Source organism: Gluconobacter oxydans, assembly GCF_006539685.1.
Classification (GTDB): domain Bacteria; phylum Pseudomonadota; class Alphaproteobacteria; order Acetobacterales; family Acetobacteraceae; genus Gluconobacter; species Gluconobacter oxydans.
Genome location: NZ_BJNM01000007.1, coordinates 1 through 103,370, shown reverse-complemented (window position 1 = coordinate 103,370; position 103,370 = coordinate 1). Strand labels below are relative to the sequence as shown.

Annotated in this window: 98 protein-coding genes and 2 tRNA genes; 48 read left to right on the top strand and 52 right to left on the bottom strand. The window is 63.0% G+C overall.

The features are described from left to right. The first annotated feature begins 1 nt into the window (after nucleotide 1). Together GOX01_RS04915 and GOX01_RS04910 are read left to right on the top strand one after the other, a co-directional pair. Nucleotides 2-1,519 (top strand): carbohydrate porin, encoded by a 1,518-nt coding sequence (locus GOX01_RS04915; protein ID WP_255314059.1) that lies wholly within the window; start codon nucleotides 2-4, stop codon nucleotides 1,517-1,519. Between the two features lie 157 nt (nucleotides 1,520-1,676). Continuing rightward, nucleotides 1,677-1,958: a hypothetical protein gene (locus tag GOX01_RS04910; RefSeq protein WP_131973804.1), complete on the top strand. Its 282-nt coding sequence runs from the start codon at nucleotides 1,677-1,679 to the stop codon at nucleotides 1,956-1,958. A gap of 59 nt (nucleotides 1,959-2,017) precedes the next feature. On the opposite strand, the gene GOX01_RS04905 is transcribed toward GOX01_RS04910, so the two are convergent. From GOX01_RS04905 to GOX01_RS04885, 5 genes are read right to left on the bottom strand one after another with little or no spacing between them, the layout of a single operon-like run. Next, on the bottom strand, nucleotides 2,018-2,920 hold the full coding sequence (locus GOX01_RS04905) for a hypothetical protein (RefSeq protein ID WP_011253540.1): 903 nt from the start codon (nucleotides 2,918-2,920) through the stop codon (nucleotides 2,018-2,020). After that, nucleotides 2,917-3,873, bottom strand: a complete 957-nt coding sequence (locus GOX01_RS04900) for an MlaD family protein (RefSeq protein WP_011253539.1) — start codon at nucleotides 3,871-3,873, stop codon at nucleotides 2,917-2,919. Before GOX01_RS04900 ends, GOX01_RS04905 begins: the two co-directional genes overlap by 4 nt. After that, nucleotides 3,873-4,592: a P-loop NTPase family protein gene (locus tag GOX01_RS04895; protein WP_062269760.1), complete on the bottom strand. Its 720-nt coding sequence runs from the start codon at nucleotides 4,590-4,592 to the stop codon at nucleotides 3,873-3,875. The genes GOX01_RS04900 and GOX01_RS04895 overlap by 1 nt, the downstream gene beginning before the upstream one ends. Beyond that, nucleotides 4,585-5,409: an MlaE family ABC transporter permease gene (locus GOX01_RS04890; RefSeq protein ID WP_011253537.1), complete on the bottom strand. Its 825-nt coding sequence runs from the start codon at nucleotides 5,407-5,409 to the stop codon at nucleotides 4,585-4,587. Before GOX01_RS04890 ends, GOX01_RS04895 begins: the two co-directional genes overlap by 8 nt. Beyond that, nucleotides 5,406-7,724 carry a cache domain-containing protein gene (locus GOX01_RS04885; protein ID WP_062269762.1) on the bottom strand — a complete coding sequence of 773 codons (2,319 nt, stop codon included), beginning with the start codon at nucleotides 7,722-7,724 and terminating at the stop codon, nucleotides 5,406-5,408. Before GOX01_RS04885 ends, GOX01_RS04890 begins: the two co-directional genes overlap by 4 nt. A 195-nt stretch (nucleotides 7,725-7,919) precedes the next feature. On the opposite strand from GOX01_RS04885, the gene ygfZ reads away from it, so the two are divergent. Together ygfZ and hisI are read left to right on the top strand one after the other, a co-directional pair. Then, nucleotides 7,920-8,813, top strand: coding sequence for a CAF17-like 4Fe-4S cluster assembly/insertion protein YgfZ (gene ygfZ, locus GOX01_RS04880; protein ID WP_228119203.1), 894 nt, complete (start codon nucleotides 7,920-7,922; stop codon nucleotides 8,811-8,813). Beyond that, nucleotides 8,810-9,220 (top strand): phosphoribosyl-AMP cyclohydrolase, encoded by a 411-nt coding sequence (gene hisI / locus GOX01_RS04875; protein ID WP_062269764.1) that lies wholly within the window; start codon nucleotides 8,810-8,812, stop codon nucleotides 9,218-9,220. Before ygfZ ends, hisI begins: the two co-directional genes overlap by 4 nt. Here the strand turns inward: hisI and GOX01_RS04870 are convergent. The 3 genes from GOX01_RS04870 to GOX01_RS04860 are packed head-to-tail and all read right to left on the bottom strand — an operon-like array spanning nucleotide 9,208 to nucleotide 11,935. Beyond that, complete coding sequence (locus GOX01_RS04870; protein ID WP_011253533.1) at nucleotides 9,208-9,972, bottom strand: ribonuclease T2 family protein; 765 nt, start codon at nucleotides 9,970-9,972, stop codon at nucleotides 9,208-9,210. The two genes, hisI and GOX01_RS04870, sit on opposite strands and share 13 nt — an antisense overlap. Continuing rightward, a complete protein-coding gene (gene fghA / locus GOX01_RS04865) occupies nucleotides 9,969-10,817 on the bottom strand; it encodes an S-formylglutathione hydrolase (protein ID WP_011253532.1) in 849 nt (282 codons plus the stop codon). Before fghA ends, GOX01_RS04870 begins: the two co-directional genes overlap by 4 nt. 2 nt (nucleotides 10,818-10,819) lie before the next feature. Continuing rightward, a complete protein-coding gene (locus GOX01_RS04860) occupies nucleotides 10,820-11,935 on the bottom strand; it encodes an S-(hydroxymethyl)glutathione dehydrogenase/class III alcohol dehydrogenase (protein ID WP_011253531.1) in 1,116 nt (371 codons plus the stop codon). Between the two features lie 180 nt (nucleotides 11,936-12,115). On the opposite strand from GOX01_RS04860, the gene GOX01_RS04855 reads away from it, so the two are divergent. The 5 genes from GOX01_RS04855 (at nucleotide 12,116) to GOX01_RS04835 (ending at nucleotide 16,654) form a co-directional block, all read left to right on the top strand. Then, the gene (locus tag GOX01_RS04855) at nucleotides 12,116-12,991 is read left to right on the top strand and encodes a bestrophin family protein (RefSeq protein ID WP_024716785.1); all 876 of its coding nucleotides are present in this window, start codon (nucleotides 12,116-12,118) and stop codon (nucleotides 12,989-12,991) included. 76 nt (nucleotides 12,992-13,067) lie between these two features. After that, entirely contained in the window at nucleotides 13,068-13,655 is a 588-nt protein-coding gene (locus tag GOX01_RS04850) for a CarD family transcriptional regulator (protein WP_024716784.1), read from the top strand. Nucleotides 13,656-13,828: 173 nt separating this feature from the next. Then, nucleotides 13,829-14,629 (top strand): SDR family NAD(P)-dependent oxidoreductase, encoded by an 801-nt coding sequence (locus GOX01_RS04845; RefSeq protein ID WP_062269766.1) that lies wholly within the window; start codon nucleotides 13,829-13,831, stop codon nucleotides 14,627-14,629. A gap of 6 nt (nucleotides 14,630-14,635) precedes the next feature. Further along, nucleotides 14,636-15,016, top strand: coding sequence for a response regulator (locus GOX01_RS04840; RefSeq protein ID WP_062269768.1), 381 nt, complete (start codon nucleotides 14,636-14,638; stop codon nucleotides 15,014-15,016). A 9-nt stretch (nucleotides 15,017-15,025) separates the two neighbouring features. Continuing rightward, nucleotides 15,026-16,654, top strand: a complete 1,629-nt coding sequence (locus GOX01_RS04835; RefSeq protein WP_011253526.1) for a tetratricopeptide repeat protein — start codon at nucleotides 15,026-15,028, stop codon at nucleotides 16,652-16,654. A 3-nt stretch (nucleotides 16,655-16,657) separates the two neighbouring features. On the opposite strand, the gene GOX01_RS04830 is transcribed toward GOX01_RS04835, so the two are convergent. Together GOX01_RS04830 and GOX01_RS04825 are read right to left on the bottom strand one after the other, a co-directional pair. Continuing rightward, nucleotides 16,658-20,803 carry a translocation/assembly module TamB domain-containing protein gene (locus tag GOX01_RS04830; RefSeq protein WP_062269770.1) on the bottom strand — a complete coding sequence of 1,382 codons (4,146 nt, stop codon included), beginning with the start codon at nucleotides 20,801-20,803 and terminating at the stop codon, nucleotides 16,658-16,660. Further along, a complete protein-coding gene (locus GOX01_RS04825) occupies nucleotides 20,803-22,968 on the bottom strand; it encodes an autotransporter assembly complex protein TamA (protein ID WP_041242789.1) in 2,166 nt (721 codons plus the stop codon). Before GOX01_RS04825 ends, GOX01_RS04830 begins: the two co-directional genes overlap by 1 nt. Nucleotides 22,969-23,273: 305 nt before the next feature. On the opposite strand from GOX01_RS04825, the gene GOX01_RS04820 reads away from it, so the two are divergent. From GOX01_RS04820 to GOX01_RS04765, 12 genes are all read left to right on the top strand, one after another. Next, nucleotides 23,274-24,230, top strand: coding sequence for a lysophospholipid acyltransferase family protein (locus GOX01_RS04820; protein WP_011253523.1), 957 nt, complete (start codon nucleotides 23,274-23,276; stop codon nucleotides 24,228-24,230). 273 nt (nucleotides 24,231-24,503) lie between these two features. Next, nucleotides 24,504-25,904 carry a tRNA (N6-isopentenyl adenosine(37)-C2)-methylthiotransferase MiaB gene (miaB, locus tag GOX01_RS04815; protein ID WP_228119211.1) on the top strand — a complete coding sequence of 467 codons (1,401 nt, stop codon included), beginning with the start codon at nucleotides 24,504-24,506 and terminating at the stop codon, nucleotides 25,902-25,904. After that, entirely contained in the window at nucleotides 25,898-27,079 is a 1,182-nt protein-coding gene (locus GOX01_RS04810) for a PhoH family protein (protein WP_011253521.1), read from the top strand. The genes miaB and GOX01_RS04810 overlap by 7 nt, the downstream gene beginning before the upstream one ends. After that, on the top strand, nucleotides 27,048-27,554 hold the full coding sequence (gene ybeY / locus GOX01_RS04805) for an rRNA maturation RNase YbeY (RefSeq protein ID WP_011253520.1): 507 nt from the start codon (nucleotides 27,048-27,050) through the stop codon (nucleotides 27,552-27,554). Before GOX01_RS04810 ends, ybeY begins: the two co-directional genes overlap by 32 nt. Continuing rightward, nucleotides 27,551-28,498, top strand: a complete 948-nt coding sequence (locus tag GOX01_RS04800) for a hemolysin family protein (protein ID WP_024716779.1) — start codon at nucleotides 27,551-27,553, stop codon at nucleotides 28,496-28,498. Before ybeY ends, GOX01_RS04800 begins: the two co-directional genes overlap by 4 nt. A gap of 55 nt (nucleotides 28,499-28,553) precedes the next feature. Continuing rightward, complete coding sequence (locus tag GOX01_RS04795) at nucleotides 28,554-29,189, top strand: thioredoxin domain-containing protein (protein WP_034953666.1); 636 nt, start codon at nucleotides 28,554-28,556, stop codon at nucleotides 29,187-29,189. Further along, the gene (locus GOX01_RS04790; RefSeq protein ID WP_011253517.1) at nucleotides 29,190-29,825 is read left to right on the top strand and encodes a thioredoxin domain-containing protein; all 636 of its coding nucleotides are present in this window, start codon (nucleotides 29,190-29,192) and stop codon (nucleotides 29,823-29,825) included. It begins immediately after the preceding gene. Between the two features lie 34 nt (nucleotides 29,826-29,859). Continuing rightward, a complete protein-coding gene (locus tag GOX01_RS04785) occupies nucleotides 29,860-34,395 on the top strand; it encodes an AAA family ATPase (RefSeq protein WP_011253516.1) in 4,536 nt (1,511 codons plus the stop codon). A gap of 112 nt (nucleotides 34,396-34,507) precedes the next feature. Beyond that, nucleotides 34,508-35,194: a metallophosphoesterase gene (locus GOX01_RS04780; RefSeq protein WP_011253515.1), complete on the top strand. Its 687-nt coding sequence runs from the start codon at nucleotides 34,508-34,510 to the stop codon at nucleotides 35,192-35,194. Between the two features lie 10 nt (nucleotides 35,195-35,204). Next, on the top strand, nucleotides 35,205-35,540 hold the full coding sequence (locus tag GOX01_RS04775; protein WP_024716777.1) for a chorismate mutase: 336 nt from the start codon (nucleotides 35,205-35,207) through the stop codon (nucleotides 35,538-35,540). Beyond that, nucleotides 35,540-36,049, top strand: coding sequence for a SixA phosphatase family protein (locus GOX01_RS04770; protein WP_062269772.1), 510 nt, complete (start codon nucleotides 35,540-35,542; stop codon nucleotides 36,047-36,049). Before GOX01_RS04775 ends, GOX01_RS04770 begins: the two co-directional genes overlap by 1 nt. 91 nt (nucleotides 36,050-36,140) lie before the next feature. After that, nucleotides 36,141-37,436, top strand: coding sequence for a citrate synthase (locus GOX01_RS04765; RefSeq protein WP_011253512.1), 1,296 nt, complete (start codon nucleotides 36,141-36,143; stop codon nucleotides 37,434-37,436). A 16-nt stretch (nucleotides 37,437-37,452) separates the two neighbouring features. On the opposite strand, the gene GOX01_RS04760 is transcribed toward GOX01_RS04765, so the two are convergent. Then, nucleotides 37,453-37,689, bottom strand: a complete 237-nt coding sequence (locus GOX01_RS04760) for a hypothetical protein (RefSeq protein ID WP_024716776.1) — start codon at nucleotides 37,687-37,689, stop codon at nucleotides 37,453-37,455. Between the two features lie 207 nt (nucleotides 37,690-37,896). Here GOX01_RS04760 and GOX01_RS04755 point away from each other — a divergent pair, with 207 nt between their 5' ends. Both GOX01_RS04755 and GOX01_RS04750 read left to right on the top strand, forming a co-directional pair. Continuing rightward, nucleotides 37,897-38,643, top strand: coding sequence for an orotate phosphoribosyltransferase (locus GOX01_RS04755; RefSeq protein WP_062269774.1), 747 nt, complete (start codon nucleotides 37,897-37,899; stop codon nucleotides 38,641-38,643). A 62-nt stretch (nucleotides 38,644-38,705) separates the two neighbouring features. After that, entirely contained in the window at nucleotides 38,706-39,488 is a 783-nt protein-coding gene (locus tag GOX01_RS04750; RefSeq protein WP_024716775.1) for a glutamate racemase, read from the top strand. Between the two features lie 45 nt (nucleotides 39,489-39,533). On the opposite strand, the gene GOX01_RS04745 is transcribed toward GOX01_RS04750, so the two are convergent. Further along, the gene (locus tag GOX01_RS04745) at nucleotides 39,534-40,589 is read right to left on the bottom strand and encodes a polyprenyl synthetase family protein (RefSeq protein ID WP_024716774.1); all 1,056 of its coding nucleotides are present in this window, start codon (nucleotides 40,587-40,589) and stop codon (nucleotides 39,534-39,536) included. A 150-nt stretch (nucleotides 40,590-40,739) separates the two neighbouring features. On the opposite strand from GOX01_RS04745, the gene GOX01_RS04740 reads away from it, so the two are divergent. Then, nucleotides 40,740-41,582, top strand: a complete 843-nt coding sequence (locus tag GOX01_RS04740) for a tRNA1(Val) (adenine(37)-N6)-methyltransferase (RefSeq protein ID WP_011253508.1) — start codon at nucleotides 40,740-40,742, stop codon at nucleotides 41,580-41,582. Between the two features lie 21 nt (nucleotides 41,583-41,603). Here GOX01_RS04740 and GOX01_RS04735 read toward each other — a convergent pair whose 3' ends face one another. Together GOX01_RS04735 and GOX01_RS04730 are read right to left on the bottom strand one after the other, a co-directional pair. Beyond that, nucleotides 41,604-42,623, bottom strand: coding sequence for a ribonucleotide-diphosphate reductase subunit beta (locus GOX01_RS04735; protein ID WP_011253507.1), 1,020 nt, complete (start codon nucleotides 42,621-42,623; stop codon nucleotides 41,604-41,606). A gap of 25 nt (nucleotides 42,624-42,648) precedes the next feature. Next, a complete protein-coding gene (locus tag GOX01_RS04730; protein WP_228119209.1) occupies nucleotides 42,649-44,502 on the bottom strand; it encodes a ribonucleoside-diphosphate reductase subunit alpha in 1,854 nt (617 codons plus the stop codon). 460 nt (nucleotides 44,503-44,962) lie between these two features. Between GOX01_RS04730 and GOX01_RS04725 the strand changes: the two genes are divergently transcribed. Then, the gene (locus GOX01_RS04725; protein ID WP_011253505.1) at nucleotides 44,963-45,394 is read left to right on the top strand and encodes an OsmC family protein; all 432 of its coding nucleotides are present in this window, start codon (nucleotides 44,963-44,965) and stop codon (nucleotides 45,392-45,394) included. A 26-nt stretch (nucleotides 45,395-45,420) separates the two neighbouring features. On the opposite strand, the gene aroC is transcribed toward GOX01_RS04725, so the two are convergent. Together aroC and fabI are read right to left on the bottom strand one after the other, a co-directional pair. Next, nucleotides 45,421-46,503 carry a chorismate synthase gene (aroC, locus tag GOX01_RS04720; RefSeq protein ID WP_011253504.1) on the bottom strand — a complete coding sequence of 361 codons (1,083 nt, stop codon included), beginning with the start codon at nucleotides 46,501-46,503 and terminating at the stop codon, nucleotides 45,421-45,423. 1 nt (nucleotide 46,504) lies between these two features. Then, complete coding sequence (gene fabI / locus GOX01_RS04715; protein ID WP_011253503.1) at nucleotides 46,505-47,356, bottom strand: enoyl-ACP reductase FabI; 852 nt, start codon at nucleotides 47,354-47,356, stop codon at nucleotides 46,505-46,507. A 266-nt stretch (nucleotides 47,357-47,622) separates the two neighbouring features. On the opposite strand from fabI, the gene GOX01_RS04710 reads away from it, so the two are divergent. The 8 genes from GOX01_RS04710 to GOX01_RS04675 all read left to right on the top strand — a co-directional run bounded on the left by GOX01_RS04710 (nucleotide 47,623) and on the right by GOX01_RS04675 (nucleotide 54,873). Next, nucleotides 47,623-48,045 carry a hypothetical protein gene (locus GOX01_RS04710; RefSeq protein WP_011253502.1) on the top strand — a complete coding sequence of 141 codons (423 nt, stop codon included), beginning with the start codon at nucleotides 47,623-47,625 and terminating at the stop codon, nucleotides 48,043-48,045. A 130-nt stretch (nucleotides 48,046-48,175) separates the two neighbouring features. Beyond that, nucleotides 48,176-48,778: a pyridoxamine 5'-phosphate oxidase gene (gene pdxH, locus GOX01_RS04705; RefSeq protein WP_011253501.1), complete on the top strand. Its 603-nt coding sequence runs from the start codon at nucleotides 48,176-48,178 to the stop codon at nucleotides 48,776-48,778. A 48-nt stretch (nucleotides 48,779-48,826) separates the two neighbouring features. After that, entirely contained in the window at nucleotides 48,827-49,711 is an 885-nt protein-coding gene (locus GOX01_RS04700) for a universal stress protein (RefSeq protein WP_011253500.1), read from the top strand. A 42-nt stretch (nucleotides 49,712-49,753) separates the two neighbouring features. After that, on the top strand, nucleotides 49,754-50,482 hold the full coding sequence (locus GOX01_RS04695; protein ID WP_011253499.1) for a polysaccharide lyase family 7 protein: 729 nt from the start codon (nucleotides 49,754-49,756) through the stop codon (nucleotides 50,480-50,482). Between the two features lie 70 nt (nucleotides 50,483-50,552). Next, nucleotides 50,553-52,433 carry a glycosyltransferase N-terminal domain-containing protein gene (locus GOX01_RS04690; RefSeq protein WP_011253498.1) on the top strand — a complete coding sequence of 627 codons (1,881 nt, stop codon included), beginning with the start codon at nucleotides 50,553-50,555 and terminating at the stop codon, nucleotides 52,431-52,433. Then, nucleotides 52,430-53,413, top strand: coding sequence for a tetraacyldisaccharide 4'-kinase (gene lpxK / locus GOX01_RS04685; protein ID WP_011253497.1), 984 nt, complete (start codon nucleotides 52,430-52,432; stop codon nucleotides 53,411-53,413). The genes GOX01_RS04690 and lpxK overlap by 4 nt, the downstream gene beginning before the upstream one ends. Next, nucleotides 53,410-54,324 (top strand): lysophospholipid acyltransferase family protein, encoded by a 915-nt coding sequence (locus GOX01_RS04680; RefSeq protein WP_011253496.1) that lies wholly within the window; start codon nucleotides 53,410-53,412, stop codon nucleotides 54,322-54,324. The genes lpxK and GOX01_RS04680 overlap by 4 nt, the downstream gene beginning before the upstream one ends. A 165-nt stretch (nucleotides 54,325-54,489) precedes the next feature. Continuing rightward, nucleotides 54,490-54,873 (top strand): hypothetical protein, encoded by a 384-nt coding sequence (locus tag GOX01_RS04675; protein WP_024716772.1) that lies wholly within the window; start codon nucleotides 54,490-54,492, stop codon nucleotides 54,871-54,873. 87 nt (nucleotides 54,874-54,960) lie between these two features. Here GOX01_RS04675 and GOX01_RS04670 read toward each other — a convergent pair whose 3' ends face one another. After that, entirely contained in the window at nucleotides 54,961-56,283 is a 1,323-nt protein-coding gene (locus GOX01_RS04670) for a penicillin-binding protein activator (protein WP_062269776.1), read from the bottom strand. Nucleotides 56,284-56,432: 149 nt separating this feature from the next. Here GOX01_RS04670 and rsmI point away from each other — a divergent pair, with 149 nt between their 5' ends. Further along, a complete protein-coding gene (gene rsmI, locus GOX01_RS04665; protein WP_024716770.1) occupies nucleotides 56,433-57,266 on the top strand; it encodes a 16S rRNA (cytidine(1402)-2'-O)-methyltransferase in 834 nt (277 codons plus the stop codon). Between the two features lie 4 nt (nucleotides 57,267-57,270). Here the strand turns inward: rsmI and GOX01_RS04660 are convergent, their stop codons facing one another. The 4 genes from GOX01_RS04660 to GOX01_RS04645 all read right to left on the bottom strand — a co-directional run bounded on the left by GOX01_RS04660 (nucleotide 57,271) and on the right by GOX01_RS04645 (nucleotide 61,081). After that, nucleotides 57,271-57,897 (bottom strand): LolA family protein, encoded by a 627-nt coding sequence (locus GOX01_RS04660; RefSeq protein WP_011253492.1) that lies wholly within the window; start codon nucleotides 57,895-57,897, stop codon nucleotides 57,271-57,273. 3 nt (nucleotides 57,898-57,900) lie between these two features. After that, nucleotides 57,901-58,857 (bottom strand): iron exporter MbfA, encoded by a 957-nt coding sequence (gene mbfA / locus GOX01_RS04655; RefSeq protein WP_041112190.1) that lies wholly within the window; start codon nucleotides 58,855-58,857, stop codon nucleotides 57,901-57,903. Between the two features lie 27 nt (nucleotides 58,858-58,884). After that, nucleotides 58,885-60,261, bottom strand: a complete 1,377-nt coding sequence (locus GOX01_RS04650) for a glutamate--cysteine ligase (RefSeq protein WP_024716769.1) — start codon at nucleotides 60,259-60,261, stop codon at nucleotides 58,885-58,887. A gap of 67 nt (nucleotides 60,262-60,328) precedes the next feature. Next, the gene (locus GOX01_RS04645) at nucleotides 60,329-61,081 is read right to left on the bottom strand and encodes a 16S rRNA (uracil(1498)-N(3))-methyltransferase (protein ID WP_011253489.1); all 753 of its coding nucleotides are present in this window, start codon (nucleotides 61,079-61,081) and stop codon (nucleotides 60,329-60,331) included. A gap of 35 nt (nucleotides 61,082-61,116) precedes the next feature. Between GOX01_RS04645 and ubiA the strand changes: the two genes are divergently transcribed. Further along, the gene (ubiA, locus tag GOX01_RS04640) at nucleotides 61,117-62,034 is read left to right on the top strand and encodes a 4-hydroxybenzoate octaprenyltransferase (RefSeq protein WP_011253488.1); all 918 of its coding nucleotides are present in this window, start codon (nucleotides 61,117-61,119) and stop codon (nucleotides 62,032-62,034) included. After that, on the top strand, nucleotides 62,031-62,699 hold the full coding sequence (locus tag GOX01_RS04635) for a class I SAM-dependent methyltransferase (RefSeq protein WP_011253487.1): 669 nt from the start codon (nucleotides 62,031-62,033) through the stop codon (nucleotides 62,697-62,699). Before ubiA ends, GOX01_RS04635 begins: the two co-directional genes overlap by 4 nt. Here the strand turns inward: GOX01_RS04635 and GOX01_RS04630 are convergent. The 5 genes from GOX01_RS04630 to GOX01_RS04610 form a co-directional block, all read right to left on the bottom strand. Further along, complete coding sequence (locus tag GOX01_RS04630; protein WP_024716768.1) at nucleotides 62,668-64,056, bottom strand: MFS transporter; 1,389 nt, start codon at nucleotides 64,054-64,056, stop codon at nucleotides 62,668-62,670. The genes GOX01_RS04635 and GOX01_RS04630 overlap by 32 nt on opposite strands. A 4-nt stretch (nucleotides 64,057-64,060) precedes the next feature. After that, complete coding sequence (locus GOX01_RS04625; RefSeq protein WP_011253484.1) at nucleotides 64,061-65,473, bottom strand: sugar porter family MFS transporter; 1,413 nt, start codon at nucleotides 65,471-65,473, stop codon at nucleotides 64,061-64,063. 130 nt (nucleotides 65,474-65,603) lie between these two features. After that, nucleotides 65,604-66,983 (bottom strand): ribosome biogenesis GTPase Der, encoded by a 1,380-nt coding sequence (der, locus tag GOX01_RS04620; protein WP_034953656.1) that lies wholly within the window; start codon nucleotides 66,981-66,983, stop codon nucleotides 65,604-65,606. A gap of 4 nt (nucleotides 66,984-66,987) precedes the next feature. Next, nucleotides 66,988-68,400 carry a PQQ-binding-like beta-propeller repeat protein gene (locus tag GOX01_RS04615; RefSeq protein WP_011253482.1) on the bottom strand — a complete coding sequence of 471 codons (1,413 nt, stop codon included), beginning with the start codon at nucleotides 68,398-68,400 and terminating at the stop codon, nucleotides 66,988-66,990. Next, entirely contained in the window at nucleotides 68,400-69,080 is a 681-nt protein-coding gene (locus tag GOX01_RS04610; RefSeq protein WP_231100601.1) for a tetratricopeptide repeat protein, read from the bottom strand. The genes GOX01_RS04615 and GOX01_RS04610 overlap by 1 nt, the downstream gene beginning before the upstream one ends. Before the next feature lie 187 nt (nucleotides 69,081-69,267). On the opposite strand from GOX01_RS04610, the gene GOX01_RS04605 reads away from it, so the two are divergent. Beyond that, the gene (locus GOX01_RS04605; protein ID WP_024716766.1) at nucleotides 69,268-69,570 is read left to right on the top strand and encodes a hypothetical protein; all 303 of its coding nucleotides are present in this window, start codon (nucleotides 69,268-69,270) and stop codon (nucleotides 69,568-69,570) included. Nucleotides 69,571-69,595: 25 nt separating this feature from the next. Here GOX01_RS04605 and GOX01_RS04600 read toward each other — a convergent pair whose 3' ends face one another. The 12 genes from GOX01_RS04600 to GOX01_RS04545 all read right to left on the bottom strand — a co-directional run bounded on the left by GOX01_RS04600 (nucleotide 69,596) and on the right by GOX01_RS04545 (nucleotide 79,938). Further along, nucleotides 69,596-69,991: a hypothetical protein gene (locus GOX01_RS04600; protein WP_011253479.1), complete on the bottom strand. Its 396-nt coding sequence runs from the start codon at nucleotides 69,989-69,991 to the stop codon at nucleotides 69,596-69,598. 45 nt (nucleotides 69,992-70,036) lie between these two features. Next, the gene (locus tag GOX01_RS04595; protein ID WP_011253478.1) at nucleotides 70,037-71,356 is read right to left on the bottom strand and encodes a dihydroorotase; all 1,320 of its coding nucleotides are present in this window, start codon (nucleotides 71,354-71,356) and stop codon (nucleotides 70,037-70,039) included. A gap of 28 nt (nucleotides 71,357-71,384) precedes the next feature. Next, nucleotides 71,385-73,145: an asparagine synthase (glutamine-hydrolyzing) gene (gene asnB / locus GOX01_RS04590; protein WP_011253477.1), complete on the bottom strand. Its 1,761-nt coding sequence runs from the start codon at nucleotides 73,143-73,145 to the stop codon at nucleotides 71,385-71,387. Then, complete coding sequence (locus tag GOX01_RS04585; RefSeq protein WP_024716764.1) at nucleotides 73,145-74,194, bottom strand: glycosyltransferase; 1,050 nt, start codon at nucleotides 74,192-74,194, stop codon at nucleotides 73,145-73,147. Before GOX01_RS04585 ends, asnB begins: the two co-directional genes overlap by 1 nt. 36 nt (nucleotides 74,195-74,230) lie before the next feature. Then, on the bottom strand, nucleotides 74,231-75,151 hold the full coding sequence (locus tag GOX01_RS04580) for a glycosyltransferase family 9 protein (RefSeq protein WP_024716763.1): 921 nt from the start codon (nucleotides 75,149-75,151) through the stop codon (nucleotides 74,231-74,233). After that, nucleotides 75,151-75,837 (bottom strand): DNA polymerase III subunit epsilon, encoded by a 687-nt coding sequence (dnaQ, locus tag GOX01_RS04575; protein ID WP_011253474.1) that lies wholly within the window; start codon nucleotides 75,835-75,837, stop codon nucleotides 75,151-75,153. The genes GOX01_RS04580 and dnaQ overlap by 1 nt, the downstream gene beginning before the upstream one ends. Then, the gene (gene coaE, locus GOX01_RS04570) at nucleotides 75,834-76,439 is read right to left on the bottom strand and encodes a dephospho-CoA kinase (protein ID WP_011253473.1); all 606 of its coding nucleotides are present in this window, start codon (nucleotides 76,437-76,439) and stop codon (nucleotides 75,834-75,836) included. Before coaE ends, dnaQ begins: the two co-directional genes overlap by 4 nt. After that, nucleotides 76,436-77,275 (bottom strand): shikimate dehydrogenase, encoded by an 840-nt coding sequence (locus GOX01_RS04565; RefSeq protein ID WP_011253472.1) that lies wholly within the window; start codon nucleotides 77,273-77,275, stop codon nucleotides 76,436-76,438. The genes coaE and GOX01_RS04565 overlap by 4 nt, the downstream gene beginning before the upstream one ends. Then, nucleotides 77,272-78,048 carry an N-formylglutamate amidohydrolase gene (locus GOX01_RS04560; protein ID WP_011253471.1) on the bottom strand — a complete coding sequence of 259 codons (777 nt, stop codon included), beginning with the start codon at nucleotides 78,046-78,048 and terminating at the stop codon, nucleotides 77,272-77,274. Before GOX01_RS04560 ends, GOX01_RS04565 begins: the two co-directional genes overlap by 4 nt. An 18-nt stretch (nucleotides 78,049-78,066) precedes the next feature. After that, entirely contained in the window at nucleotides 78,067-78,714 is a 648-nt protein-coding gene (locus GOX01_RS04555; protein WP_062269796.1) for a TlpA disulfide reductase family protein, read from the bottom strand. 46 nt (nucleotides 78,715-78,760) lie between these two features. After that, the gene (locus tag GOX01_RS04550) at nucleotides 78,761-79,231 is read right to left on the bottom strand and encodes a TlpA disulfide reductase family protein (protein WP_062269780.1); all 471 of its coding nucleotides are present in this window, start codon (nucleotides 79,229-79,231) and stop codon (nucleotides 78,761-78,763) included. Between the two features lie 107 nt (nucleotides 79,232-79,338). After that, complete coding sequence (locus tag GOX01_RS04545) at nucleotides 79,339-79,938, bottom strand: TlpA disulfide reductase family protein (RefSeq protein WP_011253469.1); 600 nt, start codon at nucleotides 79,936-79,938, stop codon at nucleotides 79,339-79,341. A 15-nt stretch (nucleotides 79,939-79,953) separates the two neighbouring features. Here GOX01_RS04545 and argH point away from each other — a divergent pair, with 15 nt between their 5' ends. Together argH and GOX01_RS13125 are read left to right on the top strand one after the other, a co-directional pair. Next, nucleotides 79,954-81,399, top strand: coding sequence for an argininosuccinate lyase (argH, locus tag GOX01_RS04540; RefSeq protein WP_062269782.1), 1,446 nt, complete (start codon nucleotides 79,954-79,956; stop codon nucleotides 81,397-81,399). After that, nucleotides 81,396-81,527, top strand: coding sequence for a lipoprotein (locus tag GOX01_RS13125; protein WP_228119200.1), 132 nt, complete (start codon nucleotides 81,396-81,398; stop codon nucleotides 81,525-81,527). Before argH ends, GOX01_RS13125 begins: the two co-directional genes overlap by 4 nt. Here the strand turns inward: GOX01_RS13125 and gluQRS are convergent. Beyond that, on the bottom strand, nucleotides 81,512-82,375 hold the full coding sequence (gluQRS, locus tag GOX01_RS04535; RefSeq protein ID WP_011253467.1) for a tRNA glutamyl-Q(34) synthetase GluQRS: 864 nt from the start codon (nucleotides 82,373-82,375) through the stop codon (nucleotides 81,512-81,514). The genes GOX01_RS13125 and gluQRS overlap by 16 nt on opposite strands. Nucleotides 82,376-82,519: 144 nt before the next feature. Between gluQRS and GOX01_RS04530 the strand changes: the two genes are divergently transcribed. Beyond that, complete coding sequence (locus tag GOX01_RS04530; protein WP_034953612.1) at nucleotides 82,520-83,092, top strand: HNH endonuclease; 573 nt, start codon at nucleotides 82,520-82,522, stop codon at nucleotides 83,090-83,092. A 42-nt stretch (nucleotides 83,093-83,134) separates the two neighbouring features. After that, nucleotides 83,135-83,581, top strand: coding sequence for a CHRD domain-containing protein (locus GOX01_RS04525; protein WP_041112172.1), 447 nt, complete (start codon nucleotides 83,135-83,137; stop codon nucleotides 83,579-83,581). A 70-nt stretch (nucleotides 83,582-83,651) separates the two neighbouring features. Here GOX01_RS04525 and GOX01_RS04520 read toward each other — a convergent pair whose 3' ends face one another. After that, nucleotides 83,652-84,065 carry a hypothetical protein gene (locus GOX01_RS04520; RefSeq protein ID WP_011253464.1) on the bottom strand — a complete coding sequence of 138 codons (414 nt, stop codon included), beginning with the start codon at nucleotides 84,063-84,065 and terminating at the stop codon, nucleotides 83,652-83,654. A 525-nt stretch (nucleotides 84,066-84,590) separates the two neighbouring features. After that, nucleotides 84,591-86,192: a glutamine-hydrolyzing GMP synthase gene (guaA, locus tag GOX01_RS04515; protein ID WP_011253463.1), complete on the bottom strand. Its 1,602-nt coding sequence runs from the start codon at nucleotides 86,190-86,192 to the stop codon at nucleotides 84,591-84,593. A gap of 96 nt (nucleotides 86,193-86,288) precedes the next feature. On the opposite strand from guaA, the gene GOX01_RS04510 reads away from it, so the two are divergent. The 3 genes from GOX01_RS04510 to GOX01_RS04500 all read left to right on the top strand — a co-directional run bounded on the left by GOX01_RS04510 (nucleotide 86,289) and on the right by GOX01_RS04500 (nucleotide 86,915). Then, a complete protein-coding gene (locus tag GOX01_RS04510; protein WP_011253462.1) occupies nucleotides 86,289-86,666 on the top strand; it encodes a hypothetical protein in 378 nt (125 codons plus the stop codon). Between the two features lie 61 nt (nucleotides 86,667-86,727). Then, nucleotides 86,728-86,804: transfer RNA gene (locus GOX01_RS04505), tRNA-Arg, on the top strand. A gap of 34 nt (nucleotides 86,805-86,838) precedes the next feature. After that, a tRNA-Arg gene (locus GOX01_RS04500) sits at nucleotides 86,839-86,915 on the top strand. A gap of 33 nt (nucleotides 86,916-86,948) precedes the next feature. On the opposite strand, the gene GOX01_RS04495 is transcribed toward GOX01_RS04500, so the two are convergent. From GOX01_RS04495 to GOX01_RS04485, 3 genes are all read right to left on the bottom strand, one after another. Next, entirely contained in the window at nucleotides 86,949-87,368 is a 420-nt protein-coding gene (locus tag GOX01_RS04495; RefSeq protein WP_228119199.1) for a response regulator, read from the bottom strand. 151 nt (nucleotides 87,369-87,519) lie between these two features. Further along, on the bottom strand, nucleotides 87,520-88,215 hold the full coding sequence (locus tag GOX01_RS04490; RefSeq protein WP_062269784.1) for a trypsin-like serine peptidase: 696 nt from the start codon (nucleotides 88,213-88,215) through the stop codon (nucleotides 87,520-87,522). Then, on the bottom strand, nucleotides 88,212-88,601 hold the full coding sequence (locus GOX01_RS04485) for a cytidine deaminase (RefSeq protein WP_024716759.1): 390 nt from the start codon (nucleotides 88,599-88,601) through the stop codon (nucleotides 88,212-88,214). Before GOX01_RS04485 ends, GOX01_RS04490 begins: the two co-directional genes overlap by 4 nt. A gap of 68 nt (nucleotides 88,602-88,669) precedes the next feature. On the opposite strand from GOX01_RS04485, the gene lysA reads away from it, so the two are divergent. Beyond that, nucleotides 88,670-90,022: a diaminopimelate decarboxylase gene (gene lysA, locus GOX01_RS04480; protein WP_024716758.1), complete on the top strand. Its 1,353-nt coding sequence runs from the start codon at nucleotides 88,670-88,672 to the stop codon at nucleotides 90,020-90,022. Next, nucleotides 90,015-92,687 (top strand): DUF4175 domain-containing protein, encoded by a 2,673-nt coding sequence (locus GOX01_RS04475; RefSeq protein ID WP_062269786.1) that lies wholly within the window; start codon nucleotides 90,015-90,017, stop codon nucleotides 92,685-92,687. Before lysA ends, GOX01_RS04475 begins: the two co-directional genes overlap by 8 nt. A gap of 51 nt (nucleotides 92,688-92,738) precedes the next feature. Here the strand turns inward: GOX01_RS04475 and GOX01_RS04470 are convergent, their stop codons facing one another. The 7 genes from GOX01_RS04470 to GOX01_RS04440 form a co-directional block, all read right to left on the bottom strand. Then, complete coding sequence (locus GOX01_RS04470; RefSeq protein WP_011253456.1) at nucleotides 92,739-93,644, bottom strand: hypothetical protein; 906 nt, start codon at nucleotides 93,642-93,644, stop codon at nucleotides 92,739-92,741. A 31-nt stretch (nucleotides 93,645-93,675) separates the two neighbouring features. Continuing rightward, complete coding sequence (locus GOX01_RS04465; protein WP_011253455.1) at nucleotides 93,676-94,362, bottom strand: HAD family acid phosphatase; 687 nt, start codon at nucleotides 94,360-94,362, stop codon at nucleotides 93,676-93,678. Further along, nucleotides 94,359-95,525 carry an MFS transporter gene (locus GOX01_RS04460; protein WP_011253454.1) on the bottom strand — a complete coding sequence of 389 codons (1,167 nt, stop codon included), beginning with the start codon at nucleotides 95,523-95,525 and terminating at the stop codon, nucleotides 94,359-94,361. The genes GOX01_RS04465 and GOX01_RS04460 overlap by 4 nt, the downstream gene beginning before the upstream one ends. Nucleotides 95,526-95,606: 81 nt before the next feature. Further along, nucleotides 95,607-96,371 (bottom strand): CDP-diacylglycerol diphosphatase, encoded by a 765-nt coding sequence (locus GOX01_RS04455; RefSeq protein WP_011253453.1) that lies wholly within the window; start codon nucleotides 96,369-96,371, stop codon nucleotides 95,607-95,609. Further along, nucleotides 96,368-97,846, bottom strand: coding sequence for a Ppx/GppA family phosphatase (locus GOX01_RS04450; RefSeq protein ID WP_011253452.1), 1,479 nt, complete (start codon nucleotides 97,844-97,846; stop codon nucleotides 96,368-96,370). The genes GOX01_RS04455 and GOX01_RS04450 overlap by 4 nt, the downstream gene beginning before the upstream one ends. A gap of 5 nt (nucleotides 97,847-97,851) precedes the next feature. Beyond that, complete coding sequence (locus GOX01_RS04445) at nucleotides 97,852-100,011, bottom strand: RNA degradosome polyphosphate kinase (protein ID WP_062269798.1); 2,160 nt, start codon at nucleotides 100,009-100,011, stop codon at nucleotides 97,852-97,854. A 231-nt stretch (nucleotides 100,012-100,242) separates the two neighbouring features. After that, the gene (locus GOX01_RS04440; RefSeq protein WP_062269788.1) at nucleotides 100,243-101,004 is read right to left on the bottom strand and encodes a DnaA/Hda family protein; all 762 of its coding nucleotides are present in this window, start codon (nucleotides 101,002-101,004) and stop codon (nucleotides 100,243-100,245) included. A gap of 102 nt (nucleotides 101,005-101,106) precedes the next feature. On the opposite strand from GOX01_RS04440, the gene purM reads away from it, so the two are divergent. Both purM and purN read left to right on the top strand, forming a co-directional pair. Then, complete coding sequence (gene purM, locus GOX01_RS04435) at nucleotides 101,107-102,180, top strand: phosphoribosylformylglycinamidine cyclo-ligase (protein WP_062269790.1); 1,074 nt, start codon at nucleotides 101,107-101,109, stop codon at nucleotides 102,178-102,180. Continuing rightward, on the top strand, nucleotides 102,177-102,809 hold the full coding sequence (purN, locus tag GOX01_RS04430; RefSeq protein WP_024716755.1) for a phosphoribosylglycinamide formyltransferase: 633 nt from the start codon (nucleotides 102,177-102,179) through the stop codon (nucleotides 102,807-102,809). Before purM ends, purN begins: the two co-directional genes overlap by 4 nt. An 18-nt stretch (nucleotides 102,810-102,827) precedes the next feature. Here the strand turns inward: purN and GOX01_RS04425 are convergent. After that, nucleotides 102,828-103,370: glutathione S-transferase N-terminal domain-containing protein (locus GOX01_RS04425; protein WP_141259241.1), on the bottom strand; the 543-nt coding region annotated here is incomplete at its 5' end.

The window sequence follows — 103,370 nt, the reverse complement described above, 5'->3', positions numbered from 1 at the left end:
TATTCTTTCGGGTATTGTTACCCTTCCCCTGACCGTTCATGCTCAGGATACAGCCGCCGTCGCTCCCCAGCATGTTCCCCCTGCGGCGCCTCGCCAACTGCCCTCCACAGGCTCGGCCATCGCCCTGCCACCCGTCCAGAAAGCCCCGCCTCACCCTCCGCATCCGCCCGCGCCATCTGCCGATCATCTGGGCGCGATTTTCGATACGGAGAGTATTTCCTCACTGCTCAACCGCAATGATGACGCCCTGCGGCGCAGCGATCTCACCGCCGGTTATTACGTGCCGGCGGAAGCTTTCGGTCATATCGCGCCCCAGCTCTCACCTTACCGAAACTGGCTGGCAGAGCGCGGCTTCAGCTTCGAGTTCTCCTACAAGGGGGAAGCCATGGCGAATGTCGGTGGCGGCATCAGCAAGGGCATGTCCTACGCCCATGAACTGACCTTCAATACACGATGGGATCTGGGCAAGCTGCTCGGACTGGATGGCTGGATCCTGCATGCGGTGATGATGGAGCGTGCGGGCCGCGAGGTCTCCTATGACCATGTCGGGGACCACCATATCCTGCTGAGCGAGGTCTACAGCCTCTCGGGCCATGCGGCCGCCCATCTGGCAGACATCTATCTTGAAAAATCGTTTTTCAACAACCGTCTCAACATCAATATCGGCCGCATCACGCTGACGCATACCTATGCGACGTCCGTGCTGCTCTGCACGTTCATGGTGCAGTGCTCCGCGCCGCCCGCCATCAAGGCTGACGAGGGCTGGAGCGTCTATCCGAAAGCCAACTGGGGCGGCACGCTGCGCTTCAAACCCACCCGTGACCTGACCCTGCGAACAGGCGTCTACCGGGTCGGCGCGCTGACGGAAAATCCCAGCGGCTGGGCCTGGGGTAGTGAACACTCAACCGGTGTCATGCTGCCGATCGAACTGACCTGGGAGCCCTTTATCAGTCCAGATAACCTTCCCGGCCATTACAAGCTCGGCTTTGCGCATGACACATCGCCTTATGCGGATCGCCTCGGAACCATTCCGGCGATGTTCGCGAAGGAAGTCTTCCATGACGCCACCAAACCGCGTGACACGTTCTATATCGAAGCGGACCAGATGGTGTATCGCAAGGGCGGACAGCACCAGATGGCGGGCGGATACATCCTCGCCGGCTATGTGCACAACACGCCCAGCGTCTCGACATTCTCGGATCAGGTCTATGTCGGCGCATCACTGCTCGGCATTATCCCCCGCCGCCCGTTCGACCGGTTCGGCGTGATGTATTCCTATTATCAGATGAGCCCGGCCATCACGGTCGGCCAGCGCCTGAGGCAGCTTGAGGGCATGTCCATGGGGGCGTTCGTCAACGGCCCCCAAACCCATTCCGCCATTCTGGAAGCCTATTACGGTGTCCCCATCCGGCCGGGTCTCGTGCTGCAGCCGGAGTTTGAATACATGATGCGCCCCGGCCAGACCTCGGTTATTCCGAATGCGACATTGGTGGGCCTCAAGGTCCTCGGGAACCTGTAATATTAAGTCATAGATAACGAATCCGTTACTTGTGATTTAACAGAAACGTTATTCTACAACACAGTAATTACCCGTTCGTGATTTGGAACAGGATTCCCATTTACATAACCTGAAATCCCATAAGGATTACAACCAAGGGACTTTCAGCATGAAAACGATGCTTGCTTCTTTTTTCGTTCTTGGACTTCTGGGCGGCACAGCCCTTGCGCAGGAGCCCAAGGTTGAGAATGCTGTCGCCAACACGACTTCAGGCGAGAAGCCCCGGGTTACACAGGCGGCAGACCGCACCAACAGCGAGACCTGCAATCAGGTCTGGGTCAACACCGCGACGCATGTCTATCACGTTCAGGGCAGCTTCTGGTACGGCGCCACGGCCCACGGGACGTATATGTGTGAAGCGGACGCCAAGCGTGCAGGCAATACCCGCGGCCAGTTCTGACAGACGTTACCAACAGGCTTCAGACCTCATGGAAAATTAGGTCTGAAGCCTGTGATCGTTCAGTCGGATGCGCCGAGACCGGACTGGTCGACCGGGGTTCCATGAACCTGCACCGTAACCTTTCCGGGTTCCGCCTTTTCAGAGGCAGTCTCTTTAGGCGCGGCCCCATCGTCTCCAGCCTGCTTTGCCGCCACCTGCTCGCTGATTTTTTCCTGCTGGCGAAGGGCCGCAGCCTGTGGCTGATGCCCCGCTGCCTCCGCCGCATCCGCCGCCAGAGTGAGCGCCCGGCGCATCCCGCGATAATCCAGCGCATCACGGCGGCTTTTCACAACCGACAGAGCCTCGCTGCTGGCCAGTTCAGGCTGCCCGCGCAGCAGGTTCAGACGGGCCGTCAGTTCCTGCCGGTCAACCTGCGCGCTGCTTTCACGGAAGACCGCCAGATCATTCACGCGCTGGGCCAGAACCGTGTCCTGCCTCAGATCCGCTGCGATCAGACCTGACAGGTAAAACGCCCGTTCACGGATTCCCATATCCGGAGACTGAAGCGCCCGCGCCACAGCCTGGGACGCAAACACCGTGTCATGAAGCCTATACAAGGCGGCCGCGCGGATCACGGCCAGGTCGGACGTATCCGAAACGCCGCGCAGGCTGAGCGCGGCTTCGGTCTCGCCAAGACTTTGCAGGGCTTTCTGCGGCTCGTCTTCCGCCAGCAGGACTGTCGCCAAGTTGAAACCGGCCTCGTGAATGGACGGCGCATCATCGCGCATCAGGGCACGGTCCATCGCGGTCCGGTACTGGGCCTCGGCCTGTGTGGCCTGACCGATCCCATAGACGCTCTTGCCAGTATCCATGGCATCTTCATAAGGCTGATCGGGCTTTGGACCCTTCGTCGCGGTTGAAGACGAGCAGCCGCCCAGCGTCAGGACCATCACGCCCGTGCAGGCCAGAAGAACGCGCTTCATGGCCGCACCGCCTGTGCCGGCAGACGACGCGAGGGCTCCTGCTTGCTGCCCCCACCGCCCAGCAGCCACAACCCGCGCAGCTGATCCGTCAGCTTGCGCAGACTGCTCGCACTCGCCTCCGCCTGGGCCAGAAGAGCCGGAAGCTGGGCTGTGGCCGTATTGGCATGCGCCACGGTCTGCTGCACCTGCGGCATGCTCTGACGCAGGCTGGCCGTGGCGGCTCTTGCGTTGGCCATCGTTCCATCCACCTTCGTCATGACGCCGCCTGCCTGTTTTTCAATGGGTCTGAGATCCGCGATGACAGCATCAAGATGAGCCAGCGCAGCATTGGCCTTATCGAGCACGTCATCCTTGACCAGCAGTCCGCCGATCGTGCCCTGCCCTTTTCGCATGTCGGTCAGCATGTCGTTGACCTGCGTCGTAATGAGCTGGACGTTGTTCATGGCTGGTACGAGCTTGTTGCGCAGATCCATGACCGTCTGGGTAATCACATCCGCCGGGTTGGCCTCGACCGTCGCCTGAAGGACCGCGTAATCCCAGTCGAGCGGCTTGCCCTTGCCCCGGCCCAGTTCAATGTAACTTGCGCCCGCCACGATCAGGCGATGGCGGATGATGGCCGTGCTGTCCTGGCGGATGAAGTTGGCGAACTGCGGGTCCAGATCCCCTTCCGCGTACATCCGGCCCGTCTCGTTGAGCTTAAGCCGGCGGATTTCACCCGCATGGACGCCCATGACCTCGATATCATTGCCGATCGCAAGTCCGGCCACGCCGCTTTCGGGGAGCACGAAATGCAGTTTCTTCTCCGGCGTCAGCCACTGGCGCAGGAAACCGGCCTCCACGACGGCGACCGAGAACATGACGATCGCGGCAAGGACAAGCAGCCCGACCCATTCATCCGCATAGCGGTTCTGAAAGAGTGGACGGGCGGTTTCGGTCTGGCGTACGCGAAACATCAGGAACCTCGCATCGAAAACAGTCCGTCATCATAAAGGCGCAGGCGGATGGTGGCGTCGGACGCATAATCCCCCCACCCGCTTTCATCCGGAGCCATCCACACAACCGCGCATCCCCGGTCCCGCAGATCGGTCACGAGAGACAGGAACGCATTCATCAGCCCGGCCGAGGCCCCTTCCATCGGATGCTCCAGCAGCAGAAGCGCCGGCTCACCCATCATGGCCCGCACACAGGCCGCGCGCTGGCGGTCCATGGCCGACAGACGGTTCGGCGGGATCACCGGCAGTCCAGGCAAGCCAAGCCGGACGGCAAGATGCACGGCCTGGGACTGAAGCCTGTCGATCGGGATGCGTGTATGATGCAGTTGTGGCCACAGGATGTTCATGTGCGTCCCGTACAGGTCCACCCATCCGCCCGTCATCACGACCCGCCCGATCCGGCCCCGCAGCGCGTTACTGCGCCGTTCATCGAGATCGGCCCAGTCCAGCCCCATGCAGCGGACATGACCATCGCCCAGCGGAATGAGACCAACGCACATATCGGCAAACAGCGCAGCCTGCCCCATGTCCCGGCACTCGATCAGGGCGCATTCGCCGGCATTGAGACGCAGGTTGTAACGGCTGGAGACCAGACCGCTCTCATCGAACTGCGGCCTGGCATCCAGCAGCTCAAGCCGGGCATCCAGCGTATTCGGAAAGACGTCGTCAGCCTCAGCCATCGAAGCACACGCTGAAAACGACGTTGATGACCATGATGGACAGCATCCCGCGTGCAAATCCGCGCGGCAGCATGCTCGACAGGTCGTCCTCGGTGGTGACATCCATGCCGGACAGGCACGAGCATACGCCCACGGCATAACCGCTAAAAATGAACTTGGCCGGGATCACAAAATAGTCGATCGGCTTCACGCTGCTGACGACCTGATCCAGAAACGCCCAGATCGGCATCGTGATCGCATCCTCGACACGACAGACGGCATAGCCGACCAGAAGGGCCGTCATGCTGAAAATAACGCCAAGCGTGAAGCCGCTGATCGTCATGGCGAGACTGCGCGGCAGCAGGAACGAGATGAACGGATCGATCCCCATCCCCGTCATGGCACGCATCTGCCCACCCGTCGTGAGCGTGCCGAGTTCGGTGAGCATCAGCATACCCGACCGTCCCAGCAGGATCACGCCGACCAGAACCGGTGCGATCTCACGCACCAGAACCGTGGAAAGGATGGAGCCGGTCATCTGTGCCATGCCCGCGAAACCGAGCCAGTAGACGGTCTGCGCCACGATACCGAAACCCGTCAGCGCCGCCGTCACCAGCGTGCTGAGAATGCCACCGCCCACGGCCTGATGCAGGGAGGCCCAGAACTCGATCCGCACCGTCCGCCGCCAGGTCGTCAGCCGCGTCGCCTCGCGCATGATGCCCCAGCCGGCGCCGATCATCATGAGCGTAAAACGCATCTGCGTGCGGGAGAAATACCCCAGATGCACCAGCATGCTCCGGACCATCGTGATCCGGTCGAGATTGCGCAGCACTTTCATCGACGGCCTGCCAGAATGAAGCTGCGGGTAATCCCGCTATGGGGCAGGTAGAACATTCCTCTCTCACGGAAGAGGAAATGTTCACGCAGGATCATATAGGCCTGTTCGGACACCTGGATCGTCCCCGCATCCGGCGAACTGCCGGTCAGCAACTCGGCACCATTGAGCGCATCACCCCAGATGTTGAAGACCGAAGGCCCTTCTCCGAGCTCCGATGCCATGACCGAACCGACATCCATGCCGATCCGGAAAACGGGATCCAGATCCGCCGCGGCCAGCGAGGACAGGCAGGCCTCACGGATCGAGACCGCCGCATCCGCCAGCCGCACAGCCGCGGAGGGGTCCGGTGTCTGCGAACAGCCGCCCACGAGGACGAGCCGGTTGCTTACGACCTGAACGGAGAACAGTCCGCTGTCACGCGCGATTTTCTGGATTTCCAGACTGAGCGTGCGGATGACGTTCATGGCGCGCGCAATGCTGTCACGATCCGGCGCATAGGGGTCCACGAAGGAAATGACCATGACCGGAACCTGCGGATACACACCCGCCGCAACCGGCTCACCGGCCGTGGCCGACGGCTCCAGAAGAAAGCCCTCGTCAAACCGCGCGTCATGCTTTTCGGTCGGGATCGCCAGACCGGAATGACCCTCGCCCGCCGCCGCATCGAACGGCTTGGCAAAGCGCAGGGCCACGATGGAGCCCACGATGGCGATGATGTGCTCCATCGTCTCCGGTTGTCCCGGATCTTCCAGCACGATCGCGCCAACGGTCTTGTGCGCATTGCGGACCGGCTGGAACAACAGCGTATTTGCCCCCACGGCCCGCATGATGACACGCTGGAAGGTCTGGGTGCGCTCGTCCTGCGAAGCATCCGCGATCGACAGGGTATGCCCCTCGTCCAGAGCCTCGAACAGCTTGCCATTGTCCCGCCGGCTGATCTCGACGCCCGTGCTATGCACGTCGCGCGACGGATCGAAAGCATCCTCGCACAACAGACGGTCCCCATCCGGCAGTAGGCGCCACAGACTGGCACGCCGCGCGCTGGTCCGCGCCGTCAGGACCTCCGTCAGGATCGGCACTTCATGCGCGGGATCGAACAGGTCCGGCGTGCTGGCAATTTCCAGCAGCGAGGCATTCTCCGCCTTGACCTGATCCCGCCCCCGCTGGAGCCGCTTTCTCAGACGCTCCACATGCCGCCCCTGCGCGACCAGCGCGAGCGCCAGCACCGAGGCCAGTCCGACGACCAGCAGCGAGAACCCGATATTCTGCCGCCGGGCCGTCTGGGCGAAATCGGCAAAATCGCTTTCCGGCGCATTCAGCAGCAGCACCCAGTGCCGGTGAACGAAGGGCAGTTCAGAAGCGATGGTGACGTAATTCTTGCCCCGCGCCTGCACCACGCCCGTACCCGGCCCCTTGATACGGAAACGGTTGAGCGCATGGATAAAGACGGGCTGCGTCTTGGGATCAAGGAACACATTCCCCGGATCGAAGGTCTTGGGATCCTGCCCGGCCGCGACATTGTGCCCGGCGATGATCCGGCCGTGCATGTCCACGATCACGGCCTGTCCGCTGCGCCCGACCTGAAGCTTGTTGAGGAACGAGGTCAGCTGGTTCAGCGAAATGTTGATCGCAAAGACCGATTTGTGCCCGTCATGTCCATCAACGGCGAGCGAAGCCGTGATGATGAACTGATGCGTCGAAATATAGGCGTAAGGATCGGTCCAGTGGAGCTGCCGTTCCGGATCGTTCTGATGCTTGACGGCTTTTGCGAACCAGGGGCGCGTGACAACATTATAGCCCTCCGCCGGATCCGCGCTCTCGCCCGTAACGTTGCCGTCCTTGTCCGTATAGACGTGATGATAGACCTGCTTGCCGTCATCGGTCTGGAAATGGGTCTGCTCGAACCCGTCCTGACCGTGCCGCGTGATCATCCAGAACTGGCCCTGATCATTCGCGATATAGAAGCTGTCCACCTGCGGCGTATGCGTCAGGATGGAGCGGCCATAGAGCATGAACGTGTCAGGCGTAGCGTTCGTCAGCGGATCGCGGAACATGTCCTGCGCGATCAGGGCACCAATGGAGGCCGGGGCGAGATAGTCGCTGACCTCCTGTGTCACATAGCGCTGCTGGCTGCGCAGAAGATCGTTGGAGAGCGAAATCGCGCCCTTGCGGGTCGTCTGGTAATTGTGAAGGCTGATGCCTGTAATCGCGGCGATGACCAGAAGCACGCCCACGAGAGGACCCAGGATCTGGAAGATCCTTCGCCGGTCACTGGCAGGGCTCTGGGTGGGATCCACGATTTCTGCGGCTGACAACGTTCTTTCACTCCGAACAGAGACGGGGTCGCGGAACAGGGCCGTACTACCGCGATAGGCCAATATCCTCCGACTATTACCAGACTGCAACCCGTAGCCATGAACTGAAACACGCCTGCACGTCCGAAGTTTACTGTTTTCACATAATCCGATCAGAGGTCTTCCACGCATTCCAGCCCGACGCAGAGATGGCGGATGACGGATTTGCCCGCTATGGTCGGGCGCTTTTCCAGCAGGGTGGTTTTGCTGGAAGCCGTCGGAACAGCGGTGTCTCACATGCACGAATATCTTTCTCACCGCGTCGTCCTGTCATTTACGGGAACGGACCGCGCCAGCTTTCTTCAGGGACTCATCACCAATGACGTCCAGAACCTGACGGACACGACAGCCGTCTGGAGCGCGCTGCTTACCCCGCAGGGACGCTGGCTGAGCGAATTCTTCCTGTATGCCACGCCTGACCGTATCCTGATGGACTGTCCGGCCGATCACGCGGAGATGCTGGTCAAGCGCCTCTCCCGCTTCCGTCTGCGCGCGGACGTGCAGATCGAGAACACGCCCTTCCAGGTCGTCACAGGCGCGGAAGGCCGTGCAGTTCCGGAATCCGTCCTCACGAGTGCCCCGGACCCGCGCTGCGAGGGGGCTGGATGGCGAGCGGTCGTGACAGAACCCGCCCAGGGCGGTGAGACGCCCGCTGCATTTCTGGAACGGCGTCTGACGCTGGGCCTGCCGGACGTCATGGATTTTGAAAGCGAGCAGACGCTGGCGCTCGAAGCCGACATGGACCTTCTGCACGGCGTGTCCTGGAAAAAGGGCTGCTATATGGGGCAGGAACTCACCGCCCGTACCCATTACCGCGGCCTCGTCAAGCGCCGCCTGCTGCCCGTCGTCCTGTCGGAGGGCACGTTCCCCGACGAAGGCGGCGTCATTATTTCCGGCGAGCGTGAAGTGGGCGACATCCGCTCCCGCAGCGGCAATCGGGCGCTCGCCATGCTGCGACGTGACGCCTGGTCCGCATCAGATCTGACATGCAATGGGCAGCCGCTTTCTGTAGTCTGGCCCGTCTGGTTTCCCGAGGAGATGCGTTCGTGACCTATGTTCCCCCCGGCCCGTCCATTGTCGATGACATCATCGCGCAGGTGAAGTTCGACGCGAACGGCCTGATTTCCGCGCTTGCGCAGGCGCCGGATGGCGCGGTGCTGATGCTGGCCTGGATGAATGCGGATGCCCTGCGTGAGACGCTGCTGACGGGCCGTGTCTGCTACTGGTCCCGCAGCCGACAGAAGCTGTGGCGCAAGGGGGAAACCTCGGGCCAGCAGCAGAAGCTCATCGAAGCCCGGCTCGACTGCGACATGGACGCCGTTCTCATGATCGTCGACCAGACCGGCGTGGCCTGCCACACCGGTCGCCGGAGCTGTTTCTATCACGGGGTGACGCCGGACGGGCTGCGCGACACCTCGCAGCCCGAAATCAGCGCCGAAGAGCTTTACGGCCGCTGATCAGCCGCAGACGGCGCCGTCCAGCCCGGCACGAGGAACGTAGCCGGGCAGCCATTCTGGTCGTCCGGTGAGGACAGATAGGCGCCTTCATACGGGAAGCGCGAGAGCTTCTTCGGATCCAGCGTGAACCAGAGCTGCGTCAGCACCATCTGCCCGTTATGGGCCGGTTCGCAGCGGACCTGAAGGGCCCGGCTGTCCCGGACGTTCATCAGACGCGCGAAGGTGGCCAGCATGTCATCGCGGTTGACCTGAAATCCGGACTGTTGCGCCAGCCACAACCCAAAGGCCGAAGCCGCAAACCGGTCCCGCATTTCCATGGACGTGATGAAGAAGCGGTCCGCATCATAGCCAAAGCAGCGGGCGTGCTTCGTGTATTCATGCACATAAAGCGGCTTCTTCAAATGCGGCACAACACCCCGGAGCGCCTCAACCGTTGTCGGCAGGAGCTGCGGCGGAGTGTCGTTGTGATCATAGAGATCACAACCCTTGGACCACCATTCCTGCACCGGCACGCCCTGCGCTTCCAGAGTATGCGGCTCGGACGCCCACAGTCCGTGCAGACCAATCGAGATGCGATGCGTCTGGTCCCATTCACATCCGCCGCCCGTCGCGCAGAAACCGGGCTGCCAGGTCAGGGCCAGCGTGTCATGCCGGAAATCGGTATGGGCCGTGGGCGTGATCGAAGGGCCGGTCGGAACCTGCGAGACGCAGCCCCCCAGCAGGAAAAGAGCGGCAAGAACGGAACGCTTCACGCAGAAAGCCCCTTGGCATGGTGTGTCAGATGGTCCGCGATGAAACTCTGCACGAACCAGTAGGAATGATCATACGCGGCATGACGGCGGAGTTCGAGGGACTGTCCGCCTTCCTTTGCTGCCCCCTCCAGCGCGTCAGGACACAGATCCGCCAGATACTGGTCCATCAGCCCCTGATCCACGAGAATGGTGGACGGATGTGTGTGCCTTGAACGCAGCAGAAGTGTCGGGTCGCAGCTCTGCCATTTCGCCGGATCACCGCCGAAATATGCATCAAACGCTTTCTGCCCCCAGGGCACGATGCTCGGATGGCAGATCGGCGCGAAAGCCGAGACGGTCTTCCAGCGATCGGGATATTTCAGCGCCTGAAGCAGTGCGCCCATGCCGCCCATGGAATGTCCCATAATGCCGCGCCGCGCGCCGTCCAACGGATAGAGCCGCTCCGTTAGCGCGGGCAGTTCCTCGCCGACATAGGTCTCCATCCGGTAGTGATGGCTCCAGGGTTCGGACGTGGCGTCGATATAAAAGCCGGCACCCGATCCGAGATCGTAACTGTCATCCTCACCCTTGATGCCCGTATGGCGCGGGGACGTGTCCGGGGCGACCAGCGCGATGCCATGTTCGGCGGCAAAGCGGATGGCATTGGCCTTGATGAGGAACGTCTCCTGCGTCGCGGTCAGCCCGGCCAGCAGGTGAATGACGGGGACTTTCTGCCCCGCCAGAGCCTCTTTCGGAAGGAAGACTCCGAACGTCGCGGGAACACCAAGCACCTGCGAATTGTGCCGGACAAACCGCAGGGAGCCGTCAAAACAGGCGTGATGCGCCAGAACCTCGATATCGGACACGCTCAGTACTCCACGACAGTACGAATGCTCTCACCGCGGCTCATCATGTCGAAGCCCAGATTGATGTCCGCGAGCTTGAGCTTGTGGGTGATGAGATCATCGATATCGATCCGGCCTTCCATGTACCAGTCCACGATCTTCGGCACATCGGTTCGCCCGCGCGCGCCACCGAATGCCGAGCCGATCCAGCGCCGTCCCGTCACGAGCTGGAACGGCCGCGTGCTGATTTCCTGCCCTGCCCCGGCCACACCGATGACGCAGGACACGCCCCAGCCACGATGCGCGCTTTCCAGCGCCTGACGCATCAGGGTCGGATTGCCGACACACTCAAATGTGTAGTCCAGACCACCACCGGTCATCTCGATCAGATGCCCGACGAGATCCCCGTCCGGCCCCAGATCCTTCGGATTCACGAAATCCGTCATGCCGAACTTGCGGGCAATCGCCTCGCGCTCCGGGTTGATATCGATGCCGATGATCCGGTTGGCGCCGACCATCTTTGCGCCCTGAATGACGTTGAGCCCGATGCCGCCCAATCCGAACACCGCAACGGTCGATCCCGGCTCGACCTTGGCGGTGAACAGCACGGCGCCAATGCCGGTCGTCACGCCGCAGCCGATATAGCAGACCTTGTCGAACGGCGCGTCGGGGCGGATCTTCGCCAGTGCGATTTCCGGCAGAACCGTGAAATTCGCGAAGGTCGAGCAGCCCATGTAATGGTGGATCGGCTGACCTTTATAAGAGAAGCGGGATGTGCCGTCCGGCATCAGGCCCTTGCCCTGCGTGCTGCGGATGGCCGTGCACAGATTGGTCTTGCGCGACAGGCAGGACGGACACTCCCGACACTCCGGCGTATAGAGCGGAATAACGTGATCGCCGGGTTTCAGATGCTTCACCCCGGCCCCGACTTCCCGGACGATGCCCGCACCCTCATGCCCGAGAATGGCCGGAAACAGGCCCTCCGGGTCCTGTCCGGAGAGCGTGTACTTGTCGGTATGGCACAGACCGGTCGCCATGATCTCGACCAGCACTTCCCCGTCGCGGGGGCCTTCAAGCTGAACCGTGTCGATTTCCAGCGGTCTGCCGGCTTCGAACGCAATGGCGGCGGTCACGTCCATAACATCACTCTCCTCTGAAACGGTCCTGACAGGGTGCCGTATTAAATGGCATGGCGGCAAGAGGCCGCTGCAAAAGAAAGTAAAGTGACAGACACCCTTTGGTGTTGGCCGGGGACTGACTTCGCCGCTACGCTTCCGCACAACTTCCCTGCACATCCCGTCATCCGAGGAGACAGCCGTTTGATCGTCAACCGTCCACATGGACTGGCCATTCTTTTCCGGGAATCCCTTCCCCCCCTGATCATCCTGACCCTGTGGGACTTCGTCGTGGTCGTCCTGTTCCAGATCTTTCACCAGGACTGGATGGAGCAGCCGGCACTTCCGATTTCCCTGATGGGCTCAGCACTCGCGATCTTCCTGAGCATGCGCAACAACGCGGCCTATAACCGCTGGTGGGAAGGCCGGACGCTGTGGGGCGCGATCACCAACAACTGCCGCTCCTTCGGCCGCGAAGCCGCGACCCTTCTGGGTGGACGTCCGGATCTGGCCCGCGCCATGGCTGCCTATCCGCATGTCCTGCGCGCAGCCCTGAGGGGCGATCCGCCCAACGAGGACACAAAAAGGCTGCTGACGCCCGAAATGTACGAGAAGGTCTTTTCCTGCTCGAACACGGCCAACATGCTGCTCTACCAGATCGGCCTGGGGGTCCGGGACGAAGTCGAACGCAAGGGAATCGACGGCGCGGTGCATGGCACCGTGGACCGCATCCTGTCCGACATCGCCAACGCACAGGGCGGACTGGAGCGGATCAAGAACACGCCGCTCCCCGCGCAGTATTCCCTCCTGCCCGAAATCGCGACGCATCTGTTCTGCATCATCCTGCCGCTCTCGGCCGTGCAGACGCTCGGCTGGATCACACCGCTGGGTTCCAGCATCATTGGCATGCTGTTCCAGATGCTCGACCGCAGCGGACGCGACCTTCAGGAACCGTTCACGAAGAGCGTCCACGCGCTGCCCATGCTGACCATGGCCCGCACGATCGAGCGCGACCTCCTGCAACCGATCGGGGATCTCCCGCCCGATCCCATCCAGGCCATCCACGGCGTTCAGCCCTGACGGACACAGGAGCCCCCGGTTGCCCCCTTGCGATCAGACAAGACAGCAGGGGGTTTTTCTGCTATAAGCCGGGGCTATGAACACGTTCAAAAGCCCCCAGAAGGGCGGCATGACCGATGAAATGGCTCGTGTCGCAGCCAACAACACTGCCCGTCAGACCGATCCGGAACACGACGCGGACCCGTTCCGCGAAGGTGACTCCATTGTCTACGCCGCGCATGGCGTCGGACGCGTGGACAAGATCGGCATGGTCGAAGTCGCCGATACCGTCATCGAGATGATCCAAATCTCGTTCCCCGGCAACCAGATGACGCTGCGCATCCCGCTGGCCAAGGCCCGCAAGGCCGGCCTGCGCAAGATCGTGACGCGCGACATCGTCGACAAGGCGATGACCGTCATCAAGGGCAAGCCTCATGTCAGCAAGGGCATGTGGGCCCGTCGCGCCGTGGCCTATCAGGAAAAGATCAACTCCGGTGACCTGATCCAGATCGCCGAAGTGCTGCGTGACCTGCGTCGCAACGTCGACAGCCTCGATGGCAGCTTCTCCGAGCGCAAGCTGTTCGAAGCCGCGCAGGAGCGTTTCGTGGCCGAGGTCGCCGTTCTCGAAAACGTCGATCCCGCACAGGTTCTCGAAAACCTGACCAAGACCATGAAGGCCGCCTGAATCGCGGTCAGGAGCGCAGTTTGAAAAGGCTGCACTTCTCCAATATGGATCAGGCTGTGGTTTTCTTCGCATCCCGGACGGGGTCTCTCGCGTTGGCGACACGAGAGATCTTTTCCGTGATGCGTTTTCAGTCACGGTTTCAAACCTGCATTCACAAGGAGAGGTGAGGCCAGATGCCTGCCCCTTACAAAGACCGTTTCGCCGGCAAGAAAGTCCTCGTCACCGGGGCCTCCCAGGGAATTGGCGAGGCCACCGCGCTTCGTTTTGCCGAAGAAGGCGCGCAGGTCGCCCTCAACGGCCGCAAGGAAGACAAGCTGATCGCCGTCCGCGAGAAGCTGCCCAAGGTTTCCGGCGGAGAGCACCCGATCGCCACGGGTGACATTTCCAAAGAAGACGACGTCAAACGTCTGGTTGCCGAGAGCATCAAGGCCATGGGTGGTCTCGACGTTCTGGTCTGCAATGCGGGCTATCAGATCCCCTCCCCGTCAGAAGACATCAAGCTCGAAGATTTTGAAGGCGTGATGGCCGTCAACGTCACGGGGGTGATGCTGCCCTGTCGCGAAGTCATCCGTTACTGGCTGGAAAACGGCATCAAGGGCACGATCATTGTGAACTCCTCCGTTCACCAGATCATCCCGAAACCGCATTATCTGGGCTATTCCGCCTCCAAGGGTGCCGTCGGCAACATTGTCCGCACGCTGGCACTGGAATATGCCAGCCGCGGCATCCGGGTGAATGCCGTGGCGCCCGGCGCCATCGTGACGCCGATCAACATGTCGTGGATCGACGATCCCGAACAGTACAAGGCCGTTTCGAGCCACATCCCGATGAAGCGCCCGGGCGAAAGCCGCGAAATCGCGGATGCCATCACCTTCCTCGCCGCCGAGGACAGCACCTACATCACGGGTCAGACCCTGTATGTCGATGGTGGTCTGACGCTCTACGGCGATTTCGAAAACAACTGGTCCTCGTAAACTTATATGGCCCCTTCCCTTACCGTTCTGCTGATCGAGGATGATTTCCTCATCCGGACCTGCCTGGCGGAGTTCCTGCTCGACAGCGGCCTGACGGTCAGGGAAGCGGACAACTGTGCCGAAGCCCGCGCCATCATCGGCGCGGAGCCGAAGCTCGATGCCCTTGTGGCGGATATGACCCTCCCGGACGGGGATGGCATGACCCTTGTCCAGCCGGCCCGCGAACGCTGGCCCGATCTTCCGGTCATCTATATCAGCGGCCATGGCGACCTGCGGCGTGACGAAACGTCCGGCGATCCCGCGCGGGACCGTTTCATCTCGAAGCCTTATACGCTAGCAAGCATTCAGGAGGCCCTTCTGGAAATGACATCGGCGGCCTCGGACTAGGAGATCCGCATGTCTGCCAGTCTGGACAGACCAGCCCCTGATGATCCGGCCCTGACACCCGGAGAAGAGCAGCTTACATCAGCCAGCCGCCTGGCCCGGGCACAGGATGCCCTCGCCCGCCGGAACCCCGAAGAAGCGCTGGCCATCGCGGACGCCTCCGCGGACGATACGACTGAAATCCCGGCCCTGCATTATGTCCGGGCCCGCGCGCTGTTTCACCTTCACCGCTACGCCGAATGTGCGGAAGAGCTTGAAAAAGCCAGCGCCAATGTCGGCCCCCATGCCATTGCGCTGCTGCTGGACGAAGCCGTTTCCATGCGCCGGCGGGATGATCTGCTGCCGCTGCTGGAAATCTGCCGCAGGCGCAAACCCGATGATCCCCGGCTGATGGATGCTGAAGCAACGGTTCTGATCCAGTTGGCACGCTTCGACGAGGCGGAACTCCTGCTGCGCCAGAGTCTGCACCGCCGCCCCGGCAACCGCAGCACGCTCAACCTGCTCGCCCTTCTCCTGACGGAAACAGGCCGTTTCGAGGGGGCGCTCGCGGTCATGAACGACCTGCGTGAGAGCGATCCGCAGGACTGGGAACCGATCTGCAACATGGCCTGCATCCTCAGCAGCCTCGGGCGGATGGAAGAAGCAGCCAATCTGTACCGGCAGGCGGTTCCCATGGCGCCGAAGGACCCACGCCTGCGTCTCAACCATTCCATCACCATGCTCAAAAGCGGACGCATGGCGCAGGGCTGGGCGGAGCATGAATGGCGTTTCGGACTGCCGGGCCATACCAGCATGCCGTTGGACCGCCTCCTGCCCAATATTTCCCCATCGCTGGATCTCAGGGGCAAGCGCGTTCTGGTGACGCAGGAAGAGGGTCTGGGCGATACGCTGATGTATCTGCGCTACATCCCGCCCCTCGCCCGGACAGGCGCCATCGTCCATATCTGGGGCACCGAGACACTGGCGGCGATCTGCGAACGTTTCGCCGGGGTAGCGGAAGTCCAGTTTGGCGGCGAAACGCCGGAATGCGACTATCACTGCCCGTTCATCAGCCTGCCCCGTGCCTTTTCCGGCACGCCTGACGCGATGGGCGCGCCCGTCCCCTATCTCAGCGCAGACCGGCGGAAAGCCGAGATGTGGCGTCAGCGCCTGCAGGATGATCACAAATTCAGGGTCGGTCTGGTCTGGGCCGGGGCAGCGCGGCCTGAAGATACGGCGGCGCTCATGGTGGACCGCCAGCGTTCCATGCCGCTTTCCGCCCTTGCCCCTCTGGCCGACATTGAAGGCGCGAGTTTCTATTCCCTGCAGAAAGATCGCCCGGCCGAGCAGATCCCCGATTTTCCAGGCGAGCTGATCAATTTCATGCCCGAATGTCACACGATGGACGACACGGCGGCGCTGATGGTGAACCTAGACATCATCGTCTCGGTCGATACGTCAGCCGTTCATCTGGCGGGCGGACTGGGCAAGCCCGTCATCATGATGGACCGCGTCAATAACTGCTGGCGCTGGCTGCACGGGCGTGAGGATACGCCCTGGTATCCGCAGATGACGATCGTCCGTCAGACCCGTTTTGGGGACTGGTCGGACGTCGTGGAGCGCGTGAAACAGCGCCTCGAAAACGCCGTTTCTGCCCATTAGAGCTCAGTAGCTGTAGCCGTAGGACAGGCCGATGCTCGATCCGGGATCATTTTCCGGGGTCGTGAAGCCTGTGACCTGACCGCCCGTGCCGACTGTCGTATTGAACTTCAAGCGCTTCGTCAGGTCGATCTGGACCTGTGCCTGCGTGCCGGAGCCGGATGTCGCCTGCTTGGCGCCGACATAGACGCCTTTCATGACGTATTTCCCGGCCTCGACACTGGTGCCACCATTGTCCACACCACTTCCGCCGCCAACCGCCAAACGGTCGAGCCCCAGCAGGTTACGCACCTTGCTCAGCGGATCAAAGGCCGAACCACCCGCAAGCTGGACAACCGCTGCTCCCAACTCCGCAAGCTGCGTCGTGGAGAGCGAATGACTGTCAGTGCCGAACAGCAGGATGGACAGGACCTGATCGCGCGGCAGGCTTGGCGTGGACGCGAAGTCGATCTTGGGCGCACTGGCATAACCCGTCACCAGAAGGCTCGCGAGTGTGCCGCTGGCGTTGCGGTCGGCACGGAAATCCAGCGTCGGATCAAGCTTGTGGTTCACGCCCGAACCATTGAACGCCACGCGCCCGTTGGTGAAGTTGAGGTTGATCCCGCCCAGGTTGAAATTGCCCCGCTTGAGATCAAAGCCACCGCTGACCGCAGGTTCCGCGCTTGTCCCGCGCACGCGCAGACGGCCCTGCATTTCCGCAAAGACGCCATGCCCACGCACGAAGAACTCACCCGGCGAAATCACATCCACGCCCAGCCCGATGATCAGGCTCGAGCTGGAACTGGACGGCGGCTTCTGGCCCGGACGGATGACATCGAGCTGTGGGACGGAAGCGGGCATGGAGTCCGGAATGTTGATCGTGGCGTTGGGAATATTGACTTTCCCGTCCACATCCAGCCGCGTCGTGGCCTGCCCGTGGATATGCAGATCGGTGTTGATCGTCGCGGTCAGCAGGTCGCTTGAAACCGGCCGGGCCTTTTCGGACGTGATGTGCAGATCGACCGGAAGATCAGGCCGGAAGGCTCCGACTGTTCCTTCCAGCACGATCGTCCCCGGGCCCGCATGGGCGACGATGTGATTGACTGCGATGCTGTCCCCGGAAGCGACAAGCGCGCCATTGATGTGATTGAGATGCACGCCCTGGGCGTAGTGATCGAAGGAGGCATTTTCCAGTGTCACCTGTCCCGTCGCCCGTGGCTGCGCGGCCGTTCCGGCGACATTGAGATTGATGCCGACCTTGCCAGCCACTCCCATGCCACTGGCGCCGAGGACAGCATTGCCCACGGACAGATCAACATGCCCCGTGGTCGCAAGCGCCATCGCGCCCGTGCTGGAAAGCGGCGCTGTGCCCCGCACGGCCAGCGCGACGGACGGACCGGCGCCCAGAGTCGCATCAACCTTCGCGGAACTGGCGGCGAGCCCCACATTGGCCAGGATCTGCGCGGCCGGAAGGGACGCCGCAGGGCCGGTCCGCATCCGCAGGTCACGCCCGGTCAGCGAGACCGTTCCGGTTGGCGCGGCCAGCGTGCCGCCGAGCTTGGCATTGAGCGAAATCGCGCCCGTGGCCGACAGGTCCGGCGCGAAAGGTTTGGCGATCGCAGGCGTGATGTGGTCCAGACGCGCCGTGAGTGCGAGCGCCGGTTTCAGCGTTCCCACCACATCGATCGTTGCAGGCGCGACACCCTGCGGGGCCACCGTCGCCAGAAGATGATCCACGCCCATCGTCTTGCCGAAAGACACCACGGCCGGACGGCTCAGACGCAGGCTCTCGCCCTTGGCCAGAGCCGTCAATTGCCCGAGGCGCACCGTCTTTTCGGGCACGTTCAGCACAAGTGCGGTGTCGATATTGGCCGGGGCATCCATCACGTTCTGGAAGGCTGCGTTCAGCGCAATGGCCATCGCGGTCTGCGGGCCCTTGATCGTGGCATGGGCCTTGCCCGTCATGGCCTGATAGCGCATCCCGGCCAGATCCAGCACCAGCGCGGGTTCCGGAGCATCGATCGGATTGGTGATGGTGCCGTTGACCTTCAGGGACTGGACGGCAGCCTGCGCCATCGACAGCATTCCGTCCAGTCCAAGTTTCACGACAGGCGGCGCATTTTCAGCTTCCGTCGTGTGCAGGCCCAGCGTCAGATGACCTGAAATCGCCTGCCCGATCAGACGCTGGAAATCGCCCAGATTGCGGATCGAGACGTCCAGATCCCCCAGCGGAACTTTTGCCCCCTTGGGCAGACGCAGCCTGCCCTTCCCGGTCAGGCTGTTCCAGCCCAGCGTGTTGAGATCCAGATGGTACGCGTCCGCATCATCCTGCTGAAGCGCCGTATCGAGCACGAGTGGCGCGTGATCCAGGGTGCCTTTGGCCGTCAGCGTCCCATCCGGATGGGACGGCAGATGCTGGAAATCCGCGTGCAGTTCCACGGGCCCTTTCGCGACTTCTTTTGTGCCGAAATCACCGTTCAGGTCGGCCTTGACCGCAAGATCATCCGTCGGGCCATCGGCCGTGGCGGTCAGCGTCGTATTGCCGAGGATGGCAGGGCTGGCCTTTGCGAGATCCGGCAACTGGACGGAGGCTTTCGTCTGCATCCGGTTGCCATGCGCCATGTCGATCACGGACGACACCAGCATGTGCAGAGCCGCGCCATCCAGTCCGAAGCTTTTCAGCGTCAGGACATTGGCGGGCGATTTCGTCAGATCTAGCGAGAACGTGCCCGTCTTGCCGATCAGGTTTACGGCCTGTGCCTGACCGCCGATGATCGCGAGCGTCCCCGTGCTTTTCAGCGTCAGGTCGTCGCGTTTTGTGACCGGCATGGCGAAATCGGCATGCAGCCCGGCATTTCCCTTGAGGTCCGTGCTGCCCATCGCCGCCAGCGGATGCAGGTCCGGCAGGTCGAGATCCAGATGCCCTTTCGCCGCCGGCTTCAGATCCGCCGTGGCCGTGCCATGGAACAGCGGATGATCCAGCTTCGCCACGATTGGAGCGGATGGCGCCAGCGGATGCGCCAGAACATCCAGCGTCAGGGGAGCTGCGGCCAGAAGCGTGGGCTGGGAGCCCGGGATTCTCAGCCCGTCCAGAGACGCTGTCAGATGGCCTGTCGCATCATTAGGCTGATCGCTCTCAACGCCCTCGAACTGCGCATGCAAATGCCCGATCCCAGCACCCGCCGCCGTCAGCGCGTCGATATCCAGAACGCCCTGCCCGTTCGGCGCCGTCAGCGGCCCATGCAGATCCGTGTCCAGAGCGATGGCATTCCATGCAATTCCCGGACGCAGCGTCATGGAGGGCGCATTGGCCTTCACATGCAGGTCCCCGACACGCGTCAGCAGGTTCATCGTACCCGTGGCCGAGGCCTTGATGGGACCGGCGCCCAGGCCGAAATCCAGCAAGGACGCCGTACGTGGCCCGTTGAGGTTCAGGTGCAGATCCAGCGGGTCAAGTTGCGGCATCTGGCCCAGCGTCGTAGCAAAACCGTTGTCGCCTTCCTGAAACCGGATCCCGACTGCAATGCGCTTCTTCGGCGTCTGGACGTTCAGCGTCAGACTGCCCGGCTGATCAAGCCGCTTCAGGGCCAGCGCCACATCCATGACCGGCAGCGTCTTCATCGTCACGCCATCCAGAAACGGCGCGATGCTGTGGATATGGGCGTGACCGTCCAGCGAGAAAGCCGTCGGCGTGACGGTATAGTCCGGCCCGATTTCCAGCCGCCCGACATGCAGCGATGCCAGATCGACACGCAGATGCAGCTTCGACGGTGCCGTGCTGGTCGTCGTGGGCTTTGCAGGCGTCTTTTCGGGCTCAGACACCATCTTGCGCAGGACGGCGACCCGCGAGGCGCTCAGATTGGTGATCTTCGCATCCAGATGCAGCAGGGACAGCGGCGACCAGCGCAAGTCAGCATTATCCAGCTCGATCCAAGGGCCTTTCGTATCCTTGATGAGCAGTTTCGCCACCGCCAGATGATGCGGCAGGAAGCCCGAAAGTCCGGAAATTTCGACCATGTCCCCCGTCAGCGGGCCGATCTTGCGCTCGATCAGACGCTGGCCGGGCGAGATGTTGATCCCGACCAGAACGCCCGTAACCGCCACGGCCACGAGCCCCACAGGCACGATGACCAGACCGGCTGCGACACGGAGAAGAATCCTGCGAACACGCATCAGAACGTCTCCCCGAGGCCGAAATACAGTTCCCATTTATCGCCGTAAGCCGGACGGTTCATCGGCAGCGCCACATCCACGCGGATCGGCCCGATCGGCGTGAAATACCGCACGCCACCACCATAACCGACCCGCAGCGTGCCCTGTCCCGGCCGCGATCCCGTGCCGACCTGACCGGCATCCACGAACCCGGCAAAACCCAGATTCATCGGCAGGCGCTGGCGGAACTCAACACTGCCTGCATCCATGGACGTGCCACCGATGCCGTATTTCGTCTTGCCGTATTGCGGCCCGACCCCCTGATAGCGGAACCCGCGCACCGTGGCCGGGCCACCGGCATACAGACGCTGATCGGGCGGGATCTGATAGGTGGACGCGCCCTGCACCGAGCCTACGATGCCACGCACGGCAATCACGCTGCGTCCAGGGCGGGAAATGCCGAGATGTTTCAGATCGAAATAGGTCGAGACCTGGGCCGACAGCAGCGTGAAGAACGACGATCCGCTCTCAAGCGATTCCGAGGGCGTCACCGAAAGCGAGGCGCGGACACCATGCGTTGCCGGGTCGATCGGGTTGGAAAGCTGGGTGTTGTCGAATGTGGCGTTCAGCGGGGCGGCGATAATGAAGTAGCTCCGCGTATCGCCGAACTGCTGGATCTGCTCCTGCTCACCCATCACGCCGCCCGAGACGTTCCAGTATTTTCCGACATGCCGGTTCAGCCCCGCGCGGCCAACGATGGCGGTCTGGTGATAGGAATAGAGAAGCTGGCGGATGCCTTCGAGACGCACGCTCAGGTTCTGCCCCTTGGACAGGAAGTCCGGCTTCATGAAATCCGCATAGACGTCATAACCGAGGCCCTGCTGGGCGGAGCCGCCAAGCCCTGTGATCAAGGCGGTCAGGCGCAGCTGCTCGGCATTGCCCAGCAGGTTGTGATGCGTCCAGCTCACACCCACGCGCCCACCCAGATCGGTCGAATATCCGATTTCGGCAGACAGGGTCCGCCGCTTGGCTTCCTTGAAACTGAACTCGATCGGCATGGCCTGAAGTATGCCGGGCATGAGGGTGCGCGAGGGCGGAAGGGTAATGATCGGCGGGGCATTGCGGACCTGAACGGACGCAAAAACGCCCGTACTCGCCAGATCCTGCCGTGCGGCTTCGATCCGGGAGGGGCGGTAAAGCTCGCCTTCCTTCAGTTCCAGCCGGTTCATGAGATAGCGCTGTTTGGTATGCGCCAGCCCCGTCATGCTGATGGGGCCGATCACGACCTTTGGTCCGCGGTTCACCCGGAACACGATATCCAGCGTATGCGTCTGGGGCTTCAGATAGGCCAGAGGGGTCGAGACACTCGCCGTAGCGTAGCCTTCTTCCTGAAGCTGGTTGAGCAGGCTGTTCTGTGCGGCCAGAACGTCCGCCGCCACGGCAGGCTGCCCCGAAGACAGACCGAACGCCTTGCGCTCTTCAGGCAGAAGGCTGACCGGCTGGGCCTGTGCGATCGCCTGTTCCGAGGTCGCCGCCACCGCCGCAGCGGGCGGCGGGGTTGGAACGGCTTTTCCGTCAGAGGGCGCTTTCCCCGCAGGGGTTTTGGCAGATGTTTTCGCAACAGGTGCCTTGGCGGTCGGGTCCTTCATGGCAGGCACCGTCGCCGTGGGAGTCGTTGGCGTGGGTGCTGGAACGGATGCAGCGGGGGCTTCCTGTGGCGGCGTGGTCAGCGCCACATTTCCCAGACTGAACCTCGGCCCGATCGTGGCCGAAATCGTGATCGCGACCTTCTGGTTTTTGCCGAGCGCCTTGAGAATATCCGGCAGGGACGGATCCTTGCCATCCACGGTCCGTGCGCCCGCCTTGACGCTGATCTTCACCGAGCCCGCATAATATCCCTGCGATTCAAGGGCGCTGTTGACGCGATCATAATCGCTGCGGATCCGCCCGGCGAGCGCATAGGCTCCGACGGTGTGGGACGTCTGAAGGGATTTGAGCTGGGAGGATGCGGCGATCGCGGCGTCCAGATCCGCCTGTTTCGTCGGCGTCAGCGTTACGGCATAGGGAATGGCAGGATCGGACGTGCCATCCGTCACCAGCTTTGCGTTTGCAGCCGCTTTCGACGCCTTCGCTTCCGCCGGCAGGGGCGCGCAGAACACCGTTACGATGCCCAGAATGCAGGACATCGAAGCAACTGACACAGAAAAAGAAACGGGACTGCGGCCTGACTTCACCGTGCGTCCTGAAATCCGTATTGAGGGCATTTCCGGCCTTGTGAAAACCGGAACACGAGAGCGCAGACCGAACAAGGCGGCTGCTACCATCCGAGGAACCTTGCACGGCGCTCCCTGTCAAGTCCTCCCGGACAGGAGCGGTCCGGAAAACTGCCCTGCACCGGCGGCACCCGACAGACACCCCGAGAGGCAGGCCGACAAACAAGCCAACAAACAAGATTGTGTCCCCCCCGCGAAAACCTTATCACTCAGCCCCCATGTCCCATCGTGATGCCAAGACCCCGAACGGCCGGCGCGGTCACAACCGTCCTGTCCTGGAGGGAAATCCCGACTTTCCGGCCTCCCAGCCGACAACGTCGACCACCCTGTACAGCCGCCTGCGCTGTGCGGGGCGCCTGTCGCTTGTCCTGATCTGGGCGTTCTGGGCGTGCAGCATGCAGGCGATCCTCGTGCGTCTGCCCGGGCGCCTGAAAATCATGATGCCCCGCATTTTCTGGAAGGGCGTCTGCCGGATTCTGGGCATCCGGATCAGGGTCATCGGGCACAGCGCCGGCGGCGTGCGCACGGCACGGGACGTGCGTGAAGGCAAGCGGCCGGTCGTGTTCGTGGCCAATCACTGCTCCTGGCTGGACATCGCCATCATCGGCAGCACCCTGCCCGTCGTGTTCGTGGCCAAGGGCGAAGTCGGCAAATGGCCGCTGATCGGGACCGTCTCGCGACTGGGCCGTACCATTTTCGTCAGCCGCAACCGTCAGGAAACCGGACGCGAGCTTCATGACATGGCCGCGCGCCTCTGGGATGGCGACGATATTGTGCTGTTCCCCGAAGGCACGTCTTCGGACGGCTCGCGCGTCCTGCCGTTCCTGTCCTCGTTCTTTGCCGTCGCCAAACCCGGCCGCCTGGAACAGGTCGGCATGCCCAAGGCTCCGCCTGTTCTGATCCAGCCCGTCTCCGTCGTCTATGACAGCCTTGAAGGCCTGCCGGTCGGCCGGAGCCGCCGGAACGTCTTTTCCTGGTACGGCGACATGGATCTTGCGCCGCATCTGTGGTCCTTCGGCCAGTGGCGCTCCATGGGCGCGTCGCTCATGCTGCATGACCCGATCACGCCAGACGATTTCCGCTCCCGCAAGGATCTGTCCCGCGCCACCTTCGAAGCCGTCAACAACGGTGCCGCAGAGCTGCGTCGCGGTCAGTCGAAAGTGACAGAGTCCTGAAAATCTGCGCCAGAACCGGGCCAACAATCAGGTTTATCTTGACTTGAAGCCTGCCCCCGCGTCACCTTCGGAACACGACACGGCAGCAATCCGGCTTTCGTGTCCGGAGGTGGTGATACCCATTCAGGCCCGTCTGATCATCCGTCGGCCCATCGCATTCGGGACGCCGTTCCCCGGAACAGGCTTGACCGCGCGGATGCCTGCCCCGATGTGTGTGCCTGATTCTGCCATTCCCGGACCGAGACCTTGACCACCGCCCCGACTTCCCCAGCCCTGCCCGCTTCTTCCGACACCGCGCCCACCGGGCCTGCTCCACGGGGCCTTCATGTCATTACATGGGGCTGCCAGATGAACGTGTATGACAGCGCGCGCATGGCCGATGTCCTGCGGCCGCTGGGTTATGGCCCGGTCGAGCGCCCCGAAGACGCCGACATGGTCATCCTCAACACCTGCCATATCCGCGAACGGGCAACCGAAAAGGTCTTTTCCGAGCTTGGTCGCCTGCGCAAGATCCGCGACGAGCGGATGAGCAATGGGGCTGACCGGACCATTATCGCCGTCGCTGGCTGCGTGGCGCAGGCTGAGGGCGAGGTTATCCTCACCCGCGCACCTTATGTGGATCTGGTGCTCGGGCCGCAGACCTATCACAAGCTGCCCGAAATGGTGGCCCGCGCCGCCCGTGCGGGTGGGGCTGTGATCGAGACGGATTTTCCCGTCGAGCAGAAGTTTGATTTCCTGCCCACGGATGCCGCGCCCCAGACGCAGGGCAATCTCACGGCGTTCCTGACCATTCAGGAAGGCTGCGACAAGTTCTGTTCGTTCTGCGTCGTGCCCTATACCCGCGGCGCGGAAACGAGCCGCCCGGTCGCTTCGGTTCTCGCCGAGGCACGCCGGATGGCGGAAAGCGGCGTACGCGAGATCACCCTGCTCGGGCAGAACGTCAACGCTTATCATGGCGATGACGGCAAGGGCGGTAGTGAGACTCTGGCCGGGCTGGTCGAACAGCTCGCGCAGATCCCCGGTCTGGGCCGCATCCGCTACATGACGTCCCATCCCCGCGACGTGGACCAGAGCCTGATCGACGCACACCGCGACAATCCGGCCCTCATGCCGTTCCTGCATCTGCCCGTACAAAGCGGATCGGACCGGATCCTCAAGGCCATGAACCGTGGTCACACGGCGGACGAATACCGCGAGAGCGTCCGCAAGCTGCGTGAGGCCCGTCCTGATCTGGCCCTGTCTTCCGATTTCATCGTCGGTCATCCCGGCGAGACGGAAGAGGATTTCGAAGCGACCATGCAGCTCGTGCGCGATATCGGTTTCGCCATGGCCTACAGCTTCAAATATTCCCCCCGTCCCGGCACGCCGGCCGCCGGTCAGCCAATGCAGGTGCCCGAGGACGTGAAGGATCGCCGTCTGGCCGAGTTGCAGGCGCTTCTGCGCGAACAGCAGGACGCCTTCAATGCCGACATGGTCGGAACGGTGCAGGAAATCCTGGTGACGAACCGGGGCCGCAAGCCCGGGCAGATCGCCGGGCGTTCCCCCTATCTGCAACCCGTTCATTTCGACGGGCCGGATCATCTGATCGGGTCCACCGTCAAGGTCGCCATCACCACGCGCCGCACCAACTCCCTGGGCGGCACCCTGATCCGGGAGACAGCCTCCGCTTGCTGACAACGCACCCGACCCGTCCCGTCGCCACCAGCAGTGGCTCCGAAGGCAACCGCACCGTTGCCCTTCGCTTCAACGACAACATCCTGCTCCAGCGCCTGCTGGGGGACCATGACCGGCATCTCGTCCGGCTTGAGGAAGGATTCGACGTCAAGCTGTCCTGTCGTGGCAACAAGATCGCCATTTCCGGAGAGACGGAATCGGTCGGTCGCGCACAGGCGGCCATCATCGCGCTGTACAATCAGCTCGAACAGGGCGGCACGATCGATGCCTCGCAGGTCGATGGCGTCATCCGCCTGACGGCCCTGCCGAGCCGTCCGGAACGCCTGGTCGACACGAGGCAAGGCCGGCCCGTTCCCGAAGAACGCCCGCGCGGCCACAACGGCCACCGACGTCCGGAAAAGGGCCATGGCAAGCCGCATAACGCGCCCGCCACAGCATTCGGGGATCTGCCCGCCATCAAAACCAAGCGCGGCGTCATCGCACCGCGTTCGCATGGTCAGGCCGCCTATATGGAAATGCTGGCCAATACCGACATGGTGTTCGGCATTGGCCCGGCCGGTACGGGCAAGACCTATCTGGCCGTGGCGCAGGCCGTGGGCATGCTGCTCGCCGGCCAGGTCGACCGGATCATTCTCTCGCGCCCGGCCGTCGAGGCCGGTGAGCGCCTCGGCTTCCTGCCCGGCGACATGCGCGAAAAGATCGACCCCTATCTGCGTCCACTCTATGACGCCCTGCATGACATGATGCCAGGCGATCAGGTGGTGCGCCGCATGGGGACGGGTGAGATCGAAGTGGCGCCGCTTGCTTTCATGCGCGGGCGTACCTTGGCTCATTCCTACGTCATTCTGGACGAAGCCCAGAATACGACCGCAGCCCAGATGAAAATGTTCCTCACCCGTATGGGCGAAGGAACACGCATGGCCATTACGGGCGATCTGAGTCAGATCGATCTTCCGAATGGTGTATCATCCGGTCTGCGTGAAGCGGTCGAGACCCTCGAAGGCATCAAGGGAATCGGCATCACGCGCTTTTCTTCCGAAGATGTGGTGCGCCATCCGCTGGTTGCCCGTATCGTCGATGCCTATGAACAGAAAGCGCCAGCCCCCCGGGACGTGTTCCGGAACAGGCTGCGCCGGGAAAACAATGGAACCTCCAAGTCGACACGCCGGTACTGACATCATCATCGAGGACGCGCGCTGGCGCGCCTCGGTTCCGGGGACGGAGCGTGCAATCCGGCGCGCCCTCGTCGCGGTCGCCCGTCAGGGTGGACCCGACTTCACGCAGTCTCCGGCTCCTTCGATCCTTCTGGCGACAGACCGGATCGTCAAGCGCCTCAATGCGCGCTTCCGGGACAAGAACAAGCCCACGAACGTCCTGACGTTCGAGCCTCTCTCGCCCATGCATGGCGGAGACATCGTACTGGGTTACGAAACGGTACGCCGCGAAGCTGCGGCAGCCCGGCGCTCGCTGAGGGCGCATCTGTCGCATCTTGTGGTGCATGGCGCACTGCATCTTGCCGGTTACGATCATCATCATCCCGGCGAGGCCCGGGAAATGGAAGGAATTGAGACCCGTACCCTGCGGTCCCTCGGTTTTGGGGATCCTTGGCGCCAGGGGAACTGGCAGCAGGCTGGGAGTGTCCGGATATGAGTGACGATTCACACGACCGCCCGACCGAAGAGTCGGGCAAGAGCCGCCCTTCCCGCGGCCTTTTCGGACTTTTCAACCGCCGCGGGCGCGATCAGGGCCTGCGCGAGTCCATCGCCACCCTCGTTCAGGAAGCCGGACAGCCGATCGAGGATGCGGGCGACGAGCCGGAACTCGACCGACAGGAACGCGCCCTCATCATGAACGTGCTGCGTCTGCGGGACATCACGGCGGATGACGTCATGATCCCACGCGCGGACATCGTTGCCATGCCCGAGGCCCTGCCATTCAATGAGGCACTGGACCTGATGCGCCGGGAAAACCATTCCCGCCTTCCGGTCTATCGCGACCAGCTCGATGACATCGCGGGCATGATCCATGTGAAGGACCTGATCGCCTATGTGGGCGATCCGGAGGCCTTCGATATCCGCCCGCTCCTGCGTCAGCCGCTGATGATCGCGCCGACCATCCCGGTGCTGGACCTGCTGCTCCAGATGCGCCAGCGCCAGATGCACATGGCCCTCGTGATCGACGAATATGGCAGCATCGACGGGCTCGTGACGATCGAGGATCTGATCGAGACCATCGTGGGCGATATTTCCGACGAGCATGACGATCCGGTCACGACCATGTGGGTGGAACGTCCGGACGGTTCGTTCGATATCGATGCCCGTCTCCCTGTCCGGCAGCTTGAAGAACGGCTTGGCGCCGTACTGACGGATGCCGAACGCGAGGCCGAGATCGAGACGGTCGGTGGGCTGGTCTTCCGTCTGGCCGAGCATGTCCCGGCCAAGGACGAGGTGCTGACCCATGAAAGCGGCCTGGAATTCCGGGTTCTGGATGCGGATGCCCGGCATATCCGTTCCCTGCGCATGCGGGTTCCGGAAGGCTGGGAAAACAAGCCGCTTCCCGCTCTCAAGACGCAGGAAGATGACCGGGGCTCTTGACGGAGGCCCCGGTTCATCGTTCGAGTATCACATCGTTTCCAGCGGAGCCCCGCCCATGTCTGCCGACCAGCCTCTCGGCCGCCGCACCCTTCTCGCTTCCGGAATGGCCCTTGTGGCCAGTGCGGTCGTATCGTTTGCTCGGGCGGATGACCTGCCCACCAGCGATCCGCGCATGGGGCCCCGCGTCATCGGCTCGCCGGATGCAAAGGTAATCGTGGACGAGTGGTTCTCGCTCACCTGCTCGCACTGCGCCCATTTCGCGCAGGAAATCTTTCCCCAGATCCGCAAAAACCTGATCGATACGGGAAAGATCCGCTACCGCTTCCATGATTTCCCGCTCGATCAGGTCGCCCTTCTGGCGTCCATGGTCTCACGCTCCCTGCCCGCCGAGCGGTACGAGCCCTTCGTGACGGATCTGCTCGACCATCAGGACGAGTGGGCCTTCGCACAGAACATCGACCCCATCGCTGAGCTAAAAAAGCGTGCGGCGCTGTTCGGCGTGAGTGCTGCCGAGTTCGACAAGATCAATGCCGATAATGCCCTGCGCGAGTCCATTATCAACAGGCAGGACCGTGACGGCGCTTTCCTCCAGATCCAGGGCACGCCATATTTCCGCATCAATGATGTTCCCGCGCCCGACGTGGTCGGGAGCTATGATGATTTCGCCAAAGCAGTTGCAAAGGCTTCCTGAATGACCCGTCTTTCCCTTTCCCGCCGCTTTTTCGTCTCTGCCGCGCCGGCTCTCGCCGTGGCCGGAACTGCCGCTGGCACGGCCCGCGCCGTTGCTGCAGGTTCGACCGGTGCCCGGCTGAGCCCGCGTATCATCGGCAACCCGAATGCCAAGGTCCTGGTTCAGGAATGGTTCTCCCTGACCTGCACGCACTGCGCGCATTTCGCGACGGAAGAGTTCCCCAAGATCAAGGAACAGCTCATCGATACCGGCAAGATCCGCTATCAGTTTCATGATTTCTGCGGCGATCGCGTTGGCCTGACGGCGGCCATGGTGGCCCGTTCCCTGCCGGAAGAGCGTTACGTCCCCTTCCTCGAAGCCCTGTTCTCCAGCCAGATGCAGTGGGCCTTCGCTGCCGGTGGCGATCCGATGCAGCGTCTGCAGCAGATGTCCGCCCTCGCCGGCGTTTCGGCTGCGCAGTTCGACGCCATCAGCAAGGACAACGTGTTCGCCGAAGCCCTGTTCGATCAGGTCAAGAAGGATTCGGACACCTACAACATCCAGGGCACGCCGTATTTCCGCTTCAACAACACGCATTACGATCAGGATCCGGAAACCTACGAAAAGTTCGCCGATCTCGTCGCCAAGGCGTCCTGATCCGCTAACGTAGGACCAGTATCTCCATACCCTGATGTCGAGCCGCGCCACGACGATCGACCGCCTGAGCATTGGCGGTTTCAAGAGTTTCGCCGATGAGGTGCGTCTCGATATCCTTCCGGGCCTGACGGGGATCATCGGGCCGAACGGCTGCGGAAAATCCAATGTCGTCGAAGGCCTGCGCTGGGCCATGGGCGAGACCTCCGCCCGCGCCCTGCGTGGCGGGGAACTCGATGACCTGATCTTTGCGGGCACGGGCGCACGCTCGGCCCGCAACATCGCTCAGGTCACGCTGCATCTGAGCAACGCCGCCGGACTGGCCCCGTCCCCGTTCCAGGACGCGGACGAGCTGGAAATCAGCCGCCGGGCCGAGCGTGGTTCAGGCAGCGAATACCGCATCAACGGCCGCGTCATGCGCGCCCGTGACGTCCAGACGCTGTTCGCCGATCTGGCGTCGGGTGCACGCAGTTCCGCCATCATCAGCCAGAACCGCGTCGGCCAGCTCATCGCGGCCAAGCCCGAGGAACGGCGCCTGCTCCTCGAAGAGGCCGCGGGCATCACCGGCCTGCACGCCCGGCGCCACGACGCCGAACTCAAGCTGCGTCAGACCGAGACGAACCTCTCCCGTGCCGAAGACCTGCGCCTTCAGCTTGAAGAACGCCTCGAAAGTCTGGAAGGTCAGACCGTCCAGGCCCGAAAATACCGCGAGATTTCCGAGAAGATCCGCCAGACGGAAATCGAGCTCCATGCCCTGCTTCATGCTCGCGCCAATCTGGCCGTCCAGCGCAGCCGGGACGATCTGGCCAAGGCGCGCGAGGACCTGAAAAAAGCCGAGCAGGCCGCAGAAGCCGCCGCCACGGCCGAGTTCGAGGCCCGCAAGGCCGCCCCACAGGCCCGCGAGGAGACGGATCGTCTACGCAGCACTCTGGAGCGGCTGAAGGTCCAGTCCGAAATCCTGAAGCAGGATCTCGATCGCGCCCGGCAGACCGAGTCCGAAACCCGCCTGCGCCTTGAACAGGCCGAAGGAGACCTGACCCGCAGCGAAGCCAGCCTGACGGCGGACCGGGAAGCCCGGCAGAGTGCCGCGGAAGAATGTGCAGGCCTTGAAGCCGAGATGGCCGCTCTGCCCGGTCTGCGCTCATCCTGCACAGCAGAGTGCGAACGTCTGGATGCGCTCGAAAAGGAGCAGACCCTCGCTCTGGAAAATGCGACCCGCCTGCGTGATGCCGAAGCCATCCGCAGGGACGGCGTGATGGAAGGGCTGGATGCCCTGACCCTTCGTCTGGATGCGGCAATCGGCGCACTGGACGCTCTTGAGGCGGAAATCGCGGCACTGGATCAGGCGACACCCGATAACAACACCCTGGAGACGCTGCGCTGCAAAGCCGCGTCGATGCAGGAACAGGCGCAGCTCGCCAGCCGCCGGGAACAGGACTGCACGACTGCGTTGCAGGAGGCGCGCCTTAAAGCCGAGCTGGACGGGCGGGCACTGGCTGAAGGCATAAGCCGCCTCGAAGCGCTTCAGGCCACGGAAGCCGATCTGGACAGACGTCTTCAGACGACCCAGACCCAGATCTCGCAGGACCGGACCACACGGAATGCGGCTCAGGCCGCACTGCTGACCGGGGACGCAAAAGCGGGGCTTGAAGCGGCCCGCGACAGCACGGCACAGGCCCTGACCGAAGCCCAGACGCGGGAAAACCACGCAAGACAGGAGCAGGAGCGGCTCGGTGCCCTCTGGCTGGAAGCCCGTGCTGCGGCAGAAGAAGGCACGCAACGTCGCAAGGCGCTTCTCCGAACCGTTGAACAGGCTCGGCAGTCCCTCGATCAGGCGCGACAGAAAGTTCAGTTGGCGTCTACGGCGGAGACAACGGCCCGGGCCGCCCTTGTACCCGAACAGGCCGTTCAGGATGCCCGCAATACCGTCACGCAGGCCGAAGAGCGTCTGACGGGTCTACAAAAGGCTCTCACAGCGGCGGAAGCCACACTGGCAGAGACGCGCGAACAGGAAGCACAGGCCCGGCAGGCCCTGTCGGCACTGGAAACGCTCATCCTGCGCACACAGGGCGAATGCGAGGGGCTGGAGCAGAGCCTCAACGCCGTTGCCGCCCAGCCCGATCCGCTGGAAGACGCTCTGGACCTCCCGGCAGACATGGCCCGCGCCGTCGCGGCAGTGCTGGCGGACGGGCTGGATGCGTCCCTGGCTCCGGACAGCATTCCCGCCGACCGGCGGTGGCGGTCTCTGGATCGTCTTACCGTCGCGAAACTGGCGGGCTGTCGTCCGCTCTCGGATCTCGTTCAGGCCCCTGCGGCGCTGCAACGCTGTCTGGACGCCGCGTTCCTGCTTGAGGATGCCAGCGCCGGACCGGACCTGCAGAAAACCCTCCAGCCGGGACAGGTTCTGGTCTGCCGCAGCGGCGCGCTCTGGCGCTGGGATGGATTTACCCGCTCTGCCGATGCCCCGGATGCCGGAGCAGCCCGGCTGGAACAGCGGCGTCGTCTAACGGAAGCCCATGCCCTGCTTCAGTCCCATCAGGCCGATCAACCCCGCCTGAGCCAGACCTGCACCACAGCCATTGAGGCGCGCGAACAGGCCGAAACGGCACTCGCAGCCCTGCGTCGCGACCGCACAGCGCTGGAGCCGCAGCTTGCCGAAGCCCGGACCGTGGCCTCGCGGATCGAGCAGAAAGCGGCCCTGGCCCGCACCCAGTGGGAACAGGCCGCAGAGCGCCTGAAGGACGCCGAGGCGGCACTGGAATCTGCCCAGAGCGCAGCCACGCAGGCCGAAGCCGAACTGGAAGCCCATCCCGCTCCCGACGATCTGCTGCTCAGGGCACAGACCAGCGCTCAGGACGCTGAAAATGCCCGCAATGCCCTGCGGGATGCCAGCAGCAGGCTTCAGGATGCGCGGAGTGCCGCGGACACCGCAGCACGCGCCCTGGATCAGGCCCTTCTGCGGCATGACAGCACGCTCACCCGCCTGCGGGATCTGGATGAAGGCCTGACGCGGCTGGAGCACGAACACGAGCGTCTGATGGCCCAGCGTGTTGCACTTCAGCAGCAGGACAACCGGCCCGATATCCCGGCACTGCAAGCCGCGTCTCATGCCTCGCAGCAGGTTTTCGATCAGGCACGTTCCTCTGCCGAGGCAGCATCGCAGGCGGCACGGAAAAGCCGTGAAGACGCCACCAGCCTGACCCGGGAACTTCAGGCGCTCGACCAGTCCGCCGCAACGGCCCTCGCCCGGCGTTCCGCGCTGGAACCGCGTCAGCGGGAGCTGCGGGATCTCGTCAGCCGCCTGCGCGACGATCATGCCAAACGGACGGCCGAACTGGCCGAAAGGCCGGATCCTGCGGTGCTGGAACAGGCGGTTCTGGACGCCACGGCGCCCCTTCACGAAACACGCCATCTGTTGGATGCCGCCCGGACCGAAAGCGCCCGCCTGTCTCTTGAAGACGTCCGTCTGACCGGCGCCCTGGGTGCGGTCCGCGCCCGGCTTGAGGCCCTCGGCACCCGGATCGCGGGCGAAGAAGCCAGTCTTGCGCATCTCCGCAGCCGACGGGATGAGCTGCGGGACAGCTTTCAGACACACAGCGCTGTGCCTGCCGAGCTGGAACGGAAACTCTCCGGTCACGATCAGACCCTGACGGACGCCCAGAACGCCTATGACGCGGCACGCGCCCGCGACGAAGCGGCGGGGGCTGCGGGACTGGAAGCGCAGGAGCAGCGCCGCAACGCCGACCTCGCACTGGCGGCAGGCCGGGAAGCCATCGCACGCCTGACCGAACGCGCCGAGCAGGCCGTCGCCGCCCGTGAGCGCCTCCTGGCCGACAGCGAACCTCCCGAAGGCGGGGCACAGGGCGCTGCCTATCCGTCCGATCTTTCCGAACAGGCCGAGACCTCGACCCGCCGCCGCCTTTCCCGCCTGCTCCGCGAGCGCGAAGACCTGGGCGCGGTCAATCTGCGGGCCGAAGCCGAATTCGAGGAAGCGCGCGAAACAGCCGAGACCATCGCCCGCGAGCACGCCGAACTGACGGCGGCCATCAACAGGCTGCGCGGCGGGATCGGGACGATCAACCGCGAAGGACGCGAGCGCCTGCTGGCGGTCTTCTCGGAAGTGGACCGGCATTTCCAGTCCCTGTTCGCCCGGATGTTTGGCGGCGGCCGCGCGCATCTGGGCATGGTCGGCAGCGATGATCCGCTGGAAGCCGGGCTGGAAATCTTCGCCCAGCCACCGGGCAAGAAGCTCTCGACGCTGTCCCTGCTTTCGGGTGGCGAACAGGCCCTGACTGCCCTTTCGCTGATCTTCGCGACCTTCCGCTGCAACCCTGCGCCCATCTGCGTGCTCGATGAAGTCGATGCGCCGCTGGATGATGCGAATGTCGAGCGTTTCTGCTCCCTGCTGTCCGACATGACCAAAGAAGCCGGCACGCGGTTTCTGGTCGTCACGCATCATCAGCTGACAATGGCGCACATGGATCGTCTTTATGGTGTCACGATGCAGGAACGTGGTGTAAGCCGGGTCCTGTCAGTCGATCTGGGGCGCGCCGTCGCGCTTGTGGACGGCTGAGGTCAATTTTCTCAAACAGATAAATTGACGTTGGACCGTTCTGGCCCTTTGATAGAAGGAAAACCGGAAAGCACGCGCCATCTTCGTTGATCCACCCCTTCCCGACCCCATCATGACGCGAATCCGTGAACACGGCATCCGCGTGGTGGGAGACGTGCATGGTGATTTCAACGCTTTCCGTCATGCCACCGCAACCGACCGCTTTGTCATCCAGCTCGGAGACCTCGTCGATCACGGCCCCGACAGCGCCGGCGTGATGGAGCTGATGCTCGAACTTCTGGAGCAGCAGCGTGGGCTGTTCATTCTCGGCAACCATGACCGCAAGCTGGGCCGCGCCCTCGAAGGCCGGCGCCTGAGGCGCGATCCGCCGCTTGAGGAAACGCTGCGCCAGATTTCGCTGCCGGAATATGAGGGGCTTCCCGAACGCGCCTACAGAGCCATCGATCAGGCACCGACATGGCTGCGGATCGGCCGCTCCCTGTTCGTGCATGGCGGATTTCATACAGCCATGCTCTCCCATTCCCCGGTGCCGGGTCTGGGCGAAATGTCCGCGCCGCTGTCCCGCGCCCTTTTTGGTGAAACCACCGGCCGCATGCAGCCGGATGGTTATCCCGAACGCCGCCTGACCTGGATCAACCGCATCCCCGAAGGGATGACGGTCTATGTCGGCCATGACCGCCGCTCGACTGACGGACGCCCCTGGCGCCGGACGGGACGTCTGGGGGGCACGGCCGTCTTTACCGATCTCGGTGCCGGAAAAGGCGGCCATCTTGCATGGATCGATTTGAATGAGCCCTGAGCCCTCCAACATGCCTCACACCTCCAAGCCGGCTGGCTCCGACCCTGCCTTGGCCGAACTCGAACGCCTGCGCGCGAGCATCGACAACATCGATGCCGCCCTGATCCACATGCTGGCAGAACGCTTCCGCTGCACGCAGGAAGTCGGAAAGCTAAAGGCCCGCGCCCATCTCCCACCGGCCGACCCGTCCCGGGAGACGCGCCAGATCGAACGCCTGCGCCAGCTTGCCCGCGATGCCCATCTGGATCCTGATTTCGCCGAGAAATTCCTGGCCTTCGTCATCCGTGAGGTCATCCGACATCACGAAGCCATCGCCGCAGACGCCCGCCGGGCCTCGGAAGGCTGATGCGCCGCCTCCTGCTTCTGCGCCACGCCGAGGCCGCCCCCCACGTCCTGACCGAGCAGGGCGACCGCGCCCGTGCGTTGACTCCGAAGGGACAGGAACAGGCCGCCAGCATCGGCAGACAGCTCGCCACGCTGGACCTGCCTTCCCCCATCCGGATCCTGTGCAGCCCCGCCATCCGCACCCAACAGACTGCGCAGGGTGTTCTTGCCGCTTCTGACACGGCCGCCTCGCTTGAAATCGAAGACAGCCTGTATTCCGCGACGGCTGACGATCTTTATGGCCTCATTCATGCCACGCCCGAAACCGTCGGGACCCTGCTGATCGTCGGCCATAACCCGACCATCGGCGACTTTGCCTGCGAGCTTCTCGGTTCCGCCCTTCAAAGCGCCCGATTTTCCACACTCTACCGGTCTTATCCGCTGGCAGGCCTGACGGTTCTGGGCGTTCCGGGACAATGGCTGGATGTCCGCCCGTCCACGATCCAGCCTCTTACGCTCCTCCAGCCCTGAAAGAGCGTCCAGAGGGCTTCTCTGGACATAAAAAACCTTTCAGAGATAAAACAGAACAACATCCTTACATTTCAGGCGGGTTATCAACTCCATGTCCGAAAACCGTTCCGCAACCTTTGGTCTCGATGGCCTCAGCCGTCAGTTTCCAGTTCTGGAAGGGACGATTGGTCCGGACGTCGTGGACATGCGCGCCCTGTCCCAGAAAACGGGTGTCTTTTCCTTTGATCCCGGGCTGGGCAGCACAGCAACCTGCACCAGCGCCATCAGCTATATTGACGGCGACAAGGGCGTCCTGCTGCATCGTGGCTATCCGATCGAAGACCTGGCCCTCAACGCCAGCTTCACCGAGACGGCCTATCTGCTGCTTTATGGCGAACTGCCAACCGCCGCGCAGTATCAGGCGTTCCGCACGGACATGAACACTCACCGGCTGCTGAACGAGCAGATCCGGAACTTCTTCAACGGCTTCCGCCGCGATGCGCATCCCATGGCGATCCTATGCGGAACGGTTGGCGCGCTTTCGGCCTTCTATCATGACGGGCTGGACATTTCGGAGCCAAAAGCCCGCGATCTCTCGGCCCGCCGGCTGATCGCCAAGGTCCCGACCATCGCAGCCTGGGCCTATAAATATTCCATCGGCGAGCCCTTCATCTATCCCGATGAAGAGATGTCGTTCTCCGAGAACTTCCTGCACATGCTGTTCGCCCGGCCGGGCAACCATTACCGGGTCAATCCCGTGCTGGCCCGCGCGATGGACCGCATCCTGCTGCTGCATGCCGATCACGAGCAGAACGCCTCCACGACGACTGTCCGTCTCGTGGGGTCGACCGGCGCGAACCCCTATGCCTGCATCGCGGCTGGCATTGCCGCCCTGTGGGGGCCTGCGCATGGTGGCGCCAACGAGGCCGCGCTCGGCATGCTGGAAACCATCGGTACCCGCGATGGCATTCCGGCCTTCCTCAATGAGGTCAAGAACCGTAATTCCGGCGTGCGCCTGATGGGCTTTGGCCATCGCGTCTACAAGAACTTCGATCCGCGCGCGAAGATCCTTCAGGCGACCTGTCACGAAGTCATCGAGGAACTCGGGCTCAAGCGCGACCCGCTGCTGGATCTGGCGATGGAACTGGAGCGCGTGGCGACCGAGGACGATTATTTCGTCAGCCGCCGCCTCTATCCGAATGTGGATTTCTATTCCGGACTGATCCTCAAGGCTCTCGGGATTCCCAAGAGCATGTTCACGGTGCTGTTCGCAGTCGCGCGGACAGTCGGATGGGTCAGTCAGTGGAAGGAAATGATCGAGGAACCGTCCGTTCGCATCAGCCGCCCGAGGCAGCTCTATATCGGTGCGGCAGAACGGAATTTTGTCCCCATGAGCGAGAGGCGCTGAAGCGCCTCCGCGGCGTTCAGCAGTCGCAACCCGGAGTCTGGCCGCGGGCCTGACGGACGACGTGATGGTCGATCCATTCGGCCACGAGGCGGCGTGCTTCCTTCACGGAAGATTCGGGATGGTGGATGCGATACAGCGTCGTGCAGGCCGCGAAGGCCTGCATGTCCGGCTGGCCGACTTCACGCAGTTCCTGATAGGCCGTCACAACAGCGCGTTCGCATTTCCGGCCGATCCGACTGGTCTCTATGCTCACTTCTGTTCCTGCCGTAAATGAGAATGAATATCGATATCTCTCCCTAGAACTCCCGACGCTCCCATGCAAGCACGAAGATCGATGGGACCGGTAACACTGACAGGCAGCAGATAAAGTTCACACAGCCCGGAAGCGGAACATATTGCCCCTACCCTTCCCGGCAACAGCCCGGTAAACCACGAGAAAACGACGTCAGCGGAGACAAGCATGACCCAGTTCGCCGAAAGCCCGATGGCGGGCCGCACCCAGTGGGAGCGTGACGCGGCCCTCACCACGGCCCGTATCCTGCTTGAGATCAAGGCCATCAACTTCCGCCCGGAAGAGCCCTACACCCTGACGTCCGGCTGGAAGTCCCCGGTCTATATCGACTGCCGCAAGATCATTTTCTTCCCGCGGGCCCGCGGGAAGATCATGGAACTGGCCGTCGAGAAGATCGGCCGTCATATCGGCTATGAAAGCATCGACGCCGTCGTGGGTGGCGAGACTGCCGGCATTCCGTTCGCCGCCTGGATTGCGGACCGAATGATGACGCCGATGGCCTATGTGCGCAAAAAGCCGAAGGGTTTCGGCCGTAACGCGCAGATCGAAGGTGATGTGCCCGAAGGCATGCGCACCCTGCTGGTCGAGGACCTGACGACGGACGGCGCATCCAAGATCCGATTCGCCAATGCCCTGCGTGACGCAGGCGCCATCGTGAACCACACCTTCGTCGTGTTCTTCTATGGCGTGTTCCCGGGCGCCCACAAAACGCTGGCGGATATGGACATCTCGCTGCATTCGCTCTGCACCTGGTGGGACGTTCTGGAAGCCTGTGCCGGCGGTGACTACTTCTCCGAAAAGGACAGCGCCGAAGTCCGCCGCTTCCTGGAAGACCCGTGCGGCTGGTCCAGGAAGCATGGCGGCGTGAGCAGCGCGGAAGAGGCGCTGGCTCTCAAGGCCAAAGCCGAAGCCTGATGGACACTGGCGCATCCGTGCCAGTCGGCCGGAGTCTGGTTTTTGACTCGGGCATTGGCGGGATGGGGGTCGTGCAGGCCCTGCGCGATCTCCTCCCCGCCCTGCATATCGATTATCTCGCCGATACGGCGCTGTTCCCGTATGGCGAACAGCCTGACGATCTGCTGACCTCGCGGATCGTCAGTCTTCTGGTTGCCGCCTGCGAGCGTCTTCAGCCCGACGTTCTGGTCATCGCCTGCAACACCGCCAGCACGATTGCTCTCCCTGCCCTGCGGCAGCGCCTGAACATTCCCGTAGTCGGCTGCGTACCACCGATCCGCTGGGCCGGGCGTGTTTCCGAGAGCCGGGTCATCGGTCTGCTATCGACGTCAGCCACGGCGCGACGCCCTTACATCCTCCAGCTTCATCGCGATTTTGCACCCGACTGCCGTCTGATCACCCATGGTGCACGCCGATTGGCGGACCTGGCAGAGCGCGCCTTTCTGGGTGAACCCATCGCAGATTCAGACGTACAATACGAACTGACCTGCCTCTTCAGTCAGCCCCATGGCGGCGAGATCGACACTGTGGGCTTGGGCTGCACGCATTACACATTCCTGATGGATGCTTTCGAGCGCCTGTCTCCTCCCGGCATCACATGGCTGGACCCCGCCCCCGCCGTCGCACGGCAGGTCCGGACTGTCCTTCAGGACGCACCCTGCTCCTCAGCCCCATCCCGCCCCGGCAGGCTTCTGATGACCTGCGCACCACAGGACATCGCAAGACTGGAAACTGCAGCGCAAAGACTCGGTTTTTCGCAATGGGATATGTTCGCGGCTCCCGCACCAGGCATGGCGGAAGCCTGAAAGAAAACGCCCTGTCCACTCAGGAACAGGGCGTTTCAAAACTCCTTAGCGGGCGCGATCGACGGTATACTGGACCGTCTCCGTCATAAGGCGACGCAGTTCACTATCCGGGAAAATCGACAGCGCATCCACAGCCTCGGCGGCATAGGCCTGCGCGCGGGCGATCGTCGTTGCAATGGCGCCGGTCTTCTCGATCAGGGCCAGAGCGTGGGGCAGATCGGCTTCCGTCTGCTCACCCTTCTCGATCACACGCTCCCAGAATGCCCGGTCTTCCGCAGATCCGGCTTCATAGGCGGCCAGAACCGGCAGCGTGATCTTGCCTTCGCGCATGTCGTCACCGACCGTCTTGCCGAGGATCTGCTGGTCGGCTGCGTAATCCAGAGCATCATCGACAAGCTGGAACGCCATACCCAGATTGGTTCCGAAACGGTCCAGCGCAAGCTCTTCCGCTTCCGGACGATCCGCGACCACTGCGCCCACGCGGCAGGCCGCCGCAAACAGGGCGGCCGTCTTGCCGTGAATGACTTCGAGATAGCGGTCGACCGGCGTAGACAGGTCGTTCTGCGTCACCATCTGCAGGACTTCGCCTTCGGCAATGGTTGCCGACGCATCGGACAGGATCGCCATGACCTTGAGCGACCCGTCCGCCGTCATCAGCTGGAACGACCGCGCAAACAGGAAGTCGCCGACCAGGACGGAGGCCTTGTTGCCAAACACGGCGTTGGCAGATGCCAGACCACGGCGCAGGTTGCTCTCATCGACCACGTCATCGTGAAGCAGCGTAGCGGTATGGATGAACTCCACACAGGCGGCGAGGCCGACATGACGCTGGTTTTCAGGAGTCGACTTGTAGCCGCACAGACGGGAGGAGGCGAGTGTCAGCAGGGGTCGCAGACGCTTGCCGCCAGCCGCGACAAGATGGGCGCCAAGCTGTGGAATGAGCGGGACCGGGCTCTCCATCCGCGCGATGATGGCGCGGTTGCAGGCCTGCATGTCCTGTTCCAGGTAGGCGGACAGAGCGGAAAGGGCGCTCTCGCCCCCTGCATCCCTGACCACAGCTTTCTCAACGGTCGCAGAAACGTCCGGTGCGGCAGAATCCAAGGGTCATTACTCCAGTTCCCGCGACGGGCCCGGAGACTGGCCCAGGACCGCACGGGCACGATATGATGTGGCGTGGCCCGCCTCTCTCTTTCCTGTCGCGGGAAGAACGAACGGGCCATGTAACGCCGGACGACAGGTTGGAAAGACCATATGAGCGGCAGCAGGAAGACGGTCAACCCATTGCAGCCCCCGAAGCCCCTCCCCGATGGCTCATTTGTCACGCTTTGCCCCGCACGGGAGGAAGGCTCCCTACTGGGGGGACGGGTCCGCTATGACCAGTTCAGCAAGGGCTACCGGACCGGGCTTGAGCCAGTCCTGATGGCTGCCTCTATTCCAGCGAGAGCGGGCGAAACGGTCCTGGAAGCCGGCTGTGGCGCCGGTGCCGCACTTCTGTGTCTTTCAGCCCGCATTCCGGGCGTGCATGGAGTCGGACTGGAAGCCGATCCCGAAACCATCAAACTGGCTGAATGGAACATCTGGAACAATTCCGGTCCAACCGGCCTCCCAAAGCTCCAGATCCTTCAGGCCCAGTTGCCCGACATTCCCCGAACCCTGCGCGCCTTCACGCCAACCGCAAACGGCCGTTTTCATCATGTCATGGCCAATCCGCCATGGCACAGCCCGCATGGAACGCCCTCGCCCGATACCAGACGACGACTTGCCCTGAGTGCAGAGACAACTGCTCCGGAAGAATGGATTGGAGCCCTGACGAAATGGGTGCTTCCGGGTGGAACACTGACCTTTGTCCTGTCCACCGCCGTCGCGGACCGGGCCTGTCAGACATTGCTGGAAAATGGATGTGGTTCGATCCAGTTCTATCCCTTCTGGCCCCGTCAGGGGCGTGGAGCGAAGCTGGTTCTGGTCCGCGCGGTACATGGAGGCCGCGGGATTTTCCGGCTGCGGGCCGGGCTGGTCCTGCATGAGGCAGATGGCCGCTTTACCGCGGCGGCCGAGCGCGTCCTGCGTGACGGAGAAGCCCTGCCCGAAGGCTAGGGCTTCTCCATACGAAGGGTCTTAGCTGAAAACGTTGCCTTCGAACGCTTCTTCCCAGGTGCCGGACGTGGATGCACGGGAATATTCCGTCGAGCGGTTCTCGAAGAAATTTGCGTGCTCGACCGCGTTCAGCATGTCGTCGATCCACGGCAGCGGATTGCTTTCCTGTCCATAAACCGGATCTAGGCCCAGCTGCGTCAGGCGACGATCGGCAATGAAGCGGATGTAACGCTTCACGTCCTCGGAGGACATACCCTCGACCGGGCCCATCTCGAAGCACAGATCGATGAACGCGTCCTCATGCTCGACCGTGGTGCGGCAGATCTGCGTCAGTTCTTCGCGGAACTCCGGCGTCCAGATTTCGCTGTTTTCGCGGACGAAGGTGCGGAACAGGCGGATCATGGACAGGCAGTGCAGCGTCTCGTCACGCACCGACCAGGACACGATCTGCCCCATGCCCTTGAGCTTGTTGAAGCGCGGGAAGTTCAGCAGAATCGCGAAGGACGCGAAAAGCTGAAGCCCTTCCATGAACGCCCCGAAGGCCGCCATGGTCTTGGCGATTTCACGCTTGTTGTCGATGTTGAACGACTGCATGAAATCGTATTTGTCCTTCATCTCCTTGTATTTCAGGAAGGCCGAATACTCGGTCTCGGGCATCCCGATGGTATCAAGAAGATGGGAATACGCAGCGATGTGGATCGTCTCGATATTCGAGAACGCGGACAGCATCATCAGCACTTCAGTCGGTTTAAAGACCTGGCTGTAATACTTCATGTACGCGGAGTTCACTTCCACGTCCGACTGCGTGAAGAAGCGGAAGATCTGCGTCACGAGATGACGCTCGGCTTCCGTCAGCGTGCGGTGCCAGTCCTTCACATCATCGGCCAGCGGCACTTCTTCCGGCAGCCAGTGGACGCGCTGCTGGGTCAGCCAGGCGTCATAGGCCCAGGGGTAGCGGAAGGGCTTGTAGACCGGGTTGGCGGTCATCAGGTCGAAATGCTGCTCGCCCTGATGATCGGTTGTCGGGGTCGTGTCGCTCATGATCGCGTCCTTTCACATCCCGCCATTACTGGCAGGACAGGCACTCTTCGTAATCGCCGCTGCTCATCTCGCCGCGCGGGGCGGCCTGAGCCGTGGCTTCGTATTTTTCGTCTTCCAGAATGTCGCTCTTCACCGCGAGGTTGGACACGGCATCCGCGCGCTGCACGGACAGAGAGCGGCAGTAGTACAGGGACTTCAGGCCCTTCTTCCACGCCTGGAAATGGATCTGATGCAGGTCGCGCTTGTGAACGTCGGCCGGCAGGAACAGGTTCACCGACTGCGCCTGACAGATGAACGGCGCACGGTCGGCAGCGTGTTCCACAACCCAGCGCTGGTCGAGTTCGAACGCCGTCTTGAACACGTCCTTCTCGTCCTGCGTCAGGAAGTCGAGGTTCTGCACGGAGCCCTTGTTCAGCGTGATCGCCGACCAGACTTCGTCCGTGTCATAGCCGCGTTCTTCCAGAATTTTCTTCAGATGGCGGTTGCGGACCGAGAACGAGCCCGAAAGCGTCTTCTGCAGGAACACATTCGCGCTGATCGGCTCAATGCCCGGGCTGGCATTGCCCGTGATGATGGAAATCGAGGCCGTCGGCGCAATAGCGAGCTTGTGTGAGAAACGCTCCATGAAGCCGTATTCGGCAGCATCGGGGCACGGACCGCGCACTTCCGCCAGATGCTTCGATGCCGCATCGGCCTGCTTGCGGATGTGTTCGAAAATCTTCCGGTTCCAGACCTTCGCCATCACGGACTCGAACGGAATCATCCGGGCCTGCAGGAAGGAATGGAATCCCATCACGCCCAGACCGACCGAACGCTCACGCGCAGCGGCGTATTTCGCCCGCGCCATATCGTCCGGCGCGCGGTCGATGAAGTCCTGCAGCACGTTGTCGAGGAACAGCATCACGTCCTCGATGAACTGCGGATCATCCTTCCACTCGTCCCAGGTCTCGAGATTGAGCGAGGACAGGCAGCAGACGGCCGTGCGGTTCTTGCCGTGATGGTCAATGCCGGTCGGCAGCGTGATCTCGGCGCAGAGATTGGAGGTCTTCACTTCCAGCCCGGCCAGCTTGTGATGCTCAGGACGGGCGCGGTTCACATGATCGGAATAGATGATGTAGGGCTCGCCCTGCTCCATCCGCGCCGTCAGGATCCGGATCCACAGACCACGCGCCGAAACCTTGCGGATCGTGCTGTGATCCTTCGGAGACAGCAGCGCCCATTCCTCATCATTCTCAACCGCGCGCATGAACGCGTCTGTCACGAGCACGCCGTGATGCAGGTTGAGTGCCTTGCGGTTCGGATCACCACCCGTTGGGCGGCGCATCTCGACGAATTCTTCCACTTCCGGATGCCAGACCGGCAGATACACCGCAGCCGAACCACGACGGAGCGAACCCTGCGAAATCGCCAGCGTCAGGCTGTCCATGACGCGGATGAACGGGATGACGCCCGACGTCTTGCCGTTGCGGCCGATATTCTCGCCGATGGAGCGCAGATTGCCCCAGTAAGACCCGATGCCGCCACCCTTGGACGCGAGCCACACGTTCTCGTTCCACAGCCCCACGATTCCCGAGAGGCTGTCCTCGGCCTCGTTCAGGAAGCAGGAAATCGGAAGGCCGCGCTCAGTGCCACCATTGGACAGTACAGGCGTGGCCGGCATGAACCAGTGGCGGGAAATGTAGTCATAGATCCGCTGCGCATGGCCCGCATCTGCGCCGTAATAGGAGGCTACACGCGCAAAAAGCGCCTGATAGTCCTCGCCCGGAAGCAAATAGCGGTTGTTCAGCGTCGCCTTGCCGAAATCCGTCAGCAGGGAGTCGCGCGAACGGTCCACCCGCACGGCATGATGGCCAGGAAGCTGCACGACATCGTCGAACATGTCTGCAGAATCGGAATCGCCCGGTAGCGGCGCTTCACCGATGGGATGATCGAGCGGCGGACGCACGTCATGGGCGCGATCGGCTTTGTCGGACAGGTCCGTCGTCACGTCATGAAGGGTCATTCGCTGTCTCCGGTCGTATTAATTCTTCTGATTACGCTTGCTCACTGCCCTCTAAAGAGGGCAGTGAGCAAGCGTGAAGTTTGCTTGCAAATTCTGAGAAGCTATGAATTAGCACATTCCTACATATAGCCTTCGAAAGAGTTAATAGCCCTAGATATAGTGGCGATCGCAGAAAACTGCCCTTAGCCGCGGTTATCCCAAAAACACCCCCAAGAACATTTTTCTCAGTGTGTGATGGCGGTCACAGGATCGGGAAATTTCGTGAACACCGACGCGGGAAACGATCCATGACATGTCACGTTTAAACGGGCGAGCCCACAACATGGAAGAGCCCATCATGACCATCAAGAAGACAGCATCAGCCCACTGGACCGGCGGCCTCAAGGACGGCAAAGGCACGATTTCCACGCAGAGCGGGGCCCTGCAGAACCAGCCCTACGGCTTCAACACCCGTTTCGAAGACAAGCCCGGCACGAACCCCGAAGAGCTGCTCGGCGCGGCCCATGCCGGCTGTTTCACCATGGCGCTGTCCATGATGCTCGAGCAGGCTGGTTTCAAGGCCGAATCCCTGGAAACGAAAGCCACGGTGTCTCTGGACAAGTCTGGCGAAGGCTTTGCCATCACGCAGTCTCACCTGACCCTGCGCGGCAAGGTTCCCGGCGCATCGGAAGCGCAGTTTCTGGAAATTGCCAACAAGGCCAAGGAAGGCTGCCCGCTGTCGCAGGTCATCAAGGCCAAGATCACCCTGGACGCCACGTTCGAAGGCTGAAGCGCCCGATACCGAAAGGCTGGGGCCTAGCGCCCCCAGCCACACTGCGCATGATCGCGCAGCAGGTGATCGGCCAGCACACAGGCCATCATCGCCTCAGCGACCGGCACGGCACGGATACCGATGCAGGGATCGTGCCGCCCCTTCGTCATCACTTCGACAGACTCCCCATCGCGCGTGATGCTCGGAACAGGCGTAAGGATCGAACTGGTCGGCTTGATCGCAAAACGTGCCACAATGGGCTGTCCCGTCGAAATACCGCCCAGAATGCCGCCGGCATGGTTGGATGCGAACTGCGGCCCCGGTGCAATCGGATCAGCGTTCTGCTCACCGCGCAGGGCCGCTACGGCAAAACCGTCTCCGATTTCGACACCCTTCACGCCATTGATACCCATCATGGCCCCTGCCAGATCGGCATCGAGCTTGCCATAGACCGGCGCACCGAGTCCGGCAGGCAGACCTTCCGCCACAACTTCGACGGTCGCCCCGATTGATGATCCATCTTTGCGGATGGAGTCGAGAAGAGCTTCCCACGGCCCCACGGATTCCGCATCCGGACACCACAGCGGATTACGCTCGACCTCGTCCCAGTCCCAGCGGGACGGATCGATGGTCTGGCCACCGATTCCCGTCAGGGCAGCCCGGATCTTCACGCCCTCACCCACCAGCGTTCTGAGCAGCACACGCGCTACGGCACCCGCCGCAACCCGCATTGCCGTCTCGCGCGCCGAAGAACGTCCGCCCCCGCGATAGTCGCGGATGCCGTATTTCATGTCATAGGCTATATCGGCATGACCGGGGCGATAGCGGGTTGCGATATCGCCGTAATCCTTCGACCGCTGATCGGTATTCTCGATCATCAGCGAAATGGGCGTGCCGGTCGTCTGGCCTTCAAACACGCCTGAGAGGATCCGGACCTGATCCGGCTCCCGGCGCTGCGTGGTAAAGCGGGACTGCCCCGGACGACGGCGGTCGAGCCAGGGCTGGATGTCCTCTTCGGACAGCTTCAGGCGGGGTGGGCAGCCATCAATGACGCAGCCGATGGCCGGTCCGTGACTCTCACCCCAGGTGGTGACGCGAAAGAGCTTCCCGAAGCTGTTGTCCGACATGTCAGTTCCCGGAACCGACCGCTGCGATGTCCGGAGCGTCCGGGTTCTTCATACCGACCGTGTGGTAGCCACAATCCACGTGATGGATCTCGCCCGTCACACCGCTGGACAGGTCGGAGAGCAGATACATGCCCGAACCACCGACATCCTTAAGGGTCACGTTGCGCTCCATCGGGGCGTTGAGCTGGTTCCAGCGCAGGATGTAGCGGAAATCGCTGATCCCGTTGGCGGCCAGCGTCATGATCGGACCGGCGGAGATGCCGTTCACGCGGATATCGTCGCGGCCCAGATCGGCAGCCATGTAGCGCACGGAAGCTTCGAGAGCCGCCTTGGCCACACCCATCACATTGTAATGCGGCATGACGCGCTCGGCACCGAGATAGGTCATGCTGAGGAACGATCCGCCCGGATTCATCATCGCGGACGCACGACGTGCAACGGCGACGAAGGAATAACAGGAGATGTCCATGGCCTGCAGAAACGCATCACGCGGCGTGTCGATGTAGCGACCGCGAAGATACTGCTTGTCGGCGAAAGCGATGGCATGGAGCACGAAGTCGATCTTGCCCCAGCTCTTCTCGATCTCGTCGAACGTCGCATTGATGGCGTCGTCATTGCTCACATCGCAGGGCAGAACCAGCGAAGAGCCCACGCTCTCGGCCAGCGGGCGGACGCGCTTGCCCAGCGCCTCGCCCTGATAGGTGAAAGCAAGTTCCGCACCCTGTGCCGCACAGGCGCTGGCAATGGCCCAGGCAATGGAGTGCTTGTTGGCAACACCCATGATCACACCGCGCTTGCCCTTCATGAGCGTGCCGGTCACTGGAGCCGGGATATTGTCTTCCGTTTCAGACATGGTGATTTCCTGAATCGCGTTGGCGTATTGAGGGCCGTGGTTGCACAAGCGCCCGTGACAGACAAGACTTTGCGACGATTGCGCCGTTTTTTGCCCTCTGACCGGGCATTAAGGCATCACTCCGGCGCTGAGGAATTTCCGCCCCATGTGTTCGAAATCCGCCCGCGCCACCATGGACCCGTTCGATTTTTCCGAACGCCATTCCATCCTGATCCCCGCCCGGCCCGAGACCATTCTGAATTCCGTACCGCACTACCGTCTGGGGGATGATCCGCTTCTCCGCCCCAACCCTTTACCTGCGTGGACTGCCGGCCCGCCTGCTGCATGCCCCCTCTCCGCCACCTCTGGAGCTTCAGGACTTCACGCTCCTTTCCCAGACCAATCGCAGTCTGGTCTACGGGCTAAAAGGCGCTTTCTGGCGGACGGATTACGGCCTGCGCCGTTTTGACACACCCATGGAGTTTCTCGGTGACAGGGATGCGTCCGCTGCAACCCTGATCCTGTCCTTTATGACAGTGCCAGCGAAGCGGGGACGGACGCGCCTTGTTACGCAGACACATATTCTGTGTCCCACTTCCCATGTCCGGCGGCGCTTCCTGCCCTACTGGCTCGTGATCCGCCCAGTCAGTGGCCTGCTGCGACGACGCGTGCTGTCCCAGATCAAGGCGCGGTGTGAGCGGAGCGCGTAAACTTGTGCCCATAGCGGGCCGGATAGCTGGAACGTGCCATCCGCGTTATGATCTCCACACTGGCGAACCGGTCTGCGTTGCTCCTGCCGCATCAGGCCTGTTCCGCCAATCCAGTTCCAAGGAGAGTCCCATGTCCGACATCCCCCTGATTGACCTGAAGGCCGATCCCTTCGCCCTGTTTGCGGCCTGGGTGTCGGATGCCGAGAAATCCGAGCCGAATGATCCCAACGCCATGGCCGTGGCAACCGCCACGCCTGACGGGCGACCTTCCGTCCGGATGCTCCTGCTCAAGGGCGTGGATGAGCGCGGCTTCGTTTTCTATACCAATCTGGAAAGCCGCAAGGGACGCGAACTGCTGGCCAACCCGCATGTCGCCCTGCTGTTCCACTGGAAATCCCTTCGCCGCCAGATCCGGATCGAAGGCCCGGTCGAAGCCGTCAGCGCCGCCGAAGCCGATGCGTATTTCGCAAGCCGCTCGCGCATGTCCCGCCTTGGCGCCATTGCGTCCGACCAGTCACGCCCCCTGGATGACCGCAGCACCTTCGAGGAACGCCTGAAGGCCGTGGACGAGAAATACGGCGACGGGCCGATCCCCCGCCCCGCCAACTGGTCGGGCTTCCGCGTTCTGCCCGAAGCCATCGAATTCTGGCAGGATCGCCCCTACCGCCTGCATGACAGAGCCGTGTGGACCCGTGACGGAAACGGATGGAACGTCACGCGACTTTATCCGTAAATACATCATAACGACGTTCTGCAGATTTTGGCCGGGGAGCCCTGACCCATGCTTATCGACATCAAGAATATCCTTCTCCCCCTGAACGGCTCCGGTGACCTCGAAGCCGTCATGTCGGTCGCGCTGGATTTCGCGCGCCGTTTCGATGCCCATCTGTCCGCTGTCGTGGTCGGCTCGGACCCGTCCGAAGTCGCGACGCTGGCCGGTGAAGGCATCTCGGCCGGCATGGTCAATGAAATGATCGACACGGCCACGACCGAGGCCCAGCGCCGCGCGATCGCGATCCGCAAGGCCTTCGACGCCTTCATCCACGAGCATGGCATCCGCCGGGTCGAGCCCTCGAAGATCGGCTCCTCCGCGGGCGATGGCGTCAGCGCCAGCCTCGATGTCCTCAACGGCACCGAGCACGATTCCCTGACATGGCGCTCCCGTCTGGCCGACATGACGCTGGTCCCGAACCTCGCCAAGGACGGCGACCCCCGCGCCTCCGAAACGCTGCATGCCATCCTGTTCGACAGCGGACGCCCGCTCGTGATCGCTCCGCCCGCCCCGCCAAAGACGGTGGGCAAGCGCATCGCCATCGCCTGGAACGGCACGCCTGAAGCCTCACTGGCCCTGCGCTGCATCCTGCCCTGGGCCCACAAGGCCGAAGCCGTGCAGGTCCTGACCTGTCAGGACTACCAGCGTCGCGGACCGGGCGCGGATGAAGTCGTGACCTATCTGCGGATGCACGGCATTTCCGCCACGGCCAGCGAGTTCGAGGCCGTCAACCGTGACATCGGCGCGGGGCTCCTGAAGGCAGCCACGGAGTTCAATGCCGACATGCTCGGCATGGGCGCCTATTCCCACTCCCGTCTGCGCCAGATGATTCTGGGCGGTGTCACCCGTCACATTCTGGAACAGGCGCAGCTCACCGTTCTCATGAGCCGCTGAAACACCCTGTTCACGCCTGCCTGCCGATCTGAAGGAACCGTCATGTCCCTGTCCCGCCTCATCTGCGCAACCTGCCTGACCCTCGCACTGGCAGGTACCGCGCTGGTCCCCGCATCGGCCATGGACACACGCTCTCCGCCACAGGCAGGCAGCTTCACCCTTCAGGAGCCGCAGGCACGGCTGAAACTACGCCTTGTTCCGGGCAGCACGCTCGCAACCGGCTACCACAGCCCGTTCTATCAGCAGAACCCGGCAACAGGCGCCATCATCCTGCGGACGGACGGGCTTCAGCCGTCCATCCGGGGGCAGACGGCCCCTGCCACCGTCCTGCGTGAAGGCACGGCCTGGTATTTCCAGCAGACTCCGGCCGACATGAACGCCAGCCTGCATATCGACACCTGGCCCAGCGACCAGCGCGTCATCATCGGCCGCATCCAGAGCCCGCACGGTGCCGTTGTGGAACTGGTCGCAGACGGCCATCGCTCGCAGGTGACCGTCACCGTCCATGATGGCAGTTCGACCCACAACATCGTCGCCGGTACGATCTATCCGGACCGCAACGTCAGCTATGCCATCTCCTCGCGTCCCAACGGAACGCTCGTCGTTGTCGTCAACGGCAGTCGCAGCGTGCTCGCAATGCCCATGGCCGGGACCGCATCCGTCATGTGGTTCGAAGCCGTCGCCGGTCAGACCGGATGGCACATGCCCTGTCACGGCGACATGGCGCAGGTGACCTTCACGTCCCTGGAAGTCCGTCATCCGGCACCGTGAGGGCCAGGACCGTACGGGAAAGTCTGTCCAACCTTTGCCGCCTGTAACGCCGCGTGCTACCCGACACGGCATGACCCTGTTTCCGCGCCTCCTGCGCCTGTGGCTGGGAACCTGCCTGCGCTCCACGCGCTGGCAGGTCAGTGGCTCACCCCGCGCCCTCGAAACCCTGACAACCCCGGCGCAGGGTACGGTCGTCGCCTTCTGGCACCGCTCGCTGACACTCAGCTCGGCCCTGTGGTTCTGGGCGCGGACGCTGGAACCCCGCCTGGAACTGCGGGTCCTGATTTCCCGCAATCCGGACGGAATGCTGATCGCCGATGTCGTCCGTCCCTGGGGCATCATCGGCATCCACGGATCTTCCAGCAAAAAGGGCAAGAACAAGGGTGGCGCGGCCGTTCTGCGCACGGCGCTGAAAGAGCTCGAAGCCGGTTCCCTCGTTGCAATCACGCCTGACGGGCCACGCGGCCCAGCAGAACTGGTCCAGCCCGGAGCCGTCGCCCTGTCACGTCTCGCGCGCTGTGCGGTCGTTCCTGTCGGGATGGCCAGCACGAGCCTGCGTCTGCCGTCATGGGACGGACTGGCTTTCCCCCTGCCGTTCGGACGTGGCGCCCTCATCATGGGCGAACCCCTGTTCCAGCCCGATGCCACGATCCTCCAAAATGCCCTGAACGACGTCTCGTTGCGCGCCGAGAGCGTGGTGCGGCACCGGCAGTCCAATCTGGCGGACCGTCTGTGGCGTGTGGCCGGAACCCTCATGGCCCCGGCCCTGACAGTCATGCTGCGCATCCGTCTGCATCGCGGACGTGAACTCCCCGACCGCCTGCGTGAGCGCATGGGACTGGAGCGCACGGGACCGCGCCGAGGCCACCGCCCCACGGGGCAGCTTCTGTGGATTCATGCTGCCAGCGTCGGCGAGACCCTCTGCGCCCTGCCACTGGCCGAAGCCCTGCTCGAGGCGCGGCCCGACATGCGCATCCTCTTTACGACCGCAACCGTCACCGGCAGCGAAATCGTGGCCCGGCATCCACTTTACGGGCAGAGGATCATCCACCGCTTCATCCCCCATGACGTGCCACGCTGGCTCAGGCGCTTCCTGAACCTCTGGCAGCCGGAAGGCGCCATATTCGTGGAAAGCGAACTGTGGCCCGGCATCATCGCCGCCTGTTCGCGCCGCGACATCCCGGTCATGCTCGTCAACGGGCGCCTGTCGGACCGTTCGGCCCGTCTGTGGACCCGTCTGGGAGACCCGGCACGGCGCATGATGAAGCGCCTGTCCTGGGTGGCCGCCCGTGGCCCCGAAGACGCAGCCCGCTTCCGGGCTCTGGGGGCTCTCCCGGTCTATGAAGACGGCGACCTCAAGCAGGACGCCCCGCCACTGGCCTATGACGAGGCTGAATATACCCGGCTGAGGCGCCTGATCGGCGACCGTCCTGTCTTCGTCGCCGCATCCACCCATCCTGGCGAGGAAGAACTTGTCCTTCAGGCCGCGGAAAAAGCCCGCAGGCTGCAGCCTGATCTGCTGACCATCATCGTCCCGCGCCACCCGGCCCGCGGCGCAGAGCTGGCAGCCCACTTTGACCTGCCCCGACGGGCGGCAGGTCAGGATCCGACACCGCAGACACAGATCTGGCTGGCCGATACGCTGGGCGAACTGGGTCTGTTCTACCGTCTGGCGGATCGCTGTTTTCTGGGCAATTCCCTTGCCGGAAAAGGCGGCGGCCACAACCCGTTCGAGCCGCTCCGTCTGGGGGTCCCCACGGCTACGGGGCCGAAAATGGAGAACTGGCGGGAGGCAATGGCCACCGTTTCTGATACAATCCATGTCGTGAACGATGTGGAGTGTCTGACACGATGGCTCGAATCCCCTCTCCCGCCCGTCAGGACAACGGGATTGCAGCGCTCCGTGGTGAGCGTCCTGCGGGACCGCATCCTGAAAACGGTTGAACGATGACGCGTCGTCCACCCCGTTTCTGGCTGCGCCCCACCCGCAGCATCGCCGCCCGTCTCCTGCGGCCGTTTTCCTTCATCGCCACAACACTCACCCGCCGACGCCTCAGACAGCCGACCTTTCATGCCTCTGTTCCGGTCCTGTGCTGCGGCAACATCACCACAGGCGGCACCGGCAAGACCCCCCTCACCCTTGATCTCGTCCAGCGCCTCCGGGACCGGGGCCATCACCCCCATATCCTGAGCCGGGGCCATGGCGGCCGCGAGCGCGGCCCGATCGGCGTCAATCCGAACCGCAGCACGCCCCGCGACGTGGGCGACGAACCGCTCCTCCTTGCACAGAGCGCCCCGACCTGGATCGGGGCCGACCGCGCCGAAACCGCCCGCCTTGCCATCTCCCAGGGTGCGGACTGCCTCGTTATGGATGATGGCTTCCAGAACCCGACACTGCATCAGGACGTCTCCGTCCTCGTGGTGGATGGCGTCACCGGCTTCGGGAATGGATGCGTTCTGCCCGCCGGCCCCCTGCGCGAACCGGTGCCCGATGCCCTGGCCCGCGCCCAGGCCGTCGTCGTCATGGGAGATGACCGGCACAACCTGATCCCGACGTTCCCGCCGCATCTCCTGACCGCGCAGGCCCGACTGGTGCCCGGACCCGAAATCCGGACCCTTCAGGGACGACGCATTGTGGCGTTTGCAGGCATTGGACGCCCGGAAAAATTCTTCGACATGCTCCGGGACGCAGGCGTCGCCCCCATCCGTTCGCTCCCTTTCCCCGATCACCATTTCTATACGCCCCGTGACATCCAGCGCCTCGAAGCCCTCAGCCGGGAATCGGGAACCACGCTGGTCACGACCGCCAAGGACGCCGTGAAACTGCCATTTCCATTCCGTACGCAGGTGAAGGTCATCGGCGTAGAGCTGCTCTGGGCTGACCCGAAATCCCCCGAACGCCTCCTTGATCTGCTGTTTTCCGCCTCGTGACGTCTTTCCTGTACCGCGCGGAAACCCTTCTGGTCCGTGCTCTTCTGGCCGCGATCCGGACCCTCCCGCCCGCAGCGTCCTCCAGTCTGGGCGGATTGGTGGCCCGCACAATCGGACCGCTGCTGCCCGTCTCGAAAGTCGCAGACCGGAACCTTCAGCTCGCCCTGCCGGAATATGACGCGCCCGCGCGCCGACGCATCGTCCGCGACTGCTGGGAAAATCTGGGGCGCACGGTGGGTGAGTTCCCCCATATCAGCCGCCTGAAACAGAACACGCCCTCCGGCGCGGGATGGAGCGTTGAAGGCGCGGAGCATCTTGAAGCGGCCAGAGCCTCAGGCCGGCCCGTCATTTTCTTTTCGGGCCATATCGGCAACTGGGAACTCATGCCGCCTGTGGTGGCGCGCTATGGCATGCCATTTGCGTCCTTCTACCGCGCGGCCAGCAACCCCGGCGTTGACCGCCTGATCCACAGACTCCGGCAGGACGCGATGGGCCAGGACGTGCCCATGTTCCCCAAAGGCGCAAAAGGTGCGCGTGCAGCCCTGAAATACCTGTCCAAAGGCGGGAATCTAGGCGTTCTGGGTGATCAGAAAATGAATGACGGGATCGAGGCCAGACTCTTCGGTCGCCCCGCCATGACAGCCTCCGCCGCAGCGGTGTTCGCCCTGAGACACGACGCCCTGATCGTAACCGGACATGTCCGCCGCGATGGTCCGGCCAGACTCGTGCTGGTCGTGGATGCGCCCTTCATGCCGACAAAAACGGACGACCGTGCCAGGGACGTTCTCGTCCTGACGCAGGTGTTCAATGACCGTCTCGAATCATGGATCCGCGATATTCCGGGTTCCTGGCTCTGGCTGCACCGCCGCTGGGACAAATCCCTGTACCGGAATATGACAACACAGTGTTAAGCTATGCGCTGAGAGCATGGCAGATTTGTCACAGTAGGGATGGTTTGTGTCGCAAAACCGTCTCCAGACGTTATTAAAGATTGTGAAACGTGCCTTTCGGACCCTAGCCTGAACTCATCACCACGACCCGGGTGCCTTGCCCGGCTTTATGATGAGGACTTCCTGATGGCGCAGGTGGCTCACCTTCACGACCTCTCTCATGGCCGCAACGCGAGCAACATCGTACCTCTGCGTCAGGGCCTTCTCCCCCGTCACCGCGAGTATCTGCTGCGCTGGCTGGAAGCCGGACAGCGGATGGGCGTGTTTGATGCGGAAATCGCCCCGGCCGCCCATGACACCGTCAATGTAGATGGCACGGCTCCCGTCGATCATGTTCTGGTCTGGGTCCGCGAAAACCCCGATCCCGCCTATATGCTGCGGCCGCAGGGCATGCGCTGGGTGCTGATCGACCAGATCCGTGACCACGAACTCGGCAGCTATGCCAGCTTCGAGCTTGCCCTGCATGTCATCCGCCCGGTCCTGCCGCTTGCCGAGACCTGCGCCGCCTGACCCTGCGCCCGGATTTCCTCGACCAGACACAAAAAAAGCGCGCCGTTCAAAAAAACGGACGCGCTTTTCTTTTGAAAAAATACCGTATCAGCTCGGCCGGATCGCCACATCCCGCGAAGCCGGCACAACGATGCGGGCGCCACCGCCGCGCTGGATCTGATAGATCGCCAGCGCCCGCGTGACATGCCCGTCCGGCCGCAGGCGGAACAGACCGTCCACACCCATATAACCATCCGGCCGCGTCAGGGCCTGCGTCGTCACGCCACCCTGACGGATCAGGCTTCCGGCCAGAGCCGCGGCATCATAGGCGAAATCCGTGACGGGTGACGGGGCCTGCCTGTACAGAGCCCGGTACTGCGCGACATAGCCCATGCGGTCATGCGCATCCGGCGCAGCATACCAGGCTCCATGCAGCGCACCGAGCTTGCCATCAAACGCCTTCCACAGCGCCGGCCCCATGATCTGGACCTGCGACGAATCGATATGATCCGCCTGGAGCGCCGTAATGACCCGTCCCAGTTCCAGCCCAGTATCGGCCAGCACCAGCGCATCGAATGGCGGCGGCGGAACAGGTACGGCCTGAGGTGCCGGAGCCGGAGTGGCCCCTAGCGTGGCAGGCGGTGTCGCGCCTGTTTCTGCCGTCCCTGCAGGGTTGGGCGCCGTCTCACCCGTCGGATCGATCGCGGAAGGGCCGGCCGGGACATCTGTCGGCGCAGGCTCCGGAGCAGCGGGCTGGCGCGTCTCGATGGCGGAGAGCGTCTTCAGACCGTCATCGATATTCTGCGTGTCCATCGTATGGAACACGATCTGCGGCTCTTTCAGCCCTGCATCGCGGCAGGCCCGCGCCAGCCCGTCACCCATCGCATGTCCGAAGGCATTATCCGGCAGGAAGGCCGCGAAAGTCCGGCGTCCCGTCGCCCGGGCGGCATCGACCATCCGGCGCACCTGCTGCTCCGGCGTCAGACCCATGACCCAGACGCCCGGACGGGCCTGCGTGGAGTCGCTGGTGAAAGCCAGCTCCGCCTTGCCCGCATTGACGGCGAGCGGTGCCGCGGCAGACGTTTCCGTCGCAGTCAGAGGCCCCAGCAGGATGGCATCACCACGCGACAGCGCATCCCGGGCCGCCTGCTCAGCGCCGCCCGGGGCATTGGTGTCATGCACGTCCAGCGCAGGCGATCCCTTGGCCGAAAGGGCCAGCTTCGCCGCATCGCGCATCCGCAGACCGTAAGCGGCATTGCGCCCCGTCAGCGGCAAGATCAGCCCGACATCATGCGCGCCCGGACCTTCCGAAACACCCGGAACGCCGCCCACACCCGGCACGGAAGACGACCCGCCACCCGAGCAGGCGGCAAGGGTCAGGAAGGTTCCCGCGGCGAGGCCGGTGCTTACACCCTTGCGCAGACGGCTCAACGGGCGACAATGCGCCCCTGAGTTTGTCACCGAGGATGCAGATGTCCGAAAAGTCATGTTCCGCTGAAACTCCCTTGAGCGATGCGGCTGAAACGTTACCGGCCGCCCCCCTGCCAGCGCAGGGCCAGGCCGAAGGTGGATGTCTGATATTGGTTGCAACGCCGATCGGCAACCTGGCCGATATCAGCGAACGCGCGATCGAGGTGCTGAACACCGTGGACGCGATCCTCTGCGAGGACACGCGCGTCACGGCAAAGCTCCTGCTTTCGCGCAATATTGCCACACCAACCCGGACACTGCACGACCATAACGAACAGGACCGCACTCCGTTCCTGATCGAAAAACTGCAAGAGGGCGCGCGCTATGCCGTCGTCTCCGACGCGGGCACGCCACTGGTCTCCGATCCCGGATACCGGCTGGTCCGGGCCGCCATCGTGGCCGGCATCCATGTCACAGCCATTCCCGGCCCGAACGCCGTCGTCACGGCCCTGACGCTGTCGGGTCTGCCGCCCCTGCCCTTCATGTTCCTGGGCTTCCCCGCGCCCCGAAGCGAAGCCCGCAAAACCGGCTTTGCCACCCTGCGCGCTGCCGAACAGGCCGGGCTGCACTCCACACTGATCTGGTACGAAGCCCCACACCGCCTGATCGAAACACTGGAAGACCTGATCGACGTTTTCGGTCCGAACCGGGAAGCCGCAGTCGGCCGCGAACTCACCAAGCGCTTCGAGGAAATCGTGCGCGGCACACTGACAGAAGTTCTGGAACATTTCCGCACAACCGCACCGCGGGGCGAAATCACGCTCCTGATCGGACCGTCTGCCGAAGATGACAGCGGCGCCGCCGATCTGGACACGCATCTGCGCGAGGCCCTGACAACCCATTCGGTTAAGGATGCCGCCGCTCTCGTGGCGGGAATCGTCAAGCTGCCCAAACGCACGGTCTATGCCCGCGCGCTGGAGCTTTCGCGCGAGCTGAAAGACTGAAGTCTCAGTCTGCCTTGGGCAGGACAAACAGGGACTGAGGCACGGTCCCGCCCAAACGCACATCGGAGAGGGCAATCGTGGTCGTGCGCCCCTGCGCATCCACGACCGTCCAGCCCAAAAGACCGAGCGGCGCATCGGACAGGACGAGCGTCAGAGTGCCCTCCCCGGCGCTCTGCGTCCGAACCACCTGCACCCTGATCTGCCCGTTGCTGTGTTCGAAGCCCGTCACCGTCACATCGCCTGACAGCTTGAGTTCCGGACGCAGCAGAAGCCCGAGCGGTGTGCGGTCCAGCGGAATGGTCGTGACCTGATCGACGCTGCGATCCTGAAACACCACCCGCCCGTCATTGGCGACCAGCAGCAGCGGACTCGGCTTGTCGTAATCGAAACGCATGCGGCCCGGACGATCGAGTGTCGCCGTCCCAACCGTCGTGCTGCCATCCGCCGCCGTCTGACGGAACCGCGCCTGAAGGGTCGTGACCTGCCCCAGCGTGTCTTCAATCCGTGAAATCCAGCCCTGATCCGCAGGACGAAGCTGGGCGGGAGTCGCCTGCGCAAAAGCCATGGATGGCAGTGCAACAGGCAGGAGCGCCACCAGAGCGGCAGCGCGGAAAAAAGAACGGTTCATCATGTCTCAGGAACTGCCAATCAGCACACCGGTTGCAAAAACGAGAGCCCCGCCGAGAAAGACCTGCACCATGGCCGATCCGAACGGTGTGTCCTGATACCGCCAGCGCACCCAGGAAATCAGCAGAAGCTCGATCGCCACGGCGATAATCGCGACACCAAAGGCGAGATGGAAATCCGGCACGAGAAACGGCAGCGTATGCCCGATGCCACCCCCGAACGTCATGGCGCCGCAGATCAGACCGCGCAGCAGGGGAGCCCCACGCCCGGACAGCTTGCCATCATCCGCCAGAGCCTCCGCAAGCCCCATGGAAATCCCGGCCCCCAGCGACGCCGCAAGCCCGACCAGAAAGGCCGCATGCGGACTATGCGTTGCAAACGCCGCCGCAAAGACGGGCGCCAGCGTCGAGACCGAACCATCCATGAGCCCGACCAGCCCCGGCTGCACGACACGCAGGACGAAATCCCGGCGGCTGTGCTCATCCTCGCGGTCACGGGTATTATCATTCAGATGCGCGTCTTCAAGCCGCCGCGCTTCCCGCTGGTGCCGGTCTTCCTCGGTCGCCAGATCGCCCAGCAGCTTGCGGATTTCGGCATCGTTGGTCTGCCCGGCGGCCTGACGATAGAACCGCGCCGCCTGCCGCTCCATATCGGCTGCCTGCGCCCGGATCGCCTCGATCCCACGATTCTGCATCTGCCAGGCGGATTTGCGGGACGGAAACCCCTGCACATCCTGCCGGCGGACCAGCGGGATATGATTACCGAACCGCCGGACGAACAGATCGATCAGCGCGCGGCGATGGTGGTTTTCCTCTTCCGCCATGTCCTGGAAGATGGCGGCGCTGTCGGGATAATCCTCCGCCAGCATCTGGCCGAAATCCGCGTAAATATGACCATCCTCCTCCTCGCTGGCGATGGCCAGCGCAAGGATTTCGCGTTCGGTCAGATCGGAAAGTTTCGTCACGTAGGCAGCAGATCCCGTCTCGTAAAATCAGATGGCGGCTTCGGTAAAGAGCGGCTTCACGCTCTGGCCCCAGGCACCGTTATACAGGTCCAGCCAGTACTGGGCCTGATTCGGACCGCCATCCGCAATCAGATGCAGCGGATCGAGATACCCGGCCTCATTGCGCACACGCGCCCGCAGACCCTGCTCGGCCAGTTCAACCACGCGCTTGGCAAACGGTTTCAGACCACCCGGGAACGCGGCATCCAGCCCCAGACGCGGCACTTCGGCCCGAAGCTGCTGATACACGCTCCAGGGCTGCTCACGCACCAGCTTCTCGGCCGCTTCCAGCGTGGCGGGATCGTAAAGCAGACCGACCCACAGGGCCGACTGCGCCACCATCATTTCCAGCTTGCCCGCATCCGCGCCGCGCATTTCAAGAAACTGCTTGAGACGCACATCCGGGAACACCGTCGTCAGATGATCTTCGAAATCCCCGACTGTCGGCGTCAGGCCCTTCAGCGGTTCCTGCACATCGCCCGCCAGCCAGCGCCGGAAAGAGCAGCCGGCAACGTCGATGTTCTTTCCGTCCCGCGAGACGAAATACATCGGCACGTCCAGCGCCCAGTCCACATACTGCTCGAAACCGAACCCGTCCTCGAAGAACACCGAAGGCTGTCCCGAACGCTGGTTGTCCGTATCCGTCCAGATCCGTGCACGGTTGGACAGCAGGCCATTGGCCTTGCCCTCGACGAAAGGCGAGTTCGCAAACAGCGCAGTCGCCACGGGCTGAAGTGCCAGCGACACGCGCATCTTGCGCGCCATGTCGGCTTCATCGCTGAAATCAAGATTGACCTGAACCGTGCAGGTCCGCGTCATCATGTCGAGGCCGAGCGAACCGACTTTCGGCATGTAGTTGCGCATGATCGCATAGCGGCTCTTGGGCATCCACGGCATGGCATCGCGAGGCCAGAGCGGCTGAAAACCGAACGGCAGGAAGCCAAGCCCGAGTTCCGCAGCCGGACCACGCACCTGATCGAAATGCGCCTGCATTTCCGCTTCGGTTTCCTGAATCGAGACAACCGGCGCGCCCGAAAGCTCGAACTGCCCGGCCGGCTCAAGCGAGATCGCCCGTCCTGCCTGTGCGTTCTGGCCCTTCAGACCAATCAGGTTCTCACCGTCCATGATCGGCGCCCAGTCCGGTCCCTGAAGCTTCTCCAGCAGTGCTCCGATTCCGCGCGGCTCGTAAGGCGGCGGGGAGAGCGGTTCGCGTCCTTCAGCAGCATGAGGAAGAACAAAACCGAATTTTTCATGTTCGGTGCCGATCTTCCATTCCGATTGCGGTTTGCAACCACGCGCGATCGCCTCGACGAGCTGCGCCCGGCTTTCGATCGACGCAGTATTGGACGTGCCGGGATTGGACATGGCGTTTGGCCTCGGTCTGAATTCGTTGTTCGATAATGATTGAACTGTAGCAGGTTCGACGATTCTGTCACCCTCGGGCGGCATCCTCAGCCCTCGCCGCCAGACGGGACAGCCCCGCACACACGGCCGTCTCCGCCCGCAGCACCAGCGGCCCCAGGCTGAGTGCATGAACAGCAGCATGCCGCCGCAGAAGCTCCACTTCCGCCTCGGAAAAGCCCCCCTCCGGCCCGATCAGCAGGGCCGCGGCCTGCACCCCCGCATCCTCACCCGGACGGCGCTCAAGCGCGGCAAACAGCGGACGATCGTCCGGCCACCCCGCCAGCACCACCCGCAGCGACTCAGGCGGCAGGATCTCCGGAATATCCAGTCGTTCGCACTGCTCGGCCGCTTCGGTCGCAATGAGCGACAGCCGCTCCAGATTGAGCCGGTGCGTATTGGTCCGCTCCGTCACAACCGGCCGAAAGCGCGTCACACCCAGTTCGGTTCCCATACGGATGACAAGTTCCGTCGCATCCCGCTTGAGCGGGGCAAACAGCAGTTCCACACCGTCCGTCGGCGCCGGAGTCCGCTCGCAGCGATGCAGCAGAACACTTCCCTTGTCCTTTTTCAGGGACGCGATCTCTGCTGCCCACTCGCCGTCCCGCTCATTGAACACCCGGACAGCGCTGCCCACGCCCTGCCGCATGACATTGCCCAGATAATGCGCCTGCCCGGAAGGAAGCGGGATGGTCTGGCCTTCCACGAAGGCTGTTTCAGACGCAGGGACGTAAAGACGGGGGTCGGATCGGTTCATCCTTTTCCGATAGCGCGCCTCGCCCATTGACGGAAGCATGTCCGCGCAGCATCACATCTCCCATGAGCCAGACCCGCGCCCATACCGATATCCAGCTGACCGGCCGCATTGCGCGCCTGCCCGAGCCATGGCGCTCCTACGCCCTGCTCGCCCGTCTCGACCGCCCGGTCGGAACATGGCTCCTGTTCCTGCCCGGCGTGTGGGGCCTGTTCCTTGCACCCCATGCATCGCTTCAGACGCGCCTGATCGACACGGCCCTGTTCGCCTTCGGCTCGCTTGTCATGCGCTCGGCCGGCTGCGTCGTGAACGACATCTGGGACCGCGACATCGACGCCAAGGTCGCCCGCACTGCTGGCCGCCCGCTCGCCAGCGGCGCACTGTCCCTGAAACAGGGCCTGCTCCTCCTGGCCGTCCTGCTGTTGATCGGGCTGGGCGTGCTGGTCTGCCTGCCGCCCGTCTGCTGGGCGCTCGCCCCGCTCGCGCTCCTGCTGGTTGCTCTGTATCCGGCCGCCAAGCGCGTCACCTGGTGGCCACAGCTCGTCATGGGGTTCACCTTCGGATTCGGCGCGCCGATGGGATATGCCGCGGCCGCCGGCACACTGGATGGCAACGGCTTGCTGCTCTATGGCGCCGTCATTCTCTGGCAGCTCGGATTCGACACGATCTACGGCTTTCAGGACATGGACGACGACGCCCGCATCGGCGTCCGCTCCACGTCGCGTCTTATGGAAAAGAGCGCCCGCCCGTTCATCGCCACCTGCTACAGCCTCATGCTTCTGGCGCTGGCACTCGTCGCCATCCACGCGCATCTGCACTGGACTTTCTGGCCGTTCCTTGCCCTGGCGACCGCCCTGCTGCTCCAGCAGGCCCGCGCGCTGAACCCTTATGACGCTCCGGCCTGCCTTAAGGAGTTCCGCCGTAACGTGCCCATCGGATTCGTGCTGGCCGCAGGGTTTGTCGCCGCAAGACTTTTCGGATGAGCACGGCCCTGAGCGATCCCGCCGGTTTCATCCGCGACAACACTGCCATCGCACAGGCCACGCTCGTGCCGGAGATTTCCCTGCATCTGGCGACCGAAATCACCCCCATCTGGCAGGCCAGCGAAGTCTATCTCGAACAGATCGGCATCGAACCGCCCTTCTGGGCCTTCGCATGGCCCGGCAGCCAGCTCATCGCACGCTTCATTCTCGATAATCCCGGGCATGTCCGGGGGCGCCGTGTTCTGGATGTAGCCTGCGGATGCGGTCTCGCCGCCATTGCCGCGGCCCTGTCGGGTGCATCCGATGTACAGGCCAACGATATCGACCCCATGGCGCTGGAAGCCACGGCTCTGAATGCACGCCTCAACAGCGTGACCATCGCCCCCGTCGCCGGAGACCTGATCGGAACGATTCCCGATTGTGACCTGCTGGTGATCGGAGACGTCTGTTACAACGAGGCTATGGCGGCGCGGATCGTGCCCTGGCTGCTGGAATGTTCGAAAACCTGCGAAGTCTGGCTCTGCGATCCGGGCCGACACTATGCGCCGTCAATGCCGCTCGAAGTGCTGACCCGGCAGACCGTTCCCGTCACACAGGAGCTGGAAAGCGCGGACCAGCGCGCCACCACGCTCTTCAGGCTGCGAGATATTTCCGTCCCAGGCTGAGCGCGGATCCCGTCAGCGCCGCCATCATCGCCGCCCCCAGGCAGATGAAGGCCGGATGGGGAAAGACCGTAAACAGTCCAGCCACGAGCAGAGCCCCCGTTGTCTGCCCACCCAGCCGCGCAACGGAGAGCATGCCGCTCGCCCCGCCCTCACGGCCCGGAGGCGCGGTCACCATGATTGCGCGGTTATTGGGCGGCTGGAACAGCCCGAACCCGCATCCGGCAAACAGCGTCCGCCAGGCGATGGCCCAGTTGCCGGCATCCGTCGGCAGAAACCACAGCAGACAGAATCCGCTCGCCGTAATGAGCAGACCGATCGAGGACAGCACCGACGCCGGAAAACGATCCGCCAGACGGCTGACCACAAAGGACATCGTCGCCACCCCGACAGCCCAGGGCGCAATCAGAAGACCGATTGTCCCGGGCCCGCGGTGAAACGCGGTCGCCAGCGTGAACGGCATCGCCACGATATAAAGATTGGAGGCCACAAACCCCAGAAACCCGACCAGACAGGCCAGCAGGAACGGCCTGCGCGCCAGCAGATCAACCGGCACGATCGGCTCCAGCCTCTCGCGCTGATAATGCAGCAGCATGGCCCAGCACAGCACACCCGCAACCGTAACAGCCGCGCCGGACAGGAAATCGGCATGCATCAGCCCGTCGAGCCCCACACCGGTCAGCGCAAATGAAGCCACGGTCAGCAGGGAGCCGACCATATCGGTCGGAATATCGCTCCGTGGTGTCTGCGGCAGTGCGGCATGGGCCAGAGCCAGAGCCGCGAGGGCCAGCGGCAGATTGATCCAGAAAATCCACGGCCAGCTCGCAACGGACAGGATCAGCGACCCCAGGGACGGCCCAAGCGCCACGCCGAGGCCCACGAACAGCCCGTTCAAGGCAATCCCGCGCCCCAGTTCCTTATGCGGGTAGATGAAACGGACGAGCGCGATATTCACACTCATGATGCAGGCGCCGCCAACTCCCTGCAGCGCCCGCGCGAGCGTCAGCTCCAGCAGGTTCTGAGACAGCGCACAGGCGACGGACGCGATCAGGAACAGGAAAATCCCGAGCTGGCTCAGTCGCGCAAACCCGACGCGCGCGCCCAGCGAGGCCAGTGGCAGAAGGCATGACAGATTGGCCAGCTGATAAGCATTCACGACCCAGATGGCCCGTGAGGACGACGCATGCAGGTCCTGCGCAATCAGCGGCAGGGCCACATTGGCGATCGCATAATCCAGAACCGACAGAAGGAGCGCCAGAAGCACGGCCGACATCGCCTTGAGGCGCTGGGCTCCATAAAGCCCGGCATGGCGTTTAGCGTCGTACTCTTCTTGAGGACCGTCTTCCGTCGTCACCGTCATTCTCTCACCGCCCCAGATCACGCAGGCGCGTGCCTGCAAAAAGATTGGCTTCCAGCCTCTCGAGCGAGACGCCTTTCGTTTCGGGGACGAACAATACGGTCACAAGAATGAAAAGACCATTGAAGACGGCAAACATCAGGAACGTGGAGGAGGCTCCCATCATCGCCATGCCCAGCGGGAACATGTTGGAAATGGCCCAGTTCGCGGCCCAGTTGGTCACTGTGGAACAGCCGATCCCGAAATCCCGCCCCCGCGTCGGCTGCACTTCCGAGCACAGTGTCCAGACCAGCGGCCCTTCACCAATGGCAAAACCCGCCACGAACAGAAGAACGAATCCGCACAACAGAAGCTGCAGCCCGAAGCTCTGCGCACCGATGGCCAGCAATGTTCCCACCCCTGCCAGCGAAAATGCCGCGATACCGCAGCTGAGGATCAGCAAAGGACGCCGGCCCCACCGGTCGACGCAAGCAATCGCCACCCCGGTCAGCGCCATGTTCGTCAGGCCCACAAGCGTGGTGGCCCAGATGGACGCGTTCGTCCCGAAATGCGCTGCCTGAAAGACGCGCGGGGCATAATACAGAAGCGCGTTGATCCCCGAGAGCTGCTGCATGATCTGGAGCAGCATGCCCAGGAAGACCGTCCGGCGGAAATTGGGGTTGCTCCTGAAAAGCCCCAGACCCGCATCGCTGCTCTTCTGCAGACGTGACTGGATGTCGACCAGTTCCGCTTCGGCCACTTCCTCATCCGAGCGCAGGCTCTGCAGGACGCGCCGCGCACGCTCCTTTTCCCCGCGCATCATCAGCCAGCGCGGGCTGTGGGGCAGGATCAGGACGATTCCAAGAAAGAAACTGGCCGGCAATGCCATGACGCCGAGCATCCAGCGCCAGTGGCCGCCCGAAGCCAGCAGGCTGTCGGAAACGAATGCGAGGAAAATCCCCAGCGACACCATGAGCTGATAGAACGAAATCATGGCGCCACGGACGGACTCAACCGTGATTTCGGAAATATAGAGCGGGGCGGCAAAGGCGGCCACACCGACCGCGAGGCCAAGGAAAAGCCGTCCGACGATCATGATCGCAGGCCCCGGCGCCAGGGCGCAGAGCAGCGTTCCGAGCAGGAACAGGATCGCCGCCCCGAGCATGGCGCCCGTGCGGCCGAACCGGACCGAGATCCGCCCTGCAAACAGCGATCCGACCGTCGCCCCGGCCATCATCGACGAGACAATCCAGCCCTGAAGGGCATCGCCTGCATGGAAATCGGTTGCAATGAATGGAAGCGCACCGGCGACGACACCGGTATCAAGGCCGAACATCAGTCCAGCCAGAGCTGCCAGAATACCAAGGGTTGTCGCCCGTGCCGTGCTGCGGGGCTGTTGCGTGGACGGCCCCTCACTGGAAGACGAAGCAATCCCAACCATATCCGTAGTCACCTCCCTCGAAACACACCCTTCTTCAAGGGGACAGGACCGAACGTTCCGAAACCGGAAGCAGCCGGTCCTGTATTAATGATCGATCAGGGGTGTGGTCTATATCCAAACGAACAGAAAATCACTTTTCCGCGTAAGGATTTTTCGTTCCACGCAGTTGCAGACGCACCGGAACGCCCGGCATATGGAACGTTTCACGCAGTCCGTTGACGAGATAGCGCTTGTAGGAATCCGGAAGCTGCTCCGCCCGCGTGCCGAACAGCAGGAATGTCGGCGGACGTGCCTTCACCTGCGTCATGTAACGCAGCTTGAGACGACGGCCATCCACGAGCGGCGGCTGATGCCGCTCAAGCGCATCCTCGAACCAGCGGTTCAGTTCACCCGTGGAGACGCGCGAGTTCCAGATCTCGTAAACCTCCCGAACAGCCGGAAGGAGACGATGCACGCCCGCTCCCGTCAGCGCGGAGAACGTCACGACCGGAATGCCACGCACCTGGGCCAGCGAGATTTCCAAACGGTCCAGAATCGCCTTCTTGGTCGCGTTCCGGTCCTCGACCGCGTCCCACTTGTTCAGCGCGATGACGCAGGCCCGGCCCTCACGTTCGATCAGGCGGCCGATCTGGAGATCCTGCTCATGCACGCCAAGAGTCGCATCGATCACCAGCACGACCACTTCCGCCATTTTCAGGGCTTCGATGGAAGCCGAGACGGACATCTTTTCGAGATGCTGCTCAACGCGGGCACGCTTGCGCATCCCCGCCGTATCGACCAGCTGGATGGGGCCATGCTCGTCATGCAGTTCGACCGTAATGGAATCACGCGTCAGACCTGCTTCCGGCCCCGTGATCATCCGCTCTTCGCCCAGCAGGCAGTTCAGCAGCGTGGACTTGCCCGCATTCGGACGACCAATGATCGCCAGACGCAGCGGACCGGCCGGACGCTCGTCTTCCTCGCCTTCGGCCTTCGGAGCCTCACGACGACGGGATTTTTCCGCCGGCGGCAGACGCTCGGCAATCTCACCCATGAGATCGGCAATGCCTTCGCCATGCTCGGCAGACAGTGCCAGCGGCGTTCCCAGCCCGAGCGAATAGGCCTCAAGAGCCGCATTCGTCCCCGCCTGCCCTTCCGCCTTGTTGGCGATCAGCAGGACCGGACGGTTCTGACGGCGCAGCCAGCTCGCAAAATGCGCATCCGCAGGCGTAATGCCCGAGCGCGCATCAATGCAGAACAGCACCAGATCCGCCATCGCAACAGCAGACTCGGACGAAGCCCGCATCCGCCCGTACAGCGTATCCGGTGCGGCTTCCTCCAGCCCGGCCGTATCAATCAGCCGGACACGGCGGCCACGCAGAAGGGCCTCGCCCTCCTTGCGGTCGCGCGTGACGCCCGGCATGTCGGAGACGATCGCCTGACGGCGGCCGACAAGCCGGTTGAACAGAGTGGATTTCCCGACATTCGGACGCCCGGCAATAACAACAACGGGCAGGTTCTCAGAGGTCATTCGTTCAGCCATAGGCCCGCAGAACGGCGTCCTGGGACACGGTCAGCACATGACCGTCACAGACGATCGGCTGAACCTGACACGGGGCGGGGGTCTTACGGGTCAGTTCAAGTTTTCCGGTCACGGCATTCAGGACAGCCATGCCTTCTTTCGGAAAGGTGGAGAAGCAGATCAGCTTGCCGTTCACGAGAAGCGGACCCACCCAGGCAATCGCATCCTTTTCCACGTCAACGCGGATGAAGCGACGCAGCTGCGTGATCCAGCGCACATGCCCGGACAGACGATCCAGACAGGCGATCTGCTGATCCGTGGACAGGACATACATCCAGTCGCCACAGATCGCCATAGGACTCTGCCCACTGACCTCACGTTCCCACAGACGACGGCCCGAGCGCATGTCGATCGCCACCAGCACGCGGGACATGGACACGGCATAGGCCGTTCCGTCCATGATGACCGGAGCACCCCGGATGCAGGAGAAGTCGAGCATGGCGCCCATGCCGTTGGAACCGCCGAGACTGTCACTCCAGACCATCTCGCCCGACGCCGCACGCAGAGCCACCAGATCGCCGCTGCCAAAGCCCGCGAGAATGACGCCATCCACGAAAGCCGGGGCGGACTGTCCGAAAATCACCGTGTCGGATGCGGTCGCCTGATACGTCCAGACCTGATGGCCGGTATTGGCGTTCAGCGCGATCAGACGCTCGTCGATCGTTCCGAAGACCACGAGGCCTTCCGCGATCGTGGGCGCGGAACGGCCCGGCGTTCCGGTGCTGACGCACCATTTCACCTTGCCCGTCAGAGCTTCAACGGCCAGGGCCTGAGCCACACCATCCACAATGTAGAGCGTGTCCCCATCGAGGGCGAGGCCGCCGCCAATATTGGTCGAGCGGCTTCTGGCCGTGGCCGGCTGACGCGTCCAGACATGACGGCGTTCCGGCCAGGTCCAGGCCTTCACCACGCCCTGCGCATCCGTCGTGTAGATATGACCGTTGCCGATGACCGGCGGTGACTGGATGGCGCCACGGTTGGTCGGCATGATCGCGATCGTCGCCAGAAAGCTGGACGGATCTGTCGGCGCGCCGACCGAATGGCTCCAGGCCAGATCCGGACCATTCCATGCCGCATTCACGGCGACATGGGACGGACGCCCCCCTTCCTGCAGCCATTCCCGCACCGGCTGGACCGGGCCGAGGCTGATCGGCGTATGATCGTCATGATCGACCGTCAGCCCGGCGCCCGTAGACAGGACGTCCACGCGATGTCCGGCCAGAGGCGGCTTCTTGTCGTCCTCGAACAGGCTGCACCCGCCCAGAACGGCCAGAGCACTGCCCGAGCAGGCCGTCCGCAGAAGACCTCGGCGCCCCATAGAGCGGTTCACGGAAAGGGAAGATCGGGAAAGAACAGGACGGCGCATCAACCGGCGTCTCCAAATGTCTCGAGCAGGGCCTGCGCACGCGCACGCACCCCTTCGGTCGCGTTTTCACTGCCAACGATCTGCGTCAGGATGCGCCGGGCTTCCTTCTGCTGGTCCGCCGTCGCACCGGGGCGCAGGTCAAGCGCGGCAAGACCTTCCTGAGCCAGAGGAGCCCAGGCACCACCGCCCTGCGCCAGAGCTTCATAGCCCGGGCGGAGCGTCTTCGGATCGGCCGTCGCAGTCCGGGCATTCAGGCTCATGTAGCGCGCCATATCCCGGAGGGCCGGATCGGCAGCGTTATCATCCGCCACCCCCTGCCACGTCTTCAGCGCAGCGTCCGTCTGATGGGCCTGGCTCTGCAGATCGGCCAGACGCAGCGCGGCATAGGAGCGCACGCCCACCGGACCATGCTCCGCCAGATCCTGGAAGGTCGCGGTGGCCTTCTGGGTGGCCGCTGCGTCATGCTTGGGATCGGACAGCGCCGTCATGGCGGTAAAGTACCGTGCCGATGCCGCCTGCTGTGCTGCATGGCGCGCGTGACTGTTCCAGCCCCACACGCCACCACCGATGGCTCCAATCACGGCCACGACGCCCACCACGGCGCCAATGCGCCGTGCCATGGCCCGCAACCGCTGCGCCTGCATTTCTTCGTTCACCTGCGTGATGAAATCGTCTGCCACCTGGTCCCCTGCTGGATCGGTCTTCAAACTGTTTGCGCGACCATACAGGCGCCGCACCGTCGCGGCAAACGCTTCACACATCCGAAGGCTGGCTGAAGCAGTCTGTGACTGTGAAAAACGGTATCACGGCAGAAAATCCGGCCGACATTCAGACTTCCTTAACCGCACCGGAAGCATCCTGACGGCCATGAAAAAGCCCGTCCCGCTCCTGCTGCTTCCCCTGGTGTTCTGCGCGCTTGAAGGCTGCGCGCCGGATCGCATCGCCTCCGCCGTCACGGGGAAGGACTGCAACACGGCCTATCTGTACGATGACGAAAGTTTCTGTGCCCGGCCGGCCGGGCCGCCTCCGCCGCAGCCCTACTGCACCACGAGCTTCGAGGGCACGACCTGCTGGGCGCGCCCCGATCTCATGCCCAATGTCGCCCGCCAGACCTATGGCGGGCCGACATCCCTGACTCCGGCCCAGAATCAGGAACGCATGGGGCAGTAAGAATCGCGGCGGCCTTTGCAGAGCGTCAGTGATGGCCCAGTTTGCGGCTGGCAGCGGCCAGATTGGCGGACAGCGTCTGGAAGGACGCCGCGATATGGGACTGAACAGCAGCACTGCCCGCATGGACATGCGAAATCCGCGCACTTGCTTCCTGGCTGATGGCCGTCTCTTCCCGGTTGGCCTGGGCCGCGACACACGCATTGTAAACGCGGGCCGCTTTTTCATAAGCCGTCACGCGATCCACGCTCTCATTATACTGCGCGACCGTCGCAGCCTTGACCACAGGCGCCTGTGGCTCGGCACCACATTTTGAAGCGGTCCATGCCGCCTCGGCCGCACTGGCCGAACCGGAGCCAGCGATCCCTGCAACCACCAGACCAAACAGCGCCGCCTTACGGATGGCGACAACGCAACGTCTCATACAGCTCCCTTTCCTGTTCGAAGCGTTGCGCGCCCTACGCCCAGATCAAGGCGCAAATTTGGCAGGCTGCCCAGTCGGGCCACCGGAGACTTCATTGTCCTGCATCACGACCGTTCCACGAACGATCGTCGCCATGGGCCAACCCGTCACACGCGTTCCGTCAAACGGCGTCCAGCCCGCCGGCGTGACGATCCAGTCATTGGTGATCTCGCGCTCGGCCTTCATGTCCACGAGCGTGAAATCGGCATCGAATCCAACGGCCATGCGCCCCTTCGTCTGCAACCCGTAAACCCGTGCCGGCCCTGCCGCCATCAGATCCACCAGACGCGCCAGCGACAGACGCCCCGCATTCACATGATCGAGCATGACCGGCACGATCGTCTGCGTCCCCGTCAGACCCGCCGGGCATTTCGGCCAGGGCAGCTTTTTGGCCTCAAGCGGATGCGGCGCATGATCGGACGAAACCACGTCCACCCGGCCATCCCGCACGGCCCGCCAGCTTGCTTCCCAGTGCGACCGATCGCGCAGCGGCGGGTTCATGACGGCCAGACCACCAAGCTTTTCGTAACATTCCGGCGCCACCTGCGTGAGATGGTTCACCAGAACCTCGACGGTGGAAATGTCGCGGTAATCCGCCAGATAATCCAGTTCCTCAGCCGTCGAGACATGCAGGATATGTGCCGGACGGTTGGTCTTGCGCGCCAGAGCCATGATGCGGCGCGTGCCAAGGAACGCACATTCCACATCCCGCCAGACGCTGTGTGTTTCGTAAGGCTGGCCTTCATGGAACATCGGCTTGCGGGCCTGAAGACGATATTCGTCCTCCGAATGATAGGCCACGCGACGATGCCCCGAGCGCATGACTGCTTCGAGCCCCGCATCGTCCTCGATCATCAGATTGCCCGTCGAAGACCCGGCAAACACCTTCACCGCACACACACCCGGCTGCTGCTCAAGCGTGGCCAGATCCGGTGTATTCTCCCGCGTCGCGCCGACATAGATGCCGACATCCACATGCGCCGTCTTGCGGATATGATCGCGCTTCCAGTCGATCATCGTCACATCCGTCACACTCGGGGACGTGTTGGGCATGTCGAAAACCGTCGCAATACCGCCCAGCGCCGCCGCCCGCGTCCCGGTCTCAAGCGTCTCGACCTCGGGCTTGCCGGGATCGCGCAGGTGAACATGCGCATCAATCAGCCCGGGCAGAACATGCAGACCGCGCGCATCAATCACCCGGTCCGCTTCATCCGCCGATCCGACAGACAGCGACGCCACCTTCCCGTTGCGTACGCCGATATCTGCTTCCGCCTCACCCCAGGGAAAAACGCAGATTCCGCCGCGGATAATCAGATCGTAATGCATGTTCCGTCCTTGCAAATCAGTAAGACACTCATGAAGCGCGTGCGAGAGTTTCGAACGTATCCCCGTCCACGGGAACCCCTTCGATATGATGACGATGCCACAGCGCGAAAAACAGCAGCGTCCAGGCCTGACGCGCCACACCGCGCTGACTGGCCCGGGCGAAAAGACGCTCCACGTCGGCTGCGGGCATCATGGCCCGGATGCAGGGCTGACGCGCGACCAGTGGTCCCAGACGGTGCGCCTGCTTCTCGATCCACGGGCCGACCGGCACGGTAAAGCCCTGTTTCGGCGCAAATGGACGTGCCTGTGGCAGGGCATCCTGAAGCCAGCGCCGCAGCAGCCACTTGCCGTAACCATCCCGGACCTTGAAGTGCTCCGGCAGCGGCCAGATCGCCTTGGCCACCACCGGATCGAGCAGCGGCGTACGTCCTTCGACCGAATGCGCCATCAGGCACCGATCCAGTTTGAGCAATAGATCATTGGGGAGCCATTCCGCGATATCCAGCGCCTGCGCACCTTCCAGCCCCGAAACCCCGAGGGCCAGTTCCGTCATGGCAATCCCGCGCCGCCACTGCCGCCCATGCTCTGCAAAACGCTTGCCGAATGTCCCCGACCGGTAAGGCGCACGACCACCCTTCCACCAGGGCTTCATGACGCGCCGATAGCGGCCATAGCCTGCAAAAAGCTCGTCCCCGCCTTCGCCACTAAGAATAACTGTGACGTCCTTTCGCGCTTCACGCGCCAGAAACCATGTGGGGATGACGGCATAATCAGCGGCAGGATCATCCATACACGCCACGATGGACGGCAGATCACGCCAGACCATGTCTTCCGTCACGGTCAGAACATGATGCTCGGCCCCGACAGATGCCGCCAATGCTGCGGCATCAGCAGACTCATCCGCTTTTCCCGCATCGAAACGCGCCGTCCAGGTCCGCGGATGCGGCAGTCCCAGACGATGCGCCGCCGCCAGAATAACCGAACTGTCGATCCCGCCGGACAGAAACAGCCCGAGCGGCACATCCGCCCGCAGATGCGCCGACACACTGTCGAGCAGCGCCGTGTCCAGCCGCGCCAGCGCCTGCTCGTCGCTCAGACGGGCCGGAACCGTATCCCGCGCTTCATGCAGAACATGCCGCCGCCGCGATTCCACGATTCGCCCATCCACGATCCGGAGTGTCTCACCGGGCAGAAGCCGTCGGATGCCGTCGAAAATGATGTCCTGCCCCGTCGTGAACTGAAGCTGCATCAGCTCATTGCGCGCCCCGTCCCGAACACTGCGCCTGCCAAACCCTCCTGCCAGCAGCGCCTGCGGCTCGGACGCAAACGCGATGCCGCCTTCATAGGCCGCGATATAGAGTGGCTTGATGCCAAACGGATCACGCGACAGCACCATCTCATGCCGCCCATGCTCGTTCTCAACGATCGCAATGGCATACATGCCCCGCAGTTCATGTGTGTACCCCGCACCATCATGCAGCCAGAGATGCAATGGTGGTTCGCAGTCGCTATGGGTCTGAAAACAGGTTTTGGGAAAGCGCCTGCGAATGGCCGGATCGTTATAGATTTCCCCGTTCGCAATCAGGGCCGCCGCCCCAAGCCTGAACGGCTGCGCCCCCCCTGCGATATCAACGATGGAGAGCCGACGGTGACGCAACGCCGCACCGCCCAGATCCAGCCGCCCTTCCCCATCCGGCCCGCGATGGAAAATGGCCTGAGACATGCGCTCCAGCGCGTCCTGATCCGGATGATGCCCAGGCAGACAGGAAAGACCTGCAATTCCACACATCAGGCCCGCACTCCGTCCAGAAAAGCCGACCATCGCGCCATGACAACGCCTTGGGCAAACTCCCGCTCGAACCGCGCCCGCCCATTGATGGAAAGAGTCTGCGCCACAGTCTCATCGTCCAAAACGCTCCCGATCTGCGCCGCAAGATCGCGCTCATTCTCGACCTCGGCCAGCAGACCGTCCTGCGTCCCTTCGAGGATTTCCTTCGGCCCCTGAATATTGCTCGCCACAACCGGCACCCCGGCTGACAATGCCTCGATCACGACATTGCCCAGAGGCTCGATCCGCGACGGACAGACCAGAACATCACACGCCCGCAACCAGGGCCCGCTCTGCGCGATCCAGCCGGGAAGATGCACCCGATCCGCAACATTTTCCGCCTTCGCCAGCGCCTCAAGCGCTCCACGCTCCGCCCCCTCGCCCGCAATCACCAGATGCACGCCCGGCAGATGCTTCATCGCCCCGATCAGCACATCGAAGGCCTTGTTTTCATGCAGCCGCCCCAGAGCAAGGGCAAACGGCACATCCGGCGGCAGAAACGCGGGCCGCTGTGGTGTTACGGACGAAAAATCCGTCGCAAAATTGGGCAGATGATGCACACGATCGGCGGCCCAGCCCTGCGCCCGCATCCAGTCCGCCAGACCGCGCGTATTACCGATCAGGTGATCGCAGCGGCGATAATTCGACAGATCATAATATCCGCCCAGACGCCCGGCGATCTGCCACGGCCCTGACGGCACCAGCCGCGCCGCCCGGCTCATCCACGCAACGACAACATCCGGCCTGAACGCTTTGAGACTGCGCCGCAGCCCCGGCGTGGTCCGCAGATCCAGCAGCCCGCCAAACCGGAAAGACTGGGTCTCAACACCCGCTTCCTCAAGCCGTGCGATCCGGCCTTCATCCCGCCGGATCAGCGCCTGAACGGGTCGCCCGTCCCGCATCTGGGCCATTGTCAGACGCTCGAAGAACAGCTCCGCGCCGCCCCTGGGAGCCCCAGCCATCACATGGGCCACACGACCCCGGTATCCATTGGACGATGCAGACTTCATCTTTCTTCTATCGGCCATGACCGACAGGGCATCAAGTCAGTCCGAGCGCCTGTCCGGAACACACACGTCTTTTTCACGCAGGATTTCTTTCGCGACCTTCAGCACAGCAGCAACACCCAGCCCATCGATGGGGGCATGGCCCTCCGGCCCCGGCGCCTCCACGAACCGCGCGAGCCGTCCGGCCGGTGCATATTCCGAGGCCCGCGACGGCCCGAACAGACCCAGCGTCGGCGTCCCTGCGGCAGCGGCCAGATGCATCAGCCCGGAATCATTGCCCACGAACAGAACACAACGCTGAAGAAGTGCAGCCACCTCACCCAGCGATTTGTCTCCGCCAAGGTCCAGAGCCTCCGGCAGCGCCTTCAGTACCGGCTCTGCCCGTGCGCGTTCCCCCTCACCGGGGCCATAGAACACGACGGCACGCAGATTTTCCGCCCTCAGCGCCTGCGCCAATTCCACAAACCGCTCGGGTGGCCAGATTTTCCCGTCCCAGTTCGCCGTCGGCCCCAGTGCCAGCCAGCGTCCCTCAGGCAAGGCTGCAACAGCCTCCACCCGCTGCTTTTCCGAAATCCAGACACGCGGCATGGGCGTCCTACGATATCCAAGTGCTTCTCCAAGCTGCTCGACCCGCCGCCCCGGACGACGCCCGCCGCGCACAATGATCCGACGGCGCGCCCGCAATGTCAGTCCGATCAGCGAACCGCGCAGATCCACGACCATGAACCAGCGCGTCCGGCAGCAGGCGCGCCACAGGTCAATCCAGTGCCGGTCATGCCGGCGCTTTTCCATGATGATGATGCGCTCGCAACGCGGATCAGCCTCGAACAGCCCCGCCGCTACAGGCCCACAGACCACCGTGAACATCGCCGCCGGATAACGCTTCTGCAACGCATCCAGCACCCCCGTTGAAATAACCGCATCGCCCAGACGGTTGGACGTAATGAACAGAATCCGCATCATTCGCGAAGCCAGACCGCATCCTTGATGGTGCTGACGAACGCCTCATGTGCCTGAAGTTCTTCCGCAGTCGGAGGTGCCATTTTCCGCGGCTTGCGGTTGGCGAGCGCATTGATCCCCTCCGTCATGCTGCGGCTGCGGGATGGCCCCGCCAAGCCCAGTCCGCGCTGACGGCCACCCATCAATTCCACATAGACTTCAGCCAGAAGCTTGCAGTCCAGCAGCGCGTTATGGGTGCCACGCTGCGACAAATCGATGCCGAAGCGTCGGCATAGTGCATCGAGGCTTGCAGGAAGGCCCGGATATTTTTTCCGCGCCATTTCCACCGTGTCGATGGCCCGGCTGGCATAATCGAGCGGCTCGCGACCGCAGGCCTTCAGCTCGGCATTGACGAACTTGAAATCGAAGCGGGCATTATGCGCGATCATCGGACTGTCCCCGATGAACTCCAGAAACCCGTCCGCCACCTCGGAAAATATCGGCTTTCCTTCCAGATCCTCGATCCGGAACCCGTGCACCTTGGTCGCCTCGGCCGGAATGTCGCGCTCGGGATGGATCAGGACGTGATAGGCCTCACCCGTCGGCAGATCGTCGATCAGTTCGAGAGCCGCGATCTCGATGATGCGGTCACCCATATCCGGGTCAAAGCCCGTGGTTTCCGTATCGAACAGAATGGATCGTTTCATGACGCCTCACGAAGCCGGTGCAACAGGGCATGGACCTGCCTGACGGCCTGCCCACGCGACAGGCCGGTTCGTATCACGATGTCGGCCCGGCGTCTGCGCTCATGGTCGCTCATCTGGCGTGCCAGCAATCCTTTGGCATCCGCCAGGCTCATGCGTCCCCCACTGCGACCGCGCTGCCGGATGCGAGCCAGACGCGTCCCCATCGGAGCTTCAGCCACCATCACCACATCGCAGCGGCGGTCTTCGCCGATTTCCATCAGCAGCGGAATATCCAGCACGCAGAACGGTTCATGTCGCGCCCGGCACTGCTTCAGAAACCGCTCACGCTCGACGCGCACCAGCGGATGCATGATGGCTTCCAGACGCTGCAGCGCTTCAGGCCGTCCGCGCACCGCCTCACGCAGCGCTGCACGATCCAGACGGCTAGCAACGACGGTTCCGGGAAATGCCTGCCCGATCAGCGGCAAAGCTTTCCCCCGTTCACCCTGAAGCGCCCGGACACACGCATCCGCATCAAAAACCGGCACACCTTCCCGACGAAAAAGTGCGGCGACCGTACTTTTCCCGGCCGCCATCCCCCCGGTCAGACCAATGATCTTCACGCGTCAGTGCGCAGGCTCGCCGCCAGCAGATCGAATGTCGTCCGGTCGGCCTGCGGATCAACGCCGAACCATGCCCGAAACCCGGCCCGCGCCTGATGAACCAGCATCCCCAGACCATCCACGGTCCGCAGTCCCCGTGCCTGGGCGGCCAGCAGAAGCGGCGTCTCGCGCGGCGTGTAGACAATATCCGTCACGCACAGGCCCGGCGCGGCCTCACGAAGAGCCGCATCCCAGTCCAGACCAGCCTTGCCGCCCATGCCCATCGACGTGGCATTCACCAGAAGCGAACAACCCGATAGCAGTGACGGCCACTCATACCAGGCAACAGCCTCACCGCCACCGAGTGCCTCAACCAGTGCTTCCGCCCGTTCCAGGGTCCGGTTGGCAATCACGACCTCGCAGCCCCGGTCCAGAAGCGCCGCCGCCACGGCGCGCGCCGCACCACCCGCCCCGAGAACCATGGCCCGACCGGCAATCGCCACGTCATGTGCACTCAGATTATCGCAGAACCCCGTACCATCCGTGCAGTCACCGATGATCCGTCCAGCCACGAAGCAAATCGTGTTTACCGCGCCGGCCCGCTTAGCCGTTGGGGTGAGTTCATCACAGGCCAGCATCGCCGCTTCCTTGTGTGGGATGGTGACATTCACGCCCTGAAACCCGGCCGCTGCCAGACCACGCAGGGCCTGATCAAAGCCGTGGGGGTGGGTCGGCAGCGGCACATAAGCCCCGTTCACGCCATTCACCCGGCACCAGTGATTATGCATCAGCGGAGAGCGCGAATGCTCCACCGGCCAACCCATGACGCCTGCGAGTTTCGTGTGACCGTCAATCATGCGCCCGGCCCCTCTACCAACTTCTCCCAGACCTTCGGCAGCAGCGCGGCCAGACGCCGGGCCCAGTCCCGCTGTCCAGTCTTTTCGGCAATCAGGTCCTGCCGGATCTCGATTTCCAGATAAGGCAGCCCCGCCGCTTCCGCATGCCGTGGCACCGTGTAGTCGGACGTATCCGTCAGAACGTAAGGTTCATTGTCGCCCACACACAGCGCCGCATCCTCGCGCAGCAGGTCCAGCGCAATCGAGGCCATGCGGCTGTCCTGATTGTGAAGGATGCCGATCTGCCAGGGGCGGTCCTTGCCGTTCATCTGCGGCGTAAAACTGTGCAGCGCGATCAGCGCCGTCGGGCGCGGCCCGCGCTCAACCAGCACCTCGGCAATCGTATCGTGATACGGATGCAGGATTTCCCGCTCCCGCTTCGCCCGGCACGTTTCCTGCGCGGCCTGGTTGGCCGGAACCGGCGTCCCGTCGCTCACAAGCGGCATGGACGTCGGATGGCCCGGCGCGCGGTTACAGTCGATCACGAGACGGGAATAAACCTGTTCGATCAGCGCCGACCCCAGCAGTTCGTGCAGGACACGCCCTACCCCCACGATGCCGATATCCCAGGCGATGTGCCGCTGCCAGTCCTCGGTCTGCACCCCCATATCCCCCAGCGCATCCGGAACCGCCCGCCCCGCGTGGTCGCTGACGAACACGAACGGCGACGGCGTCTTTTCAGGAAAAAGAAGGAAAGGCGCCGGATCACTGGCGCCGAGAAGGGGAGCAGACATCAGGACTTCACACTCTTACTATCCAGCCAATGCCCGCACAGTATGCCTCACGGCGTCCGCAGACCAGTCCATGTTCCCGATGGACTCCGCGACGACCTCGCCTTTGCCGTTCAGGATCAGCGAACGCGGCACACCATGCAGGGACATGACATCCGGCGTCAGTTCTTTCAGATCAGCGGGACGTACCTGCCGGATGGACTGTACCAGAGCCGCCTGGTCCGCCGTCTCCATCATCACGCCCGACACCGGATCAACCAGCACCGGCAACGTGTCGATCCCGTGGCTGTCATAGAACGCCCGAACCTTCGGAATGGTACTGCCACGCACCGCAACGGCCACGATCTGTGGGCCATCCGCATCCAGAGCCTTGGCCGTCGCATTCACCGAAGGCAGTTCGCGGATGCAGGGCGGGCACCAGGTTGCCCAGAAATGCAGGATGAACGGATTGCCGTACCAGTGCGACAGCGGCACGTCCTGCCCCTGCTCATTCTGCACGCTCAGCGGCGGCAGAACTTTCGGCGTTGCGAGCTTTCCAAAGGAATTCGGCTCGAAAGGCAGTCCCTTGCCAGCCTCTTCCTTTGCAGCCGTTGCCGCAATGGCCCGCCCCGAAACCAGCAGGGCACCGGCCCCTCCCAGAAGATGACGACGTGTCAGGGGAAAAGTCATGTTGGAAATCCGTTCTTTCATTGCAGCAGGTCTGTCACATCGGGGCTCAGGCACTCGTCGCGGCAAGAACCCGGCGCAGCGCGGCAGGCGCACCGGGAGCCGCCCAGTCCAGCGATCCCGCCGCCGTTGCGCGAATGCACCCTGCATTATCAATCAGGAATGTTACGGGGATGGCAAGCGCCCTGTTCCCGCACCACGTCTTCAGATCCCCCCCGGCCACCGCCCAGACGGGCAGCCCGGCTACATCATTGCGCTCCAGAAATGCATGGATCTCTTCCGGCGATCCGCTTGAAACTGCCATGGGAACAACCGGACAGTCCGGCCCCCATGCCTTCATAAAAGCCGCCAGCCCCGGCAGTTCATGACGGCACGGCGAACACCACGTGGCCCAGACATGCAGCAGGAAAGGCGCCCCCCGGCGCGAGGCCAGCGCAGAACGCGCACCTCCCAGACCGGCGAGCCCGAACCCGACAGGCCCGGAAACCGCTTTTCCCGGCGTCAGATCAGAAATGGGCATCCCAGGCCGCACCACTGTTCCAGCCAGTCTCGCCGCCCCGTATCCCGCCGCCGCAGCCAGTCCAACCGTCCCCAGAAGAATGCTGCGCCGACCAGGCAGACCAGCCCTCACGCCGGTTTGGAGGCCTGAAGATCCGACAGGATCTTTTCCAGAGACGCCCGGCTCTCCGGGGCAGCCCACGCCATTTCCCCTTCGACACTGGCCCGCATCCGCCCCTGCGCATCAATCACGCAGGTCATGGGCAGGCTTGGCTCACCGGATGTGAACCATTGGGAAAACTCATGCTGCCCCAGCGTCCAGGGCGCGATATGCGGCAGATTGCCCTGCGCCAGAAAGACCATGACTTTCGGCATTGGGCTGGCAACGGCCACCGGGATCACGGGCACGGTCGAGCCTGTTTTCTCGATGAACGTATTGAGCGCCGGCAGTTCCAGTCTGCAGGGCGGGCACCAGGTCGCCCACAGATGCAGCACAAAAGGCCGCCCCCTCATCGTGGACAGGGAAAGTGCCGTCCCCCCGGGGCCCACAAGCTGGAAGTTCACGGGCTCCAGCCTGGGCGCGCCGGGCTTGAGCGACGGCAGCATCGGCTGCACACCATCTGCCGCCCGGGCAGAATTCCCCAGCCCGCAATTGCAGAGGGAAGCCGCCGCAGCTAGGCTGGCGGCTCCTCCAAGAAGGGTTCGCCGGTCGATCTGCTTCCGAATCATCTGTTTACGGTTCCCATGAAAAACGCTCCTGTCGACACACAATCAGATGCCGCTACATCCTTTGAAGGCACAGCCGCCAATCCGCAATGGGGTGGCCGCTTTGCCTCGGGTCCGGCCGCCATCATGGGCGAGATCAACGCCTCCATCGGATTTGACAAGATCCTGTGGCGACAGGACATCCGCGGCTCCCTCGCCCATGCCGCCATGCTCCAGAAAGTCGGCCTGCTGACCGAGACCGAACTGGCCGAAATCCGTCAGGGCCTGGGTGACATTGCACAGGAAATCGGCGAAGGCCGCTTCGAGTTCTCCCCGGCTCTCGAAGACATTCACATGAACATCGAGGCCCGCCTGTCCGAGCGGATCGGCGAGGCCGGCAAGCGCCTGCACACGGCGCGTTCGCGCAACGATCAGGTCGCCACCGATTTCCGCCTCTGGGTCCGCGATGCCATCGACGGCCTTCAGGAGCAGACCGCCTCCCTGATGCGCTCCCTCGCCACCCGTGCGCTGGAACATGCCGCAACGCCAATGCCGGGCTTTACCCACCTCCAGGTCGCCCAGCCGGTCACGTTCGGCCACCATCTTCTGGCCTATGTCGAGATGCTGTCGCGGGACCGCGGCCGCCTGCGTGATGCCCGTGCCCGTCTGAACGAATGTCCGCTCGGCTCGGCCGCCCTCGCCGGGACGTCCTTCCCGATCGATCGCCGCATGACAGCCGCAGCGCTGGATTTCGACCGCCCGACCGCCAATTCCCTCGATGCCGTCTCGGACCGTGACTTCGCGCTCGAATTCCTCTCCGCCCTGTCGCTCCAGGCCATGCACCTGTCGCGTCTGGCCGAGGAAATCGTGATGTGGGCCTCCGCCCCCTTCGGCTTCATCACGCTGTCGGACGCCTTCACGACCGGCTCGTCCATCATGCCGCAAAAGCGCAACCCGGATGCCGCCGAACTCGTCCGCGCCAAGATCGGCCGCATCATGGGCGATTTCGTGGGCCTGCTGACGGTCATGAAGGGCCTGCCCCTCGCCTATGCCAAGGACACGCAGGAAGACAAGGAACCCGTCTTCGACGCCACCGAAGCCATGACGCTCTCGCTGGCCGCCATGGACGGCATGATCCGGGACCTGAAAGCCAATACCACCCGGATGCGCGCAGTCGCAGGCATGGGCTTCTCCACCGCCACGGACCTCGCCGACTGGCTGGTCCGTGAACTGCGCGTTCCCTTCCGCACCGCCCATCACGTCACCGGCCGTCTGGTCGGAATGGCCGAGCAGAAAGGCTGCGATCTGGCCGATCTGTCACTGGAAGAGATGCAATCCGTCGAACCGCAGATCAACGCCGGTGTTTTCGATGTCCTGACCGTCGAGGCTTCTCTGGCGTCCCGCACCAGCGAAGGCGGCACGGCGCCGGCCAATGTGAAGAATCAGGCCGAATCCTGGCTCGCCAAACTCGGAGAAACCGCATGAAAAAACTGCTGCTCGTCAGCATGGCAGTCATGGCCCTCGGCCTGACCGCCTGCGGCAAGAAAGGCGCCCCGCACGCCCCGGGCCCGTCGCAGGACGTCACCTATCCTGGCACTTATCCGCCGGAATAAGCTCCTGTCGGCAGGCTCGCCTCCAGAGCCTGCCGCACCAGCGGGTGCTCCAGCACCTGCTCAGCCGTCCAGCCCGCCTGCCGCAGAACACGCACACCTTCCGCGCCATCCCGCTTGGACAGCTTGTGTCCGTCCCCATCCAGAATGAGCGCATGATGCGCATAAGCCGGTTCCGGCCAGCCCATCAGGTCCTGCAACACACGCTGGACTGACGTCGCCTCATACAGATCCCGTCCCCGCGTCACGGTCGTCACGCCCTCAAGCGCATCGTCATGCGTGACACACAGATGATACGACACACCCGTATCCCGCCGCGCCAGAACGATATCACCGAACGCCTCAGCCTTCCCGGCAACGCGCCCGTGCCCGACCTCATGCCATCCTGGCACCTCCTGCAACACATCCAGCGCCCGCCCCATATCGAGCCGCCAGACCGGATCACGCCCCTGCCCTTCCCGTGCCGCACCGTGTCGACAGGTCCCCGGATAAACAAGGCTTCCGTCCGGCGCGACCTGCGTCGCAGCCCCGGCAATCTCCCGTCGCGTGCAGAAACACGGATACAAAAGCCCCCGCTCCCGCAGATTGTCCAACACGGCATGATACTCAGGCAAATGTCTCGACTGCTCCCGAACCGGCCCATCTGATGCCAGTCCAAGCCAGTCCAGATCTTCACGCAACGCCTGTGTCAGCTCCGGCGTACAGCGCGTCGTATCAATATCCTCGATACGAAACAGAAACTTTCCAGCCTCTCCAGCCATGATCCGCGAATACAGCCCCGAGACCACATGCCCCAGATGCAGAAATCCCGTGGGACTCGGCGCAAATCGTGTCGTGGCGGGAGGCGTCATGAATGTGTCACCAGCGTTTGCTTGCGGTCTACGCAGTTTACTGGAATAGTTTTCTCAAAGAAGCCGACGACACGTGTTTTCCCGCTGTTTGTCCCGTTTTCATTCGGCGCCGTAATCCCCGCATGTGTCGTCCTTGAAGAAAGGATGCGTGTGGTGTCCGTCAGCGGTCAGCATTTTCCGGCTCTTGTCCTGAACGCGGATTTCCGTCCGCTGTCCTATTTCCCGCTCTCGCTCTGGTCCTGGCAGGAAGCCGTCAAGGCCGTCTTCCTCGACCGCGTCTCGGTCCTCTCCGAATATGAAGACGCCGTTGTCCACTCCCCCAGCCAGAGCATGCGTCTGCCCAGCGTCATCGCGCTGAAGGACTATATTCCAACAGCCCGCAAACCGGCCTTCACCCGTTTCAACGTTTTCCTGCGGGACAATTTCTCGTGTCAGTACTGCCATGACCGATTGCCCACGCATGAACTGACCTTCGATCACGTCATTCCACGCGCCCGTGGCGGCCGCACAACCTGGGAAAACGTCGTCACCGCCTGCAGCCCCTGCAACCTGCTGAAGGGCTCAAAACTGCCAAGCGAACTGGGGATGCACCCGCATCGCAAACCCGTTCAGCCCAGCAGTCGCCTCCTTCAGGAAAACGGCCGGACCTTCCCGCCGCACTATCTTCACGAAAGCTGGCGCGATTATCTGTACTGGAATACCGAACTCGAAACCTGAGCACACGTTCAGTCAGTCCAACTTCTGCAAGGATGGACTTCCATGCGTACTGGACTTCTGCTGACGACACTGGCCCTCGGCCTGTCGGTAACGGCCCTGCCCGCTTCCGCGGAAACGCTGCATCTTTTCGGCCCGTTCAAGGGCGAACATGGTGCAACCGCCCCCATCAAGGGCTCGGCATCCGCAATGCTGGATACCACGAAAAACACCCTGACCTACCGTTTCGAAGATAACGGCCTCTCCGGTCCCGTAACGGCAGCCCATCTGCATGGCCCGGCCCCGGACGGTCAGGACGCCGGCGTCCTCGCCCCGATCAACGGCCCCTACACGACCCGCATGACCGGCACGCTCCAGCTCACACCCGATCAGGTCAAGGAAGTCCAGGCCGGGCAGACCTACATCAACCTGCACACCGAGAAATACCCGGACGGCGAAGCCCGCGCCCAGCTTACAACCGACCTGACGGGTCACAAACATCACATGGAATAAGCGCCTCTCCCCCATGAAAAAGGCCTGCCCCACAAGGGACAGGCCTTTTTTCGTAGCGCCACAGATGGTTTTACTGAGCCGCTGAATCGGCTTTGCTGTCCGGAGCCTTGGCGGAACTGCCCGGATCAAGCTCATGAGCCGTCTTCTTCGTCCACGCGCCCGTAGCATGAACGGCCTCTTTGGTGCCGTTCTTAGTCGCCTTCCAGCCCTTTTCGCCTTCCTTGCCAGTCCAGTGCGCAGCGTCGGAAACACCGCTCTTCGTGGCATTCCAACCCTTGACGCTCTCCGTTTTCGTCCAGTCGGCGGCATTGGACGTCCCATGACGAACCGCAGCCCAGGACTGACGCACACTCCGGCAGAGGTCAGTCTCACAGGGCTTCTCGGCGGTTCCGGCCGCCATGGCCGTCGGCGCCAGACCTGCTGGCATCAGAGCCAGACCAACAAGAAACAGCGACGATGAAAAAGCAGGAAACCGGATCGACATCGGGAGACTCCCTAAGTTTCAAAGAATGTCACACTGTCATTCCTCGAAGAACCGGACAAGCCCGACAGAAAAAGGTCCGGACTTGAACAGGTAAGGCACCATCCCCAAAACCAGAAAGGGCGCCTCCAGAAAAGAACACGACCAAGCTGAAAATGCCTTCACCTGCTCTGGCCCAAACCAACCTCGACCATATCCGCGAATTCTTTCCGGACTGCATCACCGAAGCCGTGGTGAGGATGGCACTGTGATACTTGCGGTCCTCTTCATGGTATATTTCACGATCAAAGCTTCAACGACGAAACAGCAAGAATTAATTAAGATCCTTCCAGCGCTACCATAAGCACGGATCTCGCCATCCAGTTTCCCGGCGACAATCCCCTATCCCCTCGAGCAAGGATTAAAGAAGGTCTGACCAACTCAACGCAGAGTGCATCGCCAGCCCTGCAAACAACAAAAAACCCCGCCTCTCTGCGGGGTTTTCAACAGGCTGCAGCCTGCACAAATTAACTCATGCCAGACGCGGGATCATTCCCACTCAATCGTGCCCGGCGGCTTGGACGTGATGTCATAAGTCACGCGGTTGATGCCGCGAACCTCGTTGACGATACGCCCGGCCACCCGGTTCAGGAATGCGAAGTCGAACGGATAGACTTCCGCAGTCATGCCATCCGTGCTGGTCACGGCGCGCAGGGCGCAGGCCTGATCGTAGGTCCGGCCATCGCCCATGACGCCGACCGTCCGCACCGGAAGCAGAACCGCGAAAGCCTGCCAGATTGCGTCATACAGACCGGCGCGACGGATTTCCTCAAGATAGATCGCGTCCACCTTGCGCAGCAGATCCAGCTTTTCCTTGGTGACATCACCCGGAATACGGATCGCCAGTCCCGGCCCCGGGAACGGATGCCGCCCGACGATGCTTTCCGGAATACCCAGCTCACGGCCAAGCATACGGACCTCGTCCTTGAACAGCTCACGCAGCGGTTCGACCAGTTCCATGTTCATGCGGTCCGGCAGACCGCCGACATTATGATGGGACTTGATGGTCACGGACGGACCACCCGAGAAACTCACGCTCTCGATCACGTCCGGATACAGCGTGCCCTGAGCCAGGAACTGAGCGCCACCCAGCTTCGCAGCCTCTTCCTCGAAGACCTCGATAAACAGGCGACCGATCGTCTTGCGCTTCGTTTCCGGGTCCGTCACGCCAGCCAGTTCCTTCAGGAACAGCTCGGAGGCGTCACGATGCACGAGACGGATATTGAAGCGGCCACGGAACGTCTTGACGACTTCGTCAGCCTCGCCGGTCCGCATGATGCCCGGATCCACGAAAATGCAGGTCAGCTGATCGCCGATCGCATCATGAATCAGCTTGGCCGCAACGGAGCTGTCTACACCACCCGACAGACCACAGATCACACGACCCGAACCGACCTGCTTGCGGATGCGCGCGATTTCCAGTTCACGGAAGCCAGCCATCGTCCAGGTTCCGCTGCAACCTGCAACATTATGCGTGAAGTTGCGGATCAGGGCTGCACCATGCGGCGTATGCACGACTTCCGGATGGAACTGCACGCCATACAGACGACGTCCCTCATCCGCGATGATCGCGAACGGTGCGCCTTCGGAATGGGCAACGGCGCGGAAGCCCGGCGGAAGCTGCGTGACGCGATCGCCATGGCTCATCCAGACCTGCTCACGCTTGCCGCGTGCCCAGACGCCCCGGAACAGCGAGCAGTCCTCGGCAATATCAATATAGGCGCGGCCGAATTCGCGGTGTTCATGGCTCTCGACCTTGCCGCCCAGCATCTGGCACATCGCCTGCTGGCCATAGCAGATCCCCAGCACGGGGCGGTTCAGCGCGAAGACCACATTCGGAATCGGTGGTGCATTCTCGTCATGCACACTGGCCGGGCTGCCGGACAGGATGATGCCGCGCGGATTGAATGCGCGGATCTTTTCCTCGGTCGCCGTAAACGGCCAGATCTCGCAGTAAACGCCGCTTTCGCGGACGCGGCGCGCAATAAGCTGCGTCACCTGGCTGCCGAAATCCAGAATGAGGATACGGTCTTCGTGAAGGGTTTCGTCGAGCTTTTCGACGGTGCTGGCGTCCTGCTGGGTCAATGTCATGGCCTCGCGTTCCGGTTTCATGGTGCCTTTTGAGGCACTCCTATAAGGTGTTGTGTCGTCTGCGTCATCCATTCTGCAACAAGGAACAGGACCAACATGCGCCTGCCAGCACTTTTCGCCCTCTCCGCCACGGCTCTGCTTGCGGCCTGTGCCGGAACTCCGGACCCCGGCAATGATCCAACCGGCTCATGGGTTGGCGCACTCGTTGCCGATCAGGGAACCTGCCCGACCGAACATCCCTCGACCCTGCGGATCCGCGGCAAGGAGATCCTCTTTACGCCGGCTGACGGCGCACAGGTCCTGCACGGCACCTACACGCCTGGAAGCCAACATTATCATGCCGAACTTCCCATGACGGATATGGACCATCACAACACGGCCGTCGTGTTCAACGGCTACCCGGTCGGACAGGCCATTGGCGGCATTTTCGGCTCGCCTTCGTGCCGGGCTCATATCACCATGACGCGAAACTGAAATTTTTTCGAAAGCGGGGTTGTCAGGTCAGTTAAGCCTCTGTAAAACCCCGCTTCACAGCGCACCCGTAGCTCAACTGGATAGAGCACCAGACTACGAATCTGGGGGTTAGAGGTTCAAGTCCTTTCGGGTGCACCAGTCTTCTCCTGATGAAGACCTGTACAATGTGTCCGCACCCGTAGCTCAACTGGATAGAGCACCAGACTACGAATCTGGGGGTTAGAGGTTCAAGTCCTTTCGGGTGCACCACATTGCCTTTTCTCTTTATAATTTAGTGATGCTTCAGTGCCTCACCTGCTCCAGGCAGCGATAGACCTCGTCCCATTCATACGGCTTGGACAGGAACATCGTGCCGCCCGGCAGTTGCCCCAGATCCTGAACCCGCGTCCCCGACGTCAGAACCAGTCCGATTTCCGGGCGATGCTCACGGATCAGGCAGGCAAGCGCCACACCGTCCATGTCGCCAGGCATGTTCACGTCTGAAAAGATGGTGCCAATATCCGGATTTCGGGCCAGCACCTGAAGCGCCTCGTCGGCATCAGCCGCAAGAGAGGCCTCATAGCCCGCCTCTTCCAGCATATCCGCCGCGAGAAAGCGCAGAAGCGCCTGATCCTCGACAACGAGAACATGCTTTCTGTTGACCCTTTTGGAGTCCCCACGAAATCCTCCTTTCGGAGCCGCTCGCGAGGATGTCTCCTTCATGGACATGACATACATGGCAATCACCTTCCGGGATTGAAAAACCTGTAACACCCAATCGGGCGTCCTGCCCTGTGCAACGTCACGACAGGGCTCATGTTTGCATGTGTGAATTTTTTCTGACGTGCGCCTGATGCGTGGGAACCCGAAAAACTCAGTGCGGCAGCGGCGCGGCAAAGCCGCCACGACCTTCCGTCGCCAGCACATCGATCCCGACAATTCCCCACTGCCCGTCAGGCTGGCGCACAAACAGTGGACCGCCACTGTCCCCCCGCGTCGCCGAACAGTCATGATGGATCAGTCCGTTCAGCGCCAACCCGTTGATCTGACAGGAAATATCACCGTACGGAACCTCAGGCCGGTCCTGCGGATATCCGACCAGCATCGCCGCAGCGCCCATCGGCGCCGAACCATAAGGAACCAGATCCCCTGACAGAACCACCGGTCGGTCCAGAACCAGCGTGGCCCGATCCTCCGATGCGGTCCCGCCTTCGTTCGCAGGATCATATCCGGGGGCAATAACAAATCGTGTCACCTGCGCGTGAAGGCGGTACTGCCCCATCGCATAGCCCATCAGGACATGAACATCCTCAGGCTGGATATAATGCCGGGTCGCAGGCAGCCACAGACAATGCGCCGCCGTCAGCATCACGGTCGGCGCCACGGCAAATCCCGTACAGCGCCCGCCAAGAGATGTCTGGACGCGCCCCAAGATCCGCCAGGGCGCTGTATTCACATCCACGACGCTGCGATGACTGTCTGCGCCGAGTCCCGGCAACGCCACGGCCGGAGCGGCCATCGCCCCACCGCCAGACAGACAGAGCATCAGCAACGCCCCGGCGCGTTTCATCCCAGATGGTCCGGCCCGAACGCATCAGGCAGAAGCTCGGCCAGCGTCCGGGTCAGCAGCAGCTTCCCCTGCGGGTCGATCATGTGAACCGTCAGCTCCGGCAGGCCGAACTCCCGCAATTTCTGCCGACATCCCCCGCATGGCGTGCACGGTGCATCACCACCCACAATCACGATTTCCTCGATCCGACGTCCGCCGCCCCGCACCATGGCGGCAATCGCGCCCGCCTCGGCACAGGTCCCAAGCGGATAGGCCGCGTTCTCAACATTGCAGCCGGAATGAACAACGCCCTCACACCGCAACGCGGCCCCAACCTGAAAGCGCGAATAGGGTGCGTAAGCACGCGAACGGGCCTCAAGGGCCTCTCGGATCAGTTCCTGTATCATGCCGACGATATTATCCCCTGCGGGTTCAGCTTGGAACATGCTTCCAAGAGCGATACGGTAGCATCATCATGAGTGCACCGCTTCCCTCCGATCCCGCCACCGATCCGTCTTTCTCCGACATGCTGGAAACCCGTCCCTCGCTGAAGATGGACGCACGGGACGGCCTGCTGTTCGAAGGCGTGCCCCTGCACGTCATCGCAGCCGCTGTCGGAACACCGTGCTGGATCACGGGCGCTGAAACGCTACGTCGTCGTGCAAAAGCACTGCGCGCCGCGTTCGAGGCCCGGAACCTGCCGGTGAATATGCATTTCGCCATGAAATCGCAGGACCATCAGGCCACCCTGACCATCCTGCGCCAGTGCGGCTATGGCGTAGACATCGTCAGCGGCGGCGAGATGCAGCGCGCGCTTCATGCCGGGATTTCGCCCTCGGGCATCGTCTTCTCCGGCGTCGGCAAATCCGATGCGGAACTACGCGCCGCCGTCGAGCACGACATCGCACAAATCAATGTCGAGAGCGTCGAGGAACTCTATCGTCTGGACGACATCGCCCGCGCCTGTGGCCGCGTCGCGCGTGCCGCCCTGCGCGTCAATCCGGATGTAGACGCCGATACGCATGACAAGATCTCCACGGGCCGTGCCGGAGACAAGTTCGGCATCGAGCATCGCCGAGCCGTCGCCCTGTATGGTGAAGCCGCCAGCCTGAAGAATGTCCGCCTCGTCGGCCTGGCCGTCCATCTCGGCAGCCAGATGCTCACCGCAGGCCCTTTTCGCGAAGGCTATAGCCGACTGGCCGACATGGTCCGCGAAATCCGCGCCGCCGGTCATACCGTTGAAGCCGTGGACTGTGGCGGGGGGCTGGGCATCCGCTACCGGGACGAAATCGCGCCCTCACCCGACATGCTCGCCGGCGTCCTCGCCGAGACACTGGGCGATCTCGACGTCCGTCTCAGCATCGAACCCGGCCGCTGGCTCTCCGCCCCCACCGGCATCCTGCTGACCCGCGTGATCGAAACCAAGGCCGGCAATCCGGATTTCGTCGTGCTGGACGCCGCCATGAACGACCTTGCCCGCCCGTCCCTTTATGAATCGTGGCACGGCATCATGCCCGTCGCCCCGAATGGCCTGACCAGCCTCACGAAACTCTGGGACATCGTCGGTCCGGTCTGCGAAAGCAGCGACATCTTCGCCCGCGACCGCGCCCTGCCCGCGGATACAAAACGTGGCGACCTGATCGCCCTGCTCGATACCGGCGCTTACGGCTCGGTCATGAGTTCGACCTACAATACCCGCCCGCTTGCGGCGCAGGTCCTGATCGACAACGGAAAATGGGAGATCATCCGCCAGCGCCAGAGCGTTGCGGAACTGATTGCAGCCGAAACCGTTCCGGAATGGCTGACAGCTAAGGACGACCATGGCTGAGCCAAACCCGGCCCTCCACCTCAAAGCCCTGCGCCGGAAAGCCCAGCGTGTCCTGTGGTGGGAACGCGCCTGGGAGCCCCTGCGCTGGCCCCTGCTGCTGGTCGCATTCTACGTTCTGGCTTGCCTTGCGCGGATCCCCCAGTCCCTGCCGGACTGGCTGCATACCCTGCTGGAAGCCGGCGTTCTCGGCACGGCCCTGTGGCTGACCATCACCGGCCTGCGACGCGTGCCCTCCGTCAGCATTCCCGTGGCCGACCGCCGGATCGAGCATGATTCCAAACTCGCCTATCAGCCTCTCCTGAGCCTGACCGACCGGCCGGCCTTTGCAGGAAATGGCGAGCAGTCCGCCATCTGGTCCCGTCACGTCGAGCGCGTCACAGCCTCCCTGGGCACGCTCCGCGTCGGCCTTCCCCATCCCGAAACCAGCCTGCACGAACGGCTTGCGCTCATTGCCGTCCCGCTGGCCATCGTGGTTGCAGCCATTCTGGGCGGCACGCATACGCCCTCGCGTCTTCACGCAGGGCTGCTCCCCGGCGTGGATGACAACAGCATTCCGCTTCCCACCCTTCAGGCCTGGATCGACCGTCCGTCCTACGCCCCCGGTGCACCAATTTTCCTTTCCGCCACGGGCCATAATACGCTTGATGTTCCGCAGGGTGCCATTCTGAACGCCACCATCACCGGCGCGCATGGAAAACCCGCCCTGCACGGCATCGCCTCGCCTGAACAGAACCGGCTCGACGCTGAAAGCTGGAACAGCCACGGCACGCTCCAGCAGTCCGGCACCATCAGTATCGTCGTCCGTGGCCGCACGCTCGGCTCATGGCGCGTGAAAGTCGAACCCGATCTGCCGCCCACCGTCACATGGGATGGCAAACCCGGCCCGCAGAAAGACGACTGGCGCACCGGGCTGCCCTGGCATGTCCACCAAACCTATGGCGTCGCCTCACTTGAAGCCGAAATCAACCTGCCCGGCCTGACCCGGGGCCGCATCCTGCGCGTTCCCATCCCGCTCGACGGACAGCCCAAGGACGCGAAAGGCGTCGCTACACCGGACCTTTCTTCCGATCCGTTCGCCGGAATGGAAGTCGAAGGCCGCCTGCATGCCAAAAGTGCTTCAGGCCGCGAAAGCCGCAGCGATATCGTCAAATTCCAGATCGCTGCCCGCAAGTTCACTGATCCGCTGGCCCGCGCCCTCGTCGCCCTGCGCCGCCGCCTCATGCTCGGCCAGCAGCGCGCCTCGCAGGCCGCAGCCGAACTGAACCTTCTGACGCAGACGACCGACGAACGCGCCATCCTCGCAGCCCTCGGCCTTGAGATTGCCTCGCTCCAGAAAGACGCCCCTGATGGCTCGGCGGACCGTGTGCCCGGCGAACTCTGGGCGCTGGCGCTTTATCTGGACGATCTGCGTCGCGACGGTCCCGACATTGCAGATGCCGCGGCCGAAGTCCGCGCCGCCCAGCAGGGCGTGCAGCAGCAGCTCGATCACATGCGCGACCTTGGCGACAAGGGCCACACCCTGCCCGAACAGGAAGAACTCCAGCGCCGCACCCAGGCTCTCAGGGATGCCCTGAACCGCCGGATGCAGCTCCTGTTCTCGCGCGCCGCCCAAAGCGGCATCGTCATGCCGCAATCCGGCACCAGCTCGGCCGATCCGTTCTCGGACGAAATGCGCCGTCTCCAGTCCGAAGCCAATCAGGGTCATGGCGACGAAGCTCTCAAGCGCCTCCAGCAGATGGAAGACATGGCCGAGCGCATGCGTCAGGCCAGCCCCGAGGACCTCAAGGCTCTTGCTGAACAGATGAAGGCGCAGGCCGAGGCCCGTGCCCAGCGCGCGGCCCTGCATGATCTCGTCCACCGCGAGACCACCCTGCTCGACCACACGCAGTCCCGCCTCTCGGCGGCGCAGAAGGCCGCGGCTCCACCCGATGACGGCAGCCGCCCGGATGTCAGCCAGATGTCCACGGCCGACCTGCTCCGTCAGCTCGGCATGCAGCCCCCGCCCGGCATGGATCAGCCAACGGACGCCAAACCGCCCGCTCCGGTCGATCCGGCCACGGTTGCCGCCCAGTCCGAAGGACGCCGCGCAGACCATGCCCTGCAACGCGCGCTACAGCGCGTCAACGAGATCCTGAGCCACCGTGTGAAGGACCTGACCGGCAAACCCGCTACGGCGTTCGACAAGGCGAAGACGGACATGCAGACCGCGCGCGAAGCCCTCGCGGACCGCAAGGATGCCGAAGCCCAGACCGCCGAGCAGAAAGTCCTCGCCGATCTGTCCGAAGCCGGAAAGCAGATGCGCCAGAACCAGAAATCCGGCGGATCGGGCAAGGGACAGGGCGGCAGCCTGAGCTTTATCCCGTCCGGTGGCGCAGGAGGTTCCGGCAAACCCCAGCATGGCGCAAAAGGCCAGCAGGGCGATGACGGCGATCAGCCCCAAGCTGGCGATGAAGACGGCGACGATGACGATCAGAAGGATCAGGATCCGCTGAGCCGCAAACTGGGCGAAGGCGACAAGGGCAAGGATTCCGACGCCCATATCCCGGACAAGAGCGCCCGAGACCGTGCCCGCGACATCGAGCGCGAACTCCGCCGCCGCGCCTCGGACCGCACCCGCCCGCAAAGCGAACTGGACTATTTAGAACGGCTCCTCAAATCGTTCTGATACAAAAAAGCCCGGCGCCGTCATGGCACCGGGCTTTTTCAGATCCAGTCCTTAATGAACATAAGCGGTTCTTTCACGACCCCGCTGCCCCGTCCGGGCCGCCTCCTCAATCTGAGCCGCCCCCGGCAACACGCCGTGCATCAGCATCTTCCAGTTGGGATCGGCGACCAAAATCGCACACAAATCACTCCAGTAGAGCGAACTGTCGAAATGTGAATTGGTACTGTTATGAAGCAGTGACAGCGCCTGATCGGCATGACCCTTGAAGATCAGGTCAAGCATGATCTGCGTCGTTGTGGGCAGGCCCTGCCCCGGACGATTCTGCCGGGTTTCCCACATGAATGCTCCGGTTTCATTTCCGATGGACGCTCCCTCGAAGCCCAGGGAGACAAAGGACAGGGCATTCTGCTTCAACCGCGCCGCATCCAGCGCGAATGTTCCATTGCGCCAGATCACGGGCACCGGTGTCGACACGCTGTCGGAATCGGATGCGCCAAAGGGCCTCAGCACAGGGATCGACAGCCCGAACCCGAACGGCCCGGTCTCAGGCGGAGCCTGTGGCGGGTAATCAGGCTGGCGGCAGTCGCCGATTTTCTGGAAATGCGGCAGTTGTGCAAAACGCAGCGCGACATAGTCGCCACACCGTTCTACCCCGCCTGTGCCAGCGTAAAACAGGAGGTCCGGCGCGTCCCCTGGTTTCGGTCTCGTCCTCTGCCAGAGCGTCGCGACAGATCCGGGCAGTCCATCAATATTTTCCGAAACCGGGGCGCCCTTGCCCGTCCAGACGAGACAGAATGACTGTGGCTCTGCGCTCTGAACCTGACACGCCCGCGCCTCTACACGCCCTTCAGGCCCGGACCACAGAACCCGGGCCTTCCCGGCAGGCGTGGAACTGGCAGACGCCGCCCCGCCCCAGATCCCGACAAGAAGAAGAGCAAGAGCTGAGTGCGCGCGCATACCGGATTCCGTTTCGGGAAATTACATAACGTTACGGAATACGATAGAACGGATTGGGCAGAAGGAAACCCTTTTTCGCATAGCCTCCGCTCAGATCGGACGGCTGGTCCCCGAGGCTTGCAATGATTGTATAGCCCTTGCGCTCGATGCGCTCGCGCGTCGGCGTCTTGTACAGCGCCGCATAACCATGAGACGTCATCGGCCGCAGATACAGCCCGTCCCAGTGCCGGATTCCCGCCAGATGCAGGTTCCGCTCCGTGGCCTCGCGCTCATCCTCATGTCGCCCCGTCACGAAAAACACCGCGACATGATGAGCCTGCGCATCCTCGATCAGCGCCCGCGTGGACGCAAAAGCAGGAGCCCTCCCGCTCTTCTCCCAGGCATCCGCGCCACACGGCCCCTTGGGCAGGGCGTCGCAGGGACCAGCCGCAATATACCCGAAATCATTGGCCCGGATCTCGTCCCAGTTGGACAGCGTCGTCTCGTCAATATCGAGCACGATGGCGGGGCGTCGCGTCTTCGGCGCAGTCTCGTCAATCCACTGACGGGCCTGTGCAACAACGACATCGAAATCATGCTGATAGTCGCCACTGTCGTGATAGGCACTGGCGGCCAGAATGGCATCGCCCACATTCGCGGGCTGTGCGGCCATGGCAGCCAGAGGCGACATGGCGCCACCGACAAACAGGCTGGTGGCGAGCAGGAGAGAACGGATCATGGAGGAGCCACCTTTCGTGACAGAAGAACAAGACCGACCCCGACCAGGGCCAGAGCCGTTCCGATAACGGAAACACCGCTGTAGCCCAACCCCATGGACAGCGCGATCCCTCCCAAGGCCGCGCCAATGGCGTTTCCAAGATTGAACGCCCCAATATTCATGGACGACGCCAGAGCCGGCGCATCATGCGCGGCCTGCATCACCCGCATCTGAAGCGCGGGCATCAGCGAAAACGTGGAGGCCCCCCACAAAAGCGACGCAAACAGCGCGCCCGGCACGGTCTGCGCCATCCAGGGGAAGATCAGCATGATGACGCCAAGGATCGGGAAAAAGACCAGCAGGCTTCCGTCCAGCGAGCGATCCGCACTCCGTCCACCCACGGCATTGCCGATGGAGAACCCGACACCCGTCAGCATCAGCGCCACGGTAATGACCGTCGGGCTCGCATGGGTGATGTGCTCAAGGATCGGCGCGATATAGGTGTAGAGGACGAACATCGCCCCTGCCCCGATTGCGGTCGTCAGCAGTGCCAGAAGCACATTGCCCTTCACGAGCACCCGCAGTTCGCGACCGACTTCCGGCGCCGGACCGACCTCGCGGGCTGGCAGCGCAAACTGCACGGCCAGCATGGTCACAAGCCCCAGCATTGCCGTCACGCCAAAGGCGCTGTGCCAGCCGAAATTCAGCCCCAGCCAGGTTGCCGCCGGAACACCGATGATGTTGGCGATCGTCAGCCCCATGAACATGGACGCCACCGCACTCGCCCGCCGGGAAGGCGCCACCGACAGCGAGGCTTCAACCGCACCAAGCCCGAAAAACGCACCATGCGCCAGACTGGTCAGGACACGGGCCGCAAACAGCAGTTCATAGCTGTTGGAAATGGCGGAGAGCAGGTTCCCCGCCACATACAGCCCCATCAGCAGGATCAGGGCCAGCTTGCGCCGGAACCGCGCCATCAGGAGCGTAATGACGGGCGCGCCGATCATCACGCCCATCGCATAGGCCGTCACCAGGCCGCCGGCCTTGGGAACGCTGACCTGAAGACCATGGGCGATGACGGGCAGAAGGCCCATCGGGGTAAATTCTGTCGTGCCGATGGCAAAGGCGCCAACGGCGAGCGACAGCAGGGGCCGGTTTGGTGGCGATTTCGCTGCCAGTTTCAAGACCGGTCTCCGGGAGTGCAGATTGTTCGAGATTGATCGAACCCTGCCATACCCGGAATGCCGGAACAACCAAAAGTTGTTTTACATCATGCCGTTGGGATGCTCGCCCATATCCATGCCATCCATGATCATGGTTTTGTGGTGCGGATCATCAAGATGACATTCATGATCCTGAAGCTCCTCGCCCGATCCATGATCGAAGACATGCGCCATGTCATCGAGCAGGATGAACCCGCCATGCTTGGCCGGCGTGATGACGAGCGTGTGGATGGACATGTCATCGGCCGCAATCACCCGGAACGGCGACGGATCCAGCGACGGCACGATCCGCGCCCGGTACGGATGGCCATACAGCGACACAAGCGACCAAGTCTCGGTGATCATGTTCTTGTCGAGTTCGGCACGGGCATAGGCCGTCAGACAGTCCAGATGGATATGCAGCTGATCCTGCGTGCGGCCTGGACGCGAATTGATGGCCATCGACAGATGGGCATCCGGGATTTCGAACCCGTAAGACTGCGCCACATGCCCGCGCTCTGCCCAGGCTTCGGCGAAATAGTTTGGCGTCTCGGGCTTCAGCAGAACGGGATCTTCAACGCCCGGAACCTTCTGCGTCGGGATCACGAGATACTGCCCACGCCCGGTCTTGTCCTTAAGCAGGGCATAGCCGTCTTTTTCGTCATAGACCGTGCAGGGCTTGTGAGCAGCATCGGGCGCGCACCGTCCATGCACGACTTTCCACAGCGCACCCCGGTCATGGGACTTGCCACACCCTGACAGCCCGAACACAACCGCTGCCGCCAGAAAACCAACCCTGGCCACCGTCCCGTAATTCCGCAAACTCATTCTTCCCTTACCTGACATTCAAGCTGCATCGCAGCCGCCAGCCTCTCGAAACGACGACGGACCGCGCTGCCTGCCGCCCGGACGCTGCGCGCGCCCAGAACCAGCACGAGCGTTCCATCTTCCACGAGAAGCCTGCACTCATCGAGCAGGACCTTCGTCCCTGCACAGAGTGTATACGCCAGCCGGAGCGCCAGACCCAGCCGCACCGCACGCTCGATTTCCGAACGCGACAGAAGCTGCCGGGAAGGTTCGATCAGGGGAGAGTCCATGGAGACTTCGTAACGCACGGCCAGCGTCAGCCCGATGAAAGCCCGCGCGCTGTGGTCAAAGCCCACGCCATGCCCATGCATCACACGCCGGTAAGTCTGCTCCGCCCTGTATTCGGGATGATCGTAGGACCCGATGTCAGAGAGCATGCAGGCCAGTTCGCGCAGGCGCTTCTGGGTCCGGGTCTCGTCGCGGAACAGCGGCGCCGTCCAGCTCACCAGAGGCTCGGCCAGCGACGCACTGCGCGCCAGACGGTTGGCCATCTCCGCCGCCAGATCCGTCATCGGATCAAGCTCCGCGACCGAAGACGCGACATGGCGCATGTACCAGCCCTCGCGCAGCCCATCGACGCTGAACACGACCTTGGACGGACGCACCCGCTCCATCAGGCAGCGCAGCACGACCGCCGCAAACGGCGCATCCGCCAGACGCTTGCGCGGCGCGCCGGGAAGCTTCTCCAGAGTACGACGGGGCGAGGCAATGACCCAATCCGCCATCTCCCGCGCCTCCCCTTCCGAGAGGGTAAACAGATGCACGAGGTTCAGCGGATACTGCGTCCGCGCGATCTGCAGTCGCGCCAGAGCCCGGAACGCCCCGCCCACCAGATAAAGCGGCCGGCCCGTCATACCCGGAAGCCAGTTCACGGCTGCCAGAAGTTCGTTCGCGATTTCAGCCGCCCGCTCGATACTGCCCTTTGCACGGTCATGCAGCCGGATCACCCCCAGCTTGGTCGTCACGGCCTCGAAATACTGACCGTCGGCAACGTGGATCAACTCCAGCGATCCGCCGCCGATATCGGCCACCAACCCGTTCGCTTCCGGCAGCCCGCACAGCACGCCCCGCGCCGCATAATCGGCTTCCTCGGTTCCTTCCAGAACCCGGATCGGCACACCCGGCATCCGGGCACGGATCGCATCCACGAAGTCCGGACCGTTGGACGCGTCGCGGACGGCGGCCGTAGCGAGAACCTCGAAAGGCTCGGCGCCCATGGCGCGGGCAACGGTATGGAACCGCCCCAGCACGTCCATCGCCAGCGCCACGCCCTCGTCATTGAGACGGCCCGTCGCATCCAGGCCACGCCCCAGCTTGAGCGTGACCTTCTCGTTGAAGATCGGAAGGGGGTTGCGCGTCACCCCTTCAAAAACAACCAGCCGGACCGAGTTTGAACCGAGATCGACAATGGCGGAACGCTGTGAAGATGAGGACATGCAGATCAGTCTTCCAGAATCCTGTCAGGCCGCTCACGGGGGCGACGCGCCTCCGGAAGGACCTTCTCCCGCGCAGCCGATCCTCGGCCGGACAGGGACGGATTGTTCATGAAGTATTCGTGGGCGGAGAAAGGATGTGCGCCCGGCGAAACCCGATGCCAGTAGCCGTCCCTCTTGAGCGTCCAGCTCTGAAGGTTGTCCTTGATGTTCATCGTCATGATCTGGCCAAGAATCTGCGCATGGACCGTCGGGTTCGTGATGGGCACCATGGCTTCTACCCTCCAGTCCATGTTCCGCACCATCCAGTCTGCAGAAGAAATGAAAACTTTTGCCTTGTGAGACGGCATCCGATGCCCGTTTCCGAAGGCAAAAACCCGCGCATGTTCCAGAAAACGCCCGACAATCGACTTGATTTCGATATTATCCGAAAGACCCGGCACACCAGGACGCAGACAGCAGATTCCCCGGATAATCCCGATGATCTTCACTCCCGCCTGCGACGCCTTGTACAGGCGATCGATCAGTTCGGCATCCACAAGGCTGTTCATCTTCAGCCAGATCCGCCCCGGCCGCCCTGCCTTCGCATGGTCGATCTCGTCCTGGATCAGCTGCTCCAGTGTGGAGCGGATGGTGATGGGCGAGAACGCCAGCGCATCCATTTTCGCCGGGATGGCATAGCCCGTCATGTAGTTGAACAGACGCGCCGAGTCCGATGCCAGCTTCGGATCACAGGTAAAGAACGACAGATCCGTATAAATCCGCGCCGTAATCGGATGGTAATTTCCGGTTCCAAAATGCGCATAGGACCGCAACGACCCGTTCTCACGCCGGACCACAAGGCTCAGCTTGGCATGCGTCTTGAGATGCGCAAACCCGAACACGACCTGCACGCCCGCTGCCTCAAGCGCGCGCGACAGGCGGATATTGGCCTCCTCGTCAAACCGCGCCCGCAGCTCGACCATCGCCGTGACCGACTTGCCAGCTTCCGCCGCCTCGATCAGCGCATGCACGATCGGGCTGTCGCGGGACGTCCGGTACAGCGTCTGCTTGATCGCCAGCACGTTCGGGTCCAGCGCGGCCTGACGCAGGAACTGCACCACCACGTCAAAGCTCTCGAACGGATGATGGACCAGCATGTCCTTCGCCCGGATCGCCGCAAAACAGTCACCGTCATAATCCAGAACACGCTCGGGAAAGCGCGGCGTATAAGGCGGGAACACCAGATCCGGACGGTCATCCACGATGAGCTGCTTGAGATCCGTCACCCCCACGAAAGAGGGCAGGACGACAACGTCCTCTTCGCCCACGCCAAGTTCTTCGCCCATCTCGCGACCCAGTGTGTCCGGCAGCTTGCGATCCAGCGCAAGATGAATGCACACGCCGCGCCGACGCTGCTTCAGCGCCGTCTCGTAAGACCGCACCAGATCCTCGGCCTCATCCTCGAACTCCACATCCGTATCGCGGATCACACGCAGCACACCCGCCGCCCCGATCACCAATCCCGGGAACAGACGCCCGGCAAACAGCGTGATGAGATCCTCAAGCAGCACGAAACGGATCTGATCCGGCGTCTCCTGCCCTTCCTTCAGCCGCGCCGGAAGACGCAGGAACCGGGGCACCTGCGCCGGAAGCAGGATCAGACCATCCATGACATGCGCCGAAGATGCAGCGTCCTTCAGGCGCATGTGCAGCGCGAGGCCCATATTGGGAATGAACGGCAGCGGATGGGACGGATCGACCGCCATCGGCGTCAGCACCGGGAAGACCCGCTCGTCAAACAGCGTGGACAGCTGCGCCAGATCGGTCTCGTCCAGGGAGTCGGTCGGCAGGATGACGATCCCCGCCTCCTTCAGCTCCCCTTCCAGCACATGCCAGACACGCTGCTGCTCGGCCAGAAGATGCCGGGCCTTCTGCCGCACCTGCGAAAGCTGCTGGGCCGGCGTCAGCCCGTCAGGACTGCGGACGACCGTCCCCTCGCGCACCTGCCCCACCAGACCGGCCACACGCACGGAATAGAACTCGTCGAGATTGCTGGAACTGATGGACAGAAACCGCACCCGCTCCAGCAGCGGATTGCGGGGGTTTTCCGCCTCATCGATGACGCGCTGGTTGAAGTCGAGCCAGGACAGCTCCCGGTTGAGGAACCGCTCCGGCGATGTCGGCATATGCGCGTAGTCTTCAGCCCGTGCCGCGGCCGTCTGCCGACGGCGCCCGCGGTTCTGCGCCGGGGTCACGGCATTGCGGGGTTTGCGGGGGGAACGGCGGCGCGGAGCAGGCCGGGAATCGTCAGTCGTCACGATGGGGTCTTCCGGAACACACAGAAATACGGATCGCATAAAAGGTCATGCCGCGGGATAGGCATGTCAAACGGAGTTTTTGTGTCACTCCCATGACGCCTACCCCTCGGGCGTCAGAAGATCCGGCAGCATTTCCATCGCCAGCGCCCGCGTAATCGGCCGCTTGCGCGCCAGAGCGGCCTCGTCCAGCCGCTCCACCGCCGAGACCAGCGCATTGCCCGTCCGCGGCAGATGCCGCCACAGCCATTCCGTCACCGTCTGCGACACCACAAGCTGCCGGTCCGCCAGCAGAGACAGCAGCAGTGTCGCCCGCAGATCATCCTCGGGCTCGCCCGTCGCCGTGGTCGCCGTCGCCCTCAGACGGCTCGCCAGATCCGGCAGCATGAAATGACTGCGCGACGGCGGAAGCCGCCCCGCCATCAGAACCCGGTCTCCCTGCGAGAACGCATCGTTCAGCAGATGCAGCATGGTCGCCTCGTCTCCGGGCGAATCGGCATTGTCGATCGCAAGATTCCCCTGCACCCGGATCCGCCCGCCTGCCGAAGACGTGGAAAACAGCCGCGCATCCAGCACCGTAGCGTCATGCTCATGCGCCCAGGCCGTCAGGAGATGCGTCTTCCCCGTCCCCGAAGACCCCCAGAGCCAGAGCCGCCCGTCAGGCCACTGGTTCCGCGCCAGCCAGGCCCGCGCGGCCGCATTGGACGGCCCGTTGATGAAACGCTCGGACGTCATGGCCGTCACACGACGCAACGGAAACGCCATCTGAACGGCCGAGCGTCCACGATGATGCTCCCGGCCGACAGCGCCGGATTCCGGCACCGCATCCCCGCCCGTGGCCCTGCCAGCATCCCGTTTCGTCATCCCAGGTCCCTTTTTCATGCCGTTACGCCTTCAAACAGGCGTTCCGCCAGCGCGCAGGATGCTCTAGAACGGCGTCACGTCAACCAGCGGGAACCTTCGACCATGACCGATCAGCCTGACATCTCCCCCGGCACGAGCTGCGGCGCAAGCTACGCACAGGCCGGCGTGGACATCGCCGCAGGCGATGCGCTGGTCGATGCGATCAAGCCCGCAGCCAAGGCCACGAACCGTCCCGGCACCATGGGCGGCCTAGGCGGCTTCGGCGCCCTTTTCGATCTCAAGGCCGCAGGCTTCACCGATCCCGTCCTCGTCAGCTGCACCGACGGCGTCGGCACCAAGCTGATGGTCGCCATCGAAGCCGGCAAGCATGACGAAGTCGGGATCGACCTCGTCGCCATGTGCGTCAACGATCTCGTTGTGCAGGGCGCCACCCCGCTGTTCTTCCTGGACTATCTCGCCACCGGAAAGCTCTCCGTCGAGGCGGCTGCCACAGTCGTGAAGGGCATCGCCAAGGGCTGCGCCGAGTCCGGCTGCGCCCTCGTCGGTGGTGAAACGGCCGAAATGCCGGGCATGTACGCCCCCGGCCATTACGACCTCGCAGGTTTCAGCGTCGGTGCGGCAGAGCGAAACAACCTGCTCCCCGCCAACATCGCCGAGGGCGACACGCTGATCGGCCTGCCGTCATCCGGCGTCCATTCCAACGGTTTTTCACTGGTCCGCGAAGTCGTGCGCCGCTCCGGCCTCGGCTGGAACGACCCGGCTCCCTTCGCCGAAGGCCACACCCTCGCCGAAGCCCTGCTGACACCCACGAAACTCTATGTCCGCACGGTTCTGGACCTGCACGCGAAGGGCCTGCTCCGCGGCTGCGCCCACATCACCGGCGGCGGCCTGCCCGGCAACCTGCCCCGCGTCCTGCCCGAAGGCCTCGGCGTGCGCATCGATGGCTCCGCATGGATCGTCCCGCCCGTGTTCCGCTGGCTGGCCGAAACCGGCAATGTCGCCGCCGACGAAATGCTCCGCGTCTTCAACTGCGGCATCGGCATGGTGCTCGTCACGTCCGAGCCCGAAAAGGTCATGGCCGAACTGAATGCCCGTGGAGAAACCGGCTTCCTCATGGGCCAGATCGTCCGCTCCGACGACGCCTACACCCTGACCGCACCGGTCTCCTTCGCATGAAGAAGCCGCATTCCAGAACCAGAGCGAAAGCTCCGGCCAAAAAGACCGAGAAAGTCCCCATCGCGATCCTCATCAGCGGCCGCGGCAGCAACATGCGCGCCCTGATCGAAGCCTGCGCCCGTCCGGACTATCCGGCTGAAATCGTGCTGGTTCTCAGTAATCGTCCGGATGCTCCGGGCCTTGAAGTCGCCGAAGCAGCGGGCCTGAAGACCCTCGTCATCGACCACAAGCCGTTTGGCAAGGACCGCGAGGCCCACGAGCGCGAAATCGACGCCGCCCTTCAGGCTTCGGGCGCCATGCTGGTCGTCCTCGCCGGCTACATGCGCGTCCTGACGCCTTGGCTGGTCAAGGCCTGGGAAGACAGGATGCTCAACATCCACCCCAGCCTCCTGCCCGCCTTCCCCGGCCTGCACACCCACGAAGCCGCTATCAAGGCCGGCGTGAAAGAGCATGGCTGCACGGTCCATCTCGTCACATCCGGCGTGGACGAAGGCCCAATCCTCGGACAGGCGAGCGTTCCCGTCCTTGAAAACGACACCCCCGAAACCCTCGCCGCCCGCGTTCTGGAGCAGGAACACCTGCTATACCCGGAGGTGCTGGAAATGATCTGCGACGTTTTCGCGAAATAAAGCATCTACCGTGGCCCTTTACGGCTTCGCGTAAGCGTAAGGGCCACCCTTTTCGATCGCCCGGCGATAGGCCGGACGGGCATGGATCCGTTCCAGAAACGCCCGCACATTCGGCCGCCCGAGCAGCGCTCCGGCCCGTGAAGCGGCTGCCTCAAGCGGAAAACTCATCTGGATATCCGCTCCACTCAGATCCGTTCCTGCGAACCAGCCGGTTTTCGCAAGCTCGCTCTCCCAGAAATCCATATTCAGAAGCAGTTGCGGATCCACAAATCCCTTCTGCGCCCCCGAGGCGATCTTTCTGACCAGAGGCCGCAGCAGGAACGGCACCTTCTCCGGCACCATCTGGAAAATCAGCTTCAGCAGAAGCGGCGGCATGGCAGAGCCCTCCGCATAGTGCAGCCAGAACACGAACCGCACCCAGTCAGACGTCTTCACCGCCGGCATCAGACGCCCATTGCCATACCGATTGAGAACATATTCGATGATGGCTCCCGATTCCGGCAGCACCACATCCCCGTCCACCAGAACAGGCGCCTTCCCCAGCGGATGGACCCGCTTGAG

What these genes read in the sequence shown, in the direction of transcription:
- GOX01_RS04910 (WP_131973804.1), top strand. Translation starts at nt 1,677, where the DNA reads ATGCTTGCTTCTTTTTTCGTTCTTGGACTTCTGGGCGGCACAGCCCTT.
- GOX01_RS04905 (WP_011253540.1), bottom strand. Translation starts at nt 2,920, where the DNA reads ATGAAGCGCGTTCTTCTGGCCTGCACGGGCGTGATGGTCCTGACGCTG.
- GOX01_RS04900 (WP_011253539.1), bottom strand. Translation starts at nt 3,873, where the DNA reads ATGTTTCGCGTACGCCAGACCGAAACCGCCCGTCCACTCTTTCAGAAC.
- GOX01_RS04895 (WP_062269760.1), bottom strand. Translation starts at nt 4,592, where the DNA reads ATGGCTGAGGCTGACGACGTCTTTCCGAATACGCTGGATGCCCGGCTT.
- GOX01_RS04890 (WP_011253537.1), bottom strand. Translation starts at nt 5,409, where the DNA reads ATGAAAGTGCTGCGCAATCTCGACCGGATCACGATGGTCCGGAGCATG.
- ygfZ (WP_228119203.1), top strand. Translation starts at nt 7,920, where the DNA reads ATGACGGATTTGCCCGCTATGGTCGGGCGCTTTTCCAGCAGGGTGGTT.
- GOX01_RS04860 (WP_011253531.1), bottom strand. Translation starts at nt 11,935, where the DNA reads ATGGACGTGACCGCCGCCATTGCGTTCGAAGCCGGCAGACCGCTGGAA.
- GOX01_RS04850 (WP_024716784.1), top strand. Translation starts at nt 13,068, where the DNA reads ATGAACACGTTCAAAAGCCCCCAGAAGGGCGGCATGACCGATGAAATG.
- GOX01_RS04845 (WP_062269766.1), top strand. Translation starts at nt 13,829, where the DNA reads ATGCCTGCCCCTTACAAAGACCGTTTCGCCGGCAAGAAAGTCCTCGTC.
- GOX01_RS04840 (WP_062269768.1), top strand. Translation starts at nt 14,636, where the DNA reads ATGGCCCCTTCCCTTACCGTTCTGCTGATCGAGGATGATTTCCTCATC.
- GOX01_RS04835 (WP_011253526.1), top strand. Translation starts at nt 15,026, where the DNA reads ATGTCTGCCAGTCTGGACAGACCAGCCCCTGATGATCCGGCCCTGACA.
- GOX01_RS04830 (WP_062269770.1), bottom strand. Translation starts at nt 20,803, where the DNA reads ATGCGTGTTCGCAGGATTCTTCTCCGTGTCGCAGCCGGTCTGGTCATC.
- GOX01_RS04825 (WP_041242789.1), bottom strand. Translation starts at nt 22,968, where the DNA reads ATGTCCTGCATTCTGGGCATCGTAACGGTGTTCTGCGCGCCCCTGCCG.
- GOX01_RS04820 (WP_011253523.1), top strand. Translation starts at nt 23,274, where the DNA reads ATGTCCCATCGTGATGCCAAGACCCCGAACGGCCGGCGCGGTCACAAC.
- ybeY (WP_011253520.1), top strand. Translation starts at nt 27,048, where the DNA reads ATGGAACCTCCAAGTCGACACGCCGGTACTGACATCATCATCGAGGAC.
- GOX01_RS04800 (WP_024716779.1), top strand. Translation starts at nt 27,551, where the DNA reads ATGAGTGACGATTCACACGACCGCCCGACCGAAGAGTCGGGCAAGAGC.
- GOX01_RS04795 (WP_034953666.1), top strand. Translation starts at nt 28,554, where the DNA reads ATGTCTGCCGACCAGCCTCTCGGCCGCCGCACCCTTCTCGCTTCCGGA.
- GOX01_RS04790 (WP_011253517.1), top strand. Translation starts at nt 29,190, where the DNA reads ATGACCCGTCTTTCCCTTTCCCGCCGCTTTTTCGTCTCTGCCGCGCCG.
- GOX01_RS04785 (WP_011253516.1), top strand. Translation starts at nt 29,860, where the DNA reads ATGTCGAGCCGCGCCACGACGATCGACCGCCTGAGCATTGGCGGTTTC.
- GOX01_RS04780 (WP_011253515.1), top strand. Translation starts at nt 34,508, where the DNA reads ATGACGCGAATCCGTGAACACGGCATCCGCGTGGTGGGAGACGTGCAT.
- GOX01_RS04775 (WP_024716777.1), top strand. Translation starts at nt 35,205, where the DNA reads ATGCCTCACACCTCCAAGCCGGCTGGCTCCGACCCTGCCTTGGCCGAA.
- GOX01_RS04770 (WP_062269772.1), top strand. Translation starts at nt 35,540, where the DNA reads ATGCGCCGCCTCCTGCTTCTGCGCCACGCCGAGGCCGCCCCCCACGTC.
- GOX01_RS04765 (WP_011253512.1), top strand. Translation starts at nt 36,141, where the DNA reads ATGTCCGAAAACCGTTCCGCAACCTTTGGTCTCGATGGCCTCAGCCGT.
- GOX01_RS04755 (WP_062269774.1), top strand. Translation starts at nt 37,897, where the DNA reads ATGACCCAGTTCGCCGAAAGCCCGATGGCGGGCCGCACCCAGTGGGAG.
- GOX01_RS04750 (WP_024716775.1), top strand. Translation starts at nt 38,706, where the DNA reads ATGGGGGTCGTGCAGGCCCTGCGCGATCTCCTCCCCGCCCTGCATATC.
- GOX01_RS04740 (WP_011253508.1), top strand. Translation starts at nt 40,740, where the DNA reads ATGAGCGGCAGCAGGAAGACGGTCAACCCATTGCAGCCCCCGAAGCCC.
- GOX01_RS04735 (WP_011253507.1), bottom strand. Translation starts at nt 42,623, where the DNA reads ATGAGCGACACGACCCCGACAACCGATCATCAGGGCGAGCAGCATTTC.
- GOX01_RS04730 (WP_228119209.1), bottom strand. Translation starts at nt 44,502, where the DNA reads ATGTTCGACGATGTCGTGCAGCTTCCTGGCCATCATGCCGTGCGGGTG.
- GOX01_RS04725 (WP_011253505.1), top strand. Translation starts at nt 44,963, where the DNA reads ATGACCATCAAGAAGACAGCATCAGCCCACTGGACCGGCGGCCTCAAG.
- aroC (WP_011253504.1), bottom strand. Translation starts at nt 46,503, where the DNA reads ATGTCGGACAACAGCTTCGGGAAGCTCTTTCGCGTCACCACCTGGGGT.
- fabI (WP_011253503.1), bottom strand. Translation starts at nt 47,356, where the DNA reads ATGTCTGAAACGGAAGACAATATCCCGGCTCCAGTGACCGGCACGCTC.
- GOX01_RS04710 (WP_011253502.1), top strand. Translation starts at nt 47,623, where the DNA reads ATGATCCGCTTCTCCGCCCCAACCCTTTACCTGCGTGGACTGCCGGCC.
- pdxH (WP_011253501.1), top strand. Translation starts at nt 48,176, where the DNA reads ATGTCCGACATCCCCCTGATTGACCTGAAGGCCGATCCCTTCGCCCTG.
- GOX01_RS04700 (WP_011253500.1), top strand. Translation starts at nt 48,827, where the DNA reads ATGCTTATCGACATCAAGAATATCCTTCTCCCCCTGAACGGCTCCGGT.
- GOX01_RS04695 (WP_011253499.1), top strand. Translation starts at nt 49,754, where the DNA reads ATGTCCCTGTCCCGCCTCATCTGCGCAACCTGCCTGACCCTCGCACTG.
- GOX01_RS04690 (WP_011253498.1), top strand. Translation starts at nt 50,553, where the DNA reads ATGACCCTGTTTCCGCGCCTCCTGCGCCTGTGGCTGGGAACCTGCCTG.
- lpxK (WP_011253497.1), top strand. Translation starts at nt 52,430, where the DNA reads ATGACGCGTCGTCCACCCCGTTTCTGGCTGCGCCCCACCCGCAGCATC.
- GOX01_RS04675 (WP_024716772.1), top strand. Translation starts at nt 54,490, where the DNA reads ATGGCGCAGGTGGCTCACCTTCACGACCTCTCTCATGGCCGCAACGCG.
- GOX01_RS04660 (WP_011253492.1), bottom strand. Translation starts at nt 57,897, where the DNA reads ATGATGAACCGTTCTTTTTTCCGCGCTGCCGCTCTGGTGGCGCTCCTG.
- GOX01_RS04650 (WP_024716769.1), bottom strand. Translation starts at nt 60,261, where the DNA reads ATGTCCAATCCCGGCACGTCCAATACTGCGTCGATCGAAAGCCGGGCG.
- GOX01_RS04645 (WP_011253489.1), bottom strand. Translation starts at nt 61,081, where the DNA reads ATGGGCGAGGCGCGCTATCGGAAAAGGATGAACCGATCCGACCCCCGT.
- ubiA (WP_011253488.1), top strand. Translation starts at nt 61,117, where the DNA reads ATGAGCCAGACCCGCGCCCATACCGATATCCAGCTGACCGGCCGCATT.
- GOX01_RS04635 (WP_011253487.1), top strand. Translation starts at nt 62,031, where the DNA reads ATGAGCACGGCCCTGAGCGATCCCGCCGGTTTCATCCGCGACAACACT.
- GOX01_RS04630 (WP_024716768.1), bottom strand. Translation starts at nt 64,056, where the DNA reads ATGACGGTGACGACGGAAGACGGTCCTCAAGAAGAGTACGACGCTAAA.
- GOX01_RS04625 (WP_011253484.1), bottom strand. Translation starts at nt 65,473, where the DNA reads ATGGTTGGGATTGCTTCGTCTTCCAGTGAGGGGCCGTCCACGCAACAG.
- der (WP_034953656.1), bottom strand. Translation starts at nt 66,983, where the DNA reads ATGACCTCTGAGAACCTGCCCGTTGTTGTTATTGCCGGGCGTCCGAAT.
- GOX01_RS04615 (WP_011253482.1), bottom strand. Translation starts at nt 68,400, where the DNA reads ATGCGCCGTCCTGTTCTTTCCCGATCTTCCCTTTCCGTGAACCGCTCT.
- GOX01_RS04605 (WP_024716766.1), top strand. Translation starts at nt 69,268, where the DNA reads ATGAAAAAGCCCGTCCCGCTCCTGCTGCTTCCCCTGGTGTTCTGCGCG.
- GOX01_RS04600 (WP_011253479.1), bottom strand. Translation starts at nt 69,991, where the DNA reads ATGAGACGTTGCGTTGTCGCCATCCGTAAGGCGGCGCTGTTTGGTCTG.
- GOX01_RS04595 (WP_011253478.1), bottom strand. Translation starts at nt 71,356, where the DNA reads ATGCATTACGATCTGATTATCCGCGGCGGAATCTGCGTTTTTCCCTGG.
- asnB (WP_011253477.1), bottom strand. Translation starts at nt 73,145, where the DNA reads ATGTGTGGAATTGCAGGTCTTTCCTGTCTGCCTGGGCATCATCCGGAT.
- GOX01_RS04585 (WP_024716764.1), bottom strand. Translation starts at nt 74,194, where the DNA reads ATGAAGTCTGCATCGTCCAATGGATACCGGGGTCGTGTGGCCCATGTG.
- GOX01_RS04580 (WP_024716763.1), bottom strand. Translation starts at nt 75,151, where the DNA reads ATGCGGATTCTGTTCATTACGTCCAACCGTCTGGGCGATGCGGTTATT.
- dnaQ (WP_011253474.1), bottom strand. Translation starts at nt 75,837, where the DNA reads ATGAAACGATCCATTCTGTTCGATACGGAAACCACGGGCTTTGACCCG.
- GOX01_RS04565 (WP_011253472.1), bottom strand. Translation starts at nt 77,275, where the DNA reads ATGATTGACGGTCACACGAAACTCGCAGGCGTCATGGGTTGGCCGGTG.
- GOX01_RS04560 (WP_011253471.1), bottom strand. Translation starts at nt 78,048, where the DNA reads ATGTCTGCTCCCCTTCTCGGCGCCAGTGATCCGGCGCCTTTCCTTCTT.
- GOX01_RS04555 (WP_062269796.1), bottom strand. Translation starts at nt 78,714, where the DNA reads ATGACTTTTCCCCTGACACGTCGTCATCTTCTGGGAGGGGCCGGTGCC.
- GOX01_RS04550 (WP_062269780.1), bottom strand. Translation starts at nt 79,231, where the DNA reads ATGCCCATTTCTGATCTGACGCCGGGAAAAGCGGTTTCCGGGCCTGTC.
- GOX01_RS04545 (WP_011253469.1), bottom strand. Translation starts at nt 79,938, where the DNA reads ATGATTCGGAAGCAGATCGACCGGCGAACCCTTCTTGGAGGAGCCGCC.
- argH (WP_062269782.1), top strand. Translation starts at nt 79,954, where the DNA reads ATGAAAAACGCTCCTGTCGACACACAATCAGATGCCGCTACATCCTTT.
- GOX01_RS13125 (WP_228119200.1), top strand. Translation starts at nt 81,396, where the DNA reads ATGAAAAAACTGCTGCTCGTCAGCATGGCAGTCATGGCCCTCGGCCTG.
- gluQRS (WP_011253467.1), bottom strand. Translation starts at nt 82,375, where the DNA reads ATGACGCCTCCCGCCACGACACGATTTGCGCCGAGTCCCACGGGATTT.
- GOX01_RS04530 (WP_034953612.1), top strand. Translation starts at nt 82,520, where the DNA reads ATGCGTGTGGTGTCCGTCAGCGGTCAGCATTTTCCGGCTCTTGTCCTG.
- GOX01_RS04525 (WP_041112172.1), top strand. Translation starts at nt 83,135, where the DNA reads ATGCGTACTGGACTTCTGCTGACGACACTGGCCCTCGGCCTGTCGGTA.
- GOX01_RS04520 (WP_011253464.1), bottom strand. Translation starts at nt 84,065, where the DNA reads ATGTCGATCCGGTTTCCTGCTTTTTCATCGTCGCTGTTTCTTGTTGGT.
- guaA (WP_011253463.1), bottom strand. Translation starts at nt 86,192, where the DNA reads ATGACATTGACCCAGCAGGACGCCAGCACCGTCGAAAAGCTCGACGAA.
- GOX01_RS04510 (WP_011253462.1), top strand. Translation starts at nt 86,289, where the DNA reads ATGCGCCTGCCAGCACTTTTCGCCCTCTCCGCCACGGCTCTGCTTGCG.
- GOX01_RS04495 (WP_228119199.1), bottom strand. Translation starts at nt 87,368, where the DNA reads ATGAAGGAGACATCCTCGCGAGCGGCTCCGAAAGGAGGATTTCGTGGG.
- GOX01_RS04490 (WP_062269784.1), bottom strand. Translation starts at nt 88,215, where the DNA reads ATGAAACGCGCCGGGGCGTTGCTGATGCTCTGTCTGTCTGGCGGTGGG.
- GOX01_RS04485 (WP_024716759.1), bottom strand. Translation starts at nt 88,601, where the DNA reads ATGATACAGGAACTGATCCGAGAGGCCCTTGAGGCCCGTTCGCGTGCT.
- lysA (WP_024716758.1), top strand. Translation starts at nt 88,670, where the DNA reads ATGAGTGCACCGCTTCCCTCCGATCCCGCCACCGATCCGTCTTTCTCC.
- GOX01_RS04475 (WP_062269786.1), top strand. Translation starts at nt 90,015, where the DNA reads ATGGCTGAGCCAAACCCGGCCCTCCACCTCAAAGCCCTGCGCCGGAAA.
- GOX01_RS04470 (WP_011253456.1), bottom strand. Translation starts at nt 93,644, where the DNA reads ATGCGCGCGCACTCAGCTCTTGCTCTTCTTCTTGTCGGGATCTGGGGC.
- GOX01_RS04465 (WP_011253455.1), bottom strand. Translation starts at nt 94,362, where the DNA reads ATGATCCGTTCTCTCCTGCTCGCCACCAGCCTGTTTGTCGGTGGCGCC.
- GOX01_RS04455 (WP_011253453.1), bottom strand. Translation starts at nt 96,371, where the DNA reads ATGAGTTTGCGGAATTACGGGACGGTGGCCAGGGTTGGTTTTCTGGCG.
- GOX01_RS04450 (WP_011253452.1), bottom strand. Translation starts at nt 97,846, where the DNA reads ATGTCCTCATCTTCACAGCGTTCCGCCATTGTCGATCTCGGTTCAAAC.
- GOX01_RS04445 (WP_062269798.1), bottom strand. Translation starts at nt 100,011, where the DNA reads ATGCCGACATCGCCGGAGCGGTTCCTCAACCGGGAGCTGTCCTGGCTC.
- GOX01_RS04440 (WP_062269788.1), bottom strand. Translation starts at nt 101,004, where the DNA reads ATGACGAAACGGGATGCTGGCAGGGCCACGGGCGGGGATGCGGTGCCG.
- purM (WP_062269790.1), top strand. Translation starts at nt 101,107, where the DNA reads ATGACCGATCAGCCTGACATCTCCCCCGGCACGAGCTGCGGCGCAAGC.
- purN (WP_024716755.1), top strand. Translation starts at nt 102,177, where the DNA reads ATGAAGAAGCCGCATTCCAGAACCAGAGCGAAAGCTCCGGCCAAAAAG.